The organism is Salinivibrio sp. ML290, from assembly GCF_001995695.1.
Lineage (GTDB): Bacteria > Pseudomonadota > Gammaproteobacteria > Enterobacterales > Vibrionaceae > Salinivibrio > Salinivibrio siamensis.
In genome coordinates this window covers 228,635-343,977 of sequence record NZ_MUEY01000001.1, presented here as the reverse complement: position 1 = coordinate 343,977, position 115,343 = coordinate 228,635, and the positions used below count along the sequence as shown (strand labels likewise).

The window sequence follows — 115,343 nt, the reverse complement described above, 5'->3', positions numbered from 1 at the left end:
GTTCTCAATTAAGCGCGCACCGTCAGGTAACATCGCTTGCTTAAGGTTGCTTTGTGCCATCGGCCGGCCGTGTCGCTCAAAGCGCTGTTTCAGCTCATCAAGCCACGCTTCGTTCAGTGTTAGCTCAACCCCCATCGCCGATGCCATTGCTGCCGTAGTGAGATCGTCTGTGGTCGGTCCCAGTCCTCCGTTCACAATGACCACTTGCTCTGTCTGTGATAATCGAACCAGCTCGATCGCCATATCATCAAGGTCATCTCCAATGGTCACGCGACGAGACATTGTTAGCCCGTTCTCAAATAACGTCCTTGATAGCCATGCTGCATTGGTATCCGTGATATCTCCCAGCAACACTTCCTCTCCGGTAGAAAGCATCGCGATTTGTGGCATTGGTGCTTGATGTTGTTGGTTTTCCACCCTGCCGCTCCTTATTGGTCACCGTGATTCATCTTTGATTATGACATTAGACCGCTCGATTCACTACCCCAGCCTAACCGTACACTTTACTTTACTTGTTCGTACCTTTAGCATTACACGCATCCGTTTTTTTATCTGCATAGACAGTGCACAATGCGCATAAATTCACGTTATCTTTTGTGCGAACACAACAATTAACTTTTTATTAACACTGGTTAAACATAATATGAATAAAGTACTAGGAAGTTCGCTGATTATCGCAGGGACAACCATTGGCGCAGGCATGCTAGCTTTACCACTTGCCTCCGCTGGTATTGGATTTGGGGCATCGATGGCATTAATGGGGGCGATGTGGGCTCTGATGACCTACACAGCGCTATTAATGCTAGAGGTCCATCAGTACGCTGACGCGGATGCCACATTACACAGTCTGGCCAAACAGTTTTTAGGGGACAAGGGCAAGTGGCTTGCCTCATTCGCCATGTTGTTCTTATTTTACTCTCTGTGCGCCGCTTATATTGCGGGCGGTGGGAGCCAGCTCAATGAGAAGCTGGCACAATGGTCAACCATCGAGCTACCGCCAGCAGCCGGTGCGGTGTTGTTCACCCTTGTATTTGGCTTAGTGGTGACCCTGGGTACGAGTAAAGTGGATTTAATCAACCGTGGTTTATTTACTGTTAAAGTCTTATTCCTGATTTTAGCGTTAACCTTACTCACCCCACACGTCTCCAGTATTAACCTCGTAGAGATGCCAGTCGAAAAAGGGCTCTTGGTCGCTGCACTGCCCGTTATTTTCACCTCTTTTGGCTTCCACGGCAGTATCCCCTCGATTGTACGTTATGTCGGGATAGATCTGCCTTCACTACGTAAAGTGATGATCGTCGGCTCGACTCTTCCACTTGCACTGTACATTTTTTGGCAAGTCGCGAGTTTAGGAACAGTGGCACAAGCTACATTGGTGCAAAACGGTGAACTGTCTCAGTTCGTTGCCATCATCCAATCGGTGGTGCAACAAGATTATATCGCCTCCAGCATTTCGCTTTTTGCTGATTTAGCCTTAGCCACGTCATTTCTCGGCGTTAGCTTAGGATTATTTGACTTTATTTCCGATAGCTTTAATCGCCAAGATAGCATACGTGGCCGCTTGCAAACCGCCGCTATTACTTACTTACCACCTTTGGTGTTCGCACTTTTCTACCCTCAAGGGTTTATCACAGCGTTAGGTTACGCGGCAATTGCTCTGGTGATTCTTGCGGTGGTGTTACCTGTGCTAATGGTGCGTAAAGCACGTCAAACCGTCTCAACAGATGAGCATTATCAGGTGATTGGTGGGAATCTTGGCCTTAGCTTGGCAATGGTGGGAGGCATAAGCGTTGTAGTGGCACAGTTTATTGGCTGATCATCGCTCGCTAACCATCCAATGATTCGATGACGCCCCACTGACGGGGCGTCATTTTTTATTATTTTCTAGCCACCCATCAAGCCGCGTACCAGCGTACTGACTCCAGCTAAGGTACAAAGTAGCAACATTGCCCGACGGACGAGCTGCGGTTCCACCTTTGGTGCGACGCGATAAGCAAGCCATGTCGCCACCAGTACGGCAGGCACCGCAAAAGCCGCTTGCTTTAAGTGCCACCATGTCAGAAAGTCCGTGGCGCTTAAGGCGATCAAAGACAAGATGCAGCTGATCGCAAAGTACCCCGCCAGGCATGCGCGCATCTTATTGACATCAGCGTGTTGCAGTACAAGGGCCATTGGCGGGCCACCAATACTCGTCGTCGTGCCCATCACCCCAGAGGTAAAACCGGCGACAAAAAAGTTTCGTCGATTAGGGGTAATGTCAAAGCGCATGACACTGGCCAATACTGCGATTAAGACGGCTGCCCCGATGATAATTTCCAGCATTTGTGTTGTGACGACCAACATCACGCCTCCGGCCACGGCAGTCCCCGGCACACGGCCTAAGTAAGCCCAACTAAGATCACGAAATGAGAGTTGATGCCGATATTGCCAAGCATTAATGCTCGCCAATGTCAGTCCCACCATAGAAATGGTGGTTGGGACGAGTTTGGGATCAATCATCAGCAATAGTGGTGCCGCCACAATCGCCATACCAAAGCCTACCAAGCTTTGCACAAAACAGCCGAGACCCAAGATCATGGCCACCGCTATGGAAACGCCGATATCAGGCATAAAAAGTAACTTCAGGTAAAGATAGGTAATCAGAGTGTAACGATTTACTCAGTCTTGAGCGAGCTTTTACGGCTGATCATCTTATCGACACTTGTTCACCGCGCGTAACACGTCAAGGATGGGCTGGTGTGCTGGGCGCATTAATCATTTCAGCATGGATCAATAGATTGCGAGGCGTCAATTCACGCTCACAAAACTGCATCAGACTCACCGAGTACCCGTGTTGCTCAAGATATAACACCCTATCCAACACCAGCCATATTTCCATTGCTCGGCGAAAGGCGCTCTTAACAACGTTGATTTGTTCGAGAATGGAAAAACGCACCTCCCCGCGGCGAAAGTAGCCATCCACATCGAAATCATCGGGTAACGAGAGCCCTTTTTGTGCCGCACCCCAACGACAGAATTCCGCAAACCCTTGGCTAAGTTGTGATTTTTTCAGTGCGGGTAATGGCAAGTAGTGATCCTGGTTTTGCCAGTCTCGCTGCCATTCATCAAAGCCTAAGCGATAAATAACTTCCTGTTCCCGTTGGCGACGCACTCGCTGTCCGCCAGTCACCGATTCTTGGACGGCAAGTTTAAGGTCAGCTTTTGTCAGCCGCATTCCCGTATTCTGGGCGACATCCGAGAGTGGCTGATAAATCTCCCCCCGAATCAGCTGATAGCAACATGGAGAGACGGATAGACGCGGCATACCACACGTCACTGCTTTTTGCAGGAGCGTTACATGCAAGTCGCCGCAGGCATGTAACGCTAATCCGTGGTCACAACCGGCCATCACAGCGGCAGCCTCCGTGCCCATGGCATCTAAGGGATAAAATCGCATCGCGAGGGCGTTGCGCTGTGCAAACGCTTGTCCTTGATCACAAAGTGCTTTTTGCCATTCGATACTCTCAACCGGCTTACCGGTCACCGATGAGATGGCACGCCCGAGATACCCTTTTCCGGCACACCATTCGAGATAGCGTACCGTCTCCCCGTGAGTGGGAACCGCACCGATGTATGCCTCGATTTGCGCCCACTTTCTTCCCGGAACCCCTACCGCCAACCGCGGATCCACACCCACCTTGGTCGTACTCGCCTGCGGTACAGCAGTCAGTTCGGTCAATGACGCCAACGCAGGCCACCAGCTCGACAACTGGGTAATCACAGCTTCAGGTGCTGCCTTAAGTGCTGTTATCTGGGAATAATCCAAGCTGGCCAGCCAAGCGCACAATGCGCCTTCTTCCTGCCACGGTAAACATCTATGTGCCATTGGCATCGGTTGCCATAACCATTGAAACTGGGTAAGAAGTTGGGTTAATTGAGTGAACTGCTGCTGAAAAGAGACGGAAGACATGGCTGCTATCAGGACTTGAATAAAAGCGTGATCAAAAAAGGCTGCTTGACGCAGCCTTGTCGTACACGGGCAGTTTAGCGAATTGGCAGCGGAATGTCCTTAAACATGGCATCAATTTCTTCGTTTGAACGCAGAGCCACCGCTTTATCTATCATATTGCGCGTCAGGTGTGGGGCGAAGCGTTCAATAAAGTCATACATGTAGCTGCGAAGGAAGGTGCCTTTACGAAATCCAATTTTGGTCGTGCTAGCACCAAAAATATGGCTAGCGTCAATGGCGACCAGATCCGAGTCAGCTTGGCTATCCATCGCCATACTGGCGATAACGCCAACCCCTAACCCTAACTTCACATAGGTTTTGATTACGTCCGCGTCTGTGGCGGTAAATACAATCTTGGGAGTGAGGTTGGCGCGATGGAACGCCTCATCCAACTCTGAACGCCCGGTAAAACCGAAGACATAGGTCACAAGAGAATAGGCCGCTAAATCCTCAATGGTGATATTGTTTTTTTTCTGTGCCAGTGGGTGATCAGGCGTCACAATAATCGAACGATTCCAGTGGTAACACGGCAGCATCACTAAGTCTTCATAGAGGTGGAAAGCTTCGGTCGCGATAGCAAAATCTGATGTGCCTTTGGCGACCGAGCTGGAGATCTGCGTCGGCGTTCCCTGATGCATATGCAAAGAGACTTTAGGGTAGCGGGCAGTAAATGCTTTGATCACATCGGGCAGTGCATATCGTGCCTGTGTGTGGGTGGTGGAAATATTGAGATTTCCCATTTCTGGATGAGTATGTTCACTCGCCACCGCTTTAATGCTTTCAACCCGAGACAAAATACTTTGAGATATTTCCACAATGGCCTCACCAGCAGGAGTGACTTGGGTAAGGTGTTTGCCACTGCGCTCAAATATTTGCACGCCTAGTTCGTCTTCTAGTAATCGGACTTGTTTACTGATCCCAGGCTGAGAGGTATACAAACTCTCTGCGGTCGCAGACACATTTAGGTTGTGGTTGACGACCTCAACGATATATCTAAGCTGTTGTAATTTCATAGTGCAGACGCGCGAGCCTCATGGGTTAAGTGACAGCATTGGGTTGTGATAGATTATTTATATACCCAAATTAGACTATTTAATAGGCTTTGGTTATATAAACGTTAGCGATTGCACATTCACTAAGCAATTTGGTGAACAAATAGGGTATTGCCCAATCGCTAAAATCCGATTATTTCAACCAGTTTATCGCCAAGTGCACGATTATGGGCCACACTATGATCAGCGCATGCGAATCGGATGTATTGTGCAGAGTTAGAGGCGGATCACTCATGCTGCCTCCATCCTTGATTGATGCTATCTCTGTCGGTTGAGATCGTGTATCTTAACCAGTTGAGTTTATTACAAGGAACATCGACGCTGAATTATGAATATTGCCTTGATAGCTGGCCTTTGTGTCATATTGCTCGGCCTGATTGTCGGCTACAACATATTGGCTCAACAACGTAAGCAAATTGAATCTCACAAGCGCCAAGAGATGGCTAAGCACATTGCAGTGATTGACGCCACTGAAGAGCTGATTGGTAATGCACATAATCTGCCATATAGCGGGACGCTGTTGGTTTGCCTGAATAAGAAGATCCTAGATTCTTTGAAAGCCATGTACGAGATTGATGATTCCGATAAATCCATCAAGCAACGTATTAGTGCAACGCAAGCGCAGATCGATCAAATCAAACAAAGTTACTCAAACCGCGAGTCGACTTCCTTTAAAGTGCCAGATAACGATCGACAAGCGATTTCGATGCTCAAGTTAGTAAAACGTCTGCGCTCCGTGGTGAAAGCGGAGCACTCTAAGGGACGACTAGCGACGCAAGCGTTTGTGGCTGAGAACGCACGCTTGGAAAAGATGCAACTTAAAATCAATATTGAGAATGTGATTAAGCGTGCCAATGACGCCAAGCAAAAAGGGCAAATGGGCACCGCTCAGCAGTTATTGAAAAAAGCCATTGATGTGGTCTCGCCCAAAACCGATGATTACTCGCAAGAGATGAAAAAGCATTTAGAGCAAATGCATAGCGATATTACCCATACACTGAATACGGGCCATGAAAAACTCCAGTCGGAGCAAGAAGAAGAAAGAAGCGATCTAGACGAGTTGTTTGCACCGAAAAAGAAATGGTAAGTCAGCTCACGTAGGCTTAAAACAAAGGCGCGTTCATCACGCGCCTTTTGCTTATTCTTCCCATCCATGCGTTCATCCTAGACGCGCACTCTCTCAACTATCGAGGCAAAAGATGCGCTTCAATATGATTCAGCACCCCATCTGCCGCTTGTTCAAGCAAGTCTAACACCCGCTCAAAGCCGTCAGGGCCACCATAATAAGGGTCGGGGATCGGCCCCTCGGTATGCTCGCCCCAGTGGAGAAATAAAGACAGCTTGCCTTGGTGCTCGGGTGGGCATTGTGCTTGCAAGTCAGCCAGGTTGCTCTCATCGGCTGCCAGAATCATGTCATGACACACAAAGTCTGCAGGGCCGACCTGGCGCGCTCGAATACCTTCAAACGAGTAGCCTCTCGCCTGTCCTGCCGCTTGGCTACGTCTATCAGGCGGGTTACCCTGGTGATAACCTGCCGTGCCCGCCGAATCAATATCGACTGCCAAGCCTCGCGCCTGTGCGCGAGCACGTAATACGGCTTCTGCGGTGGGCGAACGACAGATATTACCCAAGCACACCACCAAAACACTGAGCCTTTGATTATCAGTTGTCATCAGCGTCAAACCTCCTTATTGATAAGCCCTCAGATTACCAATAAGGCTAAGCACTGCCTATAGTGAGGCAGGTAATACTCGGTGATAGGGCAGTTTGTCAGCACCTATGCTGGCACGGAATAATCCACAACAATAATGTCTTCCAGGATAGGACGAAATATCGCTTTTAGCGCCTCATGTTCAGGATGCGGTAAATAGCGCTCCCGCGCAGCACTATCACGAAACGTCATCACAATCACATGCGTGTAGCCTTGGTCTTTACCTTCTGGGCTGTTGTTTTCTCCCCATTCGACCGGCCCAACACCATCAATGACGCTAGGCATTGATTCAAATTTATCTTTCAATGCTTGGATCTGATCATCGCGCGCGTTAGCGGTAAAACGAACAAGCAATACATGACGAATCATTTCTTTTCTCCTCGTGTCACTATTCCATCCGATCCGTCAAAAACGTTTTAAACGCCTGCCAAGACTTTTTATCAGCTTTTTCACGGTACCTCTCCGAGCCAAATACGGTAAACGCATGCGGCGCCCCACCATACACTTGCGACCAGTAATCGACACCCGCCTGCTCTAGCGTTTGTATAAAGGTCGCAAAATCTGCCATGGGCACCGCTTTATCCGCCCCACCATGAGCAATAAACAGTGGCGCAATGTCCTCTGAATAGCCTTGACCATCTGGCGTGCCCAAACCGCCATGAAAACTCGCGTAGCCACTGACAGGCATATTGCCTGGATTGCGTGCAAGCTCTAACGTCACCGTGCCCCCGAAACAATAGCCAGCCACTACTGGCTGCGTCACACCTTGCGATTGCGCGGCACTCATCCCTGCTTCAATCAGTTCGCGCATCCGCACTCTGTCTTCATACAGTGAACCAGTCGCCGCTTTCTTCGCCTCTAGGCTGGTCGGTCGATTCCCGGCGCCAAACATGTCTAATGCAAACGTACGATAGCCCAAGTTTGCCAGCATATCCGCACGTTGACGTTCGTAGTCCGTTAGCCCATCCCAGTCATGAATAATCACCACACTGCCTTTCTCAAAAGAGGCAGGGATAGCTAGGTAGCCGGAAAATGCCTCCCCGTCTAACTGATAATCTATCTGTTTACCCGCCACAGCAGGCAGCGAACATAGAGCCAACAAAGCAATAAGAGCGTGCGTTCCTTTTATCATCATAGCGTCCTTTGGCTGGGGCCGTCGGTTTGTGGCCAGAATGTCATGGGTGGCATCCACCCTATCGTCCCTTTACTATAGACCTAAGTTAACCAAAGGTTGGAAATCACATGTCAGAACACAGTCATCAACAGCGCCAGCAAAAACTGAAAGAAAAAGTCGATGCTCGGATTGACGCCGCACAACAAGAAAAAGGGCTATTTCTTATTATTACAGGCAACGGCAAAGGCAAATCAACATCCGCTTTTGGCACTGTCGCACGCGCGGCAGGCCATGGTTTCAAATGCGGGGTGGCGCAGTATATCAAGGGAACATGGGCATGTGGTGAGCGAGACTTACTCAGTCAGCATGGCGTGGACTTTCATGTGATGAGTACAGGGTTTACCTGGGATACCCAAGATAAAACGGCCGACACGCAAGCCGCACAAAAAATCTGGTCAGCATGCAAAACCATGCTCAGCGATCCTAGTTATGATTTGGTCGTCCTGGACGAAATCACCTATATGATCACCTATGGCTACATTGACCTGGACGATGTCATCGATGCAATTAGCCAACGCCCAAGTGAGCAGTCTGTGCTGATCACGGGTCGAGGCGCTCACCGTCGTTTAATCGAAATCGCCGATACTGTCTCTGAAGTTCGCAATGTCAAACATGCGTTTGATGCCGGCATTAAAGCGCGCCAAGGCATTGATTGGTAACCTTTAACAACGTGGGACAATGCGTGTGTACGGCGTGCGCTCATTGTTTTTCAGAGGCCGTCGCCGGTAAGGCGGCAGATGAGATGGGCTCGGCCCAACGCAGGTCAGTTTGCTGACACGACTGCCGGCAGAGTTTAGCGTCAATCGATTGATCGCCCAACAAACGTTGCCACAACGCGGGTAGCGCGGTCTCGGGCAACGGGCCAGGCTCAAGTTGTTTGGGCGACACAGGGTACCAGTCCCCGTCTGTATTTTGTTCTGCAAGCAAAAACTGGAACGGCTGATAGGCGGCCACACCAAAGCGCAAGTCGGTGACTACCTGCTGCCCGTTTCGGTTTTCAAAGCGAATAAAATTACGTGAAAACGTCCGCAGAGCGCTGAGGGTATCAGAGTTGGCCAATGGCCACTCTCCTAGAGGCTGCGCCACCCAATCAATTGACGGGTTGGCATCAAGTCGTGAGGCTAACCCCTCCCAGTATTGCTCTTCGCCACTGACGACCACACGCCACAGTAAGGTATTAAACGGCGTTGGCATAATGATTAACGGCTGGCCTTCCAGCAAGGTTCCTTGTGTTTGTTCGGCAACACGGGTTTTTATTTGTTGGAGCTGGTACACAGAGCTGGCCAAGTAAAGGCTCGAGACCATCAACCCAACACCACATGCCTTGGCTCCCAGATGGCGCCATACCAATGCGCTGATGAGCGCAACCAGTAGAGGCACCGTATACAGGGGATCGATAATAAACAGACTCGCCACCGCTACCGATGGCACCTCAAGCGGCCAGAATAGCTTGGTTCCATATACCGTCATTGCATCGAGCAATGGATGGGTGACAAGCACCGCGATGACTAGCGTCATCACTTGCCAAAGTGGCCACTGACGCTGCCAGCGCCACCAGCACCATGCAATGAGTGCGCCGACCCAAGGCAACACAAACAACGAGTGGCTGAAGCCACGATGATTCACGGTATTCGCCACCGGGTCGCCGTAATCAATCAATACATCCAGATCCGGTAAGGTTCCGAGGGCTGCGCCCGCCAGTAACACTTTCGGAGAGCAGCGTTTACCGGCAACCAGACCCGCGACAGTGGCGCCCAACGCTGCTTGCGTGACAGAATCCATAAAACGTCCTTTAATGGCTTTGCATTAGATAGCCCGATAGCTTGTCAGCCGATCACTGAAATAAATTAAGGAGTTTATCTGCCGTCTCTTTGACCTTATCGTCATCCGCTTTATCACCCAGTAGCTTTTTCAACCCTCGTTGCGCCTCTTTGCGGGCTTTTTCTTCCAACGCGTTATTACTGCTGAGTAGCTGCTTAATGTTTAGTTTATAGCTCGGCGATTGCCAGGTACCGGCCACCGTCACTGGGATAGTGACATCACGCAGTTCATCAATATCTTTACCGCCCTGGCCTTTACTGGTCTCAACCACCGAGGTATAGACATTAAAATCGAGTGTCTCTTGTAACAGATCGGTTTGTCCGTCACTACGTACCCGAAGCGCGGGCGCTTCCAACAGTAAGTCGGTGGTGCGAGCCATGCCGTTACCTAAGGTAAAGCTCGCAGTGAGTGCGCTAAAGTCTGTTTTACGTACTTCATTGGCGGCCGCTGCCGACTCACCTTTCAGCGTCGCTTTCGCCTCTCTGAGCATCTGTGCCAAGTTTATCCCATTAATCGCGCCATCTTCGAAGAAAATAGCGACACTGCCTTGAATCGCTTGACGTAATGCATACGGCGACAAACCTTTGCCCTGTACATTGATATCGACGTTACCCTTACCCTCTAAAAGATCAACCTGGGCAGCGTCTTCCAGCAGCGGAAGCACTTGGATCCCACGTGCTTTTTTACTCACCTGATAGCGAGCGGGCGTTTGCGTAGCATCTAACATCCCTTGCACAACCACGCTGCCTTCATAGGCTTGCGTCGTCAGCTCTGACACGTCGACCTTGCCACGGTCGATGGCCACCGTCGCGCGTGTTTGCCCTAAGGTAACGTTACTCACAGTAAGCCCTTTCATTGCCAGTGAGCCGGCAATATCTAGCGTCTTCAACACACTCAAATCAGGCTCTTCTTTGCTCAGTGGCGCCGCTTGCGTACTCGGGCTGGATTTATCATTAGAGCCAGATTCACTATCGTTTGCAGATTGATTAGGCGCTGCATTGTCTGTCGGTATCAGCGTATCGAGGTCAATATGGTTGGTATTCAGCGCAAAGCGAACTTGGGGGATCTCCGTCAATTTAACTGCCACTTTGCCATCCACCACAACATCATCGTCGTTTAATCGGCTGATCAATTCACTGACCGTCAACGTTTGCTGGTTGATGTCAAACACAATATCAGCGGCTAGCGCTTGGCTAAGCGACTGGTTGGGGATAGGCTCGCCAGACACCGTCGTGAGCATGTCTAACCCCTGAACCGTGATCTTATCTTGCGTCGTTGCGATAGTGACCTGGGCTTGCCCCGAGCTTTCAACGTCGATGTCTGCGGTTTGCGCGTTGATATTAAAGCCCAACTGCGCCGCCTCACCCAGCGCCAAACGATCGAGGGTGAGGTTCGCTTGTTCTAGGGTCAGTGCACCTTGCTCGGCGGAGAGCGTCAACGCCAGTTTGCGCATCTGGCTTTGTATCAGGTCACTGGCCAATTTCAAATCACCTTGACCTTCCAGCTCAACGCGAGCGTCATTTTGCTCGCCGCGCAACGACACTGACAGTGGCGTCCACACATCCGTCGCCAGATTGCCCACCTCAAGATCCACATCGCGCAACGCTGTCATGGTGCCCGCTTGGTCATCTTTGACGACCACACTCGCGTTGGCCACACTGAGCCCTTGTAGCGATACGTTCCACGCCTTTGCCTCGGTGCTCGTGCTATCAGCGGATGAGCCTGATTGTGGCGCTGGCTCAGCTAGAGGCTCAGCCGTCGGCGATGTCGAGATGAGGTTGCTCTCCCCATTACTCAGGGTTTGAATAAACACATGTGGGTCTTGCAATGTAATTTCGCCGATCTGCAAGGTTTGCGACATCAAAGGCAACACATCGACAGAGAGGCGGGCTTGAGATAAGCGCATCAAATCGGGTTCATCAAAGCCGGGGCGATTTTTTATCGCGACATCCTCGATTGAAAAACCCAAACTTGGCCAAAACTGCCAAGCAATGTCGCCACCGATCACCATGTCATAGCCTGTCTGTTTTTTAACTTGCTCGACCAACAATGGCTTAAACTGGTTAGGATTAATGGTGGCGAGCAAAGCGGCGATGCCACCCATGACGACCACCACCAAAACAGCGAGAGTAAGGGCGATTTTTTTTATCATTGCAAGATGCTCCTTGTGCGTAACAGGCGATACCACTTACGAGAGATACCCGCATTATCGACCATGATTTCGCGATCGGGTTCCACGTTAACAAAAAAATGCGCCCGTAGGCGCATTGCAATCGTTAAACCTTGTCTTGGCTAATGCGAGAGGCAACTGCCCCTTGCTGATTTTTATACTTTGCGTTGTCGCGTTTGTTATACGGCTTATCAGCCGCGCCCGACATAGGCTCAAAACTTAACGCACCAATCGGCATACCGGGTCGTAGCGCCAAGGGCAAACGACCATTGTTATAGAACTCCAGCACAATACGGCCCGACCAGCCCGGGTCAATCCGGTGCGCAGTCACATGCACCATCAGCCCCAAACGTGCCAACGACGAGCGGCCATCAAGCCAGCCGACGATATCGTCAGGCAGGGTCACCGCTTCATGCGTGACAGCAAGCGCGAGCTGGCCTGGATGAAGATAAAAAGCCTCACCATCAGCAATCTCAATTTCCTCACTCATCACACGTTCAAGCTGGGCATTGACCTCTTCTTTCGGGCCAGACAGATCGATAAATGCTGCGCCGTGGTCATTAAACACCCGAAATTGATTGCCCAAAGTCACATCCGCCGTCACACCAGAAATCGACGCCTCTGCCGGACGTGGCTCAATTTTGATGCGGCCATCATCAAGGTGTTCTTTGATATGCCTGTCGCATAGTCGCATCGGATAGTCCTCACGGTTAATAGATGGGGCGATACATTCACGCACCGCATTCATTTAGCTTGTTGTCCACTGCATAAAAAGCAGCGAGATTGAGGTCAGTGAAACCATCATACCCAAATCAGGCTTTCAGTAATCGCGCGATATGCGCTTTTAACACATCAATCGCAATGCGGTTTTTACCCCCGCGTGGCACGATAATATCGGCATATTGCTTTGACGGCTCAATAAACTGCATAAACATAGGGCGGACCGTCTTCTGATATTGTTCCATCACAGAGTCCATCGTGCGCCCACGTTCAGCCACATCACGTTTCATGCGGCGCAACAAACAAATATCAAGGGGAGTATCCATAAAGACGCTAGCATGGATAAGATTGCGCAGGCGTGGATCGGTTAGCAACAGGATCCCTTCCAAAATGATCACCTTTTTGGGTGTCATGGTGGTGGTTTCATCCATGCGGGTATGCTCTGAGTAGCTGTACACAGGCACATCGACAGACTGACCCGCCGCGAGGCTTTCTAGGTGCTCGCAAAGCAAGTCATGGTCTAGCGCTTGTGGATGGTCATAGTTGGTTTGTACGCGCTCTTCCATGCTGAGATGGCTTTGATCTCGGTAATATCTATCTTCCGTGATCACGCCGATTTGATGATCGCCGACTTTTTCCTTTAATTCCTTATAAATGGTGCTAGCGATCAGGCTTTTACCGGAAGCAGAGGCACCTGCTATGCCGATAATAACGCATTGGTGGTTGTTGTCACTCATAATATGAATACCCAGAGGAAGCTTGGCGGAATCTACATAAACCGCCTGATTATAGGGAGTTGAAGCCGCTGGCGCCAGAGAAAATCACGCTTCCCTGACTGACCCGCTGCTTTAAGCCTGCGATAGCTGCACGTTGCTCAATCAGGGCGACACCGTTTGTACGCTTATTTGTTCAGGGCGCGTTTCCCCTTGCCAGTAAAGCTGACTGGCGACGGTGGCGGCCATTTGACGATAGACAGCAGCATGCTCACTGTCAGGGCGCGCCACCATACTCGGTGTGCCTGCGTCTATGTCCTCACGAATCGCGACATGAAGCGGCACTTGAGCTAACACTGGCACGCCTTGCTCACGAGCCATTTTCGCTGCACCACCAGTACCAAAAATCGCTTCATGATGACCGCATTGTGAGCAAATATGGTAGCTCATGTTTTCAATTACCCCGAGAACCGGCACCTGTACTTTCTCAAACATCGCCACGCCTTTAATCGCATCAGCCAGTGCGAGATCCTGTGGCGTGGTAACCACCATCGCTCCCGTCACCGGAAACTGCTGCGCCAAGCTAAGCTGAATGTCACCGGTGCCTGGTGGCATATCAACTACCAAATAATCAAGTTCGGGCCAGCGGGTTTCATTGATCAATTGAGCAAAGGCTTTCGAGGCCATTGGCCCACGCCACACAGTGGCATTATCAGCGGGCACCAGGTAACCAATTGAATTAGAGGCAATGCCATGACGCATCACAGGCTCCATCAATTTGCCATCATGGGTTTGCGGCTCGCTGTCTTTAGCGCCGAGCATAATCGGGAGCGATGGGCCATACACATCCGCATCGACAATGCCCACCGATGCCCCTTCCGCCTGCAGTGCCAGTGCCAAATTGACCGCCGTCGTCGATTTACCCACGCCGCCTTTGGCCGAGCTCACCACTAACAGGTTTTTCACCCCTTTGACAGGCGCCTTATCACCACTTTTTAACGGCGCCACTTTCTGTGTCAGTTGAAACTGCTGCGCCAATGTCGTCGACTGGGCATTCAGCCAGTCATTGAGCGCCTGCATCACTGACGCCGCTGCAAATGGAAACGTCACTTTAAAGCCGTGTTCAGCCACGCTCACCCAATGTGGTTGGCTTGCCCACTGCTCCACCAAACGCGGATGTGAAAACTGATTCAATAGACTCACTGCTTCATCCACATTGGTCAGCGGGGCGGCCGTGTCTTTTTTTTGTTTTTGTGCTTTTTTCTTTTTAGAGCCAAACAACATGCATCACCATCCCATTGATTAAAATATATTAGGCCGGATAGCTAACGTTTAACGGATAAACAGCCTCACTCACGGCCTGCACTAGGCAAGGCATATCGTATCAGGTAAGATTTCCGCAATCATTCCATTCATATCATAAGAGCGAACAAACAAGATTATGGCTGCAAACCCACGGAAAATTCTGGTGACCTGTGCGCTGCCTTATGCGAACGGCTCAATTCATTTGGGCCACATGCTCGAGCATATTCAAGCAGATGTATGGGTGCGCTATCAGCGCCTACGTGGCAACACGACTCACTTTATTTGTGCCGACGATGCCCACGGCACCCCCATTATGTTGAAAGCACAGCAAATGGGTGTCGAGCCAGAAGCCATGATCGCTGGCGTGCAACAAGAGCACCAAGCTGACTTTGATGGCTTTGATATCAGCTTCGATAACTATCACAGCACCCACAGTGATGAAAACCGTGAGCTCGCCTCGTTTATTTATACTCAGCTCCGCGATAAAGGTTACATCACCAGCCGTACGATCTCTCAGCTGTTTGATCCGGAAAAAGAAATGTTCTTGCCGGATCGCTTTGTCAAAGGCGAGTGTCCAAAATGTCACGCCGACGATCAGTACGGTGACAACTGTGACAACTGTGGTGAGACCTATACCCCAGCAGAGCTGATTAACCCACGCTCAGCGGTGAGTGGCGCCACGCCCGTAATGCGTGACTCTGAGCACTTCTTCTTCGATTTGCCGCAATTTGAGCAAATGCTGAATGAGTGGACAAAGTCCGGCTCACTGCAAAGTGAAATTGCCAACAAAATGAATGAGTGGTTCGAAACCGGCCTTCAGCAGTGGGATATCTCACGTGATGCCCCTTACTTTGGTTTCGAAATTCCTGATCAACCCGGCAAGTTTTTCTACGTTTGGCTTGATGCGCCGATTGGCTATATGGGGTCATTTAAAAACTACTGTGACAAACGCGGCGACATCGACTTCGACGAGTATTGGAAAGCCAACAGCGACACCGAGCTATATCACTTTATCGGCAAAGACATTGTTTATTTCCATAGTTTGTTCTGGCCAGCCATGCTCGACGGTGCCGGTTTCCGCAAGCCAAATAACGTCTTCGTGCACGGTTATGTCACCGTCAATGGCGCGAAAATGTCCAAGTCGAAAGGGACATTCATTAAAGCGAGCACTTACTTAAAACACCTTGATCCCGAATGCTTACGCTATTACTACGCCGCCAAGCTCAACAGCCGTATTGATGATCTCGATTTAAGCTTGGATGACTTTATCCAGCGTGTGAATACCGACATTGTCAACAAAGTGGTCAACTTGGCCTCTCGCAACGCGGGTTTTATCAGCAAACGCTTTGACGGCCAGCTGTCGCCCGTTTGCTCTGAGCCTGAGCTTTATCAAACCTTTATCGATAAAGCCGAGCACATAGGGGAACTCTACGAGGCACGCGAGTTTAACCGAGCGATCCGTGAGATCATTGCGCTTGCCGATAAAGCGAACCAATACGTCGACGAGAAAGCCCCTTGGGTCATCGCCAAAGAAGACGGTAAAGACGCCGAACTGCAAGCGATTTGCTCGGTGGGTATTAACTTGTTCCGAGTGCTGATGACCTACCTAAAACCTGTGATGCCAAAACTGGCCGAGCGTGCGGAAGGCTTTTTAAACGACACCTTAACGTGGGAGAGCATTGCGACCCCGCTGACTGGCCATCAAATCACCAAGTTCAAGGCGCTATTTAACCGAATTGATCCAAAAGCGGTCGATGCCATGATTGCTGACAGCAAAGAAGATGTCGCGACTGAAGAAGCAGCGAAAGCAAGCGCGCAAGGGCCACTTGCCGATGAACCACTCGCGGATGAAATCGAATTTGGTGATTTTGCTAAAGTCGATCTGCGTGTCGCTAAAATCCTTGAGTGTGAAGCCGTGCCAAAAGCGGATAAACTGCTCAAATTCAAGCTCGATATTGGCGGTGAAACACGTCAGGTTTTCTCTGGGATCAAATCGGCCTACAAGCCGGAAGATCTGGTGGGCAAGCACACCGTGATGGTCGCCAATTTAAAACCAAGAAAGATGAAGTTTGGTATGTCAGAAGGCATGATTTTAGCGGCCGGCCCTGGCGGGAAAGAGATTTGGATCTTAGAGCCTCATGAGGGCGCCCAGCCAGGTATGCGGGTCATGTAACCTTGCTGCCTCGTCAATTTGCACAAGCAGAGAATAAAGAGCCCAGTCGGGCTCTTTTTTTGTCCAATGGGTGCCATCCATCGATTCTCCCCTGCACTACGAGGGAGCAATCACGCCCAAGTAAGGTGCGCAATAAGAGCACATCCACGCGCCAGTCATTGCGCTACAAGGCGTGATTAACCTCTCAATTTTGGCATGCTTCATGCTCCGCTCTGTATACGCGGAAGCCATAGCAAGGAGAGCATATGGGATGGTTAGTGATGATAGGAATACTGGCGCTCACGATTACTAGCGTGGTGGCGGTCATCGTGTATCGTCAACGACCGGATTGGCGATTGCATCAACTGCATGAGTTACGAGCTTTGCTCCAGCATGCAGGTTACCTCGCCACCCAACCGCGCGTCGATCCGTATGACTATCAACGATTGCTGGATCAAACACGTCAGTTACACCACTTGGTACCCCATGCGCAAAAGCCAATGTATCGGCTTTTTTTCCATCACCTTCACGCCTTGCCACAATATGATGATGTGACCCAGGCCAAGATGAAAAACCGCGCCTTGCAGCACCTAGCGTACTTGGTGGATGAAGCCATCCCGCCGGTGTTAATTGCCTGTGGTGATGACCACACCCTCGCGGCTTACCAACAAATTTGGTATGCCGTGTTAGAGCTACTTCAAGCTCGCCAACGCTTTTCCTACGCGTCAATACAACTGGAGAACGCAACGCCCAATGCGCACCAGTCCCTAAGCTTACAACAACAAATACTCACCAAGCGCTTAGCACAACTGCGCGACCTTGAATTGGGCGATGCATTCACCGATAAGATAGATCAGGTTATCTCACAGCTTGATGATGTACACACCTTGTCACTCAATCGCCGCCTGGCGCTGGCACAGCAAGTTAACGCCGTGATGCTGGATGCACTCGATACCTTTCTGGCTGCGCTGCTCGCCCGCTTTCCTACACCAGAAGATGATATCTTCAATACGCTGTCACCCATCAATGATCCACACCATCAAAGGTTCAACCATACACAGCAATAAAAAAGCCGGCGCAAGGCCGGCTTAATAGCAACACGATGACACTTACCCAATATGAGTCTGTCCACCCATGTATGGACGCAATACCTCAGGGATTTCAATACGGCCATCTGCTTGTTGGTAGTTTTCCAAAATAGCTACCAAGGTACGGCCCACCGCCAAGCCTGAACCATTCAAGGTATGCAACAGCTCAGGCTTTTTCTCACCTTTACGGCGGAAACGCGCCTGCATACGGCGAGCTTGGAAATCCATGGTGTTTGAGCACGATGAAATCTCACGATAGGTGTTTTGTGCTGGCAACCAGACTTCTAGGTCATAGGTTTTCGCCGCACCAAAACCCATGTCGCCTGTGCAGAGCAACACTTTGCGGTATGGCAAATTGAGCAGTTGTAACACCTTTTCTGCATCGGCAGTCAAAGATTCAAGTGCTTCCATCGACTCTTCTGGCTTAACCACCTTCACCAACTCAACTTTGTCGAATTGGTGCATACGGATAAGACCGCGCGTATCGCGACCATACGAGCCAGCTTCTGAACGGAAACACGGTGTGTGTGCCGTCATGCACAGCGGCAAATCGGCTTCATCGATGATCTCATCACGTACCATGTTCGTCAGCGGCACTTCCGCGGTTGGGATCAACGACATGCCCACCCCTTCTTCCGTCGCCGGCTGGGTGTGGAACAAGTCTTCACCAAATTTCGGCAGCTGACCGGTGCCATACAAGCTGTCCGCATTGACCAAGTAAGGCACATACATCTCAGTATAACCGTGCTCATTGGTGTGCAAGTCGAGCATAAATTGCGTGAGCGCACGGTGCATACGCGCCATTTGCCCTTTCATCACGATAAAACGAGAGCCAGACAGCTTCACTGCACTGGCAAAATCAAGGCCACCGGTGAGTTCACCGAGGTCGACGTGATCTTTAATCTCGAACTCAAATTGACGGGGCTCGCCCCAGCGTGAGATTTCCTGGTTCTCAGATTCATCTTTACCGCTTGGTACGTCGGCCGCAGGAAGATTGGGCACGCTCATGACCACGTCATTCACTTTTTGCTGGAGTGCCGCGAGCTCCGTTTTCGCCGCATCCAATTCATCACCAAGGTTTGATACTTCTTCTAGCAATGGTGCAATGTCTTCACCCTTTGCTTTAGCCTGGCCAATGGACTTCGATCGGGAATTACGCTCAGCTTGCAGTTGTTCGGTGCGAATTTGCAGCGCCTTACGTTGTTCCTCGAGTTCACGCATAGCGTCAACATCAAGCGTAAAGCCACGACGAGCGAGTTGTTGAGCGGTTTCTTCCAGCTCAGTTCGAAGTAATTTGGAATCCAGCATGCTAATCCTGTGCTTTCGGGTTATTGACTGTAAATTGACGAAGTTAAACCTTACCCAAAAAGGGTAAATTTGCCTAGCGCTTTTGCGGGCTTTTTGCATCTTGCTCAGCGAGAAAGGCGAGCTTTTCGGCGATTTTAATTTCTAGCCCACGATTGACGGGCTGATAGTAACGCGCCTCGCCAAGCTCTGGGGGCAGATAGCGCTCGCCCGCCGCATACGCATTGGGCTCATCGTGGGCATAGCGATAGCCATCACCGTGTCCCATTTGCTCCATCAATGCTGTTGGTGCATTACGAAGGTGCATGGGAACGGGCGCGTTGGCGGTGTCTTTCGCGTCACGCAAGGCTTGTTTCCACGCGGTATACACCGCGTTGCTTTTCGGGGCGCTGGCCAAATACACCGCGGCTTGTGCAATGGCGCGCTCACCCTCCGAAGGCCCGACGCGGGTAAAGCAATCCCATGCGTTCAGTGCCACCTGCATCGCGCGCGGATCGGCATTACCGACATCCTCAGAGGCTATCGCTAACAAACGTCTTGCCACGTAAAGCGGATCACCTCCCGCGCTCACAATGCGTGCATACCAATACAGCGCGGCATCGGGACATGAACCACGCACTGATTTGTGAAATGCAGAGATCAAGTCATACCACGCATCCCCCTGCTTATCGAACTGTGCCACTTTTTCACCGGCCACGTCTTTAAGCATCGGCATCGTGATTTGGCCATCGGCCATGTCTGCCAACATTTCCAGTAGGTTTAACGCCATACGTGCATCACCACTGCACGCTGCCGTTAACGCCCTTTTAACGCCATCATCAAAGACCAGGGACTGCTCACCGAGCCCACGTTGTGAGTCGGCAAGTGCTTGATCAATCACCGCTTCCAAATCGCTCTCGTCAAGGCTGGTTAAACGATACACACGGGCACGCGATAGCAACGCGTTATTAAGCTCAAACGAGGGGTTTTCCGTGGTGGCACCAATAAACGTGACCGTTCCCGCTTCCACATGGGGCAAAAACGCATCCTGCTGACTTTTATTAAAGCGGTGCACTTCATCCACAAACAGAACGGTACGAATACCAGCTTGCTTGTTTTGCTCTGCGCGTCCAATCGCCTCTCGGATCTCCTTGACGCCATAGGTCACAGCCGAGATTTGTTCCAGCTCTGCGTTGGCTTGGCGCGCGGCAATATCGGCGAGCGTGGTTTTACCGGTCCCCGGAGGCCCCCAGAAAATCATCGAATGGAGGGAGCCAGACTCAATCGCCCGGCGAAGCGGTTTACCCTCGGCGAGAAGATGACGCTGACCGATGTACTGGTCAAGCGTGAGTGGCCGCATACGTGCGGCCAGTGGGCGAAAATCGTCTGCAAAATCAAGCGGTAAGGTCGACACAGTCACCTCCGAGGCAATTATCTTGGTTGGCGCTGATCGTCGAGCATCACTGAGTCGGGTGGCGTAAACGAAAACACGTCCGACGCCGGTGCTTGTCGGCTAAATTGGCTCAGCGTGAACTGGCTTTGTTGCCCATCTTGCTCAACCACAGTAAAGCCGGTCAAGGTACCATCCGGCTTCACGGTGACTTCAAATTCGCCAATCGTGCCTGTGGTTTTTGGCGTTAGGGTAAAGGTGTCAGCCTCTTGGGTGATTTGATAAGCCTGCCAATCACTTGGCTGATTGCGTGTCAGTAGGACAAACGGCGTTTGTGCCGTAGCATCCTCCAACCACATCGCCGTCACTTGCTCAACAAATGGGCTGTAGTACCAGAGCGTCTCGCCATCGGAAATCATGATGGTTTCGTCTGGTGAGGTCGTGGTCCAGTTAAACAAGTTTGGCCGCTGAATCGCCAACCGCCCTTTTGCTTGATGAATCACCTCTCCTTCTGGGCTTTGCACTGTTTGGGAAAACTGCGCACTAAAGGCGTCAACCTGACTCAAGCGATCCATCAGGTGTTGTTGTGCCTGCGTTTTCGCCTGCACCGACAATGCAAGAAGTAGAGACAGCACCACCATTAGGTGGCGGATAGCAGAGAATCGAGTCATGAAACCTTCCATTCGATCAATCTTTGGGTGGCGGTGGCGCGATGACTTCGCGATTACCATTATGGCCTGGTGAGCTTACGACACCATGTGCTTCCAGTTGTTCCACAATACGCGCCGCACGGTTGTAGCCAATTTTAAACCGGCGCTGCACACCAGAGACAGAGCCTCGGCGGCTCTCGGTGACAAATTCAACCACTTGGTCGAAAAGCTGGTCCAACTCTTCCCCATCTCCGCCTGAGGGCGCTTCACCCGGCAACAAGCTATCAGAGCCTTGATCCCCTTTGGTTATTTCGTCTAGATACTGTGGCTTACCACGTGCTTTCCAGTTATTCACCACACGGTGAACCTCTTCATCACTGACAAAAGCGCCATGTACGCGGATGGGGTGGTTGGAGCCATTGGGCATAAAGAGCATATCACCCATCCCCAGTAACGACTCTGCGCCGCCTTGGTCGAGGATAGTGCGTGAATCTGTCTTAGTAGACACCGTAAACGCCATCCGCGTTGGAATGTTGGCTTTGATTAAGCCTGTAATCACATCAACGGACGGACGCTGAGTGGCAAGCACAAGGTGAATCCCCGCTGCCCGCGCTTTTTGTGCTAGTCGCGCAATCAGTTCTTCCACTTTTTTGCCCACGACCATCATCAAATCGGAAAACTCATCCACGACCACCACGATATACGGTAATTTCTCGAGTTTAGGCGCCGATTCGTCCATCGAATCACCCGGTTTCCAGAGCGGATCGGGGATAGGGTTATTGGCAGCTTCAGCCGCCTTCACTTTTTCGTTAAAGCCTTTTAGATTTCGCACCCCAAGCGCCGACATCAGCTTGTAACGACGCTCCATCTCACCAACACACCAACGCAGGGCATTGCCAGCGTCTTTCATGTCGGTCACGACCTCTGTCAACAGGTGTGGGATCCCCTCGTATACCGATAGCTCGAGCATTTTAGGGTCAATCATGATAAAGCGCACGTCTTCGGGTGAGGCTTTATACAACATGCTCACCAGCATGACGTTCACGCCCACCGACTTACCCGAGCCTGTGGTACCGGCCACCAGCATATGTGGTGCCTTCCCCAAATCAGTGATAATCGCTTCACCCGCGATATCATTCCCCAGCACCACCGAAATAGGCGAGTGGCTATTCTTAAAACGTTCGCTTCCAATCACTTCGGACATAAACACCGTCTCCCGGTGCTCATTGGGAAGCTCAAGACCAATGTAGGGCTTCCCTGGGATCACTTCGACCACACGCACTGCCGTGGTCGACAAAGCACGCGCCAAGTCTTTGGATAGGCCAGAAATGCGCGAGACTTTCACCCCAGGGGCCAAGTCAAGCTCAAAACGGGTGATAACTGGGCCTGGGTACACGCCAACCACTCGCGCCTGGACTTTAAAATCTTCTAACCGTGCTTCAACCAAGCGGGCAATCTTCTCAAGCTCTTCACGCGTCGCCTGCTCTGCAGTATGGCGAGCGGGATCGAGTAGATCGAGGGTCGGGAAAGGCTCTGTCGGCGTGGGTAAATCCGGCTCATCTTTTACCAGGAAAGGATGGTCGAGCCCCGCCGCCTGCTGTTGAGCCTTTTGCGCTTGGCGAATGGTTTCTTGGAAGGGATCGTCATCCTCATCCGCGCCACTACTCGCTTGTTCTGCACGCTCAAGCTCGGACAGTCCATCTTGATTGCCATAGGTTGTGTCGGCGTGGCGAGACGATGAGGCTGAAGGCGCTTCATCCGCTTGCGAGTGGTCACTCATTTGCTCCGCTGATGCGCTGATCGCCTCTGTGTCCTCTACCTCAACATCCGATGACGAGAAAGATGGCACTTCGTGCTCGATCGCGATATCCCACTGCCCTAGCGTCGGTTCACTAGGTTGATCGCTCTCATGGGCCACGGATGCCGCATCGCCTGCGGATGAATAATCGGTCGCTGGTACATCGGTTTCCGAACGCGCTTGTCCACCAAAAATAATAGGCGACGCAGCCTGGTTCTGTGTGTGCTCATCATTGGTGGTACGCTCCGCCTTATCCGGCGCTGACGGCGTCAGGCGACGTAAATCACTGAGCTCCATGGGTTCAGATGCATTGGCTGCGGTACTCTGTGTCTCGGTGTCTGGCACGCCTAACTCGGTCGGCGCGTCACCACGAATCCGATTCACCGCCCACGTCACACCGTTGAGCGTCATCGCGCCAAGATGGTCAACAATGGTTAACCAAGAAATACCGGTAAAAAGGGTAAAGCCGGCCGCCCAACCAAACAGCATTACCAAGGTCGTGCCTAATACGTTAAATAGCGGCAGCGCCAAACTGTTGGTGACATCCCCCATCACGCCACCAGAGGAAAAATGCCAAAAGTCGTCAAAATTCAAATCGGCCAACGAGCAGCTGGTTAAAAACAGGATGAACAGTCCTAATATGCGCGCACCGATAATGGTGTAATTAATCGGTTCATCGTCGCTGCGGCGACGCAAGAACACCCACCCTCCGAGGATCGCCGCTGGAGGCAGCGGATACGCTAAGATGCCAAACGAAAAGAAGAGACTGTCGGCGAGCCATGCGCCCATGGCACCCGCCGCATTGTGCACATCACCATGCCAGGCAGTTTGCGACCAGGATGGGTCGGCCGGATTAAAAGACAATAGGGCCACCATGGTGAACACGGCTGCCGCGAGTACCAGAATAAACCCACACTCTTTTAATCGCTGAACGCCATCTAAACGCGCTTTAGCACGAGCCGCTTTGGGCTCCCGACGTAAAGAAAACTCCATCATCACCTGTTTAATACCGTTCTTGAACCGCATTCCTCATCCTACTTTGAGGCTTGCTCATGTTGCCCTGACTTTATCACATTCATGCCGTGAGGGCAGGCATGATGCATGTTTACGCCAAATCTTTACCGAGATATCACACAATCTTATGCTATCCGCACAAAAAATAAGCCGAGCATGACGCTCGGCTTCAGTCTCGATAGGTGGTGCATCGCACCCCTTTTCATCACCTGGCTAACGGGTATGGATAACCAGATGATTGCTCTGTTTAACCTCTTCCATCACCACATAGGTACGGGTGTCATTCACGCCGGGCAAACGCAGCAAAGTTTCACCCAATAACTTGCGATAAGCCGACATATCCGCTACTCGTGTTTTAAGCAGGTAGTCAAAATCCCCTGACACCAACGAGCACTCTTGAATGTCCTCAAGCGTTTGCACCGCTTTGTTAAATTGCTCGAACACATCAGGCGCGCCGCGGTTGAGTGTGATTTCGACAAACACCAACAGTGATGCATCTAAATACTGGGGGTTAAGCAGTGCCGTATAGCCAAGGATATAACCTTGACGCTCAAGACGTCGTACACGTTCTAGACAGGGGGTAGGAGAAAGACCAACACGTTTTGATAACTCAACGTTAGAGACTCGCCCATCCTTTTGGAGCTCGTTCAGGATGTTGCGGTCAATGCGGTCCAATTCCTTGGAGGGCTTTTTTTTGGTATCTACCATTTTTTATTCCACCTTGTTACTTCCTTGCAAAAAGATATACCAAATTAAATAACATCTAAATGATCTTTAGCATCAAATGCTGGTTTGTTGCCTTTATACTAGCCTGAAAATTGACAATATCAATAACAAGCCAGCCGATAACACTGAATAAACAAGAGGTGACAGCATGATCATTGGCGTTCCAAAAGAAATCAAAAACCATGAGTACCGTGTTGGTATGGTGCCAGCGAGTGTTCGCGAGCTTATTTCTCACGGCCACTCTGTCTACATTGAGACCAACGCAGGTAACGGTATTGGTTTCTCTGACGACGACTATAAAGCCGCCGGCGCGTCTATCCTTCCTACTGCTGCTGACGTCTTTGCCAAAGCAGAGATGATCGTCAAAGTGAAAGAGCCACAAGCCGTTGAGCGTGCGATGCTCCGCGAAGGACAGATTTTGTTCACCTATTTGCATCTTGCACCAGATTTTCCGCAAACAGAAGACTTAATTAAAAGTAAAGCCATCTGTATTGCCTACGAAACGGTAACAGATTCTAAAGGTCGATTGCCACTCCTTGCGCCCATGTCTGAGGTCGCCGGCCGCATGTCTATTCAAGCAGGTGCACAAGCGCTAGAAAAATCACACGGCGGTTCGGGCATGCTGCTCAGCGGTGTACCTGGGGTCGAACCGGCGAAAATCGTGGTACTAGGCGGTGGTGTTGTCGGCTCGAACGCCGCTCGTATGGCCGTTGGTCTGCGTGCTGACGTCACGATTCTCGACAAAAATGTCGATACCTTACGTCGCCTTGATGAAGAGTTCCAAGGGCGTGCCAAAGTGGTCTACTCCACAGAAGAAACCCTTGAACAACACGTATTGAACGCCGATCTGGTTGTCGGTGCCGTGCTGATCCCAGGGGCTGCTGCACCCAAGCTGGTTAACGAAGATCACATTAAGCGTATGAAGCCAGGCGCCGCCGTGGTGGACGTCGCTATCGACCAAGGTGGCTGTTTCGCGACATCACATGCGACAACCCATGCAGATCCCACCTATATCGTGGATGATGTCGTTCACTACTGTGTTGCCAATATGCCTGGCGCGGTAGCACGTACTTCTACTGTCGCTCTSAACAACGCSACMCTACCTTATATCGTTAAGCTGGCGAATAAAGGCTATCGTGATGCCTTGGTCGAAGATGCGCATCTACGTAACGGTCTGAATGTCATTGGCGGTCAAGTAACCATCAAAGAAGTCGCAGAAGGTTTTGATTTACCTTATGTTGACGCAATGGACGCACTGAAGTCGGCACATTAATCGGCCACGCCAATCATAGAAATCGAGGGCACCATCACGGTGCCCTTTCTTTACCTTTCTAATTTACCTACAATCAGTCCATTCAAAAACGAACCTCTTTCCTGCTCGGAGACGTGAATGAGTAACATTAAGCATGCGAACCTATTGATCCTGGGTTCAGGCCCGGCTGGCTATACGGCCGCTGTTTACGCCGCGCGCGCTAACTTAAACCCTGTGATGGTGACCGGAATGCAACAAGGTGGCCAGCTGACCACCACCACCGACGTTGAAAACTGGCCTGGCGATCCTGAGGGACTGACAGGACCGGCATTGATGGAACGCATGAAAGCCCATGCGGAAAAATTCGAGACTGAGATTATCTTTGATCACATCAATGACGTGGACTTATCCTCACGCCCGTTCCGCTTAAAAGGTGATAACGGTGAGTTCACCTGTGATGCGTTGGTTATTTCTACCGGTGCCTCTGCGCAATATCTTGGCCTTCCATCTGAAGAGGCATTTAAAGGGCGGGGCGTCTCAGCCTGTGCGACCTGTGATGGCTTTTTCTATCGCAACCAGAAAGTCGCGGTGATCGGTGGTGGTAACACGGCGGTCGAAGAGGCCTTGTACTTGTCGAATATTGCCTCAGAAGTGCATGTTGTTCACCGTCGCGAGACCTTCCGAGCCGAGAAAATCCTCGTTGACCGCATGATGGATAAAGTCAACAACGGCAATATTGTCCTTCATACTAATCGCGTGTTGGATGAAGTTTTAGGCGATGAAATGGGCGTGACCCAAGCACGCTTGAAAGACACCCAAAGTGATGAAACCGAAACACTGGATGTGATGGGTGTGTTTGTTGCTATCGGCCATAAACCCAACACCGATATTTTTGCGGGTCAATTAGAGATGGAAAATGGCTACATCAAGGTTGAGTCGGGCCTTAATGGCAACGCCACTCAAACCAGCGTTGAAGGTGTCTTTGCTGCTGGTGATGTGATGGATCATGTTTACCGTCAAGCGATCACCTCTGCAGGCACCGGTTGTATGGCCGCATTAGATGCCGAGCGCTATCTCGACGCTCTGGCAAATAATCAGTAAGCCCACGCTCTCATGCAGGCTGCCGTTCGGTGGCCTGCCCAGCCTATTTGTAGGCTCTCATAAAACAATAAGACGATATGGATAAATCTAAACAGCGGGCGCTAACCCAATGGCTCAAGTCGCAGAGCACGTTAGCCAAACCCTGGTTAGTTGCGACGATTAGTATTGCACTCCTCTCCGGTGTGCTTTTGATTGCCCAGGCAGCACTTCTTGCCCACCTGCTGCACCAGTTGATTATTGAACAAACGGATAAATTTGCCCTACTCCCAAGCTTTTTTGCCCTGGCTGTTGTCGTGATAGTGCGTGCGCTATGCAGTTGGGCGAAAGAGCAAACGGGTTACCGCTGTGGTGAAGCGATTCGCCAACATATTCGTCATTTAATCCTGAATCGTCTCGAGGCGTTGGGGCCGGTGAGTATCCAAGGGCGCCCAGCAGGCAGTTGGGCGAGTCTGATTTTAGAGCAAGTGGAAGAGTTACAAGACTTTTTTGCCCGTTATTTACCGCAAATGGCCATCGCCGTCCTGATCCCGTTGGTGATCTTAGTCGCCGTTTTCCCAATCAACTGGGCCTCAGGATTGATCTTTTTAGTGACCGCACCGTTGGTCCCCTTTTTTATGGCCTTAGTTGGCATTAAAGCCGCTGATGCCAACCGAAAAAACTTTAAGGCACTGCAACGTTTATCCGGTTACTTCTACGACCGATTGCGTGGACTGCCCACACTCAAGCTGTTTAACCGCGTCGAAGCGGAGGCCGAGCAGCTTCATCTCGCGTCACACACGTTTCGTCAACGCACCATGGAAGTGCTTCGCCTCGCCTTTTTATCATCGGCCGTGCTGGAGTTTTTCACCGCTATTTCCATCGCCGTTGTCGCCGTCTATTTCGGCTTTAGCTTTATTGGTGAGCTCGACTTTGGTCACTATGGCGCCTCCATTTCGCTGTTTACCGGTTTATTTGTTTTAGTGCTCGCCCCCGAGTTTTATCAGCCGTTGCGCGATCTCGGCACCTTTTATCACGCCAAGGCGCAAGCGATTGGTGCGGCTGAGTCGATCGTTGAATTCCTGGACGCTCAGCCAGATACCGGCACTCAAGGTGAGGCCACGCCTGATTTATCCACCGTCGCTATTATCGCGCACGACCTGGAGGTACTCAGTCCCGACGGCCACGTATTGGCAGGGCCCATGTGTTTTTCTGCTCAGCCAGGCGAGCAGATTGCGCTCATTGGCGTCAGTGGCGCAGGCAAATCCAGCCTCCTTAACGCCCTGCTTGGTTTTCTGCCCTACCGTGGTAGCCTCACCATTAATGGCTGCGAACGCCGTGATCTCTCCATCAGCCACTGGCGCCAATCGATCAGTTGGGTCGGGCAGAATCCGCAACTTTTCCACGGCAGTATCCGCGACAATATTGCTCTGGCCAACCCTGAGGCAACGCCAGATATGATTAATCAGGTGATGACGCAAGCGTACGTGGATGAATTTGTGATGCGATTGACCGACGGCTTAGCCCACGCTGTCGGTGACCGAAATGGGGGGTTATCGGTGGGTCAAGCACAGCGCATTGCCGTCGCGCGAGCGCTATTACAAGATGGCGCCCTCTGGGTACTGGATGAACCGACTGCAAGCCTAGACGCACATAGCGAAAATCGCGTGCTAGAAACTTTGAGTGCAGCAACACACGATAAAACCTGTATACAGGTATCGCACCGTTTGGACTCACTCGCCAACAGTGACCAAGTCTGGGTAATGATGGATGGGAAACTCGTGCAACAAGGCCCATATCACAGTCTGGCTGACTCGGGCCCGCTGACAGAGATGCTGGCTTCCGCCGATAGGAGAAACCTCGATGCGTGAACTACTGCCCTATCTTCGCCTTTATAAGCGCCACTGGTTTGGTTTGAGTTTAGGCATGGTGCTGGCGTTTGCCACACTATTTGCTGCTATTGGCCTACTCACCCTCTCCGGCTGGTTTATTGCCGCTGCGGCTGTTGCAGGCCTAGCGAGTATCACTACCTTTAATTACATGCTCCCTGCGGCGGGTGTGCGTGGCTTCTCTATTGGCCGTACCTTTGGTCGTTGGGCCGAACGTGTGGTTAGCCACAATGCCACCTTCAAACTATTGGCAGATTTGCGCGTGTCATTTTTTCGCAAACTCGCCCCGTTAGTCCCTGATCAAGGGCTGAATATGCGTGATGGCGATTTGCTTAATCGCATGGTCGCCGATGTCGATGCCATGGATCACGTTTATCTGCGCCTAGTCAGCCCGATACTGGTCGGTATCGTCGGTATCCTGGCGGTGAGTTTCTTCCTGGGGTGGTTTGACCCAAGGCTTGGCATGGCGCTTGGACTGACCTTGCTCGCGTTACTGATTGGGCTGCCCATCCTTTTTTATCGCTTGGGCAATGATCAAGGCCGTGCTCAATTGGAGCAAAACGCAGCCACACGCATAGCACTGCTCGATTGGTTACAAGGCCACGCCGAGCTGGCTTTATTTGGCGCACGTGACCGTTATCGCGCCCGCATCGATGACAGCGAGCAAGCGATGCTTCACGCACAAGCCAATATGGCGCGTATTACCGGATTGGCCAATGCCGTGCTCGTCGCGGCCACAGGGCTAACATTGGTGATGATGATTTGGCTCGCAGCAGATGGTGTCGGTGAGCGTATGCCAGGCCCACTGATCGCGATGGTCGCCTTTACAACCATGGCCAGCTTTGAGCTGATGATGCCCATTACCGCCGCGTTCCAATATCTGGGTAAAACGCTTACCGCTGCCAAACGACTGAATGCGATCACCGAGCGAGCACCCAGTGTCCCCTTCCCTTCCCACGGACATACTGGCCCTGCCGTCGGCGATATTTGCTTTGATAGCGTCAGTTACCAATACCCAGGCGCGGCACAAGACGCGGTTTCAAATATCTCGCTCCACGTGACACCGGGACACACACTGGCACTGCTAGGAAGGACGGGATGTGGTAAGTCAACCTTATTGAGCTTGCTCACCCGCGCGTGGGATCCCACCCAAGGTCAAATCACCCTTGATGGGGTGCCTCTAACGCAATGGCAAGAGACCGCGCTTCGTGACGCCATGTCTGTGGTGACACAAAGCGTTGATTTGTTCAATGGCACACTGCGCGACAACCTTACCCTCGCTTGCCCAGATGCATCAGACGATGATCTCGCCTCTGCCCTGCACCGCGTCGGCTTAACCGGGCTGCTCGAAGGCCAAGGGCTAGACGCATGGTTGGGCGACGGCGGACGACAACTCTCTGGGGGCGAGCGCCGCCGCTTGGGGATTGCTCGTGGCCTCTTGCACCCCGCGCCGATTATGTTGCTTGATGAGCCAACGGAAGGACTGGATGTGCAAACCGAAGCAGAGATCCTATCCTTACTGCAAGACCATTGTCAGGATAAAACCGTGGTGATCATTACCCATCGATTGGTTGGCTTGGCGCATATGGACACAGTGTGTTTAATGGATGCAGGCCGCATTATTGAGCAAGGCACGCACCAAGACTTGCTGGCACGTAACGGTCGCTATGCACAACTCATGAACCGCTTGTAATAAGAGAGTGTACGATGACCCTCTTTTTACCCCCTTTAGCGCAAAATGATGTCGGCTTTCCGCCCGTGAATGAGGCGCTCTCTCACCCCGATGGCTTGCTCGCCATTGGGGGAGATCTATCACCTGCGCGGCTAATGTCGGCTTATCGCAGTGGTATTTTCCCCTGGTTTGGCGAAGATGACCCTTTATTGTGGTGGTCGCCGAGTGAACGCGCCATCCTTCAGCCCTCTGATTTTCACGCCAGTCGCAGTTTGCGTAAAGCCGCCAAAAAGTCTGCGCATACCATCACGTTCAATCGCGCATTCGAGACGGTGATCGCTACCTGCGCGACTATTCGTGGACCTGAACAGACCTGGATTACCGATGAGATGCAAGCCGCATACTGCCAGCTTCATCAGCAAGGCGATGCCCACAGTGTGGAAGTGTGGGACGGAGCACACCTTGTCGGCGGGCTTTACGGTGTCTCTGTAGGCCGTGTGTTCTGTGGTGAATCCATGTTTTCCCACACGACCAATGCGTCAAAGTTTGCCCTTTGGCAATTTAGCCAATTCTTCGCGCAACGAGGAGGGCACTACATTGACTGTCAGATGATGACCCCACATTTAGCCTCTTTGGGCGCCAAACCCTGGACACGCGACGTGTTTATCGCCGCGCTGTACGCTCATCGCGATCACCCCATTATCCAGGGCTGCCAACCGCAGCAGATAGCAGATTGGAGACCATAATGAGTGTGGGGATCCAAGTAGGCGTCACGCCTACAGCATCTTGCCAATACTTGTCTCACCAGCAAGAGCAACTGGCCGTGGTGATGTCGGCGGATTACCACACGCCCGAGCGATATGCTGCACTGTTAGCCGCTGGCTTTCGTCGCAGTGGTAACCTTATTTACCGGCCGCACTGTCCTCAATGCCAGGCCTGCCAAGCGCTTCGGATTGATGTGGCCAAATATCAACCCTCAAAAAGCCAAAAGCGTCATCGCAGCCAGCTTAATCGCCTAGAGATTAAAGTGAGTGATGAGCTTGATGAGAACTGGTTTGCACTCTTTCAACGGTACATCGCCACTCGCCACGCTGATGGCAATATGTACCCTGCCAAGCGCCAAGATTTTCTCGACTTTATCGGTAGTGACTGGTTATCCCCGCGCTTTATCCATTTGTATCAACGCGATCATAACCAACTCACCCTGGTTGCCATCGCCGTGACTGATGTCGTCGCCGATGGGTTAAGTGCGCTTTATACCTTTTTCGAACCAGAACACCGCTTCTCTCTTGGACGCGTCAGTATTCAGGCACAGCTACAACTGGCACATTCACTCCATTTACCCTGGCTCTACTTGGGCTATCAAATCGACACCTGTCCAGCGATGCGCTACAAGGCGGACTATTATCCACATCAACGCTTTATCAACCAGCAGTGGCGGGCGTTTTCCTGGCCGCTTATTCCACAATAGTGGCTATTTTTTCTAGCAAGGAGCGCCCCAACAGGGTAAAATTCGCACCCGAACTTTACAGACTTTCAGAATAGAGGCATTATCTGTCGGTCAAAAAATTGGCTACCAGAAGAGGCCTAAGAGGATTCAATGGCAAAAGAAGACGTAATTGAAATGCAAGGCACCGTACTCGATACGTTGCCTAATACTATGTTCCGCGTAGAACTAGAAAACGGTCACGTGGTGACTGCCCACATTTCAGGCAAGATGCGTAAGCACTACATCCGCATCCTGACCGGCGACAAAGTCACTGTTGAAATGACCCCTTACGATTTGTCCAAAGGTCGCATCGTTTTCCGTTCGCGTTAATCCTCCGAACGCGATCAAAAAACCCGGCAGCGATGCCGGGTTTTGCTTTTTCGTCTCAAGATGATTAAGCAGGTTCCATTTGATCACTGAATTGGAAGTCCAACCGGTTATCTTTCAATACCACACGAACCGTCCCTCCATTGACCAGACAGCCAAACAGCAGCTCATTAGCCAGTGGCTTTTTCAAGTTATCTTGGATAACGCGCCCCATCGGCCGTGCTCCCATTGCCTTGTCATAGCCTTCTTCCGCTAGCCAGCGCTTAGCCTCTGACGTCACCTCAAGCGACACGCCCTTGGCGTCCAGCTGAGCTTGTAGCTCGACAATGAACTTATCCACCACTTGCAAGATAACTTGCTCATCCAAGTGATTAAACCAGATGATGTTGTCCAAACGGTTACGGAACTCTGGCGAGAACACCTTCTTAATTTCGGACATTGCATCATGACTGTGGTCTTGCTGAATCAGGCCAATCGACTTACGCACCGTCTCGGCCACGCCAGCATTGGTCGTCATCACCAAGATAACATTGCGGAAATCGGCTTTGCGTCCGTTGTTGTCCGTCAAAGTGCCATTATCCATCACCTGTAACAACAGGTTGAACACGTCTGGGTGTGCTTTCTCAATTTCATCAAGCAGCACTACACTGTATGGGTGCTTGATCACCGCATCGGTCAGCAACCCGCCCTGATCGTATCCCACATAGCCTGGGGGAGCACCAATCAAGCGGCTCACTGTGTGACGTTCCATGTACTCCGACATGTCAAAGCGCTGCAGCTCAATGCCCATAGCGCGGGCCAATTGTACCGTGACCTCGGTTTTACCGACCCCGGTAGGCCCGGCAAACAAGAAAGAGCCGACCGGTTTATTCTCATCGCCCAGTCCTGCGCGGCTTAACTTGATCGCTTCAGACAACGCGGTGATGGCGGTATCTTGGCCAAACACCAACATTTTCAGCTTGTCATCCAGCGACTGCAGCACATCTTTATCTGACGAAGAAATCGACTTCTCAGGAATACGCGCCATTTTCGCAATCATACTCTCAACATCAGGGACATTGACCGTCTTCTTGCGTTTGCTGGCTGGCGCCATACGACACCGCGCCCCCGCCTCATCGATCACATCGATCGCTTTATCTGGCAAATGACGCTCATTAATGTATTTCGCCGACAGCTCCACAGCAGCACGAATGGCCTTATTGGTATAACGCACTTCGTGGTGGGCTTCGTATTTGGGTTTCAGCCCCATCAAGATTTTAGTGGTGTCATCAATAGAGGGCTCAATCACGTCGATTTTTTGGAAACGGCGCGCCAGTGCCCGCTCTTTTTCGAAGATAGAGCCATACTCTTGGTAAGTCGTCGAGCCGATACAGCGTAACTTTCCGCTACTCAACAGCGGCTTAATCAAGTTGGCGGCATCTACCTGGCCACCACTGGCAGCACCTGCGCCAATGATAGTGTGGATCTCGTCGATAAAGAGCACCGCATGATCTTCTTTTTCGAGTTGCTTCAAAATCGATTTAAAGCGCTTCTCAAAGTCACCACGGTATTTGGTCCCGGCTAACAGAGACCCAATGTCGAGCGAATAAATCACGCAATCTTTGATCACATCTGGCACTTGCCCTTCGACAATGCGCCATGCGAGCCCTTCTGCAATTGCCGTCTTACCGACCCCGGCTTCGCCAACCAACAGGGGATTATTCTTACGACGGCGACACAGGACCTGGATGGTGCGCTCAAGTTCCTTATCACGACCGATTAGCGGATCAATACCGCCAACACGCGCGAGCTGATTAAGGTTAGTCGCGAAGTTCTCCAACCGGTCTTCACCCGGCTCCGCACCGGCCTCATCGGCGCCCATGTCACTGCTTGGCAGATCGTCGCCTTCATCTTTCGTGGTGCCATGAGAGATATAGTTGACTACGTCAAGGCGACTCACGTCGTTCTTTTTAAGCAGGTAGGCGGCGTGGGACTCTTGTTCGCTAAAGATGGCCACCAACACGTTCGCACCGCTTACTTCGCTACGACCGGATGACTGCACATGAAAAACAGCCCGTTGGAGTACTCGCTGGAAGCTTAGCGTTGGCTGCGTCTCCCGCGACTCATCGTCCGCAGGGATCAGCGGTGTGGTTTGTTCGATAAACGCATCAAGTTCTTTGCGCAGCGCCTCCAAGTCTGCACGGCACGCGACCAGCGCATCGTGCGCGGCCGCATTTTCGATCAACGCGAGAAGCAGGTGCTCCACCGTCATGAATTCGTGGCGTTTTTCACGCGCACGTGCAAACGCGCCATTCAAACTGGCTTCAAGTTCTTTGTTAAGCATAAAGGCACCTCCCTCAAAAACCGCGCTAAAGCGTGATGGAGCCGGCTAAGCTTTCTCCATCGTGCACAGTAGCGGATGGCCATGCTCTTTGGCATACATCATTACCTGTGCCACTTTCGTTTCAGCGACCTCGGCGGTAAATACGCCACAGACCGCTTTTCCTTCATAGTGCACCGTCAGCATGACTTGCGTCGCTTTGTCCACATCCATGGCAAAAAACGTCTGGAGCACATCGATAACAAACTCCATCGGAGTATAGTCATCATTATTTAGCACCACCTTGTACATTGATGGCGGTTGCAACTTGGTTTTTTCTGACGATTCGGCCTCTGCGTCAGGCAAACCCCACTGGTTCCAATTACTCATAACTCATTCAATGCATTGTTAGGGTGTCTCGGTAAGTGATGTGGCGGGGCACTACTGCCATCCACGATTCCCGTCCACCTATACTTAAAGTTAAGCCACAGATTGTATTCCAGCAACCTTTTCATTGCGAACACCGTTTGCCTGAGCAATTGTTAAGCACTGCATTATGTAATAGTGTCTGACGCCGCATTTCGTTCACTGCGCGCGACACGAACGTGTCATCGCTCACTGCATCAAAATGCATAAAAAATAAGGCAGTACGGCTAGCAAATAACGTGTGGGTGGATCGCGTCAAGCGCGACAGGTGAGAAATAGGTACACGCCTCTCTCGATTCGACAATATTCACTCCATGATCATTTTTAAGCAGGCAGACTCCTTACGTAATGCCAGTAGCGCTCATGCCAATCCAAACACTTAAGGGCTAAAGAGCAAGTTATTAGAATAAAAAGTAATAGTTCAGCCCTGTAGTAGCGCATCTATCACTGTAATCACACGGGTTTATAGCGAAAACATCCAGGGTAAAATCTAAAAAACTATGCAATTAAGATGTCTGTTGTTGAATGAATAATTGCCACTTCCTCACACTTTTTCGATTCGATATTACATTACTGTTATAAGTTATACCCCACACTTGACTGCCTAAAAGTATCTACTAAAGTGAAACATGTGGTAGGTAAACTAACCATGTCACTTCTATTCAATCATATCAGTGATGGCAACGGTGCCACGCTGCCGGGATTGATGAGGTGGAATGAACGCGTTTATCGCAGGTATGCAAAGTTTGATGCAAGAAGGATGTGTCGCATGGAAACTGGTACAGTAAAATGGTTTAACAATGCAAAAGGATTTGGCTTTATTTGTCCGGTAGAAGGAGAAGGCGATGTGTTTGCCCACTATTCTACCATCCAGATGGACGGATATAAGACATTAAAGGCGGGACAAACCGTCAACTACGAGGTTCAGGAAGGACCAAAAGGCTACCATGCCAGTGAAATTGTGCCAGTCGATCAAGAAGCGGCTAAATAGCGCTGAATCCGGTCGGCCAAATGGAAAAGGCGAGCTTACCGCTCGCCTTTGTTGTGTTTGACCGAACTCAATGCCGTCTAGAGTAACCCAAGCATCTGTTTGTAGTGGCGGCGACACACAGAAACATAACGTTCATTGCCCCCAATCACCACCTGATCACCATCCGCAATGGCATTACCCTCGCTATCTTGGCGAATAACTCGACTCGCTTTACGTCCACAATGGCACACGGTTTTCAGTTCAACGAGCTTATCAGCCCACGCCAACAAGTACTGCGACCCTTCAAACAGCTCACCACGAAAATCCGTTCTTAATCCATAACACAATACTGGGATCCGCAGCTTATCCACCACATCGGTGAGCTCAAGGACTTGCTGTTTGGTCAAAAATTGGCTCTCATCAATCAATAAACAGTCAACTTTCTCTTGCGCCAAGATAGTCGCAACGTGCTCGAATAGCGACGTCTGATTGTCATACAGGTGGGCATCAGCTTCTAAGCCAATTCGCGAACTAATTTTTCCGACCCCATAGCGGTTATCAATCGCGGCGGTAAAGAGTAGAGGCTGCATACCGCGCTCTTGGTAGTTAAAGGCCGATTGTAACAAGGTGGTCGACTTACCCGCGTTCATTGCCGAATAATAAAAGTATAACTGAGCCATAACTGTCTCTACACGTAATGCCCGTTGTGGGCGAGCTGGATTAAATAAACAGGCATGCTACCGCACTAGCAGAAAAAGAAAAGCCCCGCCGAGGCGAGGCTAGATAATTAACCGACCAATTTACACGGTCGCTTTTTAAGCCACATTAACCCAGCACATAGTGCAACGAACGCAAACACGGTCGCCATCAAGGACCAAAGAAGTGACGCGGTAAAGCCTAACACCATGAAGCCTACGGTTGAGACAAGCGCCCCGCCAATAGCATAAGGGAGCTGGGTGGCGACGTGGTCAATATGTCCACATCGTGCCCCTGTTGAAGACAAGATAGTGGTATCAGAAATTGGTGAACAATGATCGCCAAATACCGCCCCCGCCAATACTGCTGAGAGCATAGGTAGCATCAGAGCAATGTCTGTCGCCGCGGCAAGATCGCCCGCGATAGGAAGCATAATACCGAACGTCCCCCACGACGTCCCTGTTGCAAAGGCCATCACTGCCGCCAACAAGAAGAGCACCACAGGCAAGAGTTGCGCCGGTAAGTTCCCCTCAACCAAGGACGACAAATATTTGCCTGTTTGTAGGTCACCAATAATATGGCCAATTGACCAAGCAAATAACAGAATGAGGATCGCGCCAAACATAGACTTTGCGCCCACCCAAAGGGTTTTCGCAATATCTGATACCGCAATACCCTGTTTACCTGTCATCACTAAGGACACAGCTAAACCCGCCAGTCCCCCCCACAGCAATGACATGCCGACATCGGTATTTTCAAACGCGCCGAGGAGAGAAAAGGATTGTGCATCAGCGGCCAAGGCCTGCCCGCCGGTATATAGCATCGCCCCCACCGTCGCCACGACTAGCATAATAATGGGGGCGACCAAATCAGCCACGCTGCCTTTATCACTTTCTTCAATCCCTAAGTCATCGCAGATATCAGCGCAGTTTTCACTTTCATCGCCCAATCGACTGCCTTTTTTCGCCTGATATTCAAACTGACGCATCGGGCCAATATCCAGTTGAAACCAAACCACCGCAAACACTAATAGCAAGGCAAAAATGGCGTAAAAGTTCATCGGGATCATGGTGACAAATGCCCCTAGCGCCGTGTAATCCGTTACACCATGCGCCACTAAAATCGAGCCAATCACGGTAATGATATAGGCTCCCCAGCTTGATGCTGGCGTGATCACACACATAGGGGCTGCCGTGGAGTCAAGGATGTAAGCCAGTTTCGCTCGAGAGACGTGAAATCTATCTGTCACGGGGCGAGAAACGGCGCCCACCGCTAAGCTGTTGAAATAATCATCGACAAATATAAATACGCCGAGAAAAGCGGCGAGCAGTTTCGCCCCACGTTTACTCTTGATCCGGCTTTGCGCCCAATTGGCGAACGCGCGTGTGCCTCCAGAAAGAGACAGGAGCGCAGTGATCATACCGAGTAAAATAAGAAACGCGAGAATACTTAAATTCCAGCTATTTAAGCCTCCATCAGCAATAAATAGTCCAGTGATCACCTCAAGTAAGTACTGTCCAGAAGAGAGGAAAGAAAAATCGGTCAGTAATACAGTACCCAGTACGATTCCCATGCCCAACGACAATAAAACCCGTCGTGTGGCAATCGCGAGGCCTAGCGCCAATAAAGGGGGAAGCAGTGATAAAGCGGATGAAGAAAAATCTGTTAAGTTCATGATCTCAGTGTCAACCAGGTGGTTGGAGATCTACTGCAGAAATGAAGACGGTAAGGTGTGGTATCACACGGCAAACAGCTTGCCTCCTACATACAGTAGCGCTCCATAGTGTATTTCCAAGTACTATGGCAGTGCTGCCCCTATTCGGTAACAGCCCCAGCTCAATCGGTGTGATGACCTGATTGGCTTCGGCGTTGTTTCCTTTTATGCGCTCTCATCGGTATCACCCTCTTGCGCACGACTTATAAACAACGCACCTCTACGTTAAGCGTGGTGCATTCTACACAACGTGTTTACTATCGCAACTATTTATGGTTGAAAAAACGTCGATTAACCCCCACCTTACTCGATGCCAATAAAATGCGTCTTATCTTCTATTTTTTTAGACATCTGTTTCAAAAAAGACAATAGAATTAAAGTCAAATTTGCGGTTAACTTGCAATTAATGAACAATATGGCGTATTAATATAGGTCATATTGTATATTTCAATTATACTGCTATCATTCTTTCAATTAACATATAAATCAAATAGGAACCAATAATGTCTGATGCAATGAAAGCCTTACTCAATTTGCGTAGCTTACGCGCAGTTGCAAAAGAGATGTCTACTGAGCAGCTGAACGAAGCCTTAGAAAAATTACAAACGGTTGTTGAAGAGCGCAAAGAAATCGATCGCCAAGCTGAAGCGCAAGAAAAAGAGCGCTTAGAGAAGTTAGAAAAATACCGTGCTATGTTAGAAGCCGACGGTATTGACCCAGAAGAAATCGTGGCATTGTTAGGTGGTGCTTCTAAGAGCAAAGCATTGGGTAAACGCGCGACTCGTCCAGCAAAATATCAATATACGGGCGAAGATGGCTCACAAAAAACCTGGACAGGCCAAGGTCGTATGCCGAAAGTGATTCGCGAAGCGATTGAGAGCGGTGCGGCTAAGCAGGAAGATTTCCTCATCCCAGGCCAAGAAGCCTAAGTCCATATTCCCGCATAAAAAAAAGAGGCGCTCAGCCTCTTTTTTTATTCCTTAACCAAATTTAATTCTGTCTGCCAAATGGCTCACCGCTAACGCAAAGTAATGCGAGCGATTCCATTTCAATAAACTCTGATAATTATTATAAACAAGATAAGCCCTGCCTTTACCATCATCAGGCTGAATCAACCACGCGTTGATATCGACGGCAGGTAGCGCCTGACCATTCAACCGGCGCACACCACGCGTCTGCCAGGCACTCAATGAGTGTGCTTTATCACTGTCGGTGCCAAGCAAAGTACGATCTATTCCTGCAGGTAGCTGTACTTGCCGCCCCCATGTATAAGTATCATCCCACCCGGCTTTTTTTAAGTAATTCGCAGCAGACGCAAAAACATCGGCTTCTGTTTGCCAAATGTCTTTCTTACCATCTTGATTGCCATCGACCGCGTAATTAATAAACGAGCTTGGCATAAACTGGCATTGGCCCATTGCCCCTGCCCAAGAGCCTTTCATCGCTTCTGGCGCAATGTGCCCTTGCTGCAATATCTTCAGTGCGGCCATAGTCTCTTTACGAAAAAAGGCCTCTCGACGACCATCAAAGGCTAATGTTGATAGAGCTTCAATCACATTATAACTGCCCTGCAGTTTGCCAAAATTACTTTCTACGCCCCATAAAGCCACAATAAAACGCGGCTGAACTTGGTACTGCTCACCGATGGTTTTCAACGTGTCGTAATGTTCACGATACAGTTTTTTCGCTTGGGCGACTTTCCAATCAGGCACAGCACGCGGAATATATTCATCCAGCGTAAGGCGTCGCTCAGGTTGATTTCGATCGGAGCTGACCGCACGCTCGTGGTATTCAACGTCCTTAAACGCACGCTCAAGTAACGCATCACTGATGCCCGCCTCTCGTGCCTCGGCTTTTAAGGTGGTCACATACTGCTCGAATCCGGGCTTGGCCATCACAGGGCTCACCAAAAGTGCCGCCGCGATAGAAGCTGAAATCATACCTTTGCGCATAGTCTTCCTTTTACAGTTTTTCGTTTTTATTACGAATGGCCTGCAATGCCGCATCAGGTGGCGGGGGCAATTGCACAAAAAAACCATCACTTTGCAGGCTTTGTTTAACCTTATTGATGTCAACAGCAGCCAGTTTATCGCGCTTGTCTAAGTTGATCATCATGGCAAATTCGGGTTGCCCAAAGCTATTCATTAATGCCTCAGGCACATCATCAAATTTATCTTTCTCTGCAAGATAAAGATAGGTGCCTTCTTTCTTTTTGCTACGATAAATTGCGCAATACATCTCAAAAGTCCTCATGAGCATGCCATATTACTGGCGATAAATTGTCATCTCGGGGTAAAGGTTTGTTAAGCTTTGCAGCAAAGTGTGTCAAAACGCGTCTCTGCTGCCATTTCTCATTCAAACGTTAAAAAAACACCATTAAAGGGAGATATGCCGCATCAACGGCAAACCCTGCTTGCCGCATTGGCGCTGTGAATATACCATGCTATCCAACGTCTGATAATGCGCGTCTGACTCGTGTTTAAATGACAAAACCGGGATCGAATAACATGCTCAAACAACCGGAGTTGAAAGGCTCAACCTTTACCCTTTCCGTCCTCCACCTCGTTGACGATAATTTTGCTGCCGCTGCCAATGTTTTGACAGAGAAAGTCACCCAAGCACCGGCCTTTTTTCAAGGCGCCCCTGTTGTCGCTGACATTAGCCGTCTATCACAATGTCCTGATATCGGTGCCTTAAAGCAGTGCTTACAGGCCACAGGCATGATTCTCGTCGGATTGACCGGCGTCACCCATAATGATACACGCGAGCTTGCGCTGAATGCGCAGCTAGCCGTGCTCAAGTCAAGCAAGCAATCCCGAGTTGCCGATCCGATTCAGCCGCCTGCCAAAGTGGTCACCGCCCCCGTGCGTTCAGGTCAGCAAATCTATGCGAAAAACGCCGATCTGGTGATCCTCAATCATGTCAGTGCCGGCGCGGAAGTGATAGCCGATGGCAGTATTCATATCTATGGCGTTTTGCGTGGCCGAGCTATTGCCGGCGCAAGTGGACAAAAGCAAGCGCGTATTTATTGTCAGAACCTTCAGTCAGAATTATTGTCAGTAGCAGGAAGCTATTGGCTCAGCGATAAAATTCCATCAGAACATTTAGAGCGACCTTCCATGGTCTCGCTTAATCAAGAAAGCTTACACATTGACCCCCTCACGCTATAAGAGAATAAGGAAGAGGAATGGCACGAATTATTGTAATTACTTCCGGTAAAGGCGGTGTTGGTAAAACAACATCGAGTGCGGCATTGGCGACCGGGTTGGCCATGACAGGCAAAAAAACCGCCGTGGTCGATTTTGATATTGGCCTACGTAACCTGGATTTGGTGATGGGCTGTGAGCGTCGGGTCGTCTATGACTTTGTCAATGTCATTAACGGCGAAGCCAATCTGCATCAAGCATTAATTAAAGACAAACGCGTAGACAATTTGTTTATTCTGCCAGCCTCACAAACACGCGATAAAGATGCGCTAACCAAAGACGGCGTGGAGCGGGTTCTAAAAGACATGGATGAGCTTGGCTTTGAATACATTATTTGCGACTCGCCCGCGGGCATTGAAGCCGGTGCATTAATGGCGCTGTATTTTGCTGACGAAGCGATTGTGACCACCAATCCAGAAGTTTCATCCGTACGCGACTCTGATCGGATTCTTGGTATTCTCGACTCCAAGTCACGCCGCGCAGAAAACGGCGAGGATCCGGTAAAACATCACTTATTACTCACTCGCTATAATCCTGCACGTGTGACCAACGGTGAAATGCTCAGTGTTGAGGATGTTGAAGATATCTTGCGTATTCCACTGTTAGGGGTCATCCCGGAGAGCCAGTCTGTGTTGCACGCCTCAAACAAAGGCGAGCCAGTGGTACTTGACCAAGAATCTGATGCAGGCCAAGCCTATGAAGATGCCATTGCGCGTCTGCTGGGTGAAGAGCGTCCCTTCCGCTTTATCGAGGAAGAGCGCAAAGGTTTCCTAAAACGCTTATTTGGAGGCTAATGTGGCACTGCTTGAATTCTTCCGCCCATCTAAGAAAAAGTCGGCCAATATTGCCAAAGAGCGTTTACAAATTATTGTTGCCGAGCGTCGCAGTGCAGATAGCCCAGCGCCGACTTATTTGCCTCAGCTCAAGCAAGATATTTTAGACGTGATCCGCAAATACGTGGATATCGCACCGGACCAAGTGTCTGTCAGCCTAGAGCAAGGCGATGATGACCTATCCGTCTTGGAGCTGAATGTCACCTTGCCCGAAGAGGGAAAAGAGAGCTAGATCTCAATCACAACGGGCTAATACAGAAAGCGGTGGCTCAAGGCCACCGCTTTTGTTTATGCGTGAGATGATCACTATGCCCCTGGGGCGTTAGGGATCATCGTCAGCAATGTCTCACCCACTAACCGAAAGCGCCACCCCGAGGCTAAGTCAGGACGTTTGTCTTCTTGACGCTCCTCTCGCCATACCCAGGTAATCAATTGATTAAGCTGCTTTTTAGATCCAATAAACTCAGGCGCTAAGCCTGATTTATCTGCCTGGGCTTGCACCTGCTCCTTAATCGCTTTAATCACCGACTTATACCCAGGCTCATCGACTAAGCGTGTGATGGCCGGCGGGCATTTGGCTAACGGGGTTTTATCCGCTTGCGTGGCCAACGTGATCAAGGTTTGCGCGTGATAACGAACTTCAAATTTGTCGAACCCATGCTCGTTCATTTGCTCAACCGTACGAATACCATAACGCGCCATTTTCCAGAGGTTTTGCTCTTTAACGATAAAGTTGAGTGCCATATTCCGGCGGCGCGCTTCCTTAGCTCGCCACTTGGCAAGGGCTTGCAATACCGCTAACTGTTGAGGTTTAAGCTGCCACGCATATTTAATATCGAGATAAGCTGCTTCATCCGGCTTTACCCACTGCTTTTTGCGGCACAACAGGCCACACTCTTCTACCATTGCGTCATACCACGGTGTGTCGGATAGCGCTTGAGTCAGCGCTTGATAAAGCGGTAGCAAGTAATACACATCAGCGGCCGCATACTGTTTCTGCTTGTCCGTTAAGGGACGTGCACACCAATCAGTGCGCGACTCTCCTTTATCTAAGCTCACGCCGACATAACGCTCTACCAAGCTTGCAAAGCCCTCGGAGACGCCATGACCTAAAAAAGCGGCGACGATTTGCGTATCTACCATGGGGGTTGGCAACACGCCCGCGTAGTGCTGAAAAACCTCTAAGTCTTCGCTACTCGCATGTAACACCTTGGTGACCTGGGTGTCAGTCAACAGCGCCCATAACGGAGAAAGATCATCAATGGCTAGCGGGTCAACCAGCACCAGTTGCTCGCCATCATAAATCTGGACCAGCCCCAGTTGTGCATAAAAGGTACGCGTACGGACAAACTCGGTATCAAGCATCACAACGGCTTGGTCACGGAAATGTGCGCAGATATCGACCAGCTGTTGATCGGTGGTGATTTGTTGATAGTTCACAAAAAAGCCCATAAAGAAAATGCCGGCGAGGCCGGCATTTCGTGATTCGTTATCGACAGTTTACCCTTTTCTGGGTCGGTTCGCATTAAGCTGACGCTTTTTGCTCAGTGGCTTGCGGCTCATCGCGTAACTCTCGACGCAGAATTTTACCCACATTGGTTTTAGGCAGTTCATCTCTAAATTCCACGACACGTGGTACCTTGTAGCCAGTGAGGTGTTTGCGACAGTGCGCCACAAGATCATCTCGCGTAAGCGAAGGATCTTTTTTGACCACACAAATTTTAACCACTTCACCAGAATTCTCATCTGGCTGGCCAATGGCGGCCACTTCTAACACCTTGTCATGTAACGCAACGACATCTTCCACTTCATTAGGATACACATTAAAGCCAGAGACGAGGATCATGTCTTTTTTGCGATCGACAATATGCAAGAAACCATCATCATCGAACTGCACCACATCGCCAGTCGCTAACCAACCCTGTTCGTCGATACTGTCTCGTGTCGCCTCTGGACGATTCCAATACCCTTGCATCACTTGCGGGCCACGCACTAACAACTCACCCGGCTGGTTGTCCGCCACATCTTCACCCTGATCATCAACGATGCGCACCTCCGTCGATGGCACGGGCAACCCAATGGAGCCGTTGTAGTCACGTAAATCATAAGGATAGGCCGCAACCAGTGGCGAACACTCCGTCAACCCATATCCTTCGAGCAAATGCTTGCCAGTCAGCTTTTTCCAATTTTCCGCGACAGCCCTTTGCACGGCCATACCGCCACCGACGGTCAAGCGCAGGTTAGAAAAGTCCAACTCATGGAAATCTTCGTTATGGAGTAGCGCGTTAAACAGGGTATTCACGCCTGTAATGGCCGTAAACGGATACTTTTGTAGCTCTTTAACAAAACCTGGAATATCGCGTGGGTTGGTGATCAGTAGATTTTGTCCACCCATTTCAATAAACAAGAGGCAATTGACCGTGAGCGCAAATACGTGATAAAGCGGCAATGCAGTGACAACTAACTCCTCACCTGCATTGAGTACCGGCTGATACGTCCCTTTGGCTTGATAGACGTTAGCTAACATATTTCTATGCGTGAGTACGGCGCCTTTCGCTAACCCCGTGGTGCCACCGGTATATTGTAAAAATGCAATATCCTCGCCTTTCAAAAAAGGCTTCACATATTGCATACGTCGACCACGGCGCAGCGCTTGGCGCATCGAGGTCGCGTGCGGCAAATGATACTTAGGCACCATTTTTTTGACGTATTTGACTACAAAGTTAACCAGGGTCCCTTTGGCTCGTGGCAACTGTTCACCCAAACTGGTCAATACCACGTGTTTCACCGGCGTATTGTCGACCACTTTCTCTAACGTGTGAGCAAAGTTACTCACAATCACAATCGCCTTTGCCCCGGCGTCCGTTAATTGGTGCTCAAGCTCGCGAGGGGTGTACAACGGGTTAACGTTCACGGCGACACAACCGGCTCGTAAAATACCAAACAGGGCAATTGGGTATTGCAGCAAGTTCGGCATCATAATGGCAACGCGATCGCCTTTTTTCAGTTTCAGCTCGTTTTGTAGATAGGCTGCAAACGCACGGCTACGCTCTTCCAGTTTACGAAATGTCATGACCTGCCCCATATTAATGAAGGCAGTTTGATCCGCGTACTGCTGGACAGAATGTTCAAACATCTCGACCAGAGAGCGATGGGCATCTGGATCTATTTCCGCCGGCACATCCGACGGGTAACGATTAAGCCATACCTTTTCCACTGGCTTTCTCCTATGTGTTAACTTGCAGGCTATATTGCCTGCTTCGATCGACGCGAGGCATAATTCAAACAGGTGTTTAACCTGCCCACCATAGCGTTAACATTATTTTTACACGAGCATTTTAAGTGCGCGTTTGAATTTTGGTCACAAAATCCGTTATTAACGACACAGTTTGTTGCGGTTGCTGAAGGTGACAATGGTGTGTCCCGGGGATCTCAATGAGTGTCAATTGCTTAAACCACGTGGCTCGTTGCGCGGCATCGGCAGAGCGCAGCGCAGGATACCCATCTGTCGCGCGAATCGCCAGCACAGGGCATTCAATCGCTCGAATAATCGACTCTCCATGGCCGGGCGCCATTCGATACAGTGGCTCACCACGAAGCTTAGGATCATGACGCCAACGTACACCATGACCGCATGTCTCGAGCCCGCGTGCTACCAGTGGCATCAGTGACTGACAGGCGACTTTATTAATGGATGCGCGCAATTGTAGCGCCTTAATCGCAGAATCAAAGAGACGTGGGGGTTTTTGCGCTGAATTTAAGCGCTGATTGAGACTTTTCGCGATGCGTTCGGTGATTTTATGTTCAGGTTCAACAATGGGCCCCAACGCTTCTATCGAGACAACCCCCGCGATCGACTCAGGAAAACTGGCCGCGTAACAGCTAGCCACTAACCCTCCCAATGAGTGCCCCACCAATATGACGGGTCCCTTTTTCTCAGGTTGCGAACAAAGTGTTTGGTGAAGCACTTGATGCAAGCTGTCTAGATAATCAAAAAACGGGTAGTGATAATCCCCGGTTTTGTGCTCAGACAAACCGTGCCCGGGCCAATCAAACATAAGTAACCCGTAATCTTGAGGCAGCATGGGGATCAGTGAATCAAAACTCGCCAGGTTGTCTTGCCAACCATGTAAAAAAACCAATGTTGGCGCTAAGCCGTTTGCTGGGCGTCTTGCCGCGGCCACTGTCACATCATTAAGTCGAATCGAGGTCGGCGTTAAGCCAGACGATAACCCGAGTGCTGCCGGATCAGACGCCAATAATGCCTCGAGAGCCTCCGTCAATGGCGGTGTCATCATCACAATCACATACAAGGGCTAATAAGGTAAGCTAATCACGCTTTGCACCCGTCCCGTGCCGACGCCAATGCGCACTCGGGAGCAGTACAAGCCGTAGCAATAAGGTCTGTCATCATCAACCACATGCTGTTCAATATCCCAAAGCTGGTGCCCTGTTACCCTAAGCACGGGGTAATCATAGGAATAATCCCCCACTTTTCCCGCTTGACGGCCCTGAAACTCGCCCAACACCGTTATCGGCCGGCCTTTGGCATAATCAGCCGGTTCAATAAAGCCATTAAAAATCGCTTTGAAGCGCCCAAGCGACGAGGCATCGATATCGGGCCGACCTGCTGTCGACGTTGGCACCGCCACTATTTCAACCACAGAGTCCTGTTCACGGTTATTCACCCCAACGATCAAGCCACCAAGGCGCACCTCTTCCCCTTGGTTTGCCTCTGTCATTTTCGCGACCACCGGGTATTCGGTCACGGGCTGGTCCATCCGGCCTTTTAGGGATTCAGGCAAACTTGTACAGCCACTCAGTAGTAACATGCCGCATAAAACTAACAGGTAAGACTTCATATCAGGCTCCTTTCGCGCCACATCACACATAGATATCGACGCCTACTAAGTTGATCAGTTCCTCTCGCCTGGCTTGATTTAACACCGCGAAGTAGGAAGCCATCGCTTGACGGCCGCGGCCATCCGGCAAATCATATTGCACGTACGCTTGTTTCGCCTGTTCTGCTTGCGCAATCGCGGCGGGGTCGACACGCTGGCGAACCGCCTTAGCCACTTGCGTCGTCCTGGGCGTTTGTTTGCGCGTCGTTTGCGGCTTTTTGCCCGCACGCTGGGGATGGTTAGGCCGGTTTGTCTGTGGGGAGGATACACCGTTAATCGATACCATATTCACGTCCTATGCTGCCGGCCTCATGGTGGTTATTCGCGCCCGGGTAACTTTTTCCAAGTGACTTTATCCCGCAGATACGTGGGGCTAGCAAGCTCCGCAGCGACTGTGTCTCCCGCACGATACGCCTGCTTAGCAATCTCCAGCATATCTTGTGCTTGGGGGTATAACACCTCTGACGGCGCTGTCTGCAATGACAAGCGTGTTGCCAGATCAGGATAGGCTGCCCATCCGGTTCCTGCCAATGTCCACACCCCCTCGGTGCACTCAGGGGTGAATGCGTCCGGGGCGACGACCCTCTCTTCACCGACACACTGCCATACGCCAGCGTCAGTCCGCAGATATTGGCCAACATAGAGTTCACCCATACGCGCATCAATCGCCGTCAATACGCGCGTCGCATTATGTAAGCGACCGCTTTGTGCTGCCATCGCTGCCAATGTTGAAACGCCAATCATTGGGAGATCTGCACCAAACGCTAGACCTTGAGCAATTCCGATGCCAATACGGACGCCTGTGAAACTACCCGGCCCGCGGCCAAACGCGAGTGCATCCAATTGCGTCAATGTTAGGCCCGCTTCTGCCAATACCTCATCGACCATGGGTAGGATCTTGTTGGTATGCTCACGCGGTGCAATTTCGCTGCGTGTGATAATCTGATCATCACAGCACAGTGCGACAGAGCAGTTTTCGGTCGCCGTATCTACGGCCAATATTCGTAGCGTCATTTAACCCTCTATCGGTTGATCTAATAAATGCGATTGCATCGTGTTGCTGTTGGTGTCACTGCCCGACAAAAAATCGTCAATGTGGTGTAAATCCCGCGTGCGAGGGATCGCCGGCAAGCTGCGCAAAAAGGTTGCGCCGTATGCGCGGGTCACCAATCGGTTGTCACAAATAACCAGTGCACCAAAATCTTGTTGATCCCGAATGAGACGCCCCACCCCTTGCTTTAGGGTGATTACCGCTTCGGGGATCTGTACCTGAGCAAAGGGATCGCCCCCTTGCAGTTTACAATCTTCTATTCGTGCTTTTAATAAAGGATCATCGGGGGAAGCAAACGGGAGTTTATCGATGATCACACAACTGAGCGCTTGTCCACGCACATCAATGCCTTCCCAAAAGGCGCCCGTCGCCACCAGCAACGCATTGCCCAACGACAAATACTCTGCCAATAAGCGCTGCTTGGGCATCTCTCCTTGCATGAGGACGGGCAATGACAGCTGCTCACGAAACAAGGCTGACAGCTCTCGTACCATTTGATGTGACGTACACAGGAAAAAGCAACGCCCTTGGTTACGTTCAATCACCGGTCCCAATAATGCGGCAAGTTTGTTGGCACGACGAAAACTATTGGTTTCCGGTACATGACGAGGCACGCAAAGCCTCGCTTGATTGGGGTAGTCAAAGGGGCTTTCCAATGTCATTTGTTGCTTAGCGTCAATCCCGAGACGGTGATTAAAATGCGCGAAGTCGCCCTCAACGGCCAAGGTAGCGGAGGTAAAAATCCAAGCGCCGCCCTGTTCGGCCATTTGCTCACGAAAACGATCCGCCACCGATAAGGGGGTAATATTGAGGCTAAAGTGGTGACGAGTACATTCGTACCAATAAGAGTACCCGGTGATTGAGGTATCTTTTAAGCGTGCAAGCCGCGCTTTAAATAAAGTGATGCGATCAAATGCAGCGTCAAGCAATTGACTGCGGCCGAGTGATAGTTTCACCACGTCATGCGCAAGATCGAGCGCATCCGATAACCGTACCAGTTCTTTCTCTACGCTGGGCGACGTCTGTAATTCGCGCCAGTTACCTCGGTATCCAGGCTCGCCCATCACCAAGCGCATATCCATCGCAGCTTGCGAGAGGCGATCAGCAACTTTTTCCAGTTGACGCGTATCTCGTAACTCAGTGCGATAGGCGATATGAATGTCTTTGGCAACATCTTGCAGCTGCCGGCTAGATAGAGATTGGCCAAAATACTGACTGGCAATGTCCGGAAGCTGATGCGCCTCATCAAACACCATCACGTCTGCTTCTGGGATGAGCTCGCCAAACCCCGTTTCTTTGATGGCAACATCCGCTAAAAATAGGTGATGGTTGACCACCACCACGTCGGCATCCATCGCACGACGCCGCGCTTTGACCACATAACAGTCTTCATAGCTTGGACAGTCTTTACCAAGGCAATTGTCATTGGTGGACGTCACCACAGGGATCAGGGGGCTGTCTTCAGCCAGTGCGTCACATTCACTCAGATCACCCGACTCTGTATAGGACGACCACTCGCGAATTTTAACCAGCTGACTCAATTGCCCAGGCTCGCTGTCGGGGCGGTGGCACTCACTAATTTGTCGCTCGAGTCGCTCTGGGCACAGGTAATTGACTCGGCCTTTCAATAAGGCGGTGGTTCCTGTATAGCCCAAGGCTGACTTCATCAGCGGTAAGTCTCGATGGTAGAGCTGCTCTTGCAGATTTTTCGAGCCCGTGCTGATGATGGCCTTTTTACCACTTAATAAAACAGGCGCCAGATAGGCATAGGTTTTCCCGGTTCCTGTGCCCGCTTCCACCACGAGCTGGCCTTGGTCACGAATTGCCGCATCAACAGCAATCGCCATATCTGTTTGCGGCTGGCGAGGCACAAAACCATCAATCGCTTTGGCCAGCGCACCGGTGTCTGAGAAAACCTTACGGATCATTGTATAAATACACAGGGGGAAAGCCGCCATTATGCCAAACCCCTCTTCGGGATGAAACCACTCCCCAGAGAAACCGCTGACGCATCGTAAAATCACTTTGACCTTGCGGCTGAGACAGGGTACAACCGAGGGTTTAGTCATCAGCAGTACACGACCAACATGGAACGAAAAACACTTCTCACGGACTGTCCTGACGCCCAAGGGCTCATCGCGACCATCACCAACATTTGCTATAAACATCAGCTCAACATTATTCACAACCGAGAGTATGTCGATAATGTCACTGGGCAGTTTTATATGCGCACTGAGCTGGAGGGGATTTTTAACGATCACACCCTGCTTCTCGACCTTGACCATGCGCTACCACCTGGCAGCCAGCGCCAGCTGATTAGCTCGCGCCGCAAACGCGTCGTCATCATGGTCACCAAAGAATCCCACTGCCTCGGCGATATTTTAATGAAAGCCTATGATGGCTCGCTCGAGATTGATATCGCAGCGGTAGTCGGTAACTACGACAAACTACAACATCTGACTGAGCGCTTTGATATCCCTTTTCATTATGTCAGCCATGAGGGCCTAAGCCGAGAAGAGCACGAGCAAGCCATGCTCAAAGCGATTCAACCCCATCAGCCTGACTACATCATTCTCGCGAAATACATGCGGGTTCTGACGCCTGACTTTGTTGCCCAATATCCGCATCGCATCATCAATATTCATCACAGCTTTTTGCCCGCATTTATCGGTGCCCGTCCATACCATCAAGCGTTTGAGCGTGGGGTCAAAATCATTGGTGCCACCGCCCACTTTGTCACCAATGACTTGGACGAAGGGCCGATTATTGGCCAAGACGTGATTCATGTTGATCACAGCTTTAGCGCACAAGATATGGCCAAAGCAGGCCGCGACGTGGAAAAAAGTGTGCTAAGTCAAGCAATTGAATGTGTTGTCGAAGACCGGGTATTTGTCCATGGCAATAAAACCGTGATCTTGTAAACCGACAACATTGGTTGAGCCAGTGCTCAAGCACTGGCTTCGCTAGCAATAATTTGCGCGAGTGAGTAAGGATGAAACTTCACGCAAACACCATTTTGCTTAAACGCGATGGTTGGATTGGCCAACCGCTCTCCCGCAACCTGTGGCTCACTGTGTTTAACCGTTATCTCGCTCAGCTTTGCTGCGCGCGCGAGTAAGCCTGGAAACTGCGCGTGTAACGCGTCTTCAAGCCCTGATAGGGTGGCATGGCGGCAAGGGACCACAAACTCCATATGTTCCCAGCTTTGAAAAGGATAGGTTTTGTGGTGAGGAAACGGCAATTCCACTAAATCAGTTTGCCAGGCACCAAAGTGTAATGGGGTATTAAGCTGATAAATATGGATCGGCCGCTGGTTGACCATCGCCTGTGATATTAATTGCCCCTGTTCGCTTAGATGGCCGGCAAGCGATTGTGTTAACACGCTATCATTGGTACGGATCGCAACGTGATCAAGCGTTAACTGGGTACAATCAATCGCCAGCGTTTCCAGCAACTGATTGATTTTATCTGTAAAAGTTGCTTGATCTCGCATCAGGGATACCCAATTGCTGGCATCATGCATAGTGACCTCTCAAGGTTTTATAGTGCTCGTTGTCTTCCAGTCGCGAAAGATATCAAGGATGGCGTTGAATAACTATTGCCAATGCCTGCTGTTTTATGGGTATCATTAGGGCTAATCCGCGTCGATTGACGTCATGGTTCGCAACAATACAGCATCCCGCCAACACTGTGTTTGCACGCTTGGTTACGTGGCAGTGCAGTGTTGGCGGATTCTTGTATTAATAAGCTGGAAGCCCACATAACGGGTCGTTCATAATCAGCCCGGCTAGTAGTAAAGGTAAGCAAGTGAATATTCAAAGTCTTCTTAACGAAAAAGTGTCTGCCGCGATGGTTGCGGCGGGTGCGCCTGAGGGCACACCAGCGGCAGTGCGTCAGTCTGCGAAGCCACAATTTGGTGACTATCAAGCGAATGGAGTCATGGGAGCAGCCAAAAAGCTCGGCACGAACCCCCGTGAGTTTGCTCAACACGTTTTGGATGCGCTCGACCTCGGTGATATAGCGAGCAAAACAGAAATTGCCGGCCCAGGCTTTATCAATATCTTCCTTAACGATCAGTGGTTAGCCAAACAGGCAGATGCCGCCCTGTCGGACGCACGTTTAGGTGTCGATAAACAAGACACACAAAACATTGTGGTGGACTATTCAGCCCCTAACGTGGCAAAAGAAATGCACGTTGGCCACCTTCGCTCCACTATCATTGGTGACGCCGTTGTACGCACCCTCGAATTTTTAGGCCACAACGTGACCCGTGCCAATCATCTCGGTGATTGGGGGACACAGTTCGGTATGCTCATTGCCAACCTCGAGTTACATGAGTCACGCGGTGACGATGTCTCCATGGAACTGGGTGATATCGAAAACTTCTATCGTGAATCCAAAGCCCGCTACGACGAAGATGAAGCTTTCGCCGCCACAGCGCGCGACTACGTGGTTCGCCTGCAACGCGGTGACGCCTACTGCAAAGAAAAGTGGGAAAAGCTTGTTAAAGTGACGTTGGAGCAAAACCAACGTAACTATGATCGCCTGAATGTCTCATTGAGCAATAAAGATGTGATGGGCGAAAGTCTGTATAACGATATGCTGCCCGGTATTGTTGAAGACTTAAAAGCCAAAGGGATTGCCGTAGAAGATGATGGCGCACAAGTTGTCTTCCTTGACGAGTACAAAAACAAAGACGGCGAGCCAATGGGTGTGATCATCCAAAAACGTGATGGTGGCTATTTGTACACCACCACTGATATTGCTTGTGCCAAATATCGTTACGAGCAATTCAACGCTGACCGTGTGCTCTACTTTATTGACTCACGTCAGCACCAGCATCTCATGCAAGCTTGGACCATTGTGCGCAAAGCGGGCTATGTGCCGGATTCGGTCAGTCTTGAGCATCACGCGTTTGGCATGATGCTCGGCAAAGACGGTAAACCTTTCAAAACCCGCTCTGGGGGCACAGTCCGCCTCGCTGACTTACTCGATGAAGCAGAAACACGAGCCAAGGCACTGATCGCAGAGAAAAATCCAGATATGGATGCTGATACGCAGCRAGATATCTCAACCACGGTCGCGATGGCAGCCGTCAAGTATGCCGATCTGTCAAAGCATCGTACCACGGATTATATCTTCGACTGGGATCATATGCTGGCCTTCGAGGGCAACACCGCCCCCTATATGCAGTATGCCTATACCCGTGTGGCGTCAGTCTTTGCCAAGTCTGGGGTTGACCGTGATGCACTCGACGGTGAAATGCTCATTGAGCATGAGAAAGAAAAAGCGCTGGTCGCCAAACTGCTTCAGTTTGAAGAAGCGGTTAAATCAGTCGCGCGAGAGGGTCAGCCTCACCTAATGTGTAGCTACCTATTTGAACTGGCTGGTCTATTCTCAAGCTTCTACGAAGCATGCCCTATCCTGCTTTCTGAAGGGGATACGCGCCAAAGCCGCCTAAGAATGGCTGCATTGACGGCTAAAACCATCAAGCAAGGCCTAGATCTGTTGGGTATCAACACGCTTGAGCGCATGTAACAAGGTTAGATGATCCTTGTTGTGCGGATAAGCACAGAAGAAGGGCGCCCACTGGTTGCAAGTGGGCGCCTTTTTTATCCCTGACCAAAATGCTGATCCGTTTCGCTAAGCCACAATCGTTCCTCGGGAGTCGATAACCGTCCCATCACCGCATTGCGATGAGGAAATCGACCAAAGTTAGTAATAATGTCGTAGTGCTGGCGTGCGTAATCAAAGCATTGCTCGTACCAAGCTTTTGCCTCCCCACTCACTCGCTGGCGCAGTTGATCAAACCGAAACAGTGCTTCTTCTTGGTCTGCTTCTTCTTCAGCATGCTCCAAGGGAAGATAGAAAAACACCCGTTGAAGCGGGGTCAAGACTTGGTCGTCACCTTTCGCAAGCCCTGCCTTACAGAGAGCCAATGCCAAGGCATCATACCGATATGCTGCTGCCAACCCGCGATATAAGTTTCGGGGGAATTGATCGAGCAGAATAATCAATGCCAAACGCCCCTCTGCGGTCTGGGCCCAGTCATTTAATGCGCCCGCGCCGGCCGCACTGACCCAAGATTGGAATCGCTCGCGAATCGCCTCATCAACGTCTGGACTACCGCCAAACCATCGTGCCTGCGAGGCGGACGAAGGAACCCACTCACTACGCTCGTCGCCAAACCAAAAAGCTAGGACGTCTTGATAATGCATGCCACCTCCTCTCGCGTTCGTCGACACATTTGGCTTCAACATTGTGTTAAGCGTACTTGCTTTTTGTTTCTTATGAGGCGAATCCTCCTATTCGGTGAGGAGTTTGTGACCCAAAAGCAAGTTGTGATGTAAGCTATGCGCTCGCATTGCAATAAGGAGTCTGTATGTCCTTTGTTCTCCACTCACGATTAGCCGCCGATAGCGCTTATGTCGGTGATTTCTCACTTTGTCAGTTGCGCCTTGCGCATGCCGATATTGGTCCATGGCTCTTGCTGATCCCACGTAAGCAGGACATCGAAGAAATTCACCACCTTGACGATACTGAGCAGCACTCGCTGTGGCAAGAGTCGGCCATAGTGGCGCGCTGTCTTGAGCGTCTATTCTCCCCTGACAAGCTCAATATCGCCGCAATCGGCAACCTAGTTCCCCAGCTCCATCTCCACCATGTTGCTCGGTTTAAAACGGATCCGGTATGGCCAAATCCGATTTGGGGCCACCTACAAGTGGGGCATCGTCCTCACGAACAAGCACAGCCCCTCATCCGACAGCTGAGGGAGACACTCGCCGCCAGTGGGTTAGTCGTCAATGGGTAAGTGCACTTCGTTATTTTCGTCAAAATCAGAAAAAAGGAAATAAAAGCAATAATTATCAATTGCTTAACCTTAACCCTGTCAAGGTGCGATTGGCGGTTTAGTCATAACGACTCAAGCGCAAATTACGGTATATTGATGCCGCTGGTTAAGACAATACACGCCTGACCAGCCCGTTTTTTACCAGGGCGGGCTCCCCGCCCTCGGCAGCAAGCGAAGGTGTCGTTGACACCCGTGGCATGGCTCCCCGGCTATGCCACGTTTTCTTTTACGCGCATTTCCCCCTGGGTTTCAGGTCAACAGCCCAACCTAATCACGTATATCTGCCACGGTTATATCGGTCGTCGTGCGTCGATACTGCGAAGGACTGACACCAAAGTAGCTTTTAAACCGTTGACTAAAGTAAGCCGGATCGCGATATCCGCACGCCTCAGCCACATCCGCAACCGAATACCCGTGCTGCAAGCGCGCAGCGGCATCACTCAGTCTTTTCTGCGTCACATAAGCGGTCACTGTCACACCAAAATACTGTCGACACTTACGTTGCAAATTACGCTCAGACATCGCTAACGCGCTTGCTACCTGAGCCATTGAAAAGTCAGGATCTTGGTACTTGGCCGCGATAACTTTCTCAAACTCGGCTGTCCATCGCTGATTGGCTTGGTCTGAAGCCAGCGCCAGTGATGAGGGCGATTCAAATCCGATAGGATATGTGACATCCGAGATTTCATCCAGCGGCCCGGAGATGGGCACGCTCGATGTCTCTATGTGCACCGCCGACAAGTGACGTTGTCTCAAGGCTAAGATGACAGCCGCAAGAACCAGGCTCACAAAGCAGGCCAGTACCATGCCATTGATAATGTGAGGCAACAGAGGAAGAGAGACAGAGATATCTAACACAGTATGGGAAGCACCATCACGCGGGATAGCAATACGTAATTGATAGTGCCCCCCCACCATATTGGCCAAAGAAATCGTATCACTGCCGGTCTGCTGCCAAGCGGCCAGTTTGTCAGCCATTGGCTGGCCAGCGTGCTGATAAGGCACGAGCTGGTAATGCACGCGTGTCACTTGTCGTTCTGGTGGCCAACTCCCCCACGCTAGATAGGCGGGGCTTTGCTCTAGTAATGTCACCGCTGTTTGCTGTCGAGAGCCAATACGCCAACGCTTGCGTTGCTGCCAAACCGCACCAATCACAACACTTGGCGGTTTACGCAGAGAAAACGCCAATTGGTCAGTATCTATCTGGTAGGTATAATCCCCTGCCAACAGAGTGAGTTGATGGGGTTGGGTCGCGTAGCAGGCCACTTTTTCTGCATCAGATGGGAGGCGAAATGTGCGCACGAACCCTCGTGGGGCAATGTGTACCAATGCTTGGTTACTGTACGCCCATACGCCGTCGCGGTTACCAGTGACACAGTGGAATCGCTCATCGGGTAGCGATAAATAAACCAATGACGCGGCGTCTGGGGCGCTAGGATCGTATTGATACACACCGCGCGCACTGGTGAGCCATAAACGACCTCGTTCATCGGTATACATATCCTGCACAGGCAGTCGGTCTTTCGCCAAGGGGACCGGCTTAAAATGACCGTCTCGATAACGGGTTAAGCCATTCTGATCACGGATCCATACACTGCCGCGACCATCATCGTAAAAGCCTAACACCTCACCCGCGTGATGGGTCTGCCATCGCGTGCCATAACTGACCAACGTCTGTGTGTCCGGCCAGTAGCGCATCACCTGATCGTCAACCGATAACCAGATGGTGCCCTCGGCATCAGTATACAAATGCTCAGCGGGCAAGGTTGCCAACCGGTCGGGTATGACGATGCTTGCCCCTGTTGTCGTATTGATCCCTTTTGTACCTGACGGTGTTGACCACCAAAGGCGCTGACCGTCTCGGGTGGCACTGAGGTATTCACCGCTTGGTGCATCCGAGGTCCATGGTACAGTGCGATACCCACTTAAATCGCGCCAACTGCCTCTCTCTAGCCCCCAAGGGTTACTCTGCGCCATAAAACCATGGGTAAGCACGCTGGGAAACGCACGGTGTTGATGAGTGATCCAACGCTGGCCCGGCGCACGATAACGTGTAGCCTGATCGGTTGAAAACCAGATCCCCCCTTCAAAATCTGCCCATAAAAAAGTGATGCTTTGGCCTGCTATACCCTGAGAGCCTGGCTGCCAAACAGGCGTCGCGACACCGTCTAGGGAAAGTCGAAATAACCCGTTATGATTGGCGGCCCACAACCCGCCCGAGCCGACCGTCATTCTTTGGTAGCCTCCACGAGTATTCAACACGTGTTGTGCTTTTACTTGATCGCCCGATAATGCCAGTAGATAAACACGCTTTTCGGTACTGATCCATGCTCTGTCTTGTTTCGCCGTGATCGCTGTAATCGGCGTAGAAAAGCGTGTCAGTTGACGCACACCCGCGTCACTGAGTTGGTATAAGCTTGTCCCGACCGCAAACAATCGATGACCCGCAGTAAACCAAACACTATCAGCACGCCACGGACCCGTTCGCCACACGTGAAATGCCGTATCTTCCCGTTGATAGACGCTTATCTGGCCGCTTTGAATGTGCCATAGCGTATTATTGATCGTCGCCAGTCGTGGCGATTGGGGGGGATGAGGCGCATGATCAGCGCGTGTCTGTGCAACGGCATCGGGCAACGGGAAAGCGGTAAGCGTATTGGTACTTGGCTGGAAACGATAAACATGTTGCCTTCCTGCCATCCAAAGCGCCTGATGAGCATAAGCAATGGTCAGGATCTTTTCATCAGGCAAGGTCAGGGCGTCGTTGAGTGGATGGCGCTGATGACCGTCAAAAAAATGAATGCGTCCTTGGTTATCCAACAGCCACATACCACCAGATGACTGCACCGCCACATCGCGAACATCACCGAGGCCATTAAGACCGCCGTATGATTGAAACGATGTGAGCAAGGGATCATGCGCCTGCAAAGGTAGGCAAGGAAAGATGAGAGCCAGCCATAACAAACAGAGACATCGGCGTTTCATGTACGAGAAGAGAGACAGGTTGCAGGATTCAGTAGCGTAGTGTCCTGCGACCTGCCCCTAAATAAAACCCTGCAACCCTAAATGTGAGCTAGGCCTCACATAATTGATACCCATTACCCATTTAATCGCTGCGCCAACGCCTGATGTGCACGTTTAGCTTGACGCTGGAACCCATTACGCTCGCCATTAGGAACGGGGTGCGCCTCAGGCAGCGGTACCTTCATCGCGTTGACCGGGTGACCGTATTTGAGCAATTCAAAATGAAGATGAGGCCCCGTTGAGCGACCGGTATTACCACTTAATCCGATTCGTTGTCCCATCGACACATGATCGCCCGGCTTCACTAAAATCCGATGCAAATGTAAATATCGCGTTGAATACTCACGCCCGTGTTTAATCACCACGTAATTACCCGCTAGCGGGTGTTTACGCGCTTTAACGACAACACCATCACCGGCGGCCAATACTGAGGTACCCACTGGCGTCGCGAAGTCAGTGCCATTGTGCGGTGAAATACGCCCGGTGATCGGGTGTTTACGATGTGGGTTAAACGATGAGCTAATACGATAGCGCTTGGCAGTGGGGTAACGACGGAGCGCACGATCAAGGCTTTGCCCCTTCTGATCATAAAAGCGTCCATCATGATGACGATAGACAAAAATGTCTCGACTGCCCGATTTGTAGAGCATGGCCGTGACCTTACCCGATGACACGGGTTTATTGTCGATGAACTCTCTGTTTACTTGTACCGCAAACTGATCGCCGCGACGAGATTGACGTCCAAAGTCAAAACGCCACTGTAGCGCCGAGACCAGATTTTGAATCTGATTAGGTGTGAGCCCAGCTTGGCGCGCCTGCTGATAAAAGCTACTATTCACCCGTCCAATCAAGGTCACACTCTCAAACTCGCCTTTGGTTTCCAAGCGCTGATAGTCAACGGTACCTTGTTCGAACTGGTAATAGTCGCGGTATTTAATCGATTGATAAACGGTGAACGTCAGCAGTCGACCTTCCTCGTCAACTTGCCATTCCATTTTTTGTCCGCGGCGAATATCGCCGGCTTTATCGTTCACATCCAGCATTTGGTAGAGCTGACCGATAGCAAGACCATACTGTGAGAAGATCTCACCGAGTGTATCCCCTGCCGCGACGGTGTGGTGATGGACACGCGGCGCCTCAGATGTGATGTCTTGCTCGAGCGCATCTTCAGGCACACTCAAGGCAGGATCATTTGCATCCATGCCTTGCTCAATCGGTTCACTGTGATCCACTGTCGCCGGCGCTTGGTGTTGGTTGACCGCCGGCAACGGTTGCCGTTCTTTGGGAGAAAAAGGATGGGGCTGCCACATGAGGGCAGCGCCAACCAAAAGAGATAATGAAGCCAGGGCCAGCTTGTGCTGGCGAGGAAGTCTGGCTGTCACAGCGAGCCAGTTAGTCAGTAGTTTCATGCTTTAAACAACGTGTGAAACGATTTCCTAAATCTTTTAAAAACACCTGATAGCTATCAGGCGCTACCGGAATTGATGTCGCCAATGGATCTAAGGCAAGTACATTGACGTCATTATGTCGTGTCACAGCATCAATCAGTGCGGGATTAAACTGCGGCTCAGTGAAGATACAGGTCGCATCATGATTAAGCAAACCTCGGCGAATCGTCACCAGGGTTTTCGCCCCAGGCTTTTGACTTGGATCAACCGTAAAATGTCCTGTTTTTTCGAGGCCAAAAGCATCCTCAAAGTAACCATAGGCATCATGGAAGACAAAATACCCTGACTGAATACGGGTGGCGAGGTCTTGCTGAATATCGGCAACGGTTTGATCGAGCTTATCATTGAAACGAGTCAGGTTGGCTTGGTATTGCTCTGCTTTACCGGGAGCGGCTTCAATCAATGCCTCTGTAATAGCTTGTGCCGCCACTCGAGTCGTTTTGGGTCCCAGCCAAAGGTGCGGGTCAATATTGTGCTCGCCATGATCGTGTCCATGATGATGATGGTGCCCGCCATCAAAATGGCGCAACGGCATATTCTCGACCTGTGTCAAGGTCAATACAGAAGGTTTATCCGCCAACAATTTAGAAAGAAAAAGCTCTAGCTCGGGTCCCACCCAAATCGTCACATCCGCTTGATTTAAACCGCGTATGTCCGATGGCTTTAGCGCATAGCTATGCGGTGACGCCCCCGGCGGCAACAACACATCGACGGTATCATCTTGTGTCACAAGTCCTGCCGCGATCAGCTGTAAAGGCTTAATCGATGTCATTACCGACGTGGCTTGCGCGGGCAATGCCAGTAGTAGTGCAATAAATACCCCAATAATACGCGCCATCATCTTTCCTCTCATTCTTATGTTTTCTCACTGGCTATAAATGTTATAATATAACAATTCCAATTCACAATGCTTTTTTCACTATGACTGACTCGCTAGTCTCGCTCGATGCGGTGACGGTGACCTTCAATGGCCGCCATGTGCTGGATAAGGTTTCGATGCAACTAAAGCGCGGGCAAATTACCACGCTAATTGGCCCCAATGGCGCCGGGAAATCGACGCTTGTCAAAGCACTGATCGGTTTAGTTAAGCCGAGCGCCGGCACAGTACAAATAGCCCGAGACGTAAAAATCGGTTACGTACCTCAGAAGTTGCAGTTAAATCAAACTCTGCCGCTAACGGTTGATCGGTTTATTCGTCTGGGAACACGCTATACCAATGCGCAGATTAGCCAGGCGCTACATACGGTCAATGCCGAGTCCTTGCAATATGCGAATATGCATACCCTCTCCGGCGGTGAAACGCAACGCGTCCTACTCGCCCGCGCCATTTTAAAGCACCCTGATGTGTTGGTGTTAGATGAGCCAGTGCAAGGGGTTGATGTCAGCGGTCAATTGGAGATGTATAGCCTGATCAGTCAATTACGTGATAGCCTTGGGTGCGCGGTACTCATGGTGTCGCATGACTTGCATTTAGTAATGGCTAAAACCGATGAAGTGATTTGTTTGCAGCATCATGTCTGCTGCTCCGGTGAGCCCGATGCCATTTCGCAGCACCCTTCTTATGTGGCGATGTTTGGTCGCCAAACCAGTGAGCAACTCGCGCTATATCATCACCACCATCATCATAAACATGATCTTGCAGGGCAACCTGTAAGCTGCGAACACCAAGAGCATCATCATGATTGAGTTCTTACTTGCCCCTATCATGGGCGGCTTATTGATCGCCGCCATTGCCGGCCCTTTGGGCTCATTTGTGGTCTGGCGACGTATGGCCTACTTTGGCGATACCCTCGCTCACGCCTCACTACTCGGTTTAGCGTTAGGCTTTCTGCTGCAAATCGACTTAAACCTCGCACTCGTGATCACCTGCTTACTCCTGGCGGTTTTATTGGTGGGACTACAGCGCCAACACCTGGTCTCGACTGATACCTTACTCGGTATATTGGCTCACAGTGCCCTGTCATTGGGGTTAGTGTCAGTAAGCTTTTTGGACAACATGCGCGTCGATCTCATGGCCTATTTGTTTGGCGATCTTTTGGCGGTCTCTTTTGCCGATCTCACTTTACTCGCCATTGGCGCGTGCTTAACGCTCGGGGTACTCGCGTATTACTGGGAACAGTTACTGTCGATGACAGTCAGCGAAGAGCTTGCCAAGGTAGAAGGTATTGCAGTAGAAAAGCTGCGGCTGTTATTGATGCTACTGATTGGTTTGGTCATTGCGTTGGCGATGAAATTTGTCGGGGCATTAATTATTACCTCTATGCTAATCATTCCCGCGGCAACGGCACGGCGCATCGCCTCAACACCAGAGCAAATGGCCTCGTTTGCTAGCCTCATTGGGATGGCTGCGGTGCTGCTAGGTATGGCAGGCTCTTGGTTTTATGATACGCCCGCTGGCCCATCTGTGGTGGTTGCAGCAGCCAGTGTCTTTATGTTGGCGCAGTTATTGCCGAATCGCTCGCACTAAGCCCTAACCACTTATTATGTTTTTTATATCAAAAAGCCGCTCATATGAGCGGCTTTTGTTGATGCGATTACTTTGTCTGGCTTACCAGCTTGTTTTCTCGCGCAATGCTTTACCAATATCAGCAAGACTTTTAACCGTCGTGACACCCGCTGCTTCAAGGGCAGCAAATTTATCGTCTGCGGTTCCTTTACCACCAGAAATAATTGCCCCCGCATGACCCATGCGCTTACCTGGAGGTGCCGTTACCCCGGCAATATATGCCACTACGGGCTTGGTCACATTGGCTTTGATGTAAGCCGCCGCTTCCTCTTCTGCAGTCCCGCCAATCTCACCGATCATCACGATCGCCTCGGTCGCCGGATCCTTTTCGAACATTTCTAAAATGTCGATAAAGTTTGAGCCTGGTATAGGGTCTCCACCAATACCAACACAGGTGGATYGGCCAAAGCCTTCATCAGTGGTTTGCTTAACGGCTTCATACGTCAGTGTGCCCGAGCGCGACACAATGCCCACTTTACCAGATTGATGAATGTGCCCCGGCATAATGCCGATTTTAGACTCATCCGGCGTGATCACACCTGGACAGTTAGGCCCAATCATACGCACGCCTGCTTGGTCCAGCTTCACTTTTACTTCCAGCATATCCAGTGTTGGGATACCTTCCGTAATACATACAATAAGCTCAATACCAGCATCGATCGCTTCTAGGATCGCGTCTTTACAGAAAGGGGCCGGAACATAAATAACTGATGCTGTCGCACCCGTCGCCTCGACCGCATCGGCCACCGTGTTGAACACAGGTAAACCTAGGTGAGTCGTACCGCCCTTACCAGGGGATACACCGCCGACCATTTGTGTTCCATACTCAATAGCTTGCTCTGAGTGGAAAGTACCTTGTCCACCTGTAAAACCTTGGCAGATCACTTTGGTATCTTTATTAATCAGCACTGACATTGTTATTTACCCTCCGCGGCAGCAACGACTTTTTGAGCGGCTTCGGTTAGCGATGTTGCCGCAATGATATTCAAACCACTATCGGCCAGTTTCTTGGCACCTACATCAGCATTATTTCCCTCGAGGCGAACCACCACTGGAACTTTAACGCCAACTTCTTCGACTGCGCCAATAATGCCATCTGCGATCAAGTCGCAGCGCACGATACCGCCGAAGATATTCACCAAGACAGCCTTTACGTTGCTGTCAGACAGAATGATTTTAAACGCTTCTGTTACACGCTCTTTGGTCGCGCCACCGCCAACGTCAAGGAAGTTAGCTGGGCTGCCACCGTGCAAATTAACAATGTCCATGGTGCCCATTGCTAGGCCCGCACCGTTAACCATGCAGCCAATATTGCCATCGAGCGCAACATAGTTGAGTTCCCATTGCGCGGCATGCGCTTCACGCTCGTCTTCTTGGCTGGGGTCGTGCATCGCGCGCACTTTTGGCTGGCGGTAGACAGCGTTGCTATCAATGGCCAATTTAGCATCCAAGCAGTGCAAGTTGCCTTGGTCAGTAATAACCAAAGGGTTAACCTCAACCAGTGCAACATCTTTATCCAAAAACAGCTGGCCGATACCCACAAAGATTTTGGTAAATTGCTTGATTTGCTCACCTTCTAGGCCCAGTTTAAAGGCCAGTTGGCGACCTTGATAAGGCTGAGGGCCAACAAGGGGATCAATCGATGCTTTATGGATAAGCTCAGGGGTTTCTTCCGCCACCTTCTCGATTTCGACACCGCCTTCAGTCGATGCCATGAAAACAACGCGGCGTGAACCGCGGTCGACAACCGCACCCAGGTAAAGCTCTTTGGCGATATCGGTGCATGACTCCACCAAAATTTTGCTTACCGGCTGACCGTTTTCGTCGGTTTGAAAGGTCACCAAGTTTTTACCAAGCCATTGCTGAGCAAACTGACGGATCTCCTCTTTGGAGTTAGCCAGTTTTACCCCGCCTGCCTTGCCACGCCCACCGGCGTGAACCTGGCATTTAACGACCCATTTGTTTCCGCCAATTTTATCGGCTGCTTCAGCAGCTTCTTGTGGTGTGTCGCAAGCATAGCCCTCTGAAACTGGTAGACCATATTCAGCGAACAGCTGCTTTGACTGATATTCGTGCAGATTCATGATGTTCTATCCGTGTTAGTGTCCATTATTGTGTCTTTTTGCTTTCCAAATGAGGGGACCTCCGTCCCCTCTAAAATGGCTCCCCTCAAAAACAGGGGGTAGCGCCATTAAACGTCCAGAAGCAGACGTGTTGGGTCTTCTAGAAGTTCTTTGATGGTCACCAAGAAGCCTACCGATTCACGACCGTCAATCAGACGGTGATCATAAGAAAGCGCCAGGTACATCATCGGCAAGATTTCGACCTTGCCATCCACCGCCATTGGGCGGTCTTGGATCTTGTGCATGCCAAGAATGGCTGCTTGAGGGGGATTAATGATCGGCGTTGACATCAATGAGCCAAAGACACCGCCATTGGTGAGGGTGAAGTTGCCCCCTGTCAGTTCATCGACGGTGAGCTTGCCATCACGGCCTTTAATCGCCAAATCACGGATACCCTTTTCAATATCCGCAAAGCCCAGCTTGTCGCAATCGCGCAGCACAGGGGTAACCAGACCACGCGGTGTAGATACCGCCATGCTGACATCGAAGTAGTTGTGATAAACGATATCATCACCGTCGATGGATGCGTTGACTTCTGGGTAACGCTTCAAGGCCTCGACGACCGCTTTCACATAGAAAGACATAAAGCCGAGACGAATATCGTGACGCTCTTCAAAACTATCACGGTATTGCTTACGCAAGTCCATGATGGGCTTCATGTTCACTTCATTGAAGGTGGTCAGCATCGCGGTACTGTTTTTCGCTTCTAACAAGCGCTCAGCGACACGTTTACGCAAGCGCGTCATAGGAACACGCTTCTCACCGCGTTCAGCCACAGGTGGCACATCTTGGCTTTGTGCTTTTTGCTCACCCTGCTCAGGCTGACTCTTAAGGTGTGCTTCAACATCTTCTCGCGTAATGCGTCCACCCACACCTGTGCCTTTCACGGCGTCAGGAGAGAGGTCATGCTCAGCAAGCAGACGACGTACCGCAGGACTTAACGCGTCGTTCGTCTCTTCTTCTAGTGAGGCGGTGTGGCGCTTGTCAGGTGAAGACTCTGATTGTGCAGGAACGTCTTTGGTTGGCTCACCTGCGACGGCACCTTCTTTGATTTTAGCGATGGCCTGTTTCGCTAATACGGTTGACCCTTCATCTTCAATGATGGACTCCAACACCCCATCAGCAGGGGCAGGCACTTCCAGCACGACCTTATCTGTTTCAATATCAACCAGTACTTCGTCACGGGTTACCGAGTCACCTGGCTGTTTGTGCCATGTGGCAATGGTTGCGTCAGCCACAGATTCGGGTAAATCGGGAACCAGAATTTCGATTGTCATATCGTATTTATCCTTAATGTTCTAGTTCTTACTTTAGGGTCAGAGCGTCTTGAACTAACGCTTTTTGTTGTTTCTGGTGTACAGACATATAACCTACCGCAGGTGATGCGGATGCCGAGCGTCCGGCATAGGTCAATGTGGCATCTTGCGGTAAGGCAGCACGGAAGTTGTGCTGGCTGCTGTACCACGCCCCTTGGTTTTGTGGCTCTTCTTGGCACCAAACAAAGTCTTTCGCATTGCTATAAGGCGCAATCGCGTCTTTAACCGCGTCCAGAGGGAATGGATAAAGTTGCTCAATACGGATAATGGCAACGTCATCAATCTCTTGCTCTCGGCGTGCTTGTAGCAAATCATAATAGACTTTGCCCGAGCACATCACGACGCGTTTCACCTTGCTTGGCTCAAGATCGTCCATTTCACCAATCGCTGGTAGGAAATCACCCTCGGTTAAGTCTTCCAAGTTAGACACACACAGTGGGTGACGTAACAGCGACTTCGGTGACATAACGATCAAAGGACGACGCATTGGGCGCACCACTTGCCGGCGCAACATGTGATAAACCTGCGCGGGGCTTGATGGCACCACAACCTGCATATTTTGCTCAGCACACAGTTGCAGATAACGCTCTAAACGTGCTGACGAGTGCTCGGGACCCTGCCCTTCATAGCCATGAGGAAGTAGCATAGTCAGGCCACACATGCGGCGCCATTTTTGTTCACCAGAGCTGATGAACTGATCAATCACCACTTGCGCACCATTGCCGAAGTCACCAAACTGTGCTTCCCACACGGTTAAACCGCCTGGCTCAGCGGTGGCGTAACCGTACTCAAACGCCAGTACCGCTTCTTCCGATAACACGGAATCGAAGATCTCGAATGGTCCTTGTTTGTCATGGATATTTGCAAGTGGCAAATACGTGCTGCCATCTTCTTGGTTGTGGAGCACCGCATGACGGTGGAAGAAGGTGCCGCGACCTGAGTCTTGACCCGTAATGCGGATACGTTTGCCATCATCAACCAAAGTGGCATAAGCAAGGGTCTCAGCCATCCCCCAATCAACCATCTTTTCGCCTTCTACCATCGCTTTGCGATCTTTGTAGAGCTTGGCAACACGGCTGTGGAGTTTATGGCTATCCGGCAACTGGCAAATGCGATGACCCAGCTCTTTCAGACGCTTAGCATCGAACTTATTCGCCCACTCTACCGTCCAATCGTGGCCTAGATAGGGCGTCCAGTCGACAGAATGCAACACCATTGGGCGCCACTCTTTCACCACACACTCACCACTATCGAGAAGGTCACGATACTCATTGATCATCTCAGTGGCTTTTTCGAGATTAGCGACCCCTTGTTGATCCAATACATCGGCATACAGCTTACGCGGAGTAGGATGCTTTTTGATCTTTTGGTACATCATCGGCTGAGTCGCGTTGGGCTCATCCGCTTCGTTGTGGCCATGGCGACGGTAACAGACTAAGTCAATCACCACATCACGCTTAAACTCGTTGCGAAAATCGAGCGCCAAGCGCGATACAAAAGCAACCGCCTCGGGATCATCTGCATTGACGTGGAAAATCGGCGCCTGCACCATCTTAGCGATGTCTGTACAGTATTGCGTCGAGCGTGAATCAGCCGGATTCGACGTGGTAAACCCAATTTGGTTATTGACCACGATGCGCACGGTGCCGCCTACTTGGAAGCCTCGCGCTTGCGACATGTTGAAGGTCTCTTGTACCACTCCTTGCCCGGCGATAGAGGCATCACCGTGGATGGTAATAGGGAGGACACTCGAGCCGGTATTATCTTCCAGTCGGTCTTGGCGAGCACGCACGGACCCCATCACCACCGGGTTCACAATCTCAAGGTGTGAGGGGTTGAACGCCAACGCAAGGTGAACATCACCACCTGGTGTCGCGAAATCAGACGAGAAGCCTTGGTGATATTTCACATCCCCGGTTCCCCAACTCTCGTCTTGTTTACCCGCGAACTCATCAAAAAGCTCGGACGGTTTCTTACCTAATACGTTTACCAACACATTGAGGCGCCCACGGTGAGCCATTCCGACCACCACTTCTCGTGCGCCTTCGCTACCCGCGTGGCGAATCAGCTCTTTCAGCATCGGGATCAGCGAATCACCGCCTTCAAGAGAGAACCGCTTAGCGCCGGGGAATTTGGCACCAAGATAGCGTTCGAGGCCTTCAGCTGCGGTGAGCTCTTCTAAAAAGGTGAGCTTTTCTTCTTCGCTAAACTGCGGCTGTCCAACCACAGACTCCAGGCGACCTTGGATCCAGCGCTTTTCTTCGGTATCGGTAATGTGCATGTATTCTGCACCGATAGACCCACAATAAGTCTTCTCAAGCGCATCATACAGCTCGCCCAATTGCATATTGTCTTTACCAATCGCAAATGAGCCGACATTAAAGGTTTCGTTGAAATCCTGCTCATTAAGAGAGTGAAAAGCAGGTGACAGATCAGGTACAGGTTTACGTTTCCATAACCCGAGAGGGTCTAGGCTGGCCTGTTGGTGGCCGCGGAAACGAAAAGCATTAATCAGTTGAAGAACTTTGACTTGTTTCGCGTCTACATCTGGATCATTGACTGAAGCACTTGCACGCGATGTATCGGTAGCTAAGCGTCGAAAGTAATCACGAACACGAGAGTGAGGTTGTTCTACCGCGGTATCACTTACCACTGGCAGCTGGTCGAAAACCGCTCTCCATTCTTGATCAACTAACTCCGGGTCACTGAGGTACATTTCGTAGAGGTCTTCTACGTACGTTGCATTGGCGCCAGCCAAATGAGAAGACTCTAACCAAGCCTTCATCACGCCATTTTGCATTGTTATCCCTTAACCACTAGTTATTTATCCAAACACCGGTCTGAGGCCGGGTTACCTGTTATTAAGCCCCGTCCGAGGACGGGGCATTTTTTTCTACGTTATTGGTTCAGCGTTTTAAACGCCGCGCTGAATCAGCATAGACTTGATATGCCCAATTGCCTTGGTTGGGTTCAGTCCCTTTGGACATACACTGACACAGTTCATGATCCCGTGGCAACGGAAGACACTAAAAGCGTCGTCTAGATCAGATAACCGCTCTTCGGTCGCTGTGTCACGGCTATCCGCCAGCCAACGGTAAGCGGCAAGCAAGCCCGCTGGACCAACAAACTTGTCAGGGTTCCACCAAAATGAAGGGCATGCGGTACTGCAACATGCACACATAATGCACTCATACAAGCCATCAAGTTCCGCGCGATCTTCCGGCGCTTGCAAGTTCTCTCGCGACGGTGGCGTTTCATCATTCATCAGGTAGGGTTTGACACGCTCATAGTTCTCATAGAACTGCCCCATATCAATAATAAGATCACGCACCACCGGTAGACCGGGTAGCGGACGAATCACGATTTCGGACTTGTCCATCAGTGAGGACAGCGGCGTGATGCATGCCAGGCCATTTTTACCGTTCATATTGACGCCGTCAGAGCCACAGACACCTTCACGGCACGAGCGACGGAAAGCCAAAGTAGGATCTTGCTCTTTAAGCTGAATGAGCGCATCCAGCAGCATCATGTCAGACCCTTCAGGCACATCCAGCGTGTAGTCTTTCATGTATGGCGCATTATCTACATCTGGGTTGTAGCGATAGATAGAAAACTTAACATTCATCGTTCTCGACCCCCTTAGTAACTGCGGACTTTCGGTGGGAAAGCCTCACGGTGCACTGGCGCCATATTGACGTCGCGCTTCGACATGGCTTCGGTTTCTGGGTTATAGATGGAGTGGCATAGCCAGTTTTCATCATCGCGGTCTTGATAGTCGAAACGCGCATGTGCGCCACGGCTTTCAGTACGATAATGGGCTGATACCGCCGTTGAATACGCGGTTTCCATCAAATTCTCCAGCTCCAAACATTCGACACGCTGGGTGTTGAACTCGGTTGACGTATCATCAAGACGCGCCGACTTAAGGCGTTCGCGAATTTCCTTCAGCTCTTTCAGCCCTTTTTCCATCGCCTCACCTTCTCGGAACACAGAGAAGTTTTCTTGCATACAAGCTTGCAAATCTTTGCGGATCTCAACCGGGTCTTCACCCTGCTGGGTGTTATTCCAACGATTAACCCGTGCCAGTGACGCCTCAATGTCTGACTCGCTCGCATCGCGCGCTTCTACTTGCGCGGCGAGTGTCTCGCCAAGGTGCAGGCCGGTCGCTCGGCCAAAGACAACCAAGTCGAGCAATGAGTTGCCGCCCAAGCGGTTGGCACCGTGAACAGACACGCTGGCAATCTCGCCACAGGCAAACAAACCTTGTACTTCAATGTCATTGCCGAGCGGGTCTTGCTTGATTGCTTGGCCAGACACTTGTGTTGGAATGCCCCCCATCATGTAGTGACAGGTTGGGATCACCGGAATCGGTTCTTTGATAGGATCGACGTGCGCAAAGGTACGCGACAAGTCAAGAATACCGGGGAGACGAGACTCGAGCACATCTTTGCCAAGGTGATCGAGCTTCAGTTTGAGGTGTGGGCCCCATGGGCCGTCACAGCCACGCCCTTCTCGGATCTCGATCATCATTGAACGCGCCACCACGTCACGCCCTGCCAAATCTTTCACATTGGGGGCGTAACGCTCCATAAAGCGTTCACCATCTTTATTGAGCAGATAACCGCCTTCACCACGACAACCTTCCGTCACCAATACACCCGCTCCAGCAATGCCTGTGGGGTGGAATTGCCACATTTCCATATCTTGCATTGGCACGCCTGCGCGCAGCGCCATTCCCACACCATCGCCAGTATTAATATGCGCGTTGGTGGTTGATTGATAGATACGACCAGCGCCACCTGTCGCAAGCACGGTTGCCTTGGACTTAAAGTAACAAATCTCGCCTGTTTCCATACACATGGCGGTCGCACCAACAATCACACCGTCTTGGTTCTTCACCAAATCCAATGCATACCACTCAGAAAAAATGGTGGTTTTGTTTTTAATATTTTGCTGATACAAGGTGTGCAGCAGTGCGTGCCCGGTCCGGTCAGCAGCCGCTGCCGTTCTCGCTGCTTGCTCGCCACCAAACTCTTTGGACTGGCCACCAAACGGGCGTTGATAGATGGATCCGTTTTCGAAGCGAGAAAATGGCAGCCCCATTTTTTCAAGCTCAATCACAGATTGAGGGCCTGTCTTACACATGTACTCAATGGCATCTTGGTCGCCAATATAATCCGACCCTTTCACCGTGTCATACATGTGCCATTGCCAGTTGTCCTTGTGCGAGTTACCCAATGCTACCGTAATCCCACCCTGCGCGGACACAGTGTGCGAACGAGTTGGAAACACTTTAGATAACAGTGCACAGGTTAGGCCCTGCTCTGATATTTGCAGTGCGGCGCGCATACCTGCGCCACCTGCGCCAATGACAATTGCGTCAAATTCGCGAACTGGAATACTCACTTACACACCCCACAATACAAAGAAACCGGCGAAAACATAGATCAGTAGCATGGCCACAACGCCCAGTTGCAACATGCCACGCAGCAAGGCTGGCTTGATATAATCAGTCAATACTTGCCACATTCCGATCCAGCCGTGAATCAGCACGGAGACCAGGGCTAACATGGTAAAGACTTTGGTACTGGTCTGGCCGAAAAACGCTGTCCATGAGGCATACGTAATCTCAGGACCAAAAACGGCAAAACCGACCATATAAAGTGTGTAAAGTGTGATGAGAATCGCAGTGGCGCGAATCAGCACATAGTCGTGCACACCATTGCGCCCGACCGATGAGATGTTTTTAGTTACCATACTAAAACCCCCGCCAACACAGACAATACGCCAGTGATAACAAATGCAACCTGCGCACTTTGCGCGCCAGACTCCAGCTCTTCAAAATAACCCATGTCTTGGATCAAATGACGGATCCCGCCAACAATGTGATACGCCAGCGCCGTCAAAATGCCCCAAAGGATCAGTTTGACGAAAAAGCTATCGACAATGGCAGCAGCGGATTGAAATCCATCAGGAGAAGAGAGAGACAGGCTAAGCAGCCATAGGAGGATGGCGATCGAGACAAAGGTGATGACACCTGCCACTCGATGCAATATAGACGCAATCGCTGTTATCGGGAAACGAATCGTCTGGAGGTCGAGGTTTACGGGTCTTGACTTTCTTTCTTTCACGATATTGCCCACTCAGCTCCATTGAGCATTTATAGTTATTACACTCTCTGAACCTCAGTACTCAAAGCGTAAGACCTGCAACATCTGCGTAACGCGCTTCATGTACCTTATTGCTTATAACTGCAATTCTTGGCGAATGGATCACGTCAGTTAGGAAAGGTGTTTGAGCCCCTAAACGCTCTAGGATACTGATTTGCCCAGAGACCTCGAAAAAGTATACGTGGCGTAACAGACAATTACAAACGCACAAAATTGACCGGAATCTCACAACAGATATTTAACTCGCATTGCAAATAAGTTATTAACTGACGCACACATCGATAGGTTAAAAATTGACATCATTAGGGTCGATCGGTACAACGGTCGAGTCCGTATCCTGGATGGGATTATAAAATAACAAAGGAGATTGTTATGGCAGAGAAGAAAGCTACCCTACATATCGAAGGGAAAGCACCAATCGAACTGCCGATTATCGAGGGCACCGTCGGTCCAGAAGTCATTGATGTGCGCCAGCTGGTAAACGAAGGCTATTTCACCTTTGATCCTGGCTTTGTCGCAACGGGTTCGTGCAATTCGCAAATCACCTACATCGATGGCGCAGCCGGCGTATTGCTGCACCGCGGTTACCCGATAGATCAACTTGCCAATAACGCTGATTATTTAGAAGTCTGTTATATCCTGCTCTACGGTGAAGTCCCTACCCAAAAGCAATACGATGAGTTTCGCTCAATGATCGTGCGCCACACCATGGTGCATGAACAGATTGCAAGCTTCTTCCACGGCTTCCGCCGTGACGCTCACCCAATGGCCGTAATGGTCGGGGTTGTAGGTGCACTGGCCGCGTTCTATCACGACTCTCTCGACATCAACAACGATCAACACCGAGAAATCACGGCGTTCCGTTTACTGTCGAAAATGCCAACATTGGCTGCAATGTGTTACAAGTACTCGATCGGGCAGCCATTTATTTATCCACGTAACGACCTCGACTACGCGGAGAACTTCCTACATATGATGTTCGCCACGCCATGCGAAGAGTATGAGGTCAACCCTGTGGTTGCGCGTGCAATGGATAAAATATTCACGCTGCACGCCGATCACGAACAAAACGCATCCACATCAACAGTACGCCTTGCGGGCTCGTCAGGTGCGAACCCATTTGCCTGTATTGCGGCAGGGATTGCCTCGTTATGGGGACCCGCCCACGGCGGTGCGAATGAAGCGTGCTTGCGTATGTTTGAGCAAATCGGGCATGTTGATAACATTCCTGAGTATATTGCTCGCGCGAAAGACAAAGATGATCCATTCCGCCTGATGGGCTTTGGTCACCGCGTCTACAAGAACTACGATCCTCGCGCAACCGTGATGCGTGAAGCCTGTCACGAAGTGCTCAATGAGTTACAAATACAGGACCCACTGCTTGATGTAGCGATGGAGCTAGAGCGCATCGCATTGTCAGATGATTACTTTATCGATAAGAAACTTTATCCGAACGTTGATTTCTATTCAGGCATTATCCTGAAAGCGATCGGGATTCCCACGTCGATGTTTACAGTGATCTTCGCGATGTCTCGTACCATTGGTTGGATTGCTCACTGGAATGAAATGCATACCGACCCACACAAGCGTATTGGGCGCCCGCGTCAGCTTTACACAGGCTATACGCAACGCGAGTTTACGCCGATGGACAAGCGCAGTTAAGCCGCGAATGTCATATAACAAAGCCGCCAATAGGCGGCTTTTTCTTTATCATCAGCAGTTTATCACATTGCTGCGTCTACCTTTTATCGCACTTAGCCTCAACGCCTAGGCGTTACGCTGGATTGTCGATATCAATAAAGTGCACATTCAAACCATGCTGCTGGGCAAGCCACTCCCCTAGCGCTTTCACGCCATAACGCTCGGTCGCGTGATGCCCTGCCGCGATATAATGCACACCTTGCTCGCGCGCCGAAAAGGTTGTGCGCTCAGAGATCTCACCCGACAGATACGCATCCATCCCTTGTGAAGCGGCCAAGTCGATAAAATCTTGCGCGCCACCAGTACACAGCCCAACGGTTTCAATCCGCGTTTGTTGGCCACCGTCAATCACAAGGGGCGTCCGGTTAAGCACCGTGGCAACTTGTTGCTCAAACTGAGCCAACGTCATGGGCGTTGAAAGCTTTCCATAAACAGGAATCGAGACAGAGTTGTCAGGCTCCAATCCCCCAAGCAGCTCAATGCCTAAACGTTTGGCAAGTTGCGCGTTGTTACCCAGCGTCGGGTGAATATCCAAAGGCAAGTGATAACCGTATAGATTGATGCCATGTTCAATCAACATCTTGATACGTTGGTACTTCATGCCGCGAATTTGCTGTGGTTCGCCGCGCCAGAAGTAACCATGGTGCACCAAGATGGCATCCGCATTCTGCTCAATCGCTGCATCAATAAGATCTTGGCAAGCCGTCACCCCTGTGACGACAGTGTGAACCTCATCACGCCCTTGCACTTGCAGTCCGTTCGGGCTGTAGTCTTTGATGCTATCCGGTTTTAGTTCGGCGTTGAGCAATGCTTCCAGTTCAAAATTATTCATAGCATTCACATCCACTTGCGAGACAATGGCAACAGTGTAACCTGACAAGCAAAAATAAAAAAAGCGGCGAGCACGAATGGCTCACCGCTTATCTAATCGCGACCTATCTGTTCGGCTGCATCTATACGTATTTATGGCTTATACGATAGGCTAAGCCTTGATGAGGTAAAGGTGGGTTAGAAAAAACCACCGACCTTTTCCGACTCAGCTAACCAGACTGGCTTGGTGCTGTCTTTAAGCCAGACTTGATGTAAATGGCTATATAAACGCGATGCCATGGGCGGCACAATCAGTGTTGGCAGGCAAGTGATGCCCGCGATCACAACCGCGCAGCGGCGCAACACAACACGGGTTTTATCGAACGGTGTATACATAATCAACCTCACTCATCTGACCAGTTTGCAAGTATGGACGTAGTGTACCACCCGTTTTGTTTTTTTACTACATAAATGGTTATTTTTCACCCAAAAATTACCAGATTCAGCTTTAACAGTCTTTTAACAAGGTAATAAAATTACATCATGAGTGACACCGATCCGCTATTTAGCAACCAAGATCAAATCAATGCCGACTTTAGCTGGTTACAAAATCAGTTCTCACTACTCAGCGACAAGCACTTCCCGGTTGTGCCTCATCATCTTTGGCAACACAAATTACTGCCATCTCCCTCGCCCTATAAGGGACCAAAGCGTATCGGCTTTTACTATCAGTGGCTGCTCACTCAGCTCATTGATTGTCACCCGCATTTGGGGTTAGAAGCTGAGGAAATACAAATTAATGAAGGCGGCAAGACGCGAGGTGCCATCGACTTTTTAGTCAGATATCAGGGGCAACTAGAGCACTGGGAGGTAGCGGTAAAATTCTACCTCGCCCATGACAACCGTTGGTTAGGCCCCAATGCCAAGGATGCGTTAGATATCAAAGTGGCGCGAATGCTTGACCACCAATTGGCGCTATCCAGCCACCCAAGCTTCTGTCAGCAATACCCACACTGGCAACCGAGTGAGAAGCGTTTGATGGTGCAAGGAAGGTTGTACCGCCATTATCATCATGGCGAGCAGCCCCTACCAGAGTGGCCCCCCGTCAATCATGACAGCATTGGGGGATGGTGGTGTTGGCCAGATGCATTACCAACAGACAGGGAATTTGCCGTATTGGCCCGCGACCAGTGGTTGTCACTGCCCGCTTTCGCTGATTTGCCCAAGCTCGAACGCGCATCACTTGATGAGCTATCTCGCACCTGTCACTTGTTAGATGACTCACTCACCCCTTGGTTCGTGGTACCCCGCGACTGGCCAGAGACGATACCCGCGTTACCCGCTTTGAAATAAAAAACGCGCACATTGTCTGTACGCGTTTTCGACTACAGCGTCACGACGAGATGCGCTAAACGCCTTGAGCGTTGAACACGCGGTCAACAATTTGTTGCGCTTCTTGCTCAATCAAACGCAAGTGCTCATCACCTTTAAAGCTTTCACAGTAGATTTTATAAATATCTTCTGTCCCTGATGGGCGCGCAGCGAACCAACCAAATTCCGTGACCACTTTCAGTCCTCCGATGGCAGCGCCATTCCCCGGCGCATGCGTCAGTTTGGCGGTGATGGTATCGCCCGCCAAGCTCTCTGCCGTCACCATCTCGGGGCTGAGCTGACTGAGCACCTGCTTTTGCGCTGCATTGGCAACCGCTTGTAATCGGTTATACGACGGATCACCGTGCTTGTGGGCAAGTTTTTGATAATACGCCTGCGGCGTAAGCCCCGTTACCGCCAGGATTTCTGCTGCCAGTAAGCAAAGAATGATACCATCTTTATCTGTTGACCATGGCTGCCCATCAAAGGTTAAGAATGAGGCACCGGCACTTTCTTCCCCGCCAAAGCCAAGCGTTCCTTCACTCAAGCCAGGCACAAACCATTTAAAGCCGACGGGCACTTCAACCAGCGGACGAGCGAGATCGCCAACCACCTTATCAATGATCGCACTGGACACCAGGGTCTTACCCACGCCTAAATCGGCTGACCACTGCGGACGGTGGCGGAACAAATAATCGATGCACACGGCTAAATAGTGATTCGGGTTCATCAGTCCTTCGGGAGTCACGATGCCGTGGCGATCAAAGTCTGGATCATTGCCAAATGCCAAATCATAATCATCTTTGTACGCCAATAGTCCGGCCATTGCGTATGCAGACGAGCAATCCATACGAATCACGCCATCGCTATCGCGCGGCATAAAGCCAAACGTTGGGTCGACATGATCGTTAATCAGGGTAATATCCAGTTGATAATGCGCGGCAATTTGCTGCCAATAGCGGATCCCTGCTCCCCCCAAAGGGTCAACGGCAAGTTTTAAACCCGCTTTTTGAATAGCCTCGATATCAACAACCTTGGCCAGCCCAGAGACATATGGCGTCACAAGATCTTGCGCTTGGTAATAGTCACTGTGCATCGCCGCATCAATCTCCGAGCGTTTAACGCCGACGAGATGGGTTTCGATATAGTGATTCGCTCGCGTTTCTATTGCTTTCGTGATTTCGCCTTCGGCGGGTCCACCATGGGGCGGGTTGTATTTGATGCCCCCATCTTGCGGTGGGTTGTGCGAGGGAGTGATGACAATCCCGTCCGCTTTCGCGTCATGCGCGCGGTTGTAGGCGAGTATCTGCTGCGATACCCCTGGGGTGGGTGTATACCCTTGCTCAGCTTGGCCAATCACCGTAACGTGATTGGCCGTTAACACTTCAACCACGGCATCGAATGCTGGTACTGAAAGCGCATGAGTGTCTTTTCCGACAAAGACCGGGCCAGAAATGCCGCGCGCGCTGCGCTCATCACAAATTGCTTGTGCAATCGCCAAAATATGATCGCGGTTAAACGTCGTGTTCAACGCGCTTCCACGGTGTCCTGACGTCCCAAACGCAACACGTTGCGACGGATGACCTGGACGTGGTTGAGCCTGGAAAAAACGCGTCACAAGCGCCGGGATATCACACAAATCTTGCGGATTTGCGCGCTGTCCGGCTTGAGGATGCACTGCCATAATTCTCTTCTCCCATGAGTGGCATAGATTAAATCGCGTTCACAACCTTCTCAGTCAAATCACTCGGGAACTGCATTTTTTCCATCAGCTGCTCCACCATCTGACGCTTACGGCCAGTATTCGTGTTGGTGATGACCCAAAAAGGGGTGTCTGGAATCTGCTTGGGTTTGGTGGTTTTGCCGCTTTCTAATAAAGTTTGTGGATTATCGGCAAAATACAGACGGGTACGCCCTTTTAGCGCCATACCATCTGCGAATCCTTGTTGGTCAACACGGTATAAGGTGGTGAGGATCAGCATAAAACGGCCAATCGCTCGTTCTTGAGCCGCAAACTCATCTGAAATCAATAACGTTCGCATCGCTTTGACACGATCAACGGACGCACTGCGCCCAGCGTCTTTACTGACAACAATACCGCTAGAACGAGAGGGCGTCGTCGGCGCAGCCTGGGTTGGCTGCGGTGCCGAGTCCGACAGCAGTAAGCGACGCAGGATGTCTGATGCGCTTTCGCCAATATGCTGGGTTTGGCTGGCAATATACCGGTATAGATCGTCGTCAACCTCTATCGTCTTCATTGTTTTTCATCGCGTCCTGTTTATCGTTTAACGGGGCGATTATACAGAGATAGATAGGTATACTCTACGTTAAAGCCAGTAATCTGAGAGAAAAGCAACGTGTTGTTAAACGGAAAATCTCGCGGTGAGGGCTCACCGCTCGTATTGATCCACGGTTTATTCGGTGATCTCGATAATTTAGGCGGGCTCGCTAAGACACTGGTCGACCATTTTTGTGTTTATCAAATTGATCTACCTAACCATGGTCGCTCCTATCATACACAGGACACAGATTATCAAAGCCAGTCCGATGCCGTGGTCGCGTGGATGGATGCACAACAGCTTGAGTCAGCCATTATCGTTGGTCATTCAATGGGTGGCAAAGTGGCGATGGCCCTCGCCCAGCGTTTTCCTGAGCGCGTAGAACAATTGGTGGTGATGGATATTGCCCCAGTCGATTATCAAGTTAACCGACATGACAATGTTTTCAAGGCATTGCATCAGACACAAACGGTGACACTGGAAAGCCGCCAACAAGCGCAAACCATGATGAATGAATCGATTGAAAATCCAGGCGTGAGCCAATTTTTATTGAAATCACTCTATAAAACCGATCACGGTCACTACGCCTGGCGCTTCAATATTGATAATCTTTATCACGGCTATCGTAACATCATGGGATGGACAGAGTTTGGCCAGTATTCGGGCCCAACTCTGTTTGTCAAAGGGCAGAACTCTGAATACATTCTGCCAGACCACCGCGAGGCCATTGTTGCTCAGTTCCCTCATTCAAAAGCGCATATGGTGGCAGGCACGGGTCATTGGCTACATGCTGAAAAACCGGCGGTGGTTGCCAGCGTCATAGAACGTTTTTTAATGCCGAGCGAGCGTTAACAGTTAAGTGACCCTTGTGATATATTGCGCCGCATAAGTCGGTGCTCAATGGAGGCACGCATGCTTTACGAGCACTTTCAATTGCTCGAGAAAATAGGTCTAGATCTCGTCTTCGCCGCGATTTTCTTTTTTATCGGCATGGCAATTAAAGACGTGTTACGTGAGGGCAATGTGCCAGTATTCGGCCGACGGATCGTCTGGTTTGTGCTCACACTAGGCTGTGTCGGCTTTATCGTAAAAGGTGTGATTCAGTTGGTTTGGGAAGGGGTCGGCATCGGCTAACCCTAGCACTGAAGTCACTGGTTAATCATATAGGTTTGAAAAAGCGACGCTTTTTCTTTAATTCGAGTTAGTTGCAAACAGCAACCCACTGACAAAACGGGTGTTTTTTATATGGCGAGTGTAGGTCTCTTCTTTGGTAGTGACACGGGAAACACGGAAGCAATTGCAAAAACCATTCAAAAGCAGTTAGGCAAGCAAATGGTTCACGTGCAAGATATCGCGAAGAGCAGCAAAGAAGATATTGATAACTTCGATTTGCTGCTGATCGGTATTCCAACATGGTATTACGGTGAAGCACAGTGCGACTGGGATGACTTTTTCCCAGAGTTAGAGCAAATTGACTTCTCAACAAAACTCGTGGCTATTTTCGGCTGTGGTGACCAGGAAGATTACGCAGAATACTTCTGTGATGCCATGGGCACCGTCCGCGACATCATTGAAGCGAAAGGCGCGACCATCATTGGTCATTGGCCAACTGAGGGGTATGAATTTGAAGCCTCACAAGCATTGGTTGATGACAACCATTTTGTTGGCTTGTGTGTGGATGAAGATCGCCAGCCTGAACTGACCGACGAGCGTGTGAGCAAGTGGGTGAAACAAGTTTACGAAGAAATGTGTCTCGCAGAGCTTGAAGACTAAGTCTGGCTTATCAAACGCCAAGGGGACTCAACCTTGGCGTTTTTTATCTAACCGGCGCACAACGGGCCGATCATGCGGCTTGTTTGCTGGCTGTATCTCGATACTGGCGTTTTTTTCTCACATAAAGTGTACGCCTTACTTCAGCAACCACCTCGCCATGCGCGTCTTTGACGTGGACAACAAACTCGGGCAATACCTTATCGCCTCGCCCTGCTTGTTGTTGGATATCGGTTAACACCGCATCACTGATCACAAAATCTGCGTACAAGTCCGTGGTTCCCGGCTTAATAAAATTGATATCTGCTTGTTTGTCCCAAACATGGTACTGAGGGCCGAGAATCCCCATTAACATGAGCGCATAGACAGGATCGGTTAAAGAGAAGATGCTACCGCCATACTGGGTACGATTGGCATTTTTATTCCACCAGCGGAGTTTCAAACGCATGTTGACGCGTTTAAAATCCTGGCTAATCGCATCAATATGGATCCCTGCGCCCCAAAACGGTGGCCAGCTGTTAAGTGCCCACTTAACAATACGTGGTTTGTAGAAGCGATACATGTAAGTTGACATCCTTATCTGGTCTAACCAGATAATAYTCACATCTCGTAAACATTGATGCAACCACAAATGATCAAATTTCGTCCTAAGAATACATGTCGAGAGTAGCGAGAGCAGTGCAATTTTGATAGGCTTATAAGATATTTTCCTTGCTAATCCAACTGTCTTAACTCAGGCAGAAAACAGGTAGATACACATGTCAGACAATAACCAGGCGTTGAAGCAAGCTGGGCTCAAAGTCACCCTCCCACGGCTCAAGATCCTAGAAGTGCTGCAACAGCCAGATTGCCAGCACATCAGTGCCGAAGACCTGTATAAGAAATTAATTGACCTAGGTGAAGAAATTGGCCTAGCAACCGTGTACCGCGTATTGAACCAATTTGACGATGCAGGCATTGTCACGCGTCACCATTTTGAAGGCGGAAAGTCCGTATTTGAATTGGCGACACAGCATCATCATGACCACTTAGTCTGCCTTGACTGCGGTAAAGTGATTGAATTTTCTGATGATTTGATTGAAGAGCGTCAGAAAGAAATCGCCGCACGCTTTAATGTGCAACTGACAAACCATAGTTTGTATTTGTATGGTCACTGTAAGGAAGGCGATTGCAAAGCCGACCCATCCATTCATAACGCTGATTGATTCAGTGTGAACGTTCGAAAAAAGCCGGCGTGGTCATCACGCCGGCTTTTTATTATTTACCTTCTATCTTCGCCCAGGTATCACGTAAACTCACGGTCCGGTTGAAGACAAGTGCATCTTTACGGCTATCTTTATTATCTGCACAGAAATAGCCTGTCCGTTCAAACTGATAACCCTTCTCTACTGGCGCATTTTGCATACTTGGTTCAACAAACCCCTGTTGTACCTGCAATGACGCCGGATTAATCGTCTCAGCGAAGTTRTCCGCACCCGCCGGATTTGGCACCGTGAATAAACGGTCGTACAAACGGAATTCAGCGGGTAACGCCTCAGCAGCAGAGACCCAATGGATCACCCCTTTCACTTTACGCCCATCGGCAGGATCTTTACCGAGGGTGTCTGGATCATAGCTGCAATACACAGTGGTAATATTGCCATCATCGTCTTTCTCACAACGCTCTGCTTTGACCACATAGGCATTGCGCAAACGCACTTCCTTGTCCAGCACCAGTCGCTTGTACTTCTTGTTGGCTGATTCACGGAAATCTTCACGTTCAATCCAGATCTCGCGCGAAAAGGGCACCTGACGCGTGCCCATCTCGGGCTGATTGGGATGATTTGGCGCATCAAGCCATTCGACATCATCGGCTTTGTTTTCAATCACCAGTTTAATCGGATCGAGCACCGCCATTGCGCGTGGCGCATTTTCGTTCAAATCATCGCGTACACAAGACTCAAGCGCACTCATCTCTATGGTATTGTCTTGCTTGGTCACACCAATACGCTGGCAAAATTCACGAATCGAGGCAGGCGTGTAACCACGACGACGCAAGCCAGAGATAGTCAGCATACGCGGGTCATCCCAACCGTTCACTAACTGCTCTTCCACCAGTTGGTTCAGCTTACGCTTGGACATCACGGTATACTCGAGATTTAAGCGGCTGAACTCATATTGACGCGGCGTACAGTCGATGGTGATATTTTCCAACACCCAATCGTATAGGCGTCGGTTATCTTGAAATTCAAGGGTGCAAAGAGAATGGGTAATCCCTTCTAGTGCATCCGAGATACAATGAGTAAAGTCATACATTGGGTAAATGCACCACTTATCCCCAGTCTGGTGATGATGCGCAAAACGCACGCGGTATAAAACCGGATCACGCATTACCATAAAGGGTGAGGCCATATCGATTTTGGCACGCAAACAGGCTTTACCCTCTGCAAACTCACCAGCACGCATTTTTTCAAACAATGCTAAGTTCTCTTCAACCGAACGTTCGCGATAAGGGCTGTGCTTGCCCGGCTCGGTCAATGTTCCACGATACTCTCGGATCTCATCGGGCGTCAGCTCTTCGACGTACGCTAGCCCTTTTTCAATAAGTTCAACCGCGTAACCATAAAGCTTATCAAAGTAGTTTGAGGAGTAACGCACCTCTCCTGCCCAGTCAAAGCCCAACCATTGCACATCACGCTTGATAGACTCAACGTACTCCACGTTTTCTTTTTCTGGGTTGGTATCATCAAAACGCAGGTTGCATTCACCCTGATAGTCTTGTGCGATCCCGAAGTTCAAACAAATTGATTTGGCATGGCCGATGTGCAGATAGCCATTCGGCTCTGGTGGGAAACGTGTCACGATCGCTGTGTGTTTCCCTTCCGCCAAGTCTTTATCAATGATTTGGCGAATAAAGTTAGTGGGACGAGCTTCAGCATCACTCATCAAGGTTACCTCGTATCAAAAATGCGAATTTTAAAGCTACATAGATACTATGATCTCCTATTCCGCGCTGCGACTCAACCCGTTGTTGTCATTGTCATCGCGGTGTAGGCCTATTTGTTACTTTTTTGCGCGAAAGCGATGACACAAACCTAAAAAAACGCCCAGCTGTTGGGTGGGCGCTTTGTTCAGATCATTGTCGTACAGTGCCTCGTTTATGGCAGCGCGACGTTTGACAAATCTTCATCTTCTGGAATTTGTTTCAGCTCACCGGCAATGATTTCTGCTAGAGGGCCAAGAATGACCTGCAAGTTGTTCTCGCCAAGCTTGACGACTCCCATCGCCCCAATGGCTTTCAATTTCGCTTCATCAACCACCTCGCGGTCGGCAACCGACAGACGCAGACGGGTGATACACGCATCAATCGATGTTAGGTTTTGATGACCACCAAGGGCTTTAAGGTACTTGCGTGCAAGCTCGCGATTATCGCTCGCTTCACCGGTATTGGCGCTCGCCGGTGCACTTTCTACTGCGTCATCTTCTCGACCTGGCGTTTTCAGATTGAGCGCTGAAATCGCGGCGCGGAATGACACATAATAAAGCGCAAAGAATACAAGGCCCATGATAGGCAGCATGTACCACTGGTTAGCCACCGGGTTTTTCGACGACAACACCAAGTCAACTAAACCTGCCGAGAAGCCGAAGCCTGCCGTCCAGTCGAAAGTGGCCGCGATAAACAAGGAAACACCGGTTAATAGCGCATGCAACACGAACAACAAAGGTGCGACAAACAAGAATGAGAATTCAAGTGGCTCGGTCACCCCAGTAAAGAAAGACGCAAAACCAGCAGCAATCATGATAGACGCAACACGTGCTTTGTTCTCAGGACGCGCTGTGTGATAAATCGCAAGCGCTGCACCCGGTAGACCAAACATCATGACGGGGAAGAAGCCTGCCATGTACATGCCTGTGGTCCCTTTAATCGCTTCGCCTGTTTCAAGGCCTTGTGCCCCCATCCAGAAGCGGCCCAAGTCGTTAATACCGACCGTATCGAACCAGAATACGGCGTTAAGCGCGTGGTGCAGACCAACAGGGATAAGTAAGCGGTTAAAGAAGCCATAAACACCGGCACCCGCGGCACCTAGGTTGGTGATGCTTTCACCAAAGTGAACCAAGCCACCAAATAACACAGGCCAGACAAACATCAATACAAACGAGATGATGATCGCCACAACAGAGACCAAAATAGGCACCAAACGCCGGCCACTAAAGAACGCCAAGGCTTTAGGCAGCTCAACACCGCTATAACGGTTGTACAGCTCAGCAGACACCACACCGATCAAGATACCGATAAACTGGTTGTTGATTTTGCTGAACGCAAGCTCATTGTTGCCCACTGAAATATCGACCAAGCCAATTTGGCTTACCGCACCCGGCGCACACAGCGTGGTGATCACCATAAAGCCAACAAAGCCTGCCAGAGCGGCGGCGCCGTCTTTATCTTTTGACATGCCATATGCCACACCGATGGCAAATAACACTGACATATTGTCGATAATCGCTGCCCCTGATTTTATCAAGAAAGCAGCTAGGGCACTGTTGCCCCCCCATCCAGTTGGGTCAAGCCAGTAGCCGACCCCCATCAAGATCGCAGCCGCTGGTAATACCGCAACCGGTACCATCAGCGCACGACCTATACGTTGTGCATAACCAAGAATATTCACCGTCGTTCCCCCTTTATATTTTTCAGTGCCCCACCACGCTAGCGCTTGCTCCGCGGCTGGGCATCTAACTTGGACGCTTGCCCAAGGACTTTTGTTAAATCACTTCTTTTGTAAAGCAATGTTAGTCAATTGCAGTTTATGTCAATAAATTCGCCTCGCAAATTAAACCCGCGTTATTTGTGAGAATCATCACCAAACCCACCCATATACAGAGAAAATTGTTAGCCTGATCATAAAACTTATTTTATGATGAAAATAAATGAGCATATCCGTTATGCTATGGCCACGAACTGAGCATTGATAGAACGAGGTGACCGATGCGACTCATTCCTTTACAAACCAGCCAACAAGTCGGCCTATGGTCGGCTCGCTATATCGTCGATACCATCAACACGTTTTCGCCGACTGCCGATAACCCCTTTGTTCTGGGCTTACCCACAGGGGGGACGCCACTCAACACCTATAAGCAACTCATTAAGCTCCACCAGCAAGGCGAAATCAGTTTTGAGCACGTGGTGACCTTTAATATGGACGAATACTGTGGGATCCCTGCTGATCACCCACAAGCGTATCGTACCTTTATGTACGAAAACTTTTTTAACCATATTGATATTCAAGAAAAAAACATCAACTTGCTTAATGGAAATGCGACCGATGTCGATGCCGAGTGCCAACGTTATGAAGAAAAAATCAAAGCGTACGGCAAAATCCATCTCTTTATGGGTGGTGTAGGAAACGATGGTCATATTGCGTTTAATGAACCCGCGTCATCATTAGCATCAAGAACACGGATCAAAACCTTGACCGAGGATACCCGTGTGGCAAACTCTCGCTTCTTTGATAATGATATCAGTCAAGTACCTAAGCATGCGCTCACCATTGGTGTCGGCACCTTGTTAGATGCAGAAGAAGTCATGATCCTAGTGACAGGACACAACAAAGCCCAGGCACTTGAGGCCGCGGTAGAAGGGTCAGTAAACCACTTATGGACAGTATCAGGGCTACAACTGCACCCAAAAGCGATGATTGTGTGCGATGCACCTTCAACAGCAGAACTAAAAGTAAAAACTGTGAAGTATTTTCAAGAGCTTGAAGCCCAAAATATACACCATTTATAAGGAATTGAAGCATGTATGCGTTAACCTACTGCCGGATTTTTACTGGCCATGAGGTGTTGGATGATCATGCCATCGTGATTCGAGAAGGCCTGATTGACGCCGTCTGTCGACAAGACGCCCTGCCCAATGATATTGCCACGCGCGCGCTCGACGGTGCATTAGTCAGCCCAGGCTTCATTGACCTTCAGCTTAATGGCTGTGGCGGCGTGATGTTTAATGATGCCATTACCCCTGACACCATCGCGACCATGCATCAGGCTAACCTTAAATCAGGTTGCACCAACTTTCTCCCCACCCTGATCACTAGCTCTGATACCGATATGCAAGCCGCCATCAACGCCATGCGTGCTTACCAAAAACAGCAGCCCCATCAGGCGCTGGGGTTACACCTTGAAGGCCCTTATTTGAATATCGAAAAAAAGGGGATACACAGCGCTGACTATATTCGCCCAAGCAACGATGAGATGATCAACTACTTATGCGAAAATGCGGATGTGATTGCCAAAGTCACCCTCGCGCCTGAACTGGCGCCCGCGTCGCATATTCAAGCCCTGAAGCAAGCTGGTATCGTGGTCTCTGCTGGCCATACCAATGCCACTTACGCACAAGCTAAGCAAGGCTTTACCCACGGCATTTCCTTTGCCACGCACCTGTTTAACGCAATGACCTCTATTTCAGGCCGTGAGCCAGGTGTCGTCGGTGCCATCTACGATACACCTGATGTATACACTGGTGTAATTGCTGACGGCTTTCACGTCTCGTACCCTAATATTCGTCTCGCACATAAAGTAAAAGGTGAGAAATTAGTGTTGGTTACGGATGCGGTTGCACCAGCAGGAGCCGACATGGATCACTTTATTTTTGTAGGTAAGAAAGTATATTACCGTGACGGTAAGTGTGTTGATGAAAATGGCACGCTTGGCGGCTCGGCACTGACGATGGATCAGGCGATTTATAACAGTGTTGAGCATGTAGGGATCGCCTTGGATGAAGCTTTGCGGATGGCTACGCTCTATCCCGCTCGCGCAATCGGTATCGAACAACACTATGGCAGCATTCGTCCGGGGAAAGTTGCGAATCTTGCCATTTTCGACCGTGCAATCAACGTTCAAGCGACGATCGTAAACGGACAATATCTACAAAGCTAGGACACCTATGACTGGCGGAAAAATCGGGAATGTCGATCTTGTAAAGCAACTTAACGGAGCTGCCGTTTATCGATTAATTGATCAACAAGGGCCAATTTCACGCATACAAATTGCCGATGTAAGCCGATTGGCGCCGGCAAGTGTGACCAAAATTACCCGCCAACTGCTAGAAAGAGGCCTCATTAAAGAGGTGGCACAACAAGCATCGACAGGTGGACGTCGTGCCATTTCTCTCACCACCGAGTGTGCGCCCTTTCATACCCTTGCGGTACGATTGGGTCGTCATTTTATTGAGTTGTCTTTGTATGACTTGAGTGGTGCCTCTTTGGCCGAACACGGCGAAACCTTCCACTACCATGATCAGGACGAGCTTGTTCAAGGCTTGATTCATATCGTTAGCCAATTTTTGGAAACGCACCAACACGCACTCCGAGAACTGATTGCGATATCCGTGGTCATGCCTGGCTTGGTTGACCCTGATTCAGGGGTGGTCGAATACATGCCCAACATCAATATCAAACAACTTGCACTTGCTGATACCTTGCGCGAAGAGTTTGGTGTGCAGGCTTTCGTTGGCAACGATATTCGCGGTCAAGCGCTGGCGGAGCACTACTTTGGGGCGAGCCAAGACTACTATGACTCTATGCTGGTCAGTGTGCATCATGGTACTGGCGCGGGGATCATCGTCAATGGGCAAATTTTTCTTGGCCATAACCGCAATGTCGGTGAGCTCGGCCATGTGCAGATCGATCCACTGGGTAAAAAATGTCAGTGTGGCAACTTTGGCTGCTTAGAAACCGTGGCCTCAAACGAAGCCATCATTGAGCACGCCCAACAACTGCTTGCGCAAGGGCATCCCAGTAGCCTCAGTTATGATCAAAGCCTAACCATCGAAGCCATTTGCCAAGCCGCAGAGCAAGGTGATGAGTTAGCACGCCAAGTGTTGGTTAAAGTTGGCAATCATCTGGGTAAAGCGATCGCGATGACCGTAAACCTGTTTAATCCGCAACTGGTGGTGATTGCTGGCAAAATTACCGCGGCAAAAAGTGTGGTGTTTCCTGCCATTGAGCGCTGTGTAGAGAATCAATCACTGCCAAGTTTCCACGAGAAGCTGGCGATTGTTAGCGCAAATTTGGAGGCTCAGCCTACAATGGCTGCGTTTTCCTTAGTCAAGCGGGCGATGCTTAATGGTGAGCTCCTACAAGAGCTGTTGGAGGAGTAGTTTTTCACTACTTGGATTGACATGTTGAGTGATTAAAACGTGTCAGTTAAAGCATCGCCGTTAAACCTAGCCGAGTCGTTAATCCCTAACCGTTGGTCAGCCAGCGGTTAGGATAGCGGGCATCTTCTCTCGCAACGTCAGTCTTCTCTGCAAATGTCGCCTTGCCTCATCTTATCTTCACCGGCCTTTTCTCACGCTTCCTTATTTTACATTCACATACTGACCACAAAACGTGTACATTATAGCCACGTTACCGACAATGCCTTGTCTCACTCAACTTTAGAATAAGTACAAGATATGGAACTGGTTTTTATTTCCGCTGCATTTATCAGTGGCTATGCATTAATGCGCTGCCACCTCCCGCCATTGGTTGGCTTTCTTATCGCTGGCTTTGTTCTCCATGCCATGGGCTACCAGTCGACACCGGTGATCACGCAGCTGGCCGACCTGGGTGTCACATTGCTGCTGTTTACTATCGGCTTAAAGCTTGATGTCAAAACCTTGCTTGCGAAAGAAATCTGGTTTGGGGCCACTGCCCATAATGTCCTGACAACCGCGTTTTTTACCCTGGCGCTAATGGGCCTTAAAGCACTGAGCATTCCTATGCTGTCAGGCATGAGTGTGCCTGAAATGCTACTGCTTGGCTTCGCGCTATCGTTTTCTAGCACCGTCTTTGCCATCAAAGCGCTGCAAGAAAAAGGTGAGCTTAATGCCACCTATGGCACCTTGGCCATCGGCATGCTGATCATGCAAGATATCTTTGCCGTGATTTTCCTCACCGCCACATCGGGAAAAACCCCCGAACTCACCGCCCTCCTCCTCTTTGGCTTACCTCTGCTAAAACCTCTATTGGGTAAGCTTTTGGACAAGGCAGGTCACGGTGAAATGTTGGTTCTTTATGCCGTGTTCCTCGCCCTAGTGGCTGGCGCTGGATTGTTTGAGGCGGTGGGGATTAAACCTGACTTAGGCGCACTTATTCTCGGTATGCTGCTTGCCAGTCACCCACGTGCATCCGAAATGGCCAAGTCACTGTTTAATATGAAAGAGCTTTTTCTAGTTTGCTTTTTCCTCAACATTGGCTTGTCCGAACAGCCTACCTGGCAAAGCTTTAGTTTTGCCCTGATCTTGATGTTATTACTGCCCATCAAGGGCGTACTCTACTATTGGATCGTTAATGGGTTCCGTTACCGCGTCCGTACTGCCTTATTTACCACGCTCACCTTATTCAACTTCAGTGAGTTTGGACTCATTGTGGGTGGCTTGGCGTATAAAACAGGACTGATGCCCGGCCCGATCTTGGTCTCCATCGCCATCGCGGTATCACTCAGTTTTGCCTTTTCCGCCCCGCTCAATACCTTTAGTAATCAGCTGTATGGTTGGGCATCACGCTGGCTACCTGAGCGTGCACCCGACAAACTTCATCCCAGCGATCAACAAATCAATCTCGGTGATGCCAGTATTTTAGTATTGGGGATGGGACGTATTGGCTCAGGCGCCTACGACGAACTCGCCACCACACACCACCAACCCATAGTGGGGATTGACACACGAGAAGACTCTGTCACTCGTCATCAGCAAGAAGGAAGACGTGTTATTTTAGGCGACGCGACTGATCCCGACTTTTGGTCACGAGCCGTGTCTGATGGCAATATCTCGCTCATTTTACTGGCCATGCCTCACAGCCACGCCAATACGTTGGCACTCGAGCAAATTCGACAAACACAATTCAGTGGTAAAGTCGCTGCCATCGCCAAATATCAAGATGAGCTCGACCAACTCAAAGCACTTGGCGTGGATGAAGCCTTTAATATCTATCAAGAGGCAGGTAGTGGCTTTGCGCGTCACGTAAGAGACCGCTTCTCACATCCGGATACCTAACCACTCTGCCACCCTCCTCACGCACAAGTGATGCTTCACTTGTGCGTTTTTGTATAAAAACTGGACCATCTTTGAATTGTATTCATTTTTCATGGTTTTTATTAAATAATATTTACCACAAGGTCAGTTTGGATAACGAATTTGTTTTATCTACTTGTGTCTTTCTCTGCCACAGGGCAGAGTGTGATTAACAGGTCGCCACCAGTGGTCCTTTATCGCAGACATGCCACGGCGAAAACACCGTATAACACAAACAGAGAGGAAGATTATGTGTTCAATTTTTGGAGCGCTTGACATTAAAACCGACTCGCAACAATTGCGGGAAATCGCGTTAAAAATGTCGAAGACCATGCGTCACCGAGGTCCGGACTGGTCAGGGATTTATTCGTCTGAAAAAGCCATTCTCGTTCATGAGCGCCTTGCGATTGTCGATCTTAACAGTGGGGCACAGCCACTTTATAACCAAAACCAAACCCAAGCCCTCGCAGTCAACGGTGAGATCTACAATCACAAAGAGCTCCGCGCTGAATTCGCCGCCGATTATCCGTTCCAAACAGAGTCAGACTGCGAAATCATTCTCGCCCTATATCAAGAGAAAGGGCCAGAACTGCTCGATTATCTCAACGGTATCTTTGCCTTTATTTTGTATGATGAAGAGCAGGATGCGTATTTAATTGGTCGCGATCATATCGGCATTATCCCGCTTTATCATGGGCACGATGAACATGGCAACTACTACGTTGCTTCGGAAATGAAAGCACTGACGCCTATTTGTAAAACCATCAGTGAGTTCCCCCCGGGTCACTTTTTATGGAGTAAACAAGGTGAGCCTGTTCGTTATTACAAACGCGCATGGATGGAATATGACGGGGTAAAAGATAGCACCACGGATAAAGCGGCACTCAAAGAAGCCCTAGAGAAAGCGGTTCACCGTCAACTTATGACCGATGTACCTTATGGCGTTCTGCTATCTGGTGGGTTGGATTCATCGGTGATTTCCGCAGTGACCAAGCAATATGCCGCCAACCGTATCGAGGATGACGATCAAAGCCAAGCTTGGTGGCCACGTTTGCACTCGTTTGCTATCGGCCTGGAAGGCGCGCCGGATTTGAAAGCCGCCAAAGAAGTCGCCGACCACCTTGGCACCGTTCACCACGAATTTACCTACAGTATTCAAGAAGGCTTGGATGCCATCCGCGACGTGGTGTATCACATCGAAACCTATGATGTGACCACTATTCGAGCATCAACCCCCATGTATTTGATGTCACGTAAAATCCGTGCGATGGGGATCAAAATGGTGCTATCGGGGGAAGGCGCCGATGAGGTATTTGGCGGCTATCTGTATTTCCACAAAGCGCCCAACGCTCAAGAGTTCCACGAGGAAACCGTTCGCAAACTGCTCGCGCTCAACATGTTTGATTGCGCCCGCGCGAACAAATCGATGGCCGCCTGGGGCGTTGAAGCGCGTGTCCCCTTCTTGGATAAAGAATTTTTGGAAGTGGCGATGCAAATCAAACCGGATGATAAAATGTGCGGCGAGGGCAAAATGGAAAAGCACATCATTCGTGAATGCTTCGGGGATCTTTTGCCAGAATCGGTGGCATGGCGTCAAAAAGAGCAGTTTAGCGATGGCGTCGGTTACGGCTGGATTGATACCTTGAAAGCCATTGCCGATGAAAAAGTCAGCGATCAACAGTTGGCAACGGCAGCCTTCCGTTTCCCATACAACACGCCGACCACCAAAGAAGCGTATATGTATCGTGAGATTTTCGCCGAACTCTTCCCTCTGGAAGATGCCGCGAAGTGTGTTCCTGGCGGCCCGTCGATCGCCTGCTCAAGTGCCAARGCGATTGAATGGGATGAATCGTTCAAAAACCAAGCCGACCCATCAGGTCGTGCGGTCCGCAACGTACACGAAAAAGCGTATCAATAAGCCCACGCCTCACGACCAATAATAAAAAACCGCCAACATCAATTGGCGGTTTTTTATCTTTTATGGCAATGAGATTAACGTTCCCAGTAAGCCTCTTCCAAGCTATCTTCGCGCTCCGGCAAGCCACGTGACAAACGCGGAGAATGCTGCGCCAGCACCTCATAGCTAACACGGTTGGCGTATTTGCACACCTGAGAAAACGATGAGTAAGTTAAAAATGGATACTGGTGTTTGCTCGAATTAGGCACGTTATCACGGTGGTAACGATTCGCTGACATATCGTGCAGCAACGCAGACAGTGCACCGTCTCCCGCGCCATTGGTGTTTTTGATCCGTTCCGGCCCACCCATGTATGGGGCAATGTGCGAATAAATTTTGATTGGATTTTCGCAATCGGCTTTGATCATTGGACGGCTGAACTCATACATATTGAATTCGGGAATGGCGCCGGGTAATAAAGGCAGTGAGGTTTCGCGTTTGGCTTTATCTTCACTATAACCCGCCATGTAGAGGCCAATCGGACCGGCGGTGCAAAGCACCATATCTACCCATTGTAAGGCGGCGTCGGCCGCGAGCAGCGGGTCACTTTCACCCGTGAGCGCTTCACCCTCATCTTCGTTCATCGCCACCACACTGACGTGCTCAGCTAGAAAATCACGCCACCATTGTGGATTTTGTTCAATCACATACTTGGTGCCCAACGTCATCACCACAGGCACGTTATGCTTTTTGGCATACTCGATGGCACGCATGGTCGCATCCGGCATCGGATCACCGTCCTTGCAACGTACCAGATAGGCGGTCAGGACTAAGGCAGACGCATGCTCAAAGATATGTTCCGGAATCGACTCAGGACGGAGCTGATTCATTAAGCCTTCGTTGATGGCAAAAGTACGTTCGCCACAATCGCCAATCAGTGCATAGCAACGGCCAATCGGGCCTTCGACAGGTTGCAGATAATTGAGGTCCATGCGGCTGGACGTGTTGCATAGATAGCGATAAGAGTAGCTCCCAATGCGAATATCCTGACTCATCACGCCAAGCAGAATCGATTGGTCGTCCGCTAAAGCGGAGTAGTTGTGCAAGGTATTGCCAATGGTGCCGCCGGCAAATTCATGCGTCACCAAATTGTTGTCTTTGAGCTCTTGATACAAAGCTTCAGCCCGTTCATCGTCAATCACTAACGAGTGGCCTTTGCTCAAACCATAACGATCCAGGAAGTCGTCACTCACTTTTGCTTCTATATCCACCAAGGTTTGGTCTATGCCAATCACATGAGGGCGTTTAAAGCCACGCTCACTGGCAGGGTTAAGCAAGGGATCCCGGGCGTGAACCGGAAAGTAGTGTTTAGACTTACGTTGTCCTGGAAATTTCATGGTTCGTGTAACTAGCTAATGGAAGGGAGGCGCGAATTCTACCACAGAATTTGCGCCTGCATAGCGTTGGAGAAACGAATTTTATCCGTCTACCACCCTTGGGTATGCTCTGCCACCAGCGTCGCCATTAACTCAATATGCGCCTCGTCATCATTCAAGCATGGGATAAAACGAAAGGCTTCGCCACCTGCTGCTAAAAAGATATCCCGACACTCGCCAGCAATTTCTTCCAAGGTTTCCAAACAGTCAGAAGAAAAGGCTGGGGTCATGATATCGAGGGTTTTAACCCCTTTTGCGGGTAGCCCTTCCAAGGTTTTATCGGTGTAAGGCTTAAGCCACTCTTCACGTCCGAAACGCGATTGGTAGCTCATCATGATCGCTTGGTCGGGGAGCCCAAGTTCCGCCTGTAACAATGCCGTGGTTTGTTCGCAATGTTGCGGGTACGGGTCGCCATTATCCGCGAAACGTTGCGGGATCCCATGGTATGAACACAGTAAGAGATCGCCCTTGCCGTGTTTATCCCAGTGGCGCCTGACGGAGTCTGCCAATGCGGATTGGTACGACGGATGATCGTGATAGTGGTGCACAAAGCGAAGCTCAGGAAGCAAGGGGCGTCCTTTTAGGGATTTGGCGACTTTATCAAATACCGCGGCGGTGGTGGTCGCAGAGTATTGCGGATACAAAGGCAAAACCATGACCTTTTCGCAACCTTGTTGCTGCAATTGCTCAATACCATCCGTCATCGAAGGTGAGCCATAGGTCATTCCTAAAGCGACAGGTAACCCCGTCTTGGCGGCTAAGGCATCACGCTGACGTGTAGCGTACACCATCAAAGGCGATCCCTCATCCATCCAAACACTTTGATAGAGCTTCGCCACCTTGGGAGAGCGTACAGGCAGAATCACACCATGCAGCAGTGGGCACCACAACCAACGCGTTAAATCAACCACCCGATGATCATGCAGAAATTCAGATAAAAAACGCTTTACAGAAGAAGAAGTAGGCGCATCTGGGGTTCCCAGGTTGACCAAGAGTACGCCAACTTGGTTATGCTTTTCGGTCATGTTTGTTGTCCTTGGCTTATTCGCGAGCCGATTATTTTTGTTGTACCTTTCCAATTTAACGTTATCTGATTAAATGGCTTGGAGAATGACGCGTAGCTTGCCATAAAAAAACCGGAGCGACTAATCGTCAGCTCCGGTTTCTGGCATCAGTCATACCGATGAGAACAGGTGTCAGCGCCTGAGCACTGACCCTTTAAACAAAAAATTAGCCGAGAACCTTTTGGATCTCTGCGCTGACTTGCTCAACCCCTTGTGTGCCATCGAAGGTCACAAACTGGGTGTTGCCAGCATCGGCTTCTTTTTTGTAGTAAGCAATCAGTGGTGCAGTTTGATTATGATAAACATTCAAACGCGCGCGCACCGTCTCTTCTTTATCATCATCACGTACCACTAGCGCTTCGCCAGTCACGTCGTCTTTCCCTTCCACTTTCGGTGGGTTATAAACAACGTGATAAGTACGGCCTGAAGCAAGGTGAGCACGGCGACCACTCATACGCTCAACAATAACGTCATCCGGAACATCGAACTCGAGTACGTAATCGATCGCAACACCGATCTCTTTCAGTCCATCAGCTTGTGGAATGGTACGTGGGAACCCATCTAGCAAGAAGCCGTTGGCACAATCATCTTGCGAGATACGCTCTTTAACCAAGCCAAGAATGATGTCATCAGACACCAATTCGCCAGCATCAATAACCGCTTTGGCTTGTTTGCCAAGCTCAGTGCCCGCTTTAATCGCGGCGCGCAGCATGTCACCCGTAGAAATCTGCGGAATCCCGTATTTTTCCATGATGAACTGCGCTTGCGTCCCTTTACCCGCGCCCGGTGCACCCAACAGAATGATGCGCATAGTGATCCCCTTTATGATTATTTAGGTTTCGTTAAACTGCGTCTATATTCGCAAAGACACGAAACATACACGCTTAACTAAACGCTATCAAGCCCGGCAATCCGGCCGGGCTTGTTCGATAGTCATTCAGTATGTGGTCTCGACAATCGCCTGTCGATTATACCTTAGTCAGAAGCTGGTTGACCGAGGCCAAGAAGTCTGACGGATCGTCCATGCTGCCTTTCTCTGCCAGCATCGCTTGACCCAGCAGCATTTCTACCCAGGTACCGAATTTCTGCTCATCGCGTTCATCTGCCATGCGCTTAACCAGAGCGTGCTCTGGGTTCAGTTCAAAGATGTACTTCACATCCGGCGCTTGCTGGCCAGCGGCTTCTAAAAGCTTCGCCATTTGCGTGCCCATTTCAAACTGATCGGTCACCACCACCGCCGGTGTGCCAGAGAGTTTAAAGGTGGTACGTACATCTTTAACACGATCACCCAAGTGCGATTTTACTCGCTCAATCACAGACTCAAACGCTTTTTCGGTTTCTTCACGCTCTGCTTTTGCTTCTTCATCATCGAATTGGCTCAGATCGAGATCTGCCTTGGTGATTGCCTGGAACGACTTACCATCAAACTCGGTCAGGTAGCTCATCAACCACTCATCGATGCGGTCATACATCAAGATAACTTCGATGCCTTTGGCTTTAAACTGCTCCAAGTGCGGGCTGTGTTTCGCCGCATTGTAGCTATCCGCGGTGATGTAGTAGATTTTGTCTTGCTCTTCTTTCATGCGCGACACGTAGTCGGCCAAAGAGACGGTTTGCTCAGCGCTGTCTTCATGCGTTGAGGCAAAGCGCAGCAAGCCAGCAATTTTTTCTTTGTTGCTGAAATCTTCCGCCGGCCCTTCTTTCATTACCAGGCCAAATTCACGCCAAAATGTCTGATATTTTTCAGCATCGTTTTTAGCCAGTTTTTCTAGCATTGACAACACACGCTTGGTGCACGCACCGCGCAGTGACTGGGTGATCTTGTTGTCTTGCAGGATCTCACGCGAGACGTTAAGCGGCAGATCGTTAGAGTCAATCAAACCACGAACAAAACGCAAGTAGCTTGGCATGAACTGTGACGCATCATCCATGATAAAGACGCGTTGTACATAGAGTTTCAGTCCATGTTTGTGCTCGCGGTTGTATAGATCCCAAGGGGCTTTTGACGGGATATACAGCAAGCTGGTGTAGTCGTTTTTACCCTCTACACGGTTGTGGCTCCACGTCAGCGGCTCGGCAAAGTCGTGAGACACATGCTTATAGAACTCTTTGTATTCGTCTGCCGAGATATCTGACTTAGCACGAGTCCAAAGCGCTTGCGCTTTGTTAACTTGCTCCCACTTACCTTCGCCCGTCTCGTTACCTTCCTCGTCTTTCTCTTGCGTCCACATTTCTACCGGAATACCGATGTGGTCGGAGTATTTACCGATCACCTCACGTAGGCGCCAATCATTGAGGAATTCTTTCTCGTCGTCTTTAAGGTGCAGCGTTATCTCAGTGCCACGGTCAGCTTTGCTGATAGGCTCTAGGGTATACTCACCTTCACCGGTTGATTCCCACTGCACTGCCTCGTCGGCCGCAAGACCCGCCGCTCGAGTGCTTACGGTTACCTTGTCAGCCACAATAAAGGCAGAGTAAAAGCCGACCCCGAATTGGCCAATTAGGTTCGAGTCTTTGCTTTGATCTTCGTTAAGCTGTTTAAGAAACTCTTCTGTGCCTGATTTTGCAATGGTACCGAGGTTAGCGATGACATCGTCACGGCTCATACCAATACCATTGTCTGAGACAGTTAACGTACCGGCTTCGCTATCAAAAGACAGACGGACACGCAGGTCACCGTCATTTTCGTAAAGCTCAGGCGCTGACAATGCTTTAAAGCGCAACTTATCGGCGGCATCCGACGCGTTTGACACTAACTCTCGCAGGAAAATCTCTTTGTTTGAGTAGAGAGAGTGGATCATCAACTGCAGCAATTTGGAGGTATCAGAACCAAACTGATGTTTTTCTGGGGTTTTCACGCTCATGTCAATCTACCTAACACTATGAGGATTAATGGCGACGCGGACAATCTGCCCGCGTCACAATGAATTCGTTGTTTCCGTCTCCTTGGATATAGGGATCCGGTACCACGCTTTCAAGGTCTAAGTGGTCAAATATAAGCCAGTTAGTAGTAAGTCGATAGACAATAAAAAAGAAAAGCCTAACCAGAGGCTAGGCTTTACACGTCAGTCGTGTGATTGACATCGCTGCTTTGACGGTGGGTGTTGCCACATTGTCTTGCCGACCCTCGCGGTGGAAGACAATGCCAGCAACGGTAGCTGCGGTCTCTGCACGTCAGGCGCTTCTAGCGATATTTCAACTGTTGGCGACCGATAATTGAGTGAGATAGCGTGGTACCGTCCACCAGCTCTAGCTCACCTCCCATGGGGACGCCATGTGCAATACGGCTCGCACCCACTTGGTGCTCTTGGCATAGCTCAGCGATGTATTGCGCCGTTGCCTCGCCTTCCACTGTCGGGTTGGTCGCCAAGATAAGCTCTTGGATCGGTTCGTGTTGCAGACGCTTTTCCAACACATCAAGGCCAATGTCTGCCGGACCAATGCCATCAAGGGGTGACAGGTGTCCCATCAAAACAAAATACCGCCCTGAGTACTGACCCGTGGCTTCCACGGCTGCAATATCTGCCGGGCTTTCAACCACACAAATCAACCCTGTTTCTTGGCGTTTCGGGTTATCGCAAATCGCGCACACGTCTTGCTCGGTAAAGGTTCGACATTGGCTGCAGTGGCCAATGTCAGTCATTGCCGTACTCAGTGCTTGCGCGAGGGCCAGCCCGCCTTGGCGGTTTCGTTGCAATAAGTGGTAGGCCATCCGCTGCGCTGATTTGGGGCCTACGCCTGGTAAACAACGCAGCGAGTCCATCAGTTGTTCAAGTAACTGGCTGGTGCGCATAGATTAAAAGGGCATTTTCATGCCTGGTGGTAACTGCATACCACCTGTCACTTCCGCCATTTTCTCTTTTTGTTGCTCCTCGACACGACGGGCAGCATCGTTGAATGCAGCCGCAATCAAGTCTTCCAGCATGTCTTTATCATCTTCCATCAAGCTATCGTCGATGTCGACACGACGGATGCTGTGGCTACCTGTCATGGTGACTTTCACCATGCCTGCGCCCGCTTCGCCTGTCACTTCCATGCTGGCAATTTCTTCTTGTACTTTTTGCATGCGCTCTTGCATTTGCTGCGCCTGCTTCATCATGTTACCCATGCCGCCTTTACCAAACATAATTCTCTCTCTTGGTTAGGTGTCTTAAATTGGTCGAATGCTATCTTCTTCTAACTCCGCCGCAAAGCGTTGAAGAATAAAAGTCACATTCGGATCATTATGCAGGCTGTGTGTCGCCTGCGCTAATTTTTGTTGATAGAGCTGTTCGCGCCGCTCTAAAGGTGTGATTCCCGCTTCCCCGAGCTGTACCTCCAAGGTTATGGGGGCGCCCAGCGCCGTCGTCAAGGCCTGAGTCAATTGCTGCTGCGCTTTTTCGGTATTAAGGTGCGATTGATCCGGGCGCAATGTAAGCTGTACGCGTTCGCCTTGCTGGGACATCGCCGCATTCAGTGCCATTTGTTTAACTAGGCGCTCTACCTCTAAACTGTCTGCCAAGGCACACCAAGGATCTTGTGCGTTGGTTTCCTGTACCAGTTTGTCGCGCATGGCGGGCGTTTTTTCATGTTCTAACGCCTGTTTCAACGACTTAGGTGTCAGTGAAGGCACCGTCTCGGGCTCCGGTGACACCGGTTGCGTAGAGCGCCACTGGTAAGGCTCTGACGACCCGTTAGTAGGTTCAGTCACGGGTGACAACGACACACTCGGTGTCTTTTGTTCAGGCGCGGACACAGGCGATGCACTCTCTGCCGCCGTCGCGACGCGATCGAGCACAGATAACGCATCAGTCTTGGCCGGTGTCCGCCCCGTCTTTTTTACCCCACTCCCCGATTGTTCAGATTGACGTTTCATACGACTACGCAACTGATTACGAGCCTGAATAAGACTAGAGGCAGGCGAAGAGGCAGACGGCTGATTCGCAAGTGATGACGCGGCATCTGGCGCCGAGTCATCGACTGCTGGTTGGCTCAGCTCGGAAACACTCGCTTCATGTGCCCCTCTGCCGGATGCACCTGCGCTAGGCACCTCCGCGCTAGTCTTTGCCGTCGCCTGCTGAGGAGCTGGCGCGCGTGTGTCATTGATATTTTGGGGACTTTCCGGCGTGTCTCGGTCATTGCTCTCCGGGGTATCGCCCATGGGCCGGTTCTGTTGTACTTCGTGCCCCTGGCTTGGTGACGACTGGTTTGGCGACGCCGCACTGGCCGATGAGACCTGCGCTTTCAACGCGTTCAGTGCTTGCGAGGGATCTTTTTTTACCGGCTGTTGTGGTGAAGATGCGGGATCGTGTGCCGGCACCGATATGGTAGCCGGTTCATACGGTACCGTTTTCACCGGCTGAAACGCCAACATACGCAGCAAGACCATTTCTAGACCGGCCCGCCCATCAGGGGCATAAGGCAGGTCTTGCCGTCCTTGCAGTGCCATTTGGTAACACAGCTGCACATCTTGTGGCGCAAGCCGCGAGGCCAAGGCGTGAATCCGTGCTTGCTCCCCGCTGTCATCATCATGGGTCTGAGGCAGTGCTTGGGCAAGCGCCACATGGTGAAGCTGGCTGGCTAACTCTTTGAGTAAACCATCCCACTCCACCCCGACGTGCGCAATCTGCGCCAGCATGTTCATCAATTCAACCGCATCATGATTCGCCAAGGCTTCAAGGAGCAAGAGTGCGTTATCGGTACTCAAGGTCCCCAGCATGTCAGCGACAGCTTGGGTGCTGATGTGGCCATTTCCGAGCGCGATGGCCTGGTCGGTTAAGCTCAAGGCATCACGCATACTGCCTTCCGCAGCCCGTGACAATAGCATTAAGGCACGTGACTCTGCCTCGACACCTTCTTGACCAAGGATATGCTCTAGCTGCGTCTGAATCTGGCTCGCATCAAAGTGTTTTAGGTGAAATTGCAAACAACGCGATAAAATGGTGACCGGCAGCTTTTGTGGATCCGTGGTCGCCAATAAAAACTTTACGTACTCAGGCGGCTCTTCCAGCGTTTTTAGCAGCGCATTGAAGCTGTGCCGTGACAGCATATGGACTTCATCAATGAGGTACACTTTGAAGCGGCCACGTGCGGGTTTGTATTGGACGTTATCGAGCAGCTCTCGCGTGTCTTCCACCTTGGTCCGGGACGCAGCGTCAATCTCCAGCAAATCAACGTAACGTCCCTCGTCAATTTCAAGGCAGGTTGCGCACTGACCACATGGCGAAGAAGACACCCCTTGTTCGCAATTGAGCCCTTTGGCAAAAATGCGCGCAATGGTGGTTTTGCCCACACCACGAGTACCACTGAACAAATATGCGTGGTGCAAGCGGTCATGATCCAATGCATTGGCTAAGGCCGTCAGCACATGACTTTGACCGGCAACAGACTCAAAATTATGGGGTCGCCACTTGCGAGCGAGGACTTGGTAACTCATGTCAATCCGCTTCCTGTATGCTTATTGCTAACGCGGGACCCTGCATATAGCCTGGCATTAATGGCCTGCAAATTCGCACAAGCTATAAACGTTGATCCCAAGCGCGGCCAGCTTTTCTTCACCGCCGATATCCGGCAAGCTTATCACAAACCCAGCATGCGCCACGGTGCCGCCTAAACGGCGTACCAGCTTCACGGTGGCTTCTATGGTGCCGCCTGTCGCCAGTAGATCATCAATCACCAGTACTTGATCCCCCTCAGCAATCGCATCACGATGGATTTCCAGGGTATCTTCACCGTATTCTAGCTGATAGTTTTCGCTGATCACCGCGCGTGGCAACTTGCCAGGCTTACGCACTGGCACAAACGGGAGCCCTAGCGCAAGCGCCAATGGTGCACCAAATAAAAAGCCACGTGACTCGGTACCAATCACCTTGGTAAATCCATGATCGCGGTATTGCGCAACCAGGGCATCAATGGAGGCTTGGTAGGCAGCAGGGTCTTCCATTAAGCTGGTGACATCGCGAAATAAGATGCCAGGTTTGGGATAGTCTGGGATGGTTTGAATACTTTGTTTGATGACATTCAAGCTGTCGGTGCTCATGGCCAATTCTCGCCGGTAAAAAACGCAAACCGTCATGTTATGAATTTTCGGCCGAACCAGCAACAGATTCCGTTTCAGGTAGGCGGAGAAACCAGCATAAGAGCACAATTAGGCAGGTAACCAGTAACGCTTTCAGCCACATCGCCCCGACGATATAAATGGAGAAGCTAAAACTTGCCACTATCATGACGGTCGCGCGTCGTTTTACTTTGCGACTAATCGCGCGCTTTTGGTACCAGTCCGTCAATATCGGCCCGAACGTTGGATGGGCGTGGAGCCAGTTAGCGATACGAGGAGAGCCTCGCATAAAGCAACCACTGGCGAGCAGCAAAAACGGCGTGGTCGGGAGTACCGGCAAAAAGGCGCCTGCCGCACCCAGCGCGACCCATAACCAACCTAACCCGTTCCATAACCAACGCCATGCGGCTGTCGGTGCTTGTTGCATAGTCTCTATTACCCTTCGATTACCCTTCGATTCGAGATGGTCGCGCTTGTTCACTCATGCTAAGTGTAGTGTCAGAGACGATGGAGGTACAGGGTGGCGAATAAGGAATGCCGCACGGCGAGTGAATAAGGCGGTGATTAGCCGCCAAAAATAATGCCAAGCCAAGTGAGACTGGCAGGTAAGGTCGGGATCAGTAATACCAGCAGGAAGCCGATGAAGTACTTGACGTTATAAGGCTCTTTAAAATCATGTTCCATTTTGTTACTTCACTCACAACAGCATAACAACAGTGAGCGGGTACTATAGCTCAGGTCAACACCGCTAAAAACGGACTCTTTGTAAGGTTTTAGCCGGTTCATTGATTTACATCAGGGTAACAACTTGTGTGACTGCGTCATGATAAAAGTCATTTTAGCCAATCAAGCGAACTGACCATGGATAAAACAACCCTTGCTCAGCTGGGGCGTGAACTTAACCGCGAACGCACTGAGCTAGTAGCAACATTAACCACGCGATTGCGTGAAGACTGGGACAAGCATTGCGAGAACCTCACCATTTCGGATCTGATTAAAGAAAGCCAAGGGGTACCTGGCGCCATCCGATGCCTCGGTGAACGTTTAGAAAAAGTCGATGCGGCTTTATGTGCCATGGATTTGGAGATTTATGGCTTGTGTGCCGATTGTGAAAGTGAAATTCCACTGGATGATTTAATGAAAGACGCCGCCGAGCAGCGCTGCCCACAGTGCCGTGCGTCAAATTATTATCATCACGATCCAGCCACTCGCCGAGCCACAGCTGGAGCACGTAAAACCGTGTGATCGCGAGGTTGACTTTCGCTTGTCTCATCGTGGCTTAAACGGAACGCGCCCAGCATCAGCTGGGCGCGTTTTTTATTGACTGTTTAAAGACCAACGATCACACATCATCCTAAGGCGCTTAATCTTGGTCAATAATCCAACGACGGAACGACTTACGCTCTTGGTCACTGGCTTTAGTATACCAAAGCTTTAACTGCGACAAGGCATCACCTTTGATCGAGGCTTTACCTTGATCATCCACCTCGACCAATACATCGTTGAGGTTCTTGCTTTCACCTTGGTCGATAATGATGCCATTCTCACGGTTGTACTCCGCCACCAAGGCCTCCATATCGGCATAGGCGGCAAAACCATCCCCTTTTAACTCGACGGCCTCTAAAGGCATCACATCACCGTTATCGAACTCGGCTTGCCATTGAGCATCGTCAAAATAATGCTCTGCTTGGACTTTTGTTTTTAGTCGAGTATCGAGATCAATCGTCGTATCACGCCCATCAACGTTGAGTTCAAAGAGGTACGGTCGTGATGTAAAGACAAGATCTCGACTACCTCGCTTCACCTCACCCTCAAATCGCACCACAATTTGATGGTTGCCATCCGGCAACTCAATTGTCTGAGTTGGAGACCAGTTGTCAAACGTTACTTTTTCGCCATCAACAACAACGAATTCGATATTGCGTGCTGAGGTAATCTCTGCGGCATTAATCACACCCGATGCCATGAGAGTACATAGCACCAAGCTCACACCTACTATTTTTTTCATCTTTTCTCCAAACCGTGATAATAAAAAAGCCGCCCTAAGGCGGCTTTTGTAACCAGTGCTACGTTTAGCAATGATGGTGTAAGTTCAATTAGAACTTAACTTCCATACCAGCTACGTAACCCCAGTCTTGCTCGTCACCGTCGCTGTCACCTACTTCAGCGTACACTTTTGCGTTGCTGTGCAGTGCGTAAGTAACGTTAGCGTAGTAACCGTTTACGTCGTCTTGTTGACCGTCAACATCTTTGTTGTCAAAGCCGATTGCGTAAGTAGTTTTACCCATGGTGTAGTCAGCAGCGATAGACACATAATCAGTGTCAGTATCTACACCATTCAAGTCTGCTGATTTACGACCAACAGAAGCTGCGATGCCCACGTTTTCGATACCTGCGTACTCAACTTCGAAGTTGTAGGTATCAACTGAGTCATCGCTATCACGGTTGATGTTGTCAGCTTTTTGATAGTAAACACGTGCGTCGGCGTCAGCTACGCGGTAGCCTAAACGGCCTTCGTAGATTGCGATGTCATCACCAGCGCCGTAGTAACCGTCAGTGCCAGCAGTTTGAGAATCGTCTTCAAAGCCGTCGCTCTTATCAGTATAAGTCGCCGCTGCGTAGAAAGTACCGTTGTCGTAAACGTACTTGCCTACTTGTTGCGCGTGAGTGTAGTCAGAGCCAAACGAGTTTACAGATAGCTCGTAGTCTTTAGTGATACCAGCGTCATCCATCAGCAATAGCTGACGACCCGCGGTGAATTGACCCCAGCCACCTTTCAAACCAACGTAAAGCACGTTGTTTTCAACATTACCGTTTGTGCCGGTGTTGTCGTCTGCGCCTTCGAATTCGAAATCAACAGCAGCGATTGCGCTCAGTTTGTCAGAAACGCTTACTTCAGTATCAAACTGAACATCACCGTCGTCTAGACGCCATGCACCGTCACGGTCGTTGCCGATTTTCTGGATGTACTGAACTTCAGCTGCACCAGAAACGTCTACTTTAACGCCTTCTGCGTCATACAGGTTGATGCTTGCTGATGCTGAGCCAGCAGCCAGCAGAGCTGGTACTGCCATTGCTAGAATAGTCTTTTTCATGGTTAATCCACTGCCTTTTCTATTTAGTCATTATGAGTTCCTTCATGGAACTCTGTTTTATGGTGACTGTCACTCTATTATCAGCAGCAAACGCTGCGAAGAACAAAATGCCAGTTCACTGAAACTTCGTGGCTAATCGTGCAGAACAAATGTGGTTCTGTCAACTCGTCGGAAGCGCATTACAATCTAGGCAAAAACCGCTTAAAAACAATAATATAGTGACATTTACTGAACTGAGATCACAGTTTAACTGACTCGACACCCGCCTTTTGATGAAAATAAACAACAAACACTAACAACACAAAACACCAAAAAATGTGATTTTTTCCTCTTACATTAGAATAAAAAACTAATCAGTAGCTTAAATCAGGCGTTTTGTTAATCAAACGGCAGATCAGCAAGATAGCGAAGAATGGTTCAAATTAAATTCGTGACCAGGATCTCATATCTGTAAGGAAATCTTGCAGTTCGCGATCGTTTTCACGTTTTTGCCCCGTGTTATACTAGGCGTCAACCTTTGCAACTCGGACCTGTTGATGCTCAGCCCTGCCGTAAAATCAGACATTCGCGCGTGCTATCAAACGCTACAAGATCAACTTCCCCACTTTATTCCCCGTAAAGCTCAGAACTATTTGGTGGCAGAGCTCGCGAAAACCCTAGCTGGCGATTACGCGCCTAAACGGCGACTATTAGTGGCAGAAGCAGGCACAGGGGTCGGTAAGTCGATGGCCTATCTGATGGGTGCGATCCCGTTTGCACTCAACAACAATAAAAAAGTGGTGATTTCAACCGCGACGGTGGCGTTGCAAGAACAGCTTGCCAATAAAGACATCCCGTTTTTTCATCGCATCTGCCCCAAACCGTTCGATTTTATTTTAGCCAAAGGGCGTCAACGCTATTGCTGTGCACATAAGCTCAGTGCGGTAGCGGACATGGAAAGCATTCAAGGGGCGCTATTTACCCAAAAACCCAAGCGCAGCGAACAATCTTTACTCAACGATCTCTACGCTGCGCTGAGTCGGGGTAAGTGGGATGGTGACAGAGACAGTTGGCCAAAACCCATTGCTGATCATCTTTGGCAGGCTATCGCCTCTGATAAGCACACTTGTCATGCCGGTTTGCCCGCCCACCGTGCTTGCCCGTTTGCTAAAGCACGAGAGGCGATGGATAAAGCGGATGTGGTGGTGGTGAACCACAGTTTGCTGCTCGCCGATCTCGAACTCGGCGGCGGAGTGATCTTGCCCGARCCGGAGCAATGCCTGTATATGATTGACGAGGCTCATCACTTGCCCACTGTCGCGCGAGACTTTTCGGCCGCCAGTGCCAGCCTGTTGGGTGTGGTCAGCTGGTTGGAAAAGCTCAATCAAGCGACGACCAAGTTGGGGAATACCGCTGATATTAAGCGCGCACATCGGTTTGTGGATAGCTTGCTAGACGCGATTCAAACCTTAATCCCAGGCTTACGCGAGGTTAAACAACAGCTCAGTCAATTGCCGCTCAACGATGATGGTTGCTACCGCTTTGCTGATGGCGAGCTCCCCGATGCGCTTATCTCACCCAGTGAGCAACTCAAAACGGCGAGCAAAAAAGCCCATCAGGCATTGGGAAAAATTCATGATTTGATCAATGAACGTCTGAAAGAAAATGACATTTCGGCCAAACTGGCTGATCCGGCGCTCGCGGAAACGGCTTTTTTCCTGCAACGGTTAGAAAATTTAGAAAAGGTGTGGACCTTGATGGCTCAACCTAATTCGGATAAAGGCGCCCCCTTGGCACGTTGGGTGCGAGCGTGTCGCGAGCGCGAAGGCGACCTTTGGATCCATGTCTCCCCCTTGGAAGTGGGTTGGCGTTTAGACCAAATGCTCTGGTCCCGTGCAGCCGGGGTTGGCCTCTTTTCCGCGACCTTACGTGCACTCAACCGGTTCAGTTATTTCTGCCGTCAAGTGGGCTTGAGCGAAACCGACGGCTCGCGTTATTTAGCCTTACCTTCGCCATTTGATTACCCCAACAAAGCGCGCTTGGTGATCCCGACGATGCCTTGTGAACCTCAAGCGAGCGACTTTACGGATGTGCTGAGCGATAAAATACTCGAACATCTGGAAGGCGAACGCGCCTCTTTGGTGCTCTTCGCCTCCTACTGGCAAATGCAGCAAGTGACAAAAGCGATAGAAAGCACCTGCAAGCAACGGGGCTGGCAGCTGCTTTGCCAAGGGAGCCAGTCGCGTACCGGATTACTAAAGGCGCATCAGCAAGCGGTTAACGCTGATAAAACCAGTATCATTTTTGGCACCGGCAGCTTTTCCGAAGGCCTGGACTTACCGGGCAACTTATTGACCAACCTCATTATTACTAAGATCCCTTTTGCCGTGCCCACCTCGCCGGTTGAAGAAGCGCACGCGGAGTATATCGAGCGCTGTGGTGGCAACCCGTTTTTACAAATCGCGGTGCCAGAAGCGAGTAAAAAGCTTGTACAATCAGTCGGTCGTCTACTGCGCAAAGAAGAGGACTCTGGTAAAGTAGTGCTTCTTGACCGGCGCATTATCACCCGTAGATATGGCCAATCCTTACTCGACTCGCTACCTCCCTTTACACGCGTGATCGAACCTTAAACTGACGAGTTAACATGCTGGAACTGATTGACCTCTCTACTTTAGTTATTCTGGGGCTAACCGCGTTTGTCGCTGGATTTATTGATGCGGTAGCTGGCGGTGGCGGCATGCTCACTGTCCCTGCCCTATTATCACTTGGCCTGCCGCCGCATGTTGCGTTAGGCACCAATAAGCTGGCCGCGACCTTTGCGTCGAGCACCGCCGCGTTCACTTATTATAAAAAGCGCCTATTTTCTCCCTTATTTTGGCAGCATGCGTTTTGGGGGACCTTAATTGGCGCCACGGCCGGCACCCTGCTGGTGGACGTTCTGAGTACCGAATGGTTAGAGAAGGCCATTCCCATTGTGGTGTTGGTCGCCGCGGTGTATACCATCTGGCATCCACACCCTAAAGGCGATAACAACCAGCTACCCGCACGTTGCCCAAAGCTGCCCATAAAACAGTGGAGTCAGGGTTTATCACTTGGCTTTTATGACGGAGTGGCAGGCCCGGGAACCGGCGCGTTTTGGACGGTTTCCACCATGTCGCTCTATCGGATGAATATTTTGCTATCTTCGGGATTAGCAAAGGCGATGAACTTTACCAGTAACTTCACCTCACTGGTGGCGTTCGCGCTGTTAGGCCATGTAAGCTGGGCGCTGGGCTTAACCATGGGAGCCTGCTTAATGCTAGGGGCTTTTATTGGCGCTCACTCAGCCATCCGCTTTGGTAGCCGTTTTATTCGCCCTATTTTTATCACCGCGGTGGTTATTCTAGCGGGCAAACTCGCCGTTGATGCTTGGTTCTAACCCTCATTGAGAGAGAAAACATCATGAAAGCGCAAATCGATGCCATGGCTCAACATTTAGATCAACTCGCCGTTCAAGCCGCAGAGGTTGATCGTCGCCGAGGAGAAGCCAAGGCACCGCTATTTGCCACGCCACTTTTTCACTGCAAAGGTAAGTTATTAACGCCCTGTGTTAATGAAGCACAAGGCCTGTTAGCCGTGATGCGCCGCGAWCATCAGCAAGGGGTACTAACGGATGCGCGAGCCACCCATATTTGCGAAACCTTGTTAGCACAAATCACCGCACTCCAACGTGAACTTGCCACTCAACCTTTACGTAAGCAAGAACAAGCACGTCGTGGGCCAAGACGCCAATCTATCGGTGAGCTCTATCAAGACTTGGCCAAGCATCAAGACTGGGAGCGGCGTCTCGCCGACAAACTCCGTGATGCCAACGCCAGTGTTGAGATGGCCTCCAGTCCGGCTGTACGGCAACAGCATCAAAAGCAAGTTCTCGCGCTCGAGCAGCGTCTAGCGCGGTGCACCAAAGCTCGAGAACGTATTGAAACCACCATTACTTACCGGGAAAAGCGATAACGTAAGGAGCGAATGTGCTACCACTGATATACCATCCCATTTACTCTGATTTCCCGCTTCCCGAGGGTCACCGTTATCCACTGCAAAAGTACCGGCTGCTGTTCGAACGATTGCAAGCGCTTGGATTGCCGGTTGAGTTTTACCAGCCCACCGCCGCGCACAGAGAGATCATTGACGCGATTCATGACCCCGCCTATGTGAGTCAATTACTCGAGGGCAACTTGCCTTTGGTAAAAATGCGCCGTATTGGGTTTCCTTGGAGTAAGTCGCTAATAAAGCGCAGTTTAACCTCACTGGGTGGCACCACCTTAACGGTGGATCAGGCATTGCGCACGGGTCTGGCTATTCACCTTACCGGCGGCTACCATCACGCCCATTATGACTTTGGCAGTGGCTTTTGTTTATTTAACGACTTAATGATTGCTGCGCGTCATGCCCTCACGCAGCCGGGCATAGAGACAGTGATGATCGTCGATTGCGATGTTCACCACGGTGACGGCACCGCCGCGCTAGCCTCCTCACATCCAGATATTGTGACCTTTTCCGTCCACTGTGAGAAAAATTTCCCCTCGCGAAAGCCATCATCAACGCTTGATTTACCCCTCCCGATTGGCACCCAAGATAGCGACTATCTCGATGCCTTTTTGCCTTTACTCGACCTTGCACTGGCTCAGCACCGCCCCGACATGGTGATCTATGATGCGGGTGTCGACGTGCATAAAGACGATGCGTTGGGGTATTTGTCACTTACCGCTGAGGGTATTTTTCAACGCGACACAGGCGTGTTATCACGGTGTGCCTCCCACCAGATACCTGTCGCTGCGGTCATAGGAGGAGGCTATCATGACACCCATGAGCAGCTAATCCCGTTGCACGAACAACTGATACAAGCCGCGCTCACCCACTTTCCCGACTTTTCCGCCAGCCTGGAGGCATCATGACCGACTCACATTCTTCCTCGTCAAAAGCACTCGAAGAGGCCCCCGACGACGTTAAACTCGCCGTCGATCTTATTTACTTGCTTGAAAGCCATGCTATCGATACCGACACAGCGCTCTCCGCGATCGATATCGTTAAGCATGATTTGCTGACCAAAAAAGCGGCGTCATCCAGTGAATAAGTCACCTTTATCTACCGGTTCGGGCAAATTCGTTCGACAGTCGGTACGATAAATCGGCGGTAATATGAGGCATTGATCACATTTCGTTCAGCGCGCAAGAAAACGTTATTTAGTCAAAAAATACGGAGTAATATGCGAAAAGCGTCGAGATGACTGCTTTAACATCAAGTAATTAGCATGCAACCCATTACATTCTTGTTACAGTTTTTAGTGCTGTTATTAACACCCAAGACCGCTCAAAAWACCAACAGATCAATAATCATCTAGTGTTTTGTCTCACAAATGTCGGTATTATCCGGCGTGCTCCACCTAGTGTATTGATGTGCTAAGACATCGCTATCACTGGCAACGGCGCACTCTGGCAACAGCCGAGCATGGATTCAAAATGCTGTTGCAGATCCAACATCGCGCGTCATAGCAAGCCAGATGTTTTGGTGCTATCGCGCGTTTCGTTGCTCACCTGCATGGACGGCAGAGATCTCACATGGACAGTGGTTGTCGACCCTCGCTCTTTCACGATGAACCTGAGTTCACGTGTTTATCGAGTTAGGCGTCTCCCAACAGACAAAACAGAGTTTAATGATGGAACAACTTAAAAATCTATTTGTGTCCATAGTCGATACAGGTAACGGCCTCCTTTGGGGCAGCGTACTCATTTATCTTTTGATTGGCTTAGGTTTGTACTTCACCGTACGATCTGGCTTTATTCAATTCCGTAACTTTGGCCACATGTTCAAACTCATGGCCAACAGCCGCGATGGCGCGTCAGGTGGTATCTCTTCTTTCCAAGCCTTTAGTACCAGTCTGGCAGCGCGCGTCGGTACCGGAAACATGGCCGGTGTGGCCGTCGCACTCTATCTGGGTGGCCCTGGTGCTATCTTCTGGATGTGGCTAACGGCATTGGTCGGCATGGCAACCAGTTTCGTCGAGTCCACCTTGGCGCAGGCGTACAAAGTTAACCACAACGATAAGACCTTTCGCGGTGGCCCGGCTTACTACATTGAGAAAGGCTTAGGTCAGCGCTGGTTAGGTATTGCGTTCGCTATTTGTCTGATTATCGCCTTTGGTCTGGCGTTTAACGGTGTCCAGTCCAACTCGATTGCTGCAGCAATGAATACCGCGTTTGGCTTTGATGCCTTAGCGGTTGGCATCGCCCTTGCCGTAGTGACCGCACCCGTGATTTTTGGCGGTATGCGTTCGGTTGCGCGTGTGGCGGAGCTGATCGTGCCGTTTATGGCACTGGCGTATTTGCTGGTTGCGCTTGTCGTGGTTGGCATGAATATCGAGCAGCTACCTGCTGTGATCTCCACCATTGTTAAAAGCGCGCTCGGGCTTGAACAAGCGGCGGGTGGTGCAATGGGTTATGCGATCGCGCAAGCGATGATGCACGGTATCAAGCGCGGTTTGTTCTCAAACGAAGCAGGTATGGGTTCAGCACCGAATGCGGCCGCTACCGCAACCACCAAGCCAAATCACCCAGCGGCGCAAGGCTATGTTCAGATGCTGGGTGTTTTTGTCGACACCATCGTTATCTGTACCGCGACAGCATCGATCATCTTGATCTCCGGTATGCTTGAGCCAAATAGCGGCCTAACGGGTATTGCGCTTACCCAAGAAGCATTGGTTAGCCAAGTGGGTGACTGGGGTGCGGCGTTTATTGCTATCGCAATCCTCTTATTCGCTTTCACCTCTATCATTGCCAACTATTCTTATGGTGAGTCAAACATCGAGTATATTTTCCGCTCGAAAAACGCGATTCTACTCTACCGTATTGCTGTGCTAGCTATGGTGTTGGTGGGATCGATTACCGACTTACCGTTAATCTGGAGCTTTGCTGACTTGTCGATGGGCATGATGGCCGTGATCAACTTGGTGGCGATTGCGCTCTTGTCGGGTGTCGCCTTCGCGCTGATGAAAGACTATGAAGACCAGCGCCGTGCGGGCAAGAACCCAACCTTTGATCGCACCAAGTTCCCGAAACTGGATAAGCAAATCGATAAAGACGTTTGGTAATCCCCTACGGGTCATACGAAAAAACCACCGAGAAATCGGTGGTTTTTTGCACTCACTTTTAAGTCTTAGGCTTGCGCTGTCGCCGTTATACCAAAGTTTCTAAGGCTACACGCTCAACCAATAGCCAATGAGTAGGGCGAAAACAAGACACGCGCCCGCATAAAACCCCAACTCAATCTTACGTGCGGTCATGTCCTCAGCCTCTTCAGGCTTTAAAGTGATCCCCCAATACGCAAAGCCAATGGACGATGACAGCAATAGCACACCGAGACCGAACGCTAACCCTTCAACCGCATGGATCAATGTCATTTTTCCTCTCACTTTCGTCACTGACTTGTAGCACGTTGATTATACGCCTTATCAGTCATTACGAAAACCATCAGCAAAGGGTTCATTGTCTCGCCACGAGCCTCTACTTTAGTCGCGAGGACCGTTCCCACGGTTAGCGCCATAGTTCACTGATGGGCGTGTCCGGTGAAAAGTCATGGGCAATTTGCGCTTGCAGTAGTTCAGCCGTTGCCATCGCATCCGTCAGCGCATGGTGGCTCTGGTAAAAGGGTAAGTGATAACGATGACGACTATCGGCTAAACGAATCGACTCAGGCGGGCGACGGGCAATCCAATCCATAAAGCTGCGTTTACCGTTTCTATGTTTGCGCGCTTCTAATTCCATGGTATCGACCATTGGGAAAATGATCCCCTCGCCTAGGCGCTGTTTGATCGCACGGTCCAGAAACTCCCGCTCAATACGGCGATAATGAACCACGACTACTGAGCCGGCTAGCGCGCTCAGTAAAGGTTCAATCACATGCGAAAAGTCAGGGGCATTCACGATATCTGAGTGGGTGATCCCATGAATGACAATCGACGACTCTGCCAACGGCCGGTTAGGGTTAACAATCCAGTGTTGCGCATGCTGACAACGAATGCGATTCAGGGTAAAGGGCACCAAGCCAATACTGACAATCGCATCTTGCTGGCTATCAAGCCCTGTGGTTTCAAAGTCTAACGCCACAAAAGACACCTGGGAGACAGGCGTATCAGGCGATACCCAGCCTTGCTGATAAAACGCTTGCAACGTCTCATGCTGGACCGTCTCACGTTTGGTTTCCAGCATGGCACGCCAATCCACGTCGTCGGCATCCTCTTTTTTTCTCAAATCGAAATGAAGCATACCCTCCCCTTAAGACCGATTCGGCTGATAGCGGAATTTCAAGAACTTCTGCGCGTTACTTAAGATCTGAAATGCATCTTTTAAGTTTCGACGTTCAAAGTCAGATAGGTTCTCTGGCTCGATGTTGTTGTCCGGCTCGCGACCCGCTTCGATGTCTAACGCTTGATGACGAATGCGCACCATAGAGATAAATTCCATTGCATCGCGTAAGTCTGGGCCTCGACCTTTAGGCAAGATCCCCGACTCGATAATATCGTCCAAACGCTCAAAGGAGTTTTGCGAGCGTGAATCGATCGCCAATGAATGTACCCGAATTAGATCGGCCAAAGGTGCCGTGCCACGACGTTTTAAGTTAATGGAATTGTTATGACGCCCGTCTTGCTCCATGACAAAGTCTTTGAAAAAGCCCAGTGGCGGTGTGCGATTGAGCGCATTGCGTGCCATCGCCGCCAAGAAGCGGTTGTTGCGGCGCGCACGACGACCAATAAAGGCTTTAAGTTGCTCTGCCCAGTTGGTGCGACCATGGACGCCATCAAGGTCAAAAAAGATATTGCTATCAAGTAGCGATCGCGGACTGGGATTATCAATCCAATCAGCAAAGCATTGCTCCCACTCTTTCAGCGTTTTTCGCCACTCAGGGTTAGTCGCCATAATATTGCCGGTGCAATACGTATACCCACACGCATTCAATCCATCAGAGACACGTTTAGACAAGGCTTCAAAATACGCATTGTGCTGACTGTGATCATAACTATCGTCCAAAATAATGGCGTTATCTTGGTCAGTAACAATTAACTGCTCGTCACGTGCCATTGACCCCATGGCCAAAAAGCAATACGGCACTGGCGGCTCACCGAGCTCTTCCTCAGCAAGCTCAAGCAAGCGCTGTTTAAAACTACGGCCAATCACCGACAACGCGGAGCCTATCATATGTGAATTCGCGTCTTCGTTGACCATACGGACAAAGCAATCTTTCACTTGTTTAGACAAGATGACCAAATCATCCACAGATTGTTGGCGGAAGATACTCGCCACCAAGAACAAACTGTTTTGCGACTCATAGCGCGCGATATCAGACAGTGCGACCACACCAATCGGCTTACCGTGTTGAATCACGGGCACATGATGAAGGTTTGAGCGCAAGATGGTCAGCATTGCCTCAAAGATATACGCATTGTGGTCAAGCGTGATCAGCTGTGGTGACATGATTTCTTGCACTGGCGTCTCATAAGGCAACCCTTCCGCTAAGACGCGATTACGTAAGTCACGATCCGTTATGATCCCCAGTACCGGCTTTATACCAGTATCAGGATCTGGCTCATCGCCCATCACCAGAATAGAAGAGACTGTCTCTTGTGACATGACCTGAGCAGCGTGCTGAACCGAGTCCGTACTGGATATCATTACCGGGTCACGGATAATCAGTTTTTTCACTTTTGAGGTGGTCAAATCATTGGCTTCGTTGTGACTCGATACCGCTTGGCGCAATCGGGTTCTGTCCTCTACCTCAACAAAATCAGCAAAGTGCTCAAAGTCATCAAAGAGCCGGTTGAACATCGCCTCTGGGATAAAATAGACCAAGGTATCCTCGATCGCTTTGGCGGGCATCCGGACGCGGTTGTTCATCAAAAGGCCCATCTGACCAAAGATATCGCCTTCTGAAATACGGTTGTACAAGGTTCCATTCCGGCGAAAGAGCTCGACCGCGCCACTGCGCAGGATGGCTAAATCGTGAATTTCATCACCGTAAGCAAAAATATCGGTGCCTGCACGGTAGTAACTGATTTCAATACTGGTTGCTACCTCAGCCACCACCTCTTCCGGCATTGCGTCAAAAGGGGCGTACTGCGCAAGAAATGTCGCGATTTCAATTTGTTCAGCTTCCATAATGCTCACCTAAACCTGCATTTTATTGAAGGGCTCCCCTTTGGGGCATCCGTTCTTTCGCCAGCGGCACAGCTCAAGCGCTGGCCGGGTAATAAAAAAGGCAGCCCCGAAGGCCTGCCTTTCCTATCTTAGCTAACAATCAAACAGTTAGCACACCTGTTTATTTCGCGCGTGGCTCAGAGGCCAAGCCTTTAAACAAGGAGACAGTCGCTACCAGGAGCACCACGGCGAATGGGAAGCCGGTGGAGACAGCCATCGCTTGCAACGCCACCAAGCCGCCGCCAAGGATCAGCGCCACCGCCACTAAACCTTCAAAAGTGGCCCAGAACACCCGTTGTGATACGGGTACATCCATTTTTCCACCCGCCGAGATGGTATCAAGCACTAAAGAGCCTGAGTCGGATGACGTGACGAAGAAGACAATGACAAGAATAATACCAATGAACGAGGTGATCGTCGCAAGTGGCAGGCCTTCAAGCATCGCAAACAACGTCAGAGACAGCTCGGCATCGACAACGGCGGTGTATCCGTCGTTGACAAACTGGTCAATCGCCGTGCCCCCGAATGACGTCATCCAAAGCACACTGGCCGCCGATGGGATCAACAACACACAGGTAATGAACTCGCGTACCGTTCGACCCCGAGATACGCGCGCGATAAACATCCCGACAAATGGTGACCAAGAGATCCACC

General features: G+C 50.4%; 105 protein-coding genes and 1 riboswitch (2 of these 106 running past the window's edge). Of the genes, 40 read left to right on the top strand and 65 right to left on the bottom strand.

The features are described 5' to 3' along the window. Nucleotides 1-417, bottom strand: partial view of a CinA family nicotinamide mononucleotide deamidase-related protein gene (locus BZG23_RS01670; protein ID WP_241837166.1) — the beginning only. It extends 837 nt beyond the left edge of the window; the window shows 417 of its 1,254 coding nt (coding positions 1-417); its start codon is at nt 415-417; the stop codon falls past the left edge of the window. Nucleotides 418-643: 226 nt separating this feature from the next. On the opposite strand from BZG23_RS01670, the gene tyrP reads away from it, so the two are divergent. Further along, on the top strand, nt 644-1,816 hold the full coding sequence (tyrP, locus tag BZG23_RS01665) for a tyrosine transporter TyrP (protein ID WP_077605947.1): 1,173 nt from the start codon (nt 644-646) through the stop codon (nt 1,814-1,816). A 68-nt stretch (nt 1,817-1,884) separates the two neighbouring features. On the opposite strand, the gene BZG23_RS01660 is transcribed toward tyrP, so the two are convergent. The 3 genes from BZG23_RS01660 to cysB form a co-directional block, all read right to left on the bottom strand. Then, on the bottom strand, nt 1,885-2,610 hold the full coding sequence (locus BZG23_RS01660; protein WP_077605946.1) for a sulfite exporter TauE/SafE family protein: 726 nt from the start codon (nt 2,608-2,610) through the stop codon (nt 1,885-1,887). A 112-nt stretch (nt 2,611-2,722) separates the two neighbouring features. Further along, the gene (locus BZG23_RS01655) at nt 2,723-3,949 is read right to left on the bottom strand and encodes a methyltransferase (protein WP_077605945.1); all 1,227 of its coding nucleotides are present in this window, start codon (nt 3,947-3,949) and stop codon (nt 2,723-2,725) included. Between the two features lie 74 nt (nt 3,950-4,023). Continuing rightward, on the bottom strand, nt 4,024-5,001 hold the full coding sequence (gene cysB, locus BZG23_RS01650; RefSeq protein WP_046073507.1) for an HTH-type transcriptional regulator CysB: 978 nt from the start codon (nt 4,999-5,001) through the stop codon (nt 4,024-4,026). A 367-nt stretch (nt 5,002-5,368) separates the two neighbouring features. Between cysB and BZG23_RS01645 the strand changes: the two genes are divergently transcribed. Further along, complete coding sequence (locus BZG23_RS01645) at nt 5,369-6,127, top strand: DNA repair protein (RefSeq protein ID WP_077605944.1); 759 nt, start codon at nt 5,369-5,371, stop codon at nt 6,125-6,127. A 97-nt stretch (nt 6,128-6,224) separates the two neighbouring features. Here the strand turns inward: BZG23_RS01645 and BZG23_RS01640 are convergent, their stop codons facing one another. From BZG23_RS01640 to BZG23_RS01630, 3 genes are all read right to left on the bottom strand, one after another. Continuing rightward, nucleotides 6,225-6,713, bottom strand: a complete 489-nt coding sequence (locus BZG23_RS01640; RefSeq protein ID WP_077605943.1) for a low molecular weight protein-tyrosine-phosphatase — start codon at nt 6,711-6,713, stop codon at nt 6,225-6,227. Between the two features lie 104 nt (nt 6,714-6,817). Further along, complete coding sequence (locus BZG23_RS01635) at nt 6,818-7,120, bottom strand: Dabb family protein (protein ID WP_077605942.1); 303 nt, start codon at nt 7,118-7,120, stop codon at nt 6,818-6,820. A gap of 19 nt (nt 7,121-7,139) precedes the next feature. Next, the gene (locus BZG23_RS01630) at nt 7,140-7,886 is read right to left on the bottom strand and encodes a dienelactone hydrolase family protein (RefSeq protein ID WP_235607545.1); all 747 of its coding nucleotides are present in this window, start codon (nt 7,884-7,886) and stop codon (nt 7,140-7,142) included. A gap of 107 nt (nt 7,887-7,993) precedes the next feature. On the opposite strand from BZG23_RS01630, the gene cobO reads away from it, so the two are divergent. Next, on the top strand, nt 7,994-8,584 hold the full coding sequence (gene cobO / locus BZG23_RS01625; RefSeq protein WP_077579226.1) for a cob(I)yrinic acid a,c-diamide adenosyltransferase: 591 nt from the start codon (nt 7,994-7,996) through the stop codon (nt 8,582-8,584). Nucleotides 8,585-8,624: 40 nt separating this feature from the next. Here the strand turns inward: cobO and BZG23_RS01620 are convergent, their stop codons facing one another. The 5 genes from BZG23_RS01620 to apbC form a co-directional block, all read right to left on the bottom strand. Beyond that, the gene (locus tag BZG23_RS01620; RefSeq protein ID WP_077605940.1) at nt 8,625-9,707 is read right to left on the bottom strand and encodes a metal-dependent hydrolase; all 1,083 of its coding nucleotides are present in this window, start codon (nt 9,705-9,707) and stop codon (nt 8,625-8,627) included. Nucleotides 9,708-9,759: 52 nt separating this feature from the next. Further along, entirely contained in the window at nt 9,760-11,898 is a 2,139-nt protein-coding gene (locus tag BZG23_RS01615) for an AsmA family protein (RefSeq protein ID WP_077605939.1), read from the bottom strand. 124 nt (nt 11,899-12,022) lie between these two features. Then, nucleotides 12,023-12,610, bottom strand: coding sequence for a dCTP deaminase (gene dcd / locus BZG23_RS01610; protein ID WP_077606015.1), 588 nt, complete (start codon nt 12,608-12,610; stop codon nt 12,023-12,025). A 118-nt stretch (nt 12,611-12,728) separates the two neighbouring features. Further along, nucleotides 12,729-13,373 carry a uridine kinase gene (gene udk / locus BZG23_RS01605; protein WP_077605938.1) on the bottom strand — a complete coding sequence of 215 codons (645 nt, stop codon included), beginning with the start codon at nt 13,371-13,373 and terminating at the stop codon, nt 12,729-12,731. A 141-nt stretch (nt 13,374-13,514) separates the two neighbouring features. Further along, nucleotides 13,515-14,633, bottom strand: a complete 1,119-nt coding sequence (gene apbC / locus BZG23_RS01600) for an iron-sulfur cluster carrier protein ApbC (RefSeq protein WP_077605937.1) — start codon at nt 14,631-14,633, stop codon at nt 13,515-13,517. 157 nt (nt 14,634-14,790) lie between these two features. Here apbC and metG point away from each other — a divergent pair, with 157 nt between their 5' ends. Both metG and BZG23_RS01590 read left to right on the top strand, forming a co-directional pair. Beyond that, on the top strand, nt 14,791-16,827 hold the full coding sequence (metG, locus tag BZG23_RS01595) for a methionine--tRNA ligase (RefSeq protein ID WP_077579221.1): 2,037 nt from the start codon (nt 14,791-14,793) through the stop codon (nt 16,825-16,827). Between the two features lie 245 nt (nt 16,828-17,072). Continuing rightward, complete coding sequence (locus tag BZG23_RS01590) at nt 17,073-17,873, top strand: hypothetical protein (RefSeq protein WP_077605936.1); 801 nt, start codon at nt 17,073-17,075, stop codon at nt 17,871-17,873. A gap of 42 nt (nt 17,874-17,915) precedes the next feature. Here the strand turns inward: BZG23_RS01590 and serS are convergent, their stop codons facing one another. The 5 genes from serS to lrp all read right to left on the bottom strand — a co-directional run bounded on the left by serS (nt 17,916) and on the right by lrp (nt 24,738). After that, entirely contained in the window at nt 17,916-19,202 is a 1,287-nt protein-coding gene (gene serS, locus BZG23_RS01585; protein WP_046073517.1) for a serine--tRNA ligase, read from the bottom strand. 73 nt (nt 19,203-19,275) lie between these two features. Further along, the gene (locus tag BZG23_RS01580; RefSeq protein ID WP_077605935.1) at nt 19,276-20,592 is read right to left on the bottom strand and encodes a replication-associated recombination protein A; all 1,317 of its coding nucleotides are present in this window, start codon (nt 20,590-20,592) and stop codon (nt 19,276-19,278) included. Between the two features lie 17 nt (nt 20,593-20,609). Beyond that, complete coding sequence (gene lolA / locus BZG23_RS01575; protein WP_443216269.1) at nt 20,610-21,239, bottom strand: outer membrane lipoprotein chaperone LolA; 630 nt, start codon at nt 21,237-21,239, stop codon at nt 20,610-20,612. A gap of 16 nt (nt 21,240-21,255) precedes the next feature. Next, complete coding sequence (locus BZG23_RS16890; RefSeq protein WP_077606013.1) at nt 21,256-24,009, bottom strand: DNA translocase FtsK; 2,754 nt, start codon at nt 24,007-24,009, stop codon at nt 21,256-21,258. Nucleotides 24,010-24,243: 234 nt separating this feature from the next. Next, nucleotides 24,244-24,738, bottom strand: coding sequence for a leucine-responsive transcriptional regulator Lrp (gene lrp, locus BZG23_RS01565; protein ID WP_046073519.1), 495 nt, complete (start codon nt 24,736-24,738; stop codon nt 24,244-24,246). Between the two features lie 166 nt (nt 24,739-24,904). On the opposite strand from lrp, the gene ald reads away from it, so the two are divergent. From ald to infA, 7 genes are all read left to right on the top strand, one after another. Next, complete coding sequence (ald, locus tag BZG23_RS01560) at nt 24,905-26,029, top strand: alanine dehydrogenase (protein WP_046073520.1); 1,125 nt, start codon at nt 24,905-24,907, stop codon at nt 26,027-26,029. A gap of 117 nt (nt 26,030-26,146) precedes the next feature. Continuing rightward, nucleotides 26,147-27,109 carry a thioredoxin-disulfide reductase gene (gene trxB / locus BZG23_RS01555; protein WP_046073521.1) on the top strand — a complete coding sequence of 321 codons (963 nt, stop codon included), beginning with the start codon at nt 26,147-26,149 and terminating at the stop codon, nt 27,107-27,109. Nucleotides 27,110-27,186: 77 nt separating this feature from the next. Next, nucleotides 27,187-28,956, top strand: a complete 1,770-nt coding sequence (gene cydD / locus BZG23_RS01550; protein ID WP_077605934.1) for a heme ABC transporter permease/ATP-binding protein CydD — start codon at nt 27,187-27,189, stop codon at nt 28,954-28,956. After that, nucleotides 28,949-30,667, top strand: coding sequence for a heme ABC transporter ATP-binding protein/permease CydC (cydC, locus tag BZG23_RS01545; protein ID WP_077605933.1), 1,719 nt, complete (start codon nt 28,949-28,951; stop codon nt 30,665-30,667). The genes cydD and cydC overlap by 8 nt, the downstream gene beginning before the upstream one ends. Nucleotides 30,668-30,681: 14 nt before the next feature. After that, nucleotides 30,682-31,392 (top strand): leucyl/phenylalanyl-tRNA--protein transferase, encoded by a 711-nt coding sequence (gene aat / locus BZG23_RS01540; protein ID WP_077605932.1) that lies wholly within the window; start codon nt 30,682-30,684, stop codon nt 31,390-31,392. Continuing rightward, a complete protein-coding gene (locus tag BZG23_RS01535) occupies nt 31,392-32,117 on the top strand; it encodes an arginyltransferase (RefSeq protein ID WP_077605931.1) in 726 nt (241 codons plus the stop codon). The genes aat and BZG23_RS01535 overlap by 1 nt, the downstream gene beginning before the upstream one ends. Before the next feature lie 129 nt (nt 32,118-32,246). Then, entirely contained in the window at nt 32,247-32,465 is a 219-nt protein-coding gene (gene infA / locus BZG23_RS01530) for a translation initiation factor IF-1 (RefSeq protein ID WP_021022425.1), read from the top strand. A gap of 64 nt (nt 32,466-32,529) precedes the next feature. On the opposite strand, the gene clpA is transcribed toward infA, so the two are convergent. Beyond that, nucleotides 32,530-34,785: an ATP-dependent Clp protease ATP-binding subunit ClpA gene (gene clpA, locus BZG23_RS01525; protein ID WP_077579213.1), complete on the bottom strand. Its 2,256-nt coding sequence runs from the start codon at nt 34,783-34,785 to the stop codon at nt 32,530-32,532. A 45-nt stretch (nt 34,786-34,830) separates the two neighbouring features. Next, nucleotides 34,831-35,151, bottom strand: coding sequence for an ATP-dependent Clp protease adapter ClpS (gene clpS, locus BZG23_RS01520; RefSeq protein ID WP_046073527.1), 321 nt, complete (start codon nt 35,149-35,151; stop codon nt 34,831-34,833). A gap of 805 nt (nt 35,152-35,956) precedes the next feature. Between clpS and cspD the strand changes: the two genes are divergently transcribed. Beyond that, on the top strand, nt 35,957-36,178 hold the full coding sequence (gene cspD, locus BZG23_RS01515; RefSeq protein WP_046073528.1) for a cold shock domain-containing protein CspD: 222 nt from the start codon (nt 35,957-35,959) through the stop codon (nt 36,176-36,178). Between the two features lie 77 nt (nt 36,179-36,255). On the opposite strand, the gene BZG23_RS01510 is transcribed toward cspD, so the two are convergent. Together BZG23_RS01510 and BZG23_RS01505 are read right to left on the bottom strand one after the other, a co-directional pair. Then, nucleotides 36,256-36,837 carry a thymidine kinase gene (locus BZG23_RS01510; RefSeq protein WP_046073529.1) on the bottom strand — a complete coding sequence of 194 codons (582 nt, stop codon included), beginning with the start codon at nt 36,835-36,837 and terminating at the stop codon, nt 36,256-36,258. A 107-nt stretch (nt 36,838-36,944) separates the two neighbouring features. Next, nucleotides 36,945-38,528, bottom strand: a complete 1,584-nt coding sequence (locus tag BZG23_RS01505; protein WP_046073530.1) for a Na+/H+ antiporter NhaC family protein — start codon at nt 38,526-38,528, stop codon at nt 36,945-36,947. 88 nt (nt 38,529-38,616) lie between these two features. Further along, nucleotides 38,617-38,798: riboswitch (Lysine riboswitch) on the bottom strand. A gap of 272 nt (nt 38,799-39,070) precedes the next feature. Between BZG23_RS01505 and BZG23_RS01500 the strand changes: the two genes are divergently transcribed. Then, nucleotides 39,071-39,496, top strand: coding sequence for an H-NS family histone-like protein (locus BZG23_RS01500; protein ID WP_077605930.1), 426 nt, complete (start codon nt 39,071-39,073; stop codon nt 39,494-39,496). A 51-nt stretch (nt 39,497-39,547) separates the two neighbouring features. On the opposite strand, the gene BZG23_RS01495 is transcribed toward BZG23_RS01500, so the two are convergent. Both BZG23_RS01495 and BZG23_RS01490 read right to left on the bottom strand, forming a co-directional pair. Continuing rightward, a complete protein-coding gene (locus BZG23_RS01495) occupies nt 39,548-40,519 on the bottom strand; it encodes a lytic murein transglycosylase (protein ID WP_046073532.1) in 972 nt (323 codons plus the stop codon). 10 nt (nt 40,520-40,529) lie between these two features. Further along, nucleotides 40,530-40,805, bottom strand: coding sequence for a YcgL domain-containing protein (locus BZG23_RS01490; RefSeq protein WP_069361431.1), 276 nt, complete (start codon nt 40,803-40,805; stop codon nt 40,530-40,532). 269 nt (nt 40,806-41,074) lie between these two features. Between BZG23_RS01490 and minC the strand changes: the two genes are divergently transcribed. From minC to minE, 3 genes are read left to right on the top strand one after another with little or no spacing between them, the layout of a single operon-like run. Next, entirely contained in the window at nt 41,075-41,737 is a 663-nt protein-coding gene (gene minC, locus BZG23_RS01485) for a septum site-determining protein MinC (protein ID WP_077579212.1), read from the top strand. A 17-nt stretch (nt 41,738-41,754) separates the two neighbouring features. Continuing rightward, entirely contained in the window at nt 41,755-42,567 is an 813-nt protein-coding gene (minD, locus tag BZG23_RS01480) for a septum site-determining protein MinD (protein WP_046073535.1), read from the top strand. A 1-nt stretch (nt 42,568) separates the two neighbouring features. Continuing rightward, nucleotides 42,569-42,838: a cell division topological specificity factor MinE gene (minE, locus tag BZG23_RS01475; protein ID WP_046073536.1), complete on the top strand. Its 270-nt coding sequence runs from the start codon at nt 42,569-42,571 to the stop codon at nt 42,836-42,838. A 74-nt stretch (nt 42,839-42,912) separates the two neighbouring features. Here minE and rnd read toward each other — a convergent pair whose 3' ends face one another. The 7 genes from rnd to BZG23_RS01440 form a co-directional block, all read right to left on the bottom strand. Next, the gene (rnd, locus tag BZG23_RS01470; RefSeq protein WP_046073844.1) at nt 42,913-44,046 is read right to left on the bottom strand and encodes a ribonuclease D; all 1,134 of its coding nucleotides are present in this window, start codon (nt 44,044-44,046) and stop codon (nt 42,913-42,915) included. Between the two features lie 85 nt (nt 44,047-44,131). Further along, entirely contained in the window at nt 44,132-45,823 is a 1,692-nt protein-coding gene (gene fadD / locus BZG23_RS01465; protein WP_077579211.1) for a long-chain-fatty-acid--CoA ligase FadD, read from the bottom strand. A 121-nt stretch (nt 45,824-45,944) separates the two neighbouring features. After that, on the bottom strand, nt 45,945-46,904 hold the full coding sequence (locus BZG23_RS01460) for an alpha/beta fold hydrolase (protein ID WP_241837165.1): 960 nt from the start codon (nt 46,902-46,904) through the stop codon (nt 45,945-45,947). Nucleotides 46,905-46,922: 18 nt separating this feature from the next. After that, nucleotides 46,923-47,468: a Slp family lipoprotein gene (locus tag BZG23_RS01455; RefSeq protein ID WP_046073538.1), complete on the bottom strand. Its 546-nt coding sequence runs from the start codon at nt 47,466-47,468 to the stop codon at nt 46,923-46,925. Nucleotides 47,469-47,490: 22 nt separating this feature from the next. Next, nucleotides 47,491-47,793 carry a hypothetical protein gene (locus BZG23_RS16885; RefSeq protein WP_077605928.1) on the bottom strand — a complete coding sequence of 101 codons (303 nt, stop codon included), beginning with the start codon at nt 47,791-47,793 and terminating at the stop codon, nt 47,491-47,493. A 32-nt stretch (nt 47,794-47,825) separates the two neighbouring features. Next, nucleotides 47,826-48,521: a tRNA (adenosine(37)-N6)-threonylcarbamoyltransferase complex dimerization subunit type 1 TsaB gene (tsaB, locus tag BZG23_RS01445; RefSeq protein WP_077605927.1), complete on the bottom strand. Its 696-nt coding sequence runs from the start codon at nt 48,519-48,521 to the stop codon at nt 47,826-47,828. Further along, nucleotides 48,522-50,486: an ATP-dependent DNA helicase gene (locus BZG23_RS01440; RefSeq protein WP_077605926.1), complete on the bottom strand. Its 1,965-nt coding sequence runs from the start codon at nt 50,484-50,486 to the stop codon at nt 48,522-48,524. A gap of 159 nt (nt 50,487-50,645) precedes the next feature. On the opposite strand from BZG23_RS01440, the gene purU reads away from it, so the two are divergent. Then, complete coding sequence (gene purU / locus BZG23_RS01435) at nt 50,646-51,479, top strand: formyltetrahydrofolate deformylase (protein ID WP_046073542.1); 834 nt, start codon at nt 50,646-50,648, stop codon at nt 51,477-51,479. Nucleotides 51,480-51,505: 26 nt separating this feature from the next. Here the strand turns inward: purU and BZG23_RS01430 are convergent, their stop codons facing one another. Continuing rightward, nucleotides 51,506-52,051, bottom strand: coding sequence for a VOC family protein (locus tag BZG23_RS01430; RefSeq protein WP_158011355.1), 546 nt, complete (start codon nt 52,049-52,051; stop codon nt 51,506-51,508). A gap of 314 nt (nt 52,052-52,365) precedes the next feature. Here BZG23_RS01430 and argS point away from each other — a divergent pair, with 314 nt between their 5' ends. Beyond that, a complete protein-coding gene (argS, locus tag BZG23_RS01425; protein ID WP_077605924.1) occupies nt 52,366-54,096 on the top strand; it encodes an arginine--tRNA ligase in 1,731 nt (576 codons plus the stop codon). Nucleotides 54,097-54,170: 74 nt separating this feature from the next. Here argS and BZG23_RS01420 read toward each other — a convergent pair whose 3' ends face one another. After that, nucleotides 54,171-54,776: a DUF924 family protein gene (locus BZG23_RS01420; protein ID WP_077605923.1), complete on the bottom strand. Its 606-nt coding sequence runs from the start codon at nt 54,774-54,776 to the stop codon at nt 54,171-54,173. Nucleotides 54,777-54,940: 164 nt separating this feature from the next. Between BZG23_RS01420 and BZG23_RS01415 the strand changes: the two genes are divergently transcribed. Continuing rightward, nucleotides 54,941-55,369 (top strand): HIT family protein, encoded by a 429-nt coding sequence (locus BZG23_RS01415; protein WP_077605922.1) that lies wholly within the window; start codon nt 54,941-54,943, stop codon nt 55,367-55,369. Nucleotides 55,370-55,675: 306 nt separating this feature from the next. Here the strand turns inward: BZG23_RS01415 and BZG23_RS01410 are convergent, their stop codons facing one another. The 3 genes from BZG23_RS01410 to znuA all read right to left on the bottom strand — a co-directional run bounded on the left by BZG23_RS01410 (nt 55,676) and on the right by znuA (nt 60,721). Continuing rightward, a complete protein-coding gene (locus BZG23_RS01410; RefSeq protein ID WP_158011354.1) occupies nt 55,676-58,318 on the bottom strand; it encodes an AraC family transcriptional regulator in 2,643 nt (880 codons plus the stop codon). Between the two features lie 188 nt (nt 58,319-58,506). Then, nucleotides 58,507-59,841 carry a murein DD-endopeptidase MepM gene (gene mepM / locus BZG23_RS01405; RefSeq protein ID WP_077605920.1) on the bottom strand — a complete coding sequence of 445 codons (1,335 nt, stop codon included), beginning with the start codon at nt 59,839-59,841 and terminating at the stop codon, nt 58,507-58,509. After that, nucleotides 59,825-60,721 carry a zinc ABC transporter substrate-binding protein ZnuA gene (znuA, locus tag BZG23_RS01400; protein WP_231637394.1) on the bottom strand — a complete coding sequence of 299 codons (897 nt, stop codon included), beginning with the start codon at nt 60,719-60,721 and terminating at the stop codon, nt 59,825-59,827. Before znuA ends, mepM begins: the two co-directional genes overlap by 17 nt. Nucleotides 60,722-60,801: 80 nt before the next feature. Between znuA and znuC the strand changes: the two genes are divergently transcribed. Both znuC and znuB read left to right on the top strand, forming a co-directional pair. After that, on the top strand, nt 60,802-61,566 hold the full coding sequence (gene znuC, locus BZG23_RS01395) for a zinc ABC transporter ATP-binding protein ZnuC (protein ID WP_077579204.1): 765 nt from the start codon (nt 60,802-60,804) through the stop codon (nt 61,564-61,566). Continuing rightward, nucleotides 61,559-62,347, top strand: a complete 789-nt coding sequence (gene znuB, locus BZG23_RS01390) for a zinc ABC transporter permease subunit ZnuB (protein ID WP_046073550.1) — start codon at nt 61,559-61,561, stop codon at nt 62,345-62,347. Before znuC ends, znuB begins: the two co-directional genes overlap by 8 nt. Nucleotides 62,348-62,428: 81 nt before the next feature. On the opposite strand, the gene sucD is transcribed toward znuB, so the two are convergent. From sucD to sdhC, 8 genes are all read right to left on the bottom strand, one after another. Further along, nucleotides 62,429-63,301, bottom strand: a complete 873-nt coding sequence (sucD, locus tag BZG23_RS01385) for a succinate--CoA ligase subunit alpha (protein ID WP_077605919.1) — start codon at nt 63,299-63,301, stop codon at nt 62,429-62,431. A gap of 2 nt (nt 63,302-63,303) precedes the next feature. After that, nucleotides 63,304-64,470 carry an ADP-forming succinate--CoA ligase subunit beta gene (sucC, locus tag BZG23_RS01380; protein WP_046073552.1) on the bottom strand — a complete coding sequence of 389 codons (1,167 nt, stop codon included), beginning with the start codon at nt 64,468-64,470 and terminating at the stop codon, nt 63,304-63,306. 107 nt (nt 64,471-64,577) lie between these two features. Beyond that, a complete protein-coding gene (odhB, locus tag BZG23_RS01375; RefSeq protein WP_046073553.1) occupies nt 64,578-65,786 on the bottom strand; it encodes a 2-oxoglutarate dehydrogenase complex dihydrolipoyllysine-residue succinyltransferase in 1,209 nt (402 codons plus the stop codon). A 28-nt stretch (nt 65,787-65,814) separates the two neighbouring features. Beyond that, nucleotides 65,815-68,625, bottom strand: coding sequence for a 2-oxoglutarate dehydrogenase E1 component (gene sucA / locus BZG23_RS01370; RefSeq protein ID WP_046073554.1), 2,811 nt, complete (start codon nt 68,623-68,625; stop codon nt 65,815-65,817). A gap of 114 nt (nt 68,626-68,739) precedes the next feature. Further along, entirely contained in the window at nt 68,740-69,450 is a 711-nt protein-coding gene (locus BZG23_RS01365; protein ID WP_046073555.1) for a succinate dehydrogenase iron-sulfur subunit, read from the bottom strand. 14 nt (nt 69,451-69,464) lie between these two features. Then, nucleotides 69,465-71,231 carry a succinate dehydrogenase flavoprotein subunit gene (gene sdhA / locus BZG23_RS01360; protein WP_046073556.1) on the bottom strand — a complete coding sequence of 589 codons (1,767 nt, stop codon included), beginning with the start codon at nt 71,229-71,231 and terminating at the stop codon, nt 69,465-69,467. Beyond that, the gene (sdhD, locus tag BZG23_RS01355; protein ID WP_046073557.1) at nt 71,232-71,582 is read right to left on the bottom strand and encodes a succinate dehydrogenase, hydrophobic membrane anchor protein; all 351 of its coding nucleotides are present in this window, start codon (nt 71,580-71,582) and stop codon (nt 71,232-71,234) included. Further along, complete coding sequence (gene sdhC, locus BZG23_RS01350; RefSeq protein WP_046073558.1) at nt 71,576-71,968, bottom strand: succinate dehydrogenase cytochrome b556 subunit; 393 nt, start codon at nt 71,966-71,968, stop codon at nt 71,576-71,578. Before sdhC ends, sdhD begins: the two co-directional genes overlap by 7 nt. Nucleotides 71,969-72,367: 399 nt before the next feature. Between sdhC and BZG23_RS01345 the strand changes: the two genes are divergently transcribed. Further along, nucleotides 72,368-73,657, top strand: a complete 1,290-nt coding sequence (locus BZG23_RS01345; protein ID WP_046073559.1) for a citrate synthase — start codon at nt 72,368-72,370, stop codon at nt 73,655-73,657. 112 nt (nt 73,658-73,769) lie between these two features. Here BZG23_RS01345 and BZG23_RS01340 read toward each other — a convergent pair whose 3' ends face one another. Then, the gene (locus BZG23_RS01340) at nt 73,770-74,528 is read right to left on the bottom strand and encodes a Nif3-like dinuclear metal center hexameric protein (RefSeq protein WP_077605918.1); all 759 of its coding nucleotides are present in this window, start codon (nt 74,526-74,528) and stop codon (nt 73,770-73,772) included. Between the two features lie 176 nt (nt 74,529-74,704). Further along, nucleotides 74,705-74,902, bottom strand: a complete 198-nt coding sequence (locus tag BZG23_RS01335; protein ID WP_046073561.1) for a DUF2517 family protein — start codon at nt 74,900-74,902, stop codon at nt 74,705-74,707. 147 nt (nt 74,903-75,049) lie between these two features. On the opposite strand from BZG23_RS01335, the gene BZG23_RS01330 reads away from it, so the two are divergent. Next, complete coding sequence (locus tag BZG23_RS01330) at nt 75,050-75,859, top strand: DUF1853 family protein (protein ID WP_077605917.1); 810 nt, start codon at nt 75,050-75,052, stop codon at nt 75,857-75,859. 55 nt (nt 75,860-75,914) lie between these two features. On the opposite strand, the gene pgm is transcribed toward BZG23_RS01330, so the two are convergent. Then, a complete protein-coding gene (pgm, locus tag BZG23_RS01325; RefSeq protein WP_077605916.1) occupies nt 75,915-77,561 on the bottom strand; it encodes a phosphoglucomutase (alpha-D-glucose-1,6-bisphosphate-dependent) in 1,647 nt (548 codons plus the stop codon). Between the two features lie 28 nt (nt 77,562-77,589). Continuing rightward, nucleotides 77,590-78,135, bottom strand: a complete 546-nt coding sequence (gene seqA / locus BZG23_RS01320) for a replication initiation negative regulator SeqA (RefSeq protein ID WP_046073564.1) — start codon at nt 78,133-78,135, stop codon at nt 77,590-77,592. A 99-nt stretch (nt 78,136-78,234) separates the two neighbouring features. Here seqA and BZG23_RS01315 point away from each other — a divergent pair, with 99 nt between their 5' ends. The 3 genes from BZG23_RS01315 to fldA all read left to right on the top strand — a co-directional run bounded on the left by BZG23_RS01315 (nt 78,235) and on the right by fldA (nt 79,929). Then, on the top strand, nt 78,235-79,008 hold the full coding sequence (locus tag BZG23_RS01315; protein ID WP_077605915.1) for an alpha/beta fold hydrolase: 774 nt from the start codon (nt 78,235-78,237) through the stop codon (nt 79,006-79,008). Nucleotides 79,009-79,068: 60 nt separating this feature from the next. Beyond that, nucleotides 79,069-79,290 carry a DUF2788 domain-containing protein gene (locus tag BZG23_RS01310; RefSeq protein ID WP_021022467.1) on the top strand — a complete coding sequence of 74 codons (222 nt, stop codon included), beginning with the start codon at nt 79,069-79,071 and terminating at the stop codon, nt 79,288-79,290. 111 nt (nt 79,291-79,401) lie between these two features. Continuing rightward, entirely contained in the window at nt 79,402-79,929 is a 528-nt protein-coding gene (gene fldA, locus BZG23_RS01305) for a flavodoxin FldA (protein WP_046073566.1), read from the top strand. A gap of 70 nt (nt 79,930-79,999) precedes the next feature. On the opposite strand, the gene BZG23_RS01300 is transcribed toward fldA, so the two are convergent. Beyond that, entirely contained in the window at nt 80,000-80,500 is a 501-nt protein-coding gene (locus BZG23_RS01300) for a DUF4442 domain-containing protein (protein WP_046073567.1), read from the bottom strand. A 184-nt stretch (nt 80,501-80,684) separates the two neighbouring features. On the opposite strand from BZG23_RS01300, the gene fcrX reads away from it, so the two are divergent. Then, complete coding sequence (gene fcrX, locus BZG23_RS01295) at nt 80,685-81,131, top strand: ferric iron uptake transcriptional regulator FcrX (protein WP_046073568.1); 447 nt, start codon at nt 80,685-80,687, stop codon at nt 81,129-81,131. Nucleotides 81,132-81,183: 52 nt separating this feature from the next. On the opposite strand, the gene glnS is transcribed toward fcrX, so the two are convergent. Further along, complete coding sequence (glnS, locus tag BZG23_RS01290; protein WP_046073569.1) at nt 81,184-82,851, bottom strand: glutamine--tRNA ligase; 1,668 nt, start codon at nt 82,849-82,851, stop codon at nt 81,184-81,186. A 212-nt stretch (nt 82,852-83,063) separates the two neighbouring features. After that, entirely contained in the window at nt 83,064-84,572 is a 1,509-nt protein-coding gene (gene nagE / locus BZG23_RS01285) for an N-acetylglucosamine-specific PTS transporter subunit IIBC (RefSeq protein ID WP_046073570.1), read from the bottom strand. A gap of 317 nt (nt 84,573-84,889) precedes the next feature. On the opposite strand from nagE, the gene nagB reads away from it, so the two are divergent. The 5 genes from nagB (at nt 84,890) to asnB (ending at nt 91,874) form a co-directional block, all read left to right on the top strand. Next, nucleotides 84,890-85,690: a glucosamine-6-phosphate deaminase gene (gene nagB / locus BZG23_RS01280; RefSeq protein WP_077605914.1), complete on the top strand. Its 801-nt coding sequence runs from the start codon at nt 84,890-84,892 to the stop codon at nt 85,688-85,690. Between the two features lie 11 nt (nt 85,691-85,701). Next, nucleotides 85,702-86,838 carry an N-acetylglucosamine-6-phosphate deacetylase gene (gene nagA / locus BZG23_RS01275; RefSeq protein ID WP_077605913.1) on the top strand — a complete coding sequence of 379 codons (1,137 nt, stop codon included), beginning with the start codon at nt 85,702-85,704 and terminating at the stop codon, nt 86,836-86,838. A 7-nt stretch (nt 86,839-86,845) separates the two neighbouring features. Further along, complete coding sequence (gene nagC, locus BZG23_RS01270) at nt 86,846-88,060, top strand: DNA-binding transcriptional regulator NagC (protein WP_046073573.1); 1,215 nt, start codon at nt 86,846-86,848, stop codon at nt 88,058-88,060. Nucleotides 88,061-88,357: 297 nt separating this feature from the next. Next, complete coding sequence (locus BZG23_RS01265) at nt 88,358-89,938, top strand: cation:proton antiporter family protein (RefSeq protein ID WP_077605912.1); 1,581 nt, start codon at nt 88,358-88,360, stop codon at nt 89,936-89,938. Between the two features lie 268 nt (nt 89,939-90,206). After that, entirely contained in the window at nt 90,207-91,874 is a 1,668-nt protein-coding gene (asnB, locus tag BZG23_RS01260) for an asparagine synthase B (protein ID WP_046073575.1), read from the top strand. 74 nt (nt 91,875-91,948) lie between these two features. Here asnB and BZG23_RS01255 read toward each other — a convergent pair whose 3' ends face one another. The 9 genes from BZG23_RS01255 to BZG23_RS01215 form a co-directional block, all read right to left on the bottom strand. Then, a complete protein-coding gene (locus BZG23_RS01255) occupies nt 91,949-93,250 on the bottom strand; it encodes an inosine/guanosine kinase (protein ID WP_077605911.1) in 1,302 nt (433 codons plus the stop codon). A gap of 89 nt (nt 93,251-93,339) precedes the next feature. Further along, complete coding sequence (gene hemH / locus BZG23_RS01250) at nt 93,340-94,314, bottom strand: ferrochelatase (protein WP_077605910.1); 975 nt, start codon at nt 94,312-94,314, stop codon at nt 93,340-93,342. 205 nt (nt 94,315-94,519) lie between these two features. Then, the gene (gene adk / locus BZG23_RS01245) at nt 94,520-95,164 is read right to left on the bottom strand and encodes an adenylate kinase (RefSeq protein WP_046073578.1); all 645 of its coding nucleotides are present in this window, start codon (nt 95,162-95,164) and stop codon (nt 94,520-94,522) included. A gap of 157 nt (nt 95,165-95,321) precedes the next feature. Beyond that, nucleotides 95,322-97,217 carry a molecular chaperone HtpG gene (gene htpG, locus BZG23_RS01240; RefSeq protein WP_077605909.1) on the bottom strand — a complete coding sequence of 632 codons (1,896 nt, stop codon included), beginning with the start codon at nt 97,215-97,217 and terminating at the stop codon, nt 95,322-95,324. A 320-nt stretch (nt 97,218-97,537) separates the two neighbouring features. After that, nucleotides 97,538-98,146: a recombination mediator RecR gene (recR, locus tag BZG23_RS01235; protein WP_046073580.1), complete on the bottom strand. Its 609-nt coding sequence runs from the start codon at nt 98,144-98,146 to the stop codon at nt 97,538-97,540. Nucleotides 98,147-98,149: 3 nt separating this feature from the next. Then, nucleotides 98,150-98,479, bottom strand: coding sequence for a YbaB/EbfC family nucleoid-associated protein (locus BZG23_RS01230; protein WP_046073581.1), 330 nt, complete (start codon nt 98,477-98,479; stop codon nt 98,150-98,152). Between the two features lie 24 nt (nt 98,480-98,503). Beyond that, nucleotides 98,504-100,768, bottom strand: coding sequence for a DNA polymerase III subunit gamma/tau (gene dnaX, locus BZG23_RS01225; protein WP_077605908.1), 2,265 nt, complete (start codon nt 100,766-100,768; stop codon nt 98,504-98,506). A gap of 57 nt (nt 100,769-100,825) precedes the next feature. After that, nucleotides 100,826-101,371, bottom strand: a complete 546-nt coding sequence (gene apt / locus BZG23_RS01220) for an adenine phosphoribosyltransferase (protein WP_077606011.1) — start codon at nt 101,369-101,371, stop codon at nt 100,826-100,828. 37 nt (nt 101,372-101,408) lie between these two features. Then, entirely contained in the window at nt 101,409-101,816 is a 408-nt protein-coding gene (locus tag BZG23_RS01215) for a YbaN family protein (protein WP_046073583.1), read from the bottom strand. 434 nt (nt 101,817-102,250) lie between these two features. On the opposite strand from BZG23_RS01215, the gene BZG23_RS01210 reads away from it, so the two are divergent. Then, nucleotides 102,251-102,634 carry a hypothetical protein gene (locus BZG23_RS01210; RefSeq protein WP_046073585.1) on the top strand — a complete coding sequence of 128 codons (384 nt, stop codon included), beginning with the start codon at nt 102,251-102,253 and terminating at the stop codon, nt 102,632-102,634. Nucleotides 102,635-102,752: 118 nt separating this feature from the next. Here BZG23_RS01210 and BZG23_RS01205 read toward each other — a convergent pair whose 3' ends face one another. Beyond that, on the bottom strand, nt 102,753-103,397 hold the full coding sequence (locus BZG23_RS01205; RefSeq protein ID WP_077605907.1) for a YccT family protein: 645 nt from the start codon (nt 103,395-103,397) through the stop codon (nt 102,753-102,755). Nucleotides 103,398-103,485: 88 nt separating this feature from the next. Next, the gene (locus tag BZG23_RS01200; RefSeq protein WP_077605906.1) at nt 103,486-104,484 is read right to left on the bottom strand and encodes a porin; all 999 of its coding nucleotides are present in this window, start codon (nt 104,482-104,484) and stop codon (nt 103,486-103,488) included. 536 nt (nt 104,485-105,020) lie between these two features. Here BZG23_RS01200 and dinG point away from each other — a divergent pair. The 6 genes from dinG (at nt 105,021) to BZG23_RS01170 (ending at nt 111,589) form a co-directional block, all read left to right on the top strand. Continuing rightward, entirely contained in the window at nt 105,021-107,093 is a 2,073-nt protein-coding gene (gene dinG / locus BZG23_RS01195) for an ATP-dependent DNA helicase DinG (protein WP_077605905.1), read from the top strand. Nucleotides 107,094-107,107: 14 nt separating this feature from the next. Next, nucleotides 107,108-107,881 carry a sulfite exporter TauE/SafE family protein gene (locus BZG23_RS01190; RefSeq protein WP_077578509.1) on the top strand — a complete coding sequence of 258 codons (774 nt, stop codon included), beginning with the start codon at nt 107,108-107,110 and terminating at the stop codon, nt 107,879-107,881. Between the two features lie 23 nt (nt 107,882-107,904). Next, a complete protein-coding gene (locus BZG23_RS01185) occupies nt 107,905-108,456 on the top strand; it encodes a primosomal replication protein (RefSeq protein WP_241837164.1) in 552 nt (183 codons plus the stop codon). Nucleotides 108,457-108,470: 14 nt separating this feature from the next. Continuing rightward, entirely contained in the window at nt 108,471-109,397 is a 927-nt protein-coding gene (locus BZG23_RS01180; protein WP_077605904.1) for a histone deacetylase family protein, read from the top strand. Then, a complete protein-coding gene (locus BZG23_RS01175) occupies nt 109,394-109,576 on the top strand; it encodes a DUF2496 domain-containing protein (protein ID WP_077605903.1) in 183 nt (60 codons plus the stop codon). Before BZG23_RS01180 ends, BZG23_RS01175 begins: the two co-directional genes overlap by 4 nt. Before the next feature lie 582 nt (nt 109,577-110,158). After that, the gene (locus BZG23_RS01170; RefSeq protein ID WP_077605902.1) at nt 110,159-111,589 is read left to right on the top strand and encodes an alanine/glycine:cation symporter family protein; all 1,431 of its coding nucleotides are present in this window, start codon (nt 110,159-110,161) and stop codon (nt 111,587-111,589) included. Between the two features lie 105 nt (nt 111,590-111,694). On the opposite strand, the gene BZG23_RS01165 is transcribed toward BZG23_RS01170, so the two are convergent. The 4 genes from BZG23_RS01165 to BZG23_RS01150 form a co-directional block, all read right to left on the bottom strand. Then, nucleotides 111,695-111,898 carry a hypothetical protein gene (locus BZG23_RS01165; RefSeq protein WP_046073593.1) on the bottom strand — a complete coding sequence of 68 codons (204 nt, stop codon included), beginning with the start codon at nt 111,896-111,898 and terminating at the stop codon, nt 111,695-111,697. Nucleotides 111,899-112,031: 133 nt separating this feature from the next. Further along, the gene (locus tag BZG23_RS01160) at nt 112,032-112,763 is read right to left on the bottom strand and encodes a 3'-5' exonuclease (protein WP_046073594.1); all 732 of its coding nucleotides are present in this window, start codon (nt 112,761-112,763) and stop codon (nt 112,032-112,034) included. Between the two features lie 9 nt (nt 112,764-112,772). Continuing rightward, nucleotides 112,773-114,650, bottom strand: coding sequence for a DUF294 nucleotidyltransferase-like domain-containing protein (locus tag BZG23_RS01155; protein WP_046073595.1), 1,878 nt, complete (start codon nt 114,648-114,650; stop codon nt 112,773-112,775). Nucleotides 114,651-114,810: 160 nt separating this feature from the next. Beyond that, nucleotides 114,811-115,343 carry the end of a BCCT family transporter gene (locus BZG23_RS01150; protein WP_198531467.1) on the bottom strand. 1,084 nt of this gene lie beyond the right edge of the window, so only the last 533 of its 1,617 coding nucleotides appear in the window; the start codon falls outside the window, past its right edge; the stop codon is at nt 114,811-114,813.

Excerpts from the sequence above, each read along its gene's own strand:
- BZG23_RS01210 (WP_046073585.1), top strand. The coding sequence starts at position 102,251 with ATGGATAAAACAACCCTTGCTCAGCTGGGGCGTGAACTTAACCGCGAA.
- cspD (WP_046073528.1), top strand. The coding sequence starts at position 35,957 with ATGGAAACTGGTACAGTAAAATGGTTTAACAATGCAAAAGGATTTGGC.
- BZG23_RS01440 (WP_077605926.1), bottom strand. The coding sequence starts at position 50,486 with ATGATCCGTAAGGTTTTCTCAGACACCGGTGCGCTGGCCAAAGCGATT.
- BZG23_RS01490 (WP_069361431.1), bottom strand. The coding sequence starts at position 40,805 with ATGTATTGCGCAATTTATCGTAGCAAAAAGAAAGAAGGCACCTATCTT.
- BZG23_RS01175 (WP_077605903.1), top strand. The coding sequence starts at position 109,394 with ATGACCGACTCACATTCTTCCTCGTCAAAAGCACTCGAAGAGGCCCCC.
- minD (WP_046073535.1), top strand. The coding sequence starts at position 41,755 with ATGGCACGAATTATTGTAATTACTTCCGGTAAAGGCGGTGTTGGTAAA.
- BZG23_RS01660 (WP_077605946.1), bottom strand. The coding sequence starts at position 2,610 with ATGCCTGATATCGGCGTTTCCATAGCGGTGGCCATGATCTTGGGTCTC.
- udk (WP_077605938.1), bottom strand. The coding sequence starts at position 13,373 with ATGAGTGACAACAACCACCAATGCGTTATTATCGGCATAGCAGGTGCC.
- BZG23_RS01505 (WP_046073530.1), bottom strand. The coding sequence starts at position 38,528 with ATGAACTTAACAGATTTTTCTTCATCCGCTTTATCACTGCTTCCCCCT.
- BZG23_RS01335 (WP_046073561.1), bottom strand. The coding sequence starts at position 74,902 with ATGTATACACCGTTCGATAAAACCCGTGTTGTGTTGCGCCGCTGCGCG.
- BZG23_RS01365 (WP_046073555.1), bottom strand. The coding sequence starts at position 69,450 with ATGAATGTTAAGTTTTCTATCTATCGCTACAACCCAGATGTAGATAAT.
- BZG23_RS01200 (WP_077605906.1), bottom strand. The coding sequence starts at position 104,484 with ATGAAAAAGACTATTCTAGCAATGGCAGTACCAGCTCTGCTGGCTGCT.
- BZG23_RS01340 (WP_077605918.1), bottom strand. The coding sequence starts at position 74,528 with ATGAATAATTTTGAACTGGAAGCATTGCTCAACGCCGAACTAAAACCG.
- BZG23_RS01655 (WP_077605945.1), bottom strand. The coding sequence starts at position 3,949 with ATGTCTTCCGTCTCTTTTCAGCAGCAGTTCACTCAATTAACCCAACTT.
- BZG23_RS01310 (WP_021022467.1), top strand. The coding sequence starts at position 79,069 with ATGCTTTACGAGCACTTTCAATTGCTCGAGAAAATAGGTCTAGATCTC.
- mepM (WP_077605920.1), bottom strand. The coding sequence starts at position 59,841 with ATGAAACTACTGACTAACTGGCTCGCTGTGACAGCCAGACTTCCTCGC.
- seqA (WP_046073564.1), bottom strand. The coding sequence starts at position 78,135 with ATGAAGACGATAGAGGTTGACGACGATCTATACCGGTATATTGCCAGC.
- cysB (WP_046073507.1), bottom strand. The coding sequence starts at position 5,001 with ATGAAATTACAACAGCTTAGATATATCGTTGAGGTCGTCAACCACAAC.
- BZG23_RS01630 (WP_235607545.1), bottom strand. The coding sequence starts at position 7,886 with ATGATGATAAAAGGAACGCACGCTCTTATTGCTTTGTTGGCTCTATGT.
- fldA (WP_046073566.1), top strand. The coding sequence starts at position 79,402 with ATGGCGAGTGTAGGTCTCTTCTTTGGTAGTGACACGGGAAACACGGAA.
- BZG23_RS01460 (WP_241837165.1), bottom strand. The coding sequence starts at position 46,904 with ATGATGACACCGCCATTGACGGAGGCTCTCGAGGCATTATTGGCGTCT.
- BZG23_RS01620 (WP_077605940.1), bottom strand. The coding sequence starts at position 9,707 with ATGGATTCTGTCACGCAAGCAGCGTTGGGCGCCACTGTCGCGGGTCTG.
- BZG23_RS01190 (WP_077578509.1), top strand. The coding sequence starts at position 107,108 with ATGCTGGAACTGATTGACCTCTCTACTTTAGTTATTCTGGGGCTAACC.
- BZG23_RS01420 (WP_077605923.1), bottom strand. The coding sequence starts at position 54,776 with ATGCATTATCAAGACGTCCTAGCTTTTTGGTTTGGCGACGAGCGTAGT.
- BZG23_RS16890 (WP_077606013.1), bottom strand. The coding sequence starts at position 24,009 with ATGGAGTTTTCTTTACGTCGGGAGCCCAAAGCGGCTCGTGCTAAAGCG.
- BZG23_RS01205 (WP_077605907.1), bottom strand. The coding sequence starts at position 103,397 with ATGAAAAAAATAGTAGGTGTGAGCTTGGTGCTATGTACTCTCATGGCA.
- BZG23_RS01300 (WP_046073567.1), bottom strand. The coding sequence starts at position 80,500 with ATGTCAACTTACATGTATCGCTTCTACAAACCACGTATTGTTAAGTGG.
- clpA (WP_077579213.1), bottom strand. The coding sequence starts at position 34,785 with ATGCTTAACAAAGAACTTGAAGCCAGTTTGAATGGCGCGTTTGCACGT.
- nagC (WP_046073573.1), top strand. The coding sequence starts at position 86,846 with ATGACTGGCGGAAAAATCGGGAATGTCGATCTTGTAAAGCAACTTAAC.
- dnaX (WP_077605908.1), bottom strand. The coding sequence starts at position 100,768 with ATGAGTTACCAAGTCCTCGCTCGCAAGTGGCGACCCCATAATTTTGAG.
- BZG23_RS01415 (WP_077605922.1), top strand. The coding sequence starts at position 54,941 with ATGTCCTTTGTTCTCCACTCACGATTAGCCGCCGATAGCGCTTATGTC.
- BZG23_RS01510 (WP_046073529.1), bottom strand. The coding sequence starts at position 36,837 with ATGGCTCAGTTATACTTTTATTATTCGGCAATGAACGCGGGTAAGTCG.
- dcd (WP_077606015.1), bottom strand. The coding sequence starts at position 12,610 with ATGCGACTATGCGACAGGCATATCAAAGAACACCTTGATGATGGCCGC.
- BZG23_RS01430 (WP_158011355.1), bottom strand. The coding sequence starts at position 52,051 with ATGCGAGATCAAGCAACTTTTACAGATAAAATCAATCAGTTGCTGGAA.
- znuC (WP_077579204.1), top strand. The coding sequence starts at position 60,802 with ATGACTGACTCGCTAGTCTCGCTCGATGCGGTGACGGTGACCTTCAAT.
- sdhD (WP_046073557.1), bottom strand. The coding sequence starts at position 71,582 with ATGGTAACTAAAAACATCTCATCGGTCGGGCGCAATGGTGTGCACGAC.
- znuA (WP_231637394.1), bottom strand. The coding sequence starts at position 60,721 with ATGATGGCGCGTATTATTGGGGTATTTATTGCACTACTACTGGCATTG.
- apbC (WP_077605937.1), bottom strand. The coding sequence starts at position 14,633 with ATGTTGTTTGGCTCTAAAAAGAAAAAAGCACAAAAACAAAAAAAAGAC.
- BZG23_RS01330 (WP_077605917.1), top strand. The coding sequence starts at position 75,050 with ATGAGTGACACCGATCCGCTATTTAGCAACCAAGATCAAATCAATGCC.
- serS (WP_046073517.1), bottom strand. The coding sequence starts at position 19,202 with ATGCTGGATTCCAAATTACTTCGAACTGAGCTGGAAGAAACCGCTCAA.
- recR (WP_046073580.1), bottom strand. The coding sequence starts at position 98,146 with ATGCGCACCAGCCAGTTACTTGAACAACTGATGGACTCGCTGCGTTGT.
- BZG23_RS01255 (WP_077605911.1), bottom strand. The coding sequence starts at position 93,250 with ATGAAATTTCCAGGACAACGTAAGTCTAAACACTACTTTCCGGTTCAC.
- znuB (WP_046073550.1), top strand. The coding sequence starts at position 61,559 with ATGATTGAGTTCTTACTTGCCCCTATCATGGGCGGCTTATTGATCGCC.
- BZG23_RS01155 (WP_046073595.1), bottom strand. The coding sequence starts at position 114,650 with ATGGAAGCTGAACAAATTGAAATCGCGACATTTCTTGCGCAGTACGCC.
- BZG23_RS01215 (WP_046073583.1), bottom strand. The coding sequence starts at position 101,816 with ATGCAACAAGCACCGACAGCCGCATGGCGTTGGTTATGGAACGGGTTA.
- BZG23_RS01265 (WP_077605912.1), top strand. The coding sequence starts at position 88,358 with ATGGAACTGGTTTTTATTTCCGCTGCATTTATCAGTGGCTATGCATTA.
- htpG (WP_077605909.1), bottom strand. The coding sequence starts at position 97,217 with ATGAGCGTGAAAACCCCAGAAAAACATCAGTTTGGTTCTGATACCTCC.
- tsaB (WP_077605927.1), bottom strand. The coding sequence starts at position 48,521 with ATGACGCTACGAATATTGGCCGTAGATACGGCGACCGAAAACTGCTCT.
- BZG23_RS01170 (WP_077605902.1), top strand. The coding sequence starts at position 110,159 with ATGGAACAACTTAAAAATCTATTTGTGTCCATAGTCGATACAGGTAAC.
- BZG23_RS16885 (WP_077605928.1), bottom strand. The coding sequence starts at position 47,793 with ATGGTATCGATTAACGGTGTATCCTCCCCACAGACAAACCGGCCTAAC.
- lrp (WP_046073519.1), bottom strand. The coding sequence starts at position 24,738 with ATGGTAGATACCAAAAAAAAGCCCTCCAAGGAATTGGACCGCATTGAC.
- trxB (WP_046073521.1), top strand. The coding sequence starts at position 26,147 with ATGAGTAACATTAAGCATGCGAACCTATTGATCCTGGGTTCAGGCCCG.
- purU (WP_046073542.1), top strand. The coding sequence starts at position 50,646 with ATGGAACGAAAAACACTTCTCACGGACTGTCCTGACGCCCAAGGGCTC.
- BZG23_RS01645 (WP_077605944.1), top strand. The coding sequence starts at position 5,369 with ATGAATATTGCCTTGATAGCTGGCCTTTGTGTCATATTGCTCGGCCTG.
- nagA (WP_077605913.1), top strand. The coding sequence starts at position 85,702 with ATGTATGCGTTAACCTACTGCCGGATTTTTACTGGCCATGAGGTGTTG.
- BZG23_RS01165 (WP_046073593.1), bottom strand. The coding sequence starts at position 111,898 with ATGACATTGATCCATGCGGTTGAAGGGTTAGCGTTCGGTCTCGGTGTG.
- BZG23_RS01635 (WP_077605942.1), bottom strand. The coding sequence starts at position 7,120 with ATGATTCGTCATGTATTGCTTGTTCGTTTTACCGCTAACGCGCGCGAT.
- BZG23_RS01500 (WP_077605930.1), top strand. The coding sequence starts at position 39,071 with ATGTCTGATGCAATGAAAGCCTTACTCAATTTGCGTAGCTTACGCGCA.
- infA (WP_021022425.1), top strand. The coding sequence starts at position 32,247 with ATGGCAAAAGAAGACGTAATTGAAATGCAAGGCACCGTACTCGATACG.
- BZG23_RS01640 (WP_077605943.1), bottom strand. The coding sequence starts at position 6,713 with ATGACAACTGATAATCAAAGGCTCAGTGTTTTGGTGGTGTGCTTGGGT.
- BZG23_RS01495 (WP_046073532.1), bottom strand. The coding sequence starts at position 40,519 with ATGCGCAAAGGTATGATTTCAGCTTCTATCGCGGCGGCACTTTTGGTG.
- pgm (WP_077605916.1), bottom strand. The coding sequence starts at position 77,561 with ATGGCAGTGCATCCTCAAGCCGGACAGCGCGCAAATCCGCAAGATTTG.
- aat (WP_077605932.1), top strand. The coding sequence starts at position 30,682 with ATGACCCTCTTTTTACCCCCTTTAGCGCAAAATGATGTCGGCTTTCCG.
- cydD (WP_077605934.1), top strand. The coding sequence starts at position 27,187 with ATGGATAAATCTAAACAGCGGGCGCTAACCCAATGGCTCAAGTCGCAG.
- hemH (WP_077605910.1), bottom strand. The coding sequence starts at position 94,314 with ATGACCGAAAAGCATAACCAAGTTGGCGTACTCTTGGTCAACCTGGGA.
- fcrX (WP_046073568.1), top strand. The coding sequence starts at position 80,685 with ATGTCAGACAATAACCAGGCGTTGAAGCAAGCTGGGCTCAAAGTCACC.
- minC (WP_077579212.1), top strand. The coding sequence starts at position 41,075 with ATGCTCAAACAACCGGAGTTGAAAGGCTCAACCTTTACCCTTTCCGTC.
- BZG23_RS01535 (WP_077605931.1), top strand. The coding sequence starts at position 31,392 with ATGAGTGTGGGGATCCAAGTAGGCGTCACGCCTACAGCATCTTGCCAA.
- sucC (WP_046073552.1), bottom strand. The coding sequence starts at position 64,470 with ATGAATCTGCACGAATATCAGTCAAAGCAGCTGTTCGCTGAATATGGT.
- BZG23_RS01230 (WP_046073581.1), bottom strand. The coding sequence starts at position 98,479 with ATGTTTGGTAAAGGCGGCATGGGTAACATGATGAAGCAGGCGCAGCAA.
- sucA (WP_046073554.1), bottom strand. The coding sequence starts at position 68,625 with ATGCAAAATGGCGTGATGAAGGCTTGGTTAGAGTCTTCTCATTTGGCT.
- lolA (WP_443216269.1), bottom strand. The coding sequence starts at position 21,239 with ATGACTCGATTCTCTGCTATCCGCCACCTAATGGTGGTGCTGTCTCTA.
- BZG23_RS01590 (WP_077605936.1), top strand. The coding sequence starts at position 17,073 with ATGGGATGGTTAGTGATGATAGGAATACTGGCGCTCACGATTACTAGC.
- nagB (WP_077605914.1), top strand. The coding sequence starts at position 84,890 with ATGCGACTCATTCCTTTACAAACCAGCCAACAAGTCGGCCTATGGTCG.
- clpS (WP_046073527.1), bottom strand. The coding sequence starts at position 35,151 with ATGAGTAATTGGAACCAGTGGGGTTTGCCTGACGCAGAGGCCGAATCG.
- BZG23_RS01615 (WP_077605939.1), bottom strand. The coding sequence starts at position 11,898 with ATGATAAAAAAAATCGCCCTTACTCTCGCTGTTTTGGTGGTGGTCGTC.
- BZG23_RS01160 (WP_046073594.1), bottom strand. The coding sequence starts at position 112,763 with ATGCTTCATTTCGATTTGAGAAAAAAAGAGGATGCCGACGACGTGGAT.
- BZG23_RS01345 (WP_046073559.1), top strand. The coding sequence starts at position 72,368 with ATGGCAGAGAAGAAAGCTACCCTACATATCGAAGGGAAAGCACCAATC.
- BZG23_RS01455 (WP_046073538.1), bottom strand. The coding sequence starts at position 47,468 with ATGAAGTCTTACCTGTTAGTTTTATGCGGCATGTTACTACTGAGTGGC.
- cobO (WP_077579226.1), top strand. The coding sequence starts at position 7,994 with ATGTCAGAACACAGTCATCAACAGCGCCAGCAAAAACTGAAAGAAAAA.
- adk (WP_046073578.1), bottom strand. The coding sequence starts at position 95,164 with ATGCGCATCATTCTGTTGGGTGCACCGGGCGCGGGTAAAGGGACGCAA.
- cydC (WP_077605933.1), top strand. The coding sequence starts at position 28,949 with ATGCGTGAACTACTGCCCTATCTTCGCCTTTATAAGCGCCACTGGTTT.
- apt (WP_077606011.1), bottom strand. The coding sequence starts at position 101,371 with ATGAGCACCGACAGCTTGAATGTCATCAAACAAAGTATTCAAACCATC.
- metG (WP_077579221.1), top strand. The coding sequence starts at position 14,791 with ATGGCTGCAAACCCACGGAAAATTCTGGTGACCTGTGCGCTGCCTTAT.
- odhB (WP_046073553.1), bottom strand. The coding sequence starts at position 65,786 with ATGACAATCGAAATTCTGGTTCCCGATTTACCCGAATCTGTGGCTGAC.
- tyrP (WP_077605947.1), top strand. The coding sequence starts at position 644 with ATGAATAAAGTACTAGGAAGTTCGCTGATTATCGCAGGGACAACCATT.